The sequence below is a fragment of the Nostoc sp. GT001 genome, assembly GCF_030382115.1.
In the GTDB taxonomy this organism is placed as follows: domain Bacteria; phylum Cyanobacteriota; class Cyanobacteriia; order Cyanobacteriales; family Nostocaceae; genus Nostoc.
Genome location: NZ_JAUDRJ010000003.1, coordinates 2,794,391 through 2,909,733, shown reverse-complemented (window position 1 = coordinate 2,909,733; position 115,343 = coordinate 2,794,391). Strand labels below are relative to the sequence as shown.

Below are 115,343 nucleotides of genomic sequence, written 5' to 3'. Positions count from 1 at the left end.
GCTATCGATTTGGTTTTGATACTATCCGCGTCAAATTCAAACCCGACGATGCCACCTTACAATTGTGTGAAGAAGCTGGAACCGACTTTGCCCAAGCACTGAAGAAAGCGAGAAAAGTGCGATCGCAGAGTCTTCCTGCAACAACTGTAGAACAAGCAGTTGGTCGGATTGTGGGTTCTCTTTGTGTTCTTACAGCCAAAGAAGGCGATCGCTCTAGTGCTATGTTAGCTTCTTGGGTATCTCAAGCCAGCTTTAATCCACCTGGTTTAACCATCGCCGTCGCCAAAGACCGCGCAGTAGAAACACTTACCCATACAGGAAATAAATTTGTCCTCAATATTCTTAAAGAAGGGAATCATTTGGGATTGATGAAGCACTTCCTCAAACCTTTTGGGCCAGGACAAGACCGATTTGCTGATGTCGCCGCCCAAGAAACTGAAAGCGGTTCTCCCATACTTACGGATGCTCTAGCATATCTCGAATGTTCCGTACAAAACCGGATGGAATCTGGCGACCACTGGCTGGTTTATGCAACTGTCGAGAGTGGCAAATTGTTAGATACTGATGGCGTTACAGCCGTGCATCATCGCAAGTCGGCAACTCATTATTAATTGGGAATGGGGAATGGGGCATTGGGCATGGGGCATTGGGCATGGGGCATTGGTTATTAATTCTTCTCCCTCACTCTCTAATCCCCACTCTTCTTTAAAGAATTCAACTCTGGCGTTTTTATCTCGATACTTCGAGTTCCGAACTCGGTGTTTCGTGTTCTGAGCTAAAAAGTAGAAGCTTGGAGAGCGATCGCGTATCATCTTGTTTTCACACTCGACTTTAGAATGTAACTAGGACTTACGCAAAGTAGTTTCTAACTCTAAAAATAAAGCATCAGAGGCAAATATACTTAAAATAAGAAAATTTAATATGTCATTGCAAACGCAATAACGTTTACAAAAATGGGATGCTCCCAAAAAATATGCTCTCATGTAGTTTTATTATGTAGTTATTTTGAGGTGCTTCCCACAGTTACTTCATCGGTTCTGGTGGTAAACCAAGCTTGGCGCGAAATTCCTTATCGTATATTGCTTGCTCCCAATTTTTAGCAGATTTAACTTGCTCAGGAGTTAAGTTTTTTGCACCGCTGAGGTTGGCAACGCCAAGCTCATTGCCGAGGTCGGTAATGTCAAGCTGATAGGCAAGGTCAGCACCTTTCAGGTTGGCATTGTAGAAGTCAGCACCGCTGAGGTTGGCAAAGCTGAGGTTGGCACTCCTGAGGTTGGCACCCATAAGTAAGGCTCCGTTGAGGTTGGCATTGTAGATGTAGGCAAAGCTGAGGTTGGCATTGCTGAGGTCAGCATTACTGAGGTAAGCACCACTGAGGTTAGTCTTCTCAACGTTGATTCCCGATAAACTAAAATTTTCCTTTTTTAATCTTTCGAGCGCCAACACAACTACACCTGACTTTTCGCCTTGCCCGTCCTTCACTACTTGCCAAGCCTCAAAGATTGATTTTTCCCTACGTTCCCCAACTTCCAAGAGAAAAACCAACACAGCTATTAAAAAGCCAACCTTTTCTAATATCCGAAATACATCAGCCCCATCAACTAGGTTCGCTAAAGGTTCTACCAAGCGTCTTTCTATCCACAAAAATGGTGATTTAGCTACAACAATAAATTTATCTCGCCAACTTTTACGCGGTGGTGGGATATAACGTCCAGTTCGTCTGAGGTGAAGTATGTCTTCTTCTGAAGAAGGGCGGCGTTTCTTTGGTTTTGGTTTGAGATGCGATCGCCATTTTATCTTCAAAGTACCTTCCCCACAGCAATGACACTTAATTGCAGTATATTATTACTCTGCTGTACTTGTATTCACGTCTGCATAGCTAATCGGATATGATCTGGTCATGGAGTTCGAGTGGGATAAATCAAAAGCAGCCGCAAATTTGAAAAAGCACGGTGTCAGCTTTGAAGAAGCCAAAACTGTCTTTAGCAATTCTTTGGCAGTCATATTTGATGATAAAGCGCACTCTATAGATGAGCGGCGAGAAATCATTATTGGTCACTCTCAACAAAATCTCTTGCTGTTGATTTCTTTCACTGAACGTTCCAATGCCATCCGTATCATCAGTGCCCGTCTAGCTACTCGAAAGGAACGTGAAGATTATGAACGAAACACCTTTTGAAAAATCACAAAATTCTGACGACGAGCTTCAAGCTGAGTATCGCTTCGATTATCAAAAGGCAAAGCCCAATCGCTTTGCCGCCCGTAGTGGAACGCAACAATTAACAGTTGTAGTCTTAGATGAAGATGTGGCTCAGGTTTTCACGACACCAGAATCGGTTAATAAAGTGTTAAGGGCGTTAATTGAGTCAATGCCACAAGCAGCAAACGGTGAGACAGCATAATAATCTCGTTGCATCGGGCGATCGATTGGAAGCGGCGCCGCTGTTTGATGTAGTTATTCACAAAAAACATGACATGAGTGCCTAATGCACCGCTACATAATATAGTCCGTGGCTACTTACTAAAGCTGTAAATTTGCTGCGTCTCCAAGCGATCGCTAATTGATGAAGGCAATGTACCATCAGCAAATGTCTGCCGATCTAGTTGGACTTGTAAATTACTCAAAGGATCGCAACCAGAAGAAATCAGAAATTCTAGTTTTTGGATGTATGGCAAAGTTGCGAGGTTGTCCAGAATTTGGAAGATAGCTTGTATATAAGGATGACCACTCTGCTGATACCAGTCACAGCTAGCAACTTTTGCCTGATCAAAACCCAAGTGTACTGTTAGAGATGGCTCGTCAAATATAGCGATCGCCAAGGGACGCGCTTCTTCCTGCAACAATAGATCGTTAGTTTTCGCTAAGTGTCTCAGTTTTTCTAAGCGTTCATAACGTTCCGTCACAACTTCCGGGTCATCTTGCCAGTGGATTGCTACTGTCACCAGATAAGTCTGTAACAGCATGTGACCCAGCTTTTTCGCCTTTGTCGCTAGATAATAGGAATTGTAATCGGTTGCCTCAATCAACAATGGCACGCGATCGACTACTTCCAATCCATAACCTTTGACTCCAGCAATTTTGCGAGGATTATTGGTAATCAAGCGAATCTTTTTGATGCCCAAGTCCATGAGCATTTGTGCCCCCATCCCGTAGTCTCGCAAGTCAGCAGGAAATCCCAAACGCTCATTAGCTTCCACTGTATCCAGTCCCATATCCTGCAACGAGTAGGCTTTCAGCTTATTAATCAAGCCAATTCCCCGCCCTTCTTGACGCAGGTATACAACTACACCTTGACCAGCAGCCTCAATCATTTTTAGTGCAGCTTCAAGCTGCATCCGACAATCGCAGCGCAAAGACCCCAAAGCGTCACCAGTTAAGCATTCTGAGTGCATCCGCACCATCACAGGCTCATCTTTGAAGTTAGCTGGATCGCCCTTGACAATTGCAACGTGTTCTGTATTATCCAGAGTATGGCGATAGGCGTAAATTTCAAACTGACCGAATTGACTAGGCAGCTTGGTAATCACCTCACGATAAACTAAGCGATCGTGCTGTAAGCGATAACTTATTAAATCAGCAATACTAATAATTTTTAAATTGTGACGTTTAGCGTATTCAACTAACTGCTGCAACCGCGCCATTGAACCATCAGAGTTTTGAATTTCACAAATTACTCCCGCTGGGTATAGCCCTGCTAGTCTAGCTAAGTCCACAGCGGCTTCCGTATGTCCTGCGCGTTTGAGTACGCCTCCAGTCCTAGCGCGAATGGGAAAAATATGACCAGGACGGCGTAAATCGGTGGGTTTTGTGGCTGGGTTGAGAGTAACCTGGATAGTTCGGGCGCGGTCTTCTGCTGAGATGCCTGTGGTGACACCTAATTCTGGCCCGGCATCAATACTGACAGTGAAAGCAGTTTGGTTAGTATCTGTAATGTTGCTTACCATCAAGGGTAAGTCTAGCTCGTCTAGGCGATCGCCTGTCATTGCCAAACAAATTAGTCCTCTTGCTTCCACCGCCATGAAATTAATCATGTCGGGTGTGGCAAATTGGGCAGCACAAATTAAGTCGCCTTCATTTTCTCTATTTTCATCATCTACCACTACAATGACGCGACCAGCTTTTAGGTCTGCTAAAGCGGCATCAATCGAATCAAATTTAAAAACTTGGGTAGGATTAGGCTGTGACACAGAAAGATTTCCAGCTATAAACGTAAATTTTTTTAACAATTTCTTCTTTTAGATTGTAGCTCCTTTATAAGGCAGAGAAGTAGACTAGCAATGATTTGATAACGGGGCAAAAACTTTTGCCATTAAAAGTGGCGATAAAGTGCAGCGACATGAAATTAAGGATGAAGGGGATGAGGAAGAATAATAATCGTTTCTTTGCTCCCCTACCTCCTCAGAACAAAGTAGAGGGGTTTAAGACCTTTTGTGCGCTGTGCGTCTGGTCGCTGATATTGTTGATAGCTGAGAACGAATTAACCATTCATGGGATAAGGATTTCAGATCATGGGCAAATTTAGACGCGTACCCGTTGGGATTGTTGGCGCGTCGGGCTATGGCGGAGTGCAATTAGTGCGATTACTGATGGATCATCCAGAAGTTGAACTGGTTTATTTAGGAGGTGAAAGCAGTATCGGAAAATCCTTCGGGGATCTCTACCCGCATCTGGCTCATGCAACTAACCTGCTAATAGAAGCGGTAGAACCAGAAATAATTGCTCACCGCTGTGAAGTAGTTTTCCTTTCTTTACCAAATGGTCTGGCTTGTCAAATAGCACCCAAACTGTTGGAAAAAGGATGTAAAGTACTAGATTTGAGTGCAGACTATCGGTTCAGTGATTTGACAACTTATACAAATTGGTATGGTACAGAGAGAAGCGATCGCACAATTGCAGCGACAGCAGTTTATGGATTACCAGAACTTTATCGCGATCGCATTGCCGAAGCTCAACTCATTGGCTGTCCTGGTTCCTATCCCACTGCTAGTCTCCTTGCACTTTCGCCACTCTTAAAGCAAGGTTTAATTGTACCAGAAACAGCTATTATCGATGCCAAGTCAGGCACATCTAGCAGTGGACGACAGCCTCAAACCAACTTATTACTAGCTGAAGCAGACAACTCGATAGCAGCTTTCAACGTCGGTCGTCACCGTCATACCCCAGAAATTGAGCAAATTTGTAGTGACTTAGCTGGTCACGAACTCATGATTCAATTTACACCGCATCTTATCCCAATGGTACGCGGGATTTTGGCAACGGTATATGCCAAAATGAGCGATCCTGGTCTAGTGCGAGATGACTTAATCACAATTTTCTCAGCCTTCTACCGCAACTCTCCTTGGGTGAAAATCTGCGGTAGCGGCATTTACCCGCAAACCAAGTGGGCTAATGGCAGTAATCTTTGTTATATCGGTGTAGAAGTTGACCCGCGCACAAGTCGCGTAATTGTCATGTCAGCAATTGACAATCTAATTAAAGGACAGGCGGGCCAAGCTATTCAGTGTCTAAACCTGATGATGGGCTGGGATGAAACCTTGGGGTTGCCCAAACTTGGTTTTTATCCGTAAATCAGTTAGGAGTCAAAAGTGATGAATTATGAATTAAAAACTCTTAACTCCTAACTCCTAACTCCTAACTTTTAACTTTTAACTCTACTTTGGCCCTAACCCCACAGCACCAGCATAAACGGCGCGATCGCCTAGTTCATCTTCAATTCGCAGCAAGCGATTATATTTTGCTACGCGTTCGCTGCGACAGAGGGAACCTGTTTTGATTTGACCGGCACGGGTTGCTACAGCTAAATCAGCGATCGTTGTATCTTCTGTTTCACCAGAACGATGGCTAATTACTGAACGGATACTATTGCGAGTTGCCAAATCAATCGTTTCCAAAGTTTCGGTAAGAGAACCAATTTGATTGAGTTTAATCAAAATGGCATTAGCGGCTTTTTCTTGGATACCTCTTTGCAAGCGAGTAGCGTTGGTAACAAACAAATCATCCCCTACCAATTGCACCCGCGAACCTAACTTCTGGGTAAGTAATTGCCAACTTTGCCAATCTTCTTCGTGCAAGCCATCCTCAATTGACACAATTGGGTATTGATCAACCAGTTGTCCTAAATAATCAATAAACTCAGCCGGAGCATGAGGTTTACCATCGTAAACATACTGACCATTCTTGTAAAATTCACTAGCCGCCACATCCAACGCCAAAGCTACTTGTTCCCCTGGTTTATAACCAGCTTTCTTAATGGCAGCAACCAGCAATTCTAAAGCCACCTGGTTAGATTCTAGGTTAGGGGCAAAGCCGCCTTCATCGCCCACACCAGTAAGCAAACCCTTCTCATCTAATACTTGACTGAGGGTAGCAAACACCTCTGCACCCCAGCGCAATGCTTCTCGAAAGGAAGTTGCGCCAATTGGGACAATCATAAACTCTTGAAAATCCACGTTATTTGAAGCGTGTGCGCCACCGTTAATTACGTTCATCAACGGCACTGGGAGCAAATTCGCTAAAGGGCCACCCAAATAGCGATATAGAGGAATATCTAGAGATTCAGCACCAGCTTTGGCTGCTGCTAAGGAAACCCCCAAAATCGCATTCGCGCCCAAATTGGATTTGTTAGGAGAACCATCTATGGCGATCATCGTGCGGTCTAGGAGTTCTTGGTTGAGGGCATCCAAGCCTAGTAATTTTGGTGCAAGTGCTTCCTTGACATTTTGTACTGCCTTGAGTACGCCTTTGCCTCCATAACGGCTTTTATCGCCATCACGCAGTTCGTGGGCTTCAAAAGTGCCAGTCGAAGCACCACTGGGAACTTGTGCTAGTCCGACAACACCATTGGCTAAATGCACTTCGGCTTCAATTGTCGGTCTACCGCGAGAATCAAGAATTTCACGGGCTGCGATCGCCTCAATGGCAGTATCTAGAAATTTACTCATCTGTACTTTATCCTTTATTCGAGTGTGTTACGCATCCAGTCCAGTTGCCTAACCCAATCGCTAGCATAGGCGTTTAAGAGACTTTATTGGCTGAGATTAAAGAAGATTTCCATTAATGGAACAGGGATCAATGCCAAAATACCAAAAATGTCTAAGGGAATGTTTATCCTGTCCTTTGAATTCTTTCTCTGATGGCATTTTTACCTTAAGACTTTGAGCTAGGTAAAATGTTGGCAGAGAATAACACTAAATCAATTACAGAGAAAAGGTCAATATGCGATTACTACACACAATGCTGCGGGTGGGCAACCTTGAAGAGTCCTTAAAGTTCTACTGTGAAATTCTAGGAATGAAATTACTGCGCCGAAAAGATTATCCGGGAGGAGAATTTACCCTGGCTTTTGTTGGCTACGGCGACGAAAGCGACAACTCGGTGATCGAACTAACCTATAACTGGGGCGTGGAAAAGTACGAATTGGGTAATGCTTACGGTCACATTGCCCTTGGTGTTGATGATATTTACACTACGTGTGAAGAAATTCGCAATCAAGGTGGTAAGGTTGTACGCGAACCAGGGCCAATGAAACATGGTTCGACAGTAATTGCATTTGTAGAAGATCCTGACGGGTATAAACTAGAACTGATTCAACTAGGAACTCAAGGGTCAGCAGTCAAACAGGAATCGCAAGAGCAACTAGTGAGTCAGTAATTCGGATTTAGATCCCCGACTTCTTGAATAAATCGGGGATATGGGCAGCAAGTTTTGCTTAAGATATATCTTGAAAAGTTGAACTAGACGCGGGAGATTGACTTTTGCCACAGATTGACATTTCATGCCGGTAAACCCGAACGCGCGAGACTTTTCGATTTTTGCCTCCCCTTTTTCGGCGGGTTAAGTGATCTCCTCTGCGTAAATCTTATTAGTATTACCTCCATACTCTTGTTGATGAGCAACACTAATAGCGACNGCCGAATAGCCCGTCGTAGCGATCGCTCCAATAACACCATCTGGCAAAGTCCGTTCAGAACAGTGTTTTCGTTTTAAATTAGGAAATAGGTAATGAATTAAGCTATCACCAATTAGCAATGCAAAATTGCCACCGGAGATACACGCGGATATCCGCTGACAATGTTTGGATAATTAGGGACTGGGGACTGGGGACTTAATTTTCTTACCAATCCTTAAGTAATCAGACAGAATTAATTACACAAGTTTTTTCCTGTAACCTGTAACCTGTTCCCTATCTCCACCAATGAATTTAATTGTGTCCGACTACTTAATACCCAATTCCACTCCATAAACAACTAAAAATCAAAATTCCAAAATTCTAAAGATGCAACCTACAGATCCAAATAAATTTACTGATAAAGCCTGGGAAGCGATTGTTAAATCTCAGGATATAGTCCGTGCTTATCAACAACAGCAACTAGATGTTGAACATTTAATTATTGCTCTGTTAGAAGAACCAACTAGTCTAGCTATACGTATCCTGGCTCGATCTGAGGTAGATCCAATCCGCTTGCAGCAACAGCTAGAAGCTTTTACCCAACGACAGCCCAAAGTTGGTAAAAGCGATCAGCTTTACCTTAGTCGCAATTTAGATATTTTACTAGACCGAGCCGAGGAAGCTAGAGTCAGGATGAAAGATTCCTACATTTCCGTGGAACACATACTCTTAGCCTTTGCTGAAGACGATCGCATTGGACGAAAGATCCTCAAAGGCTTTAGTGCGGATGCACCTAAACTTGAAGCTACTATCAAAACGGTTCGCGGTAGTCAAAAGGTAACAGATCAAACCCCAGAATCCCGCTACGAAGCCTTACAAAAATTTGGTAGAGATTTGACAGAACAGGCAAAAGCTGGAAAACTCGACCCGGTGATTGGGCGGGATGATGAAATTCGGCGGGTAATTCAAGTCTTGTCTCGTCGTAGCAAAAATAACCCCGTACTAATTGGTGAACCGGGGGTAGGTAAGACTGCGATCGCCGAAGCTTTAGCACAGCGGATGGTAAATGGTGACGTTCCCGAATCTCTGAAAAACCGCAAATTGATCTCGTTAGATATCGGCAGTTTAATTGCTGGAGCAAAATTACGAGGTGAATTTGAAGAACGCCTAAAAGCAGTTCTCAAGGAAGTTACTGAATCTAACGGTGACATTGTTCTGTTTATTGACGAACTGCACACCGTAGTCGGCGCAGGTTCTACTCAACAAGGAGCAATGGATGCGGGAAATTTACTCAAACCAATGCTGGCGCGGGGAGAACTGCGTTGCATTGGCGCTACTACCCTAGACGAGTTCCGCAAACATATTGAGAAAGACGCTGCCCTAGAACGCCGCTTCCAGCAAGTATTTGTGGATCAGCCAAGTGTGGAAAATACTATTTCCATTCTGCGGGGATTGAAAGAACGCTATGAAGTCCATCACAACGTCAAAATTTCTGATTCGGCTTTGGTAGCAGCAGCCACTTTATCAGCACGTTATATTAGCGATCGCTTCCTACCAGATAAAGCTATTGATTTGGTGGATGAAGCAGCAGCACAATTGAAAATGGAGATTACCTCCAAACCAGCCGAATTGGAAACCATTGATCGCCGCCTCATGCAGTTAGAAATGGAAAAGCTGTCATTAGCTGGCGAAGAAAAGGGTACTCCTCAAACGAAAGAACGTTTAGAGCGCATTGAACAAGAAATCGCCAATTTAACGGAAAAACAGCAAATATTTAATGAGCAATGGCAAGGCGAAAAGCAGCTATTGGAGGCTATAAGTGCCTTAAAGAAAGAAGAAGATGCCCTACGAGTGCAAATTGAACAGGCGGAACGTGCTTATGACCTAAATAAAGCTGCCCAACTGAAGTATGGCAAATTAGAAGGAGTACAGCACGATCGCGAAGCCAAAGAAGCCAGCCTTTTAGAAATTCAAAACCAAGGTTCCACTTTACTTCGAGAACAAGTCACCGAAGCCGATATTGCCGAAATCGTCGCCAAGTGGACAGGAATTCCCGTAAATCGCCTGTTGGAATCGGAACGGCAAAAATTGCTGCAACTAGAAAGTCATTTGCATCAACGAGTCATTGGGCAAGAAGAGGCTGTCGAAGCAGTAGCTGCCGCAATTCGCCGCGCCCGTGCGGGAATGAAAGACCCCTCTCGTCCCATTGGTTCATTTTTGTTCATGGGTCCTACAGGTGTGGGCAAAACCGAACTCGCCCGTGCTTTAGCTCAGTTTCTCTTTGATTCTGATGATGCATTGGTGCGCTTAGATATGTCTGAGTATATGGAAAAACACTCAGTTTCTCGGTTAGTGGGAGCGCCTCCAGGATATGTAGGCTATGAAGAAGGCGGTCAACTTTCCGAGGCAATTCGTCGCCGTCCTTACTCAGTGGTGCTGTTGGATGAAGTGGAAAAAGCGCACCCCGATGTGTTCAATATTTTATTGCAGGTGTTGGATGATGGGAGAATTACTGATTCTCAGGGAAGAACGGTAGATTTTCGTAACAGCGTTATTGTGATGACCAGTAACATTGGTAGCGAACATATTTTGGATATATCTGGTGATGATTCCCAGTATGAAACGATGCGGAAGCGGGTAATGGAAGGTTTGCGATCGCATTTCCGCCCCGAATTTCTCAACCGCGTTGATGATATTATTCTCTTCCATACCCTCAGCCGCACGGAAATGCGGCAGATCATCCGCATCCAACTCAAACGGGTAGAAAATCTCCTCCGCGAGCAAAAAATCTTCTTTGAGATATCCCAATCTGCCTGCGATCACCTTGTCGAATCAGGCTATGACCCAGTTTACGGTGCGCGTCCACTCAAACGGGCAATTCAGCGAGAAGTAGAAAACCCCCTCGCCACCAAATTATTGGAAAATACTTTTATCTCTGGAGACACGATTATCATTGACAAAAATGAAAACGGTCTGTCTTTTAGCAAAAAAGTGCTTGTGAAGGTGTCAGTACCACAGATTGCTACATAGCACCTAGCGTCTCCCCTTCATTCAACGGGACGTACTCAAAGGGCTGTAGGGAGAAGACAAACTGGCTTGAATACACAAACAAAATCTAAGAATAATTGAGAGTTTGAAACCCACGGATGTGAGTAAACCCCGTATAGTTGGGGTTGCTAAACATCCTTGTAACATTAATGTAACTGCGTCTGGCATCTATGATGCTTAGTCGCTTCTGTCACACAGTACTAATTTTGCGTACCTTGTGGCAGAAGCTTGCTTGCCGTTAAACGTGGTAGTGGGATTTACGCCAAGGTGTAAGCTAAAACACATCTAATTTGCAGATGAAAATTTTCTCAATATCTTGTGGGGCGGACAAGATGTCATTGGTGTCAAGTTAAAGCCTCAGCCCAGATGTCAAGAGACCCTTTTAAGCGCTGTGGCAAACTAGCTTGTGTTGCTAACAACTTTGCTCATCTCCAGGAATGCGATCATCGTATTACTTACGGGTGCTGCGCGCAATCGCAAACTTTTAAGCGCGAATGCAATCTTGACGAACAAAGTGCTGACTAGGTAAAGGTGAAGTCTCTGGATAGACTGACATTGGTGGTGTCTTGAACGATAGCAATCAACTCACTGCCATAGTAAATTTCTGTGTCTAGAAGCAACGAACTGCCACTCCAATTTGAATAACCGAGAGAGTATTGACTAGAGTTCCCAATAGTTGCAATGTAATCAGCATAGGGGTTCCAGTCAGTAATGGTAGCGTAACCAAAATCTTGGTAAGAAACACCCCAAGAACCGCCAAGAACGAAAGTATCAGAACCAGAACCGCCAACCAGAGTGTCGTATTCTACGCCACTGATTCCATAGCCGTCAAGGCGGTCGTTGCCGTCTCCACCATAGAGGACATCATCGCCACTAGAACCATAAAGGTTGTCAGCCTCATAGCCACCATACAATACATCGTTTCCAGCAGTACCATAGATATAAGACATTTGAGTTTCTCCTGAGAATTTGTGTTTTTGATTGGTTATTTAGTAAACTAGTGTTCAGTCAGCGGTTATTGCTTATGCATAACAGCCAATTTCCTCTGCCCTAAAACGTTGGATATCTTTCCAATTTATTGGACAACAAGTATTTCATCCTGCGGAAAAATTAAAGTTTCTCTAGCTATGCCGCTCATTCGAGTTCACTCATCTTAAAACTAGAACCCTTGGACGTAACCCGATCTCAATTGAGTGATATAACTTCAAGACAACTTGCTATCCTGTTGATTGAATTATTCGTTGATACCCAAAAAACGTTTATAGATTGAGTCTGTCCTTTTTCCCCATTTAACTCAACCGAAGTTGACGAACTTAAGAACAAACTTAAAGACTTCTTAAATTTGATTTTCCTAAGCTAGACACAAGAATTATTTCAGCCACTGCCAAACTTAATTCCCCACTCTCTCTTCTTCCTTAAGTTCGGCAAAACTATCTTAATTTCAGCATCGATAGTTACAAAACTTAATATTAGTTTGTCAAAAAAATATAATTGAAGTTATAGCGAACATAAGAATAGCGATCACTTTCCAGGGAATTTGTGGATAGGGGTTGCAGATATAAGAATTTTTTAACCGCCCCTCCCCAAATTTTGATCGCCTTCACAACAGCTAAAATATTTTCTGTGTTCTGTCGAAACGCTTCAATATCAATCGCAGCAGTTAAGTTTCGATATCAGCGATCGCTCTATAGAACTGAAGAGAAAGGCGATCGCGTCTGGGAATTTGACAATATTTCACTCTGGTTTCAAGCAGCCAGAACCTTGCAACTACTATAAAACTCAGCAATTCGCGATCGCGGTTTTAATAACCAACCGTAAAATTACTTAATGTCGGTGCAAGAAGAAAGCAAGTAACATAAATTTAGCTGGATAAATTGGCTTCATTCAATCTTTTCTTTTAACTTTTACCTGATTTAGATTTGCAATAGTGCATCGCATCTGTGTTCCCTAGGATAATTATTTAACAAATCTTTTAAATGAGTTCAGCTTTTACAATCAAGGTTTGATTGAGCTGTAGATAGCTTTGTAGCTTTCGCAGCTTAAGTTATTTACTGCTGAATTGTGCCAGTTATCTTCTGTTTGCTGCTACATCTTAAAGATGTGCTACAGACGGTCATGCCAAACCATAAAAAAACATTTATAACCTCTGAGGTTCCCAATGAAATCACAACACAGGAGCCGTAGACGTGGTGTAATCCTAACGCCCCAAGGATTGCAGAAACTCCAAGATGCAAAATCTAAATCAGAACATTATGACAATTTCGATAAACATTATAGTCGTGAAGTCTTAGGCTTTCGCATGGGGTTAGACTCCGATACAGTGACAAAGGTATTTGCCTGTGAAATAGGGGTAGATCGGCAAACTCTAAAGTACTGTTTTCAAGCATTCAACCTACAACTAGAACCTCATGACTATCAGTTTTCCAATCAGGATATCAACCTACAGCAAAACTACACAAAAATTCAAAATCAAATTGATTGGGGAGAAGCACCAGATGTATCCCTTTTTTGCGGACGCACGGAAGAAGTGGCAACCCTGAAACACTGGATTGTAGCTGAATCTCCTACAAATGAGCCAATACCCTGTCGTCTGATTACGATATTGGGCATGAGTGGGATCGGCAAAACCTGGGTATCCGTGAAACTAGCTCAACAACTTCAGGATCGTTTTGAGTTCGTGATTTGGCGATCGCTCCTCCCTAATCTTCCAGTTAACGATCTCCTAACAGACCTGATTGCAGTCCTATCCAATGGAAAAGAAACCGATTTGCCAAAACCATTCAATCACAAAATTTCACAGTTGATTCATTATTTGCAACGTCATCGTTGTTTACTGGTTTTAGACGGTGCTGACAGAGTTATCCAAGAATGTGCCGCCCCAAAGATCGCCTGTCGAGACTGTATCTGGCTTCAGAACACAACCATCGGGGAGTACTGCGAGTTGTTTAGGAAAGTGGGAGAAGTTACCCATCAAAGTTGTTTAATCTTGACAAGTCGTGTCCAATTCCATGAGATTGCCTCGCTTGAAGGAAAGACACGACCTGTGCGAGTGTTCTGTCTCCAAGGATTACAGGTTACAGACATACAAGAACTTTTCAAAACAAAAGGAATCTTTAGAGGAACACCAGAGAACTGGAATCGATTAATCGAATCCTATGCAGGGAATCCCTATGTGCTAAACTGCATTGCGACAACGATTCAACAGTTATTTGATGGCAGCATCACTGAATTTTTAAAACAAAAAGTTACAGTTTTTGGTACAATTCTTAACAGTTTAGACCAAGAATTTGAACGCCTCTCGGATGCAGCTAAAGCAACGATTCAATGCATGGCAATCAATCGTCAACCCATTTCTTTTTCACAGCTACGAACAAAGATGCCATCCTCTGTTTCATCCCAAGAACTCTTGGAAAACTTGGAACTACTGCAAGCGCGATCGTGGATTGATGCCAAATCAGGTCTGTTCTCTCTCAAAACGATGATTATTGAATATATCAAATCTTTTATTCTTGACGAGAAGATCGCCAAATTTCAGCCGAGTGCATTTTTGGATCGAGAACATCAACGTCAGGTAGCAAGCTAAAACTGCCAGGGGAACTTTTGTCTAAGACTATGTTTCTTTGAGTTCATTACCATAACACCTAACAATAGCAAGAAGCTTTCGTGCATCTAGATTGTACTTTTTGGAGGCTGAAAAGTTCACTGTCAGATTTTCAGCTTGAAAAATTAAATCCATCTCAGCTTTATCTACACAATTCGGCGTTTAGCTGCATCTGCTTCTTGAATATACCTTGGCCAAATTTTAAGCACTATTACTTATTGACAAATTGTTTATGACCTTAACCCATCAAGGATGCCCTCCAAATCCTCTGCTCCCGTATGCTTACCCTTTTCATTCGGGGGTTACGTGGTTAACAATGGGTTGAATGTTTTTTAAATGATTCAACTTTATGGCTAGAACTGCAAATGAATATGCCGTATACATCCTACTGGAAAGCGGCCACCGAGAAGAAGTACGTTTTCCTACTATTCAAGAGTTTCAGAAATGGTATAGCGGCGAACTTGTGCCAAAATCTGCTTCTAATGACTTTATTAGCGTGCCGATCAAAAATATTCAAGGGGAATATATGGTAGTACGCCCTTCTCGGATTGTGGCAATCCGGGTAGAACCGATTTTTAGTTCCAGTGTTGAAAGATTCAACTAAATGATGAGAAAAACCCTTACTTTGCTTTCCTTGAGTCTAGGAATTGCCCTCGTAAACCCTCTCTGGTCGGCTGTTGCTCAGGTTCCTAACTTACTGCCGCTGCCACTACCGACTACTCCCGATCTTCCACCTATACCAATACCGATCACTCCTGAGATCACGCCACCGCTAAAACCAATCACCATCGGAAGCGATTGTACAGTCCGGCCGACTTGCTTGGGTTGGGATGAGCAAATTTGGAGTCAAAGAGGTAAAATAGGCGATCGCAAAGCGCTGTTGGCTTCCATTGATAACAGTTTGGTTTACTTAGCAAAGAAAGAAGCGATCGCAGCATATCAAAATTATCCTATCAAGGAAATCACTCTTGATCGCGTCCGCCGGAGTTTACTACGTTTCCGCCAACTGGTTGTCAGTTCTAAGTCACCAGCGCAATTACAAGCCGCTGTCCGCCGTGAGTTTGTCTTTTACCAGTCCGTGGGCAATGATGGCAAGGGTACTGTTAAGTTCACTGCTTACTACGAACCTGTTTACACCGCTAGCCGTGTCAGGACTGCAACATATAAGTATCCCCTTTATCGGCTACCACCTGATTTCAGCCAATGGCCGAAACCCCATCCAAAACGAATTGATTTGGAAGGAAAGGATGGTTTACAAGGGAATAAGAGCAAGTTACGCGGTTTAGAACTGCTTTGGTTTCGCGATCGCTTAGACGCATACATGGTACATATCCAAGGTTCTGCCCAAATTAAATTAACTAATGGCAAGAAAACATCAATTGGCTATGCCGGTGGAACTGATTACCCTTGGACTAGTATCGGCAAAGAACTAGCCAAAGATGGCAAACTTCCCCTGGAAGGATTAACAATGCCACGTCTAATTAGTTATTTCCGACAAAAGCCCCAGGAGTTGAACAATTATCTGCCCCGCTGGGAACGATTTATTTTCTTCCAAGAAACAAGCGGTAGACCTGCTACTGGTAGTATTCATGTGCCAGTAACAGCGGAACGTTCCATTGCTACAGATAAATCTCTCATGCCACCGGGAGCGTTAGCCCTGATTTACAACTCATTTCCCTATCCTGCCAGTGGTGGCAAACTAGAGAGGCGTACTGTCAGCCGCTTTGTGCTTGACCAGGATACAGGAAGTGCTATCAAAGGGCCAGGCCGGGTGGATTATTTTATGGGGTCTGGTAAACTAGCGGGCGATCGCGCTGGTGTCACAGGCGGTAATGGTTCATTATATTATTTGCTGCTCAAAGAATAAAGTTAGAAGTTAGAAGTTAGGAGTTAGGAGTTAGGAGTTAGGAGTTATTAATTCAAAACTCATCACTCCTCACTCCTCACTCTACTTAATACGGCGGATAAGCAAAATCATCTTCATCAGCATAAACGTAAGAGTTGGAAACTCCTGCCATTGCCAATTTGGGCGTTTCTGATTTGACAGGTTCCTTGCCAAAATCTTTATGTTCTTCAAAAGTCTTACAAATCATTGCAGACTCAAGAGCATCGGAAGCAATTAAATATTGCGTTAAAGTCCCTACAGTGGGATGTTTATAGTCCACAGTTGAAGCTACCAAAACTGTATTTGGTTCAATTCCTCTTTCTTCACACTCAATGATGGGACAAAAAATCCCATGAGCGTGGAACAAAGGCCCTTTCGATGTCAAAGGTTGCTTGCGGTAGATAGCGTAAGCTTTTTCTAGTTCAGCAACGAATCCACTTACTACTCTGCCTTGTTGATATTCGCAGTAGGTTTTGCTGAAACTGGCTCCGGCTGCACCATTGAGAGTTAGTTGTAGTGGTGATTCATGTAAAAACTTTTTATTCTCACCCACTATAAAAATTAGATAGCGAGTAAAGGTTTTAAATTTAAGTTTGTCGGCTAAAAAAGCATCATAATTATCTTTGAGCGTACCCAGTTTTAGACCACTTTCCCGGTCTTTAACAGACAATGGCCCCCGACGCACTATAACCAAGCGTGGAGTAGCGCTAATAAAGACTGTTTCTACTCCAGAGCTAAATTCATGCTCAACTTGCTGCCAATTATCATCTGGCACAAAGCCGACAGCATTGGCATTATCCAGCTTAATCGCCAAACCGTGAGATTGTATACCATCTGTGCCATACCGAGGATTAATCATCTGACACCAGGGAAGGACTTGAGAAGGCGGTGCATTGAATTTCTCGTCTTCAAAGTCAAAATTAGCAGATGCTTTCATCGTTTTAGGCTATCAAAGTGTTTTATTGAACAAGGTTATCGGCAGGGCGCACAGGAAAGGAAAACCAGTTATATGCTGTGGTTTTCAAAGTTTAAGAAAATTAAACTGACGTAGTATTTTTTCTAGAGTAAGACAGAATCAATCTATGTTGCAATCCCTGTTTAGTTTTTTAACAACAAATTCTTTCTTTGGCATCTCTCTATCTAAATACGATCTCCTTTTTGTTGCTCTCGTGGTTAAATTCAAATCAGCAAATTACTGTGAACTTAAAGCCGCGAGAGTCTTCAAATCAGGCATTTCTAAATCAGGTTGAGTGACTGCTGGCAAGTTCGCACTAACCCCTTGCTCTGCTCGACGATTTACCCAGACTGTTGATAATCCCAGAGATTTGGCTGTCACGATATCATGATATACACTAGCGGCAACGTGTAATATCTGCTCTAACGGCAAATCAATTCTCTCAATAGCCAGTCTGAAGTTGTTGAAGGAGGGTTTGTAGCTTTTTGCCTGTTCTGCTGTGATTATCTCGTCAAATTCCACCTCCAAGTGCTTTGCCGAGAAAGCAAAGAGATCGTCATCTACATTTGAGATAATTATCAGCTTAAACTTTTGCTTTAAAGTTCTAAGTGCCTCAACTGTATCGGGGAAAGGCAGCCAATACTGAATCGAATTGGCAAGTGAATTTAGGTCGTCAGCAGTTGGCTCAAAACCAAATCTTCCACCAAATTTCTGAACTACTTTTTTCAAAACTTCTCGATATTTGATATATTCTCCTTTTTCCAGTTCTGCTTCAAATTCAGCAAAAATATCAAGAATTTGATCGTTATCTAAATTAGTATTGTGTGCCAGCAAAAGTGGCTTTAGCACCCCTAAGATGCCATTTTCCCAATCAATTAGGGTTCCGTAACAATCGAAAGTTAAAGCCTTATACTGATTTAATTCAATCACCTTTTTATACTCCAAAGCTTGATTAATAGTGTTCAGTTTTCACAAACTAAAAAGACGGGTGAACCCATCTGCGTTGGCGCAGCCCGCATTTCTCTACGAGACGCTACGCGAACGACATGGTTCGACTCCGCTCACCAGCCGTTCAGTGACCACCGCAGGCATCGCCACATCCACTGTTATTGAAGTCTCTAAACATTTTTTCTATATCAGGGCAATACGGAACTTATAGGTTGCTCAAAGATTGGCAAAGTTAACCACCAAGGTAGTTTTACAGTTATACCTGCGTTAGAGAGCAGTACTCACCGAAGTTGTATGGGCGTTATCCAAATAAATTCATATTACATTGATATTACAAGATTACTAAGTTTAGGTGTGGGATAATAGTTATTCCAGAAAGGAAATTATTCCTAAGTATAGTTTGTATGGATGTGAAATTTCAGGATACACAAGCGAATACCACTAAACAATTAAACTCAAGTAAACAGCCATCTAATAGCAAGCCATCCGAAACTTTTTCGGTAGCGGAAGCAGTGGTAAAAATCCTGGAAGATATGGGAGTACAGTATGCCTTTGGTGTATCGGGAGGTGCGATCGCCCCAGTGTGGGCTGCATTACATCAAAGTTCCATCCAGGTGTTGCACTTTCGCCATGAAGCTGGAGCCGCTTTTGCAGCCATTGAGGCGTATTTTGCTAGCGATCGCCCAGTTGTGATATTCACTACAACTGGTCCAGGGATCACCAACGCTTTGACAGGGCTATTAGCTGCTCGTTGGGAGGGCGCTAAGGTAATTCTTGTGTCAGCTTCAACCTCAGCACCACAGCGGGGACGTTGGGCTTTCCAGGAAACCAGCGCATACACTATGCCCAGCACAAATATTTTTAATTCGGGGCAAATATTCCATTACGCGACTAATCTCAAATCTAGCGATGAACTCACAGAGATATCTCGAAGGCTTGCCATCGGGCTAGCACAACCAGAAGGATTCGTCGCCTATCTAAGTATCCCTACAAATATCCAGACAAGTTCACTAACAACTTCGTTGCCACGAGTAACTCTGTCTCATGCTGTGGCAACAGCAAGTGAAGAAACAATTGCAGAATGTGTCCGGTTACTGACTGAAGGGTCCTTTGCCATCTGGGTTGGCTTCGGTGCGCGCGCTGCTGCCGAAGAGATTCGGCAACTTGCTGAGATAACAGGCGCAGCAGTAATGTGTTCACCGCGTGGTAAAGGGATTTTTCCCGAAGATCATCCACAATTTGTAGGAGTTACAGGCTTTGCTGGACACAAATCTGTTTTGACATATATGCAGGAGTACTATCCTTTGCACACTTTGGTTCTGGGAACGCGCCTTGGTGAGTTTACATCGTTCTGGAACCCTACAATGATCCCCCAGCGGGGATTTTTGCATATTGACATTGACCGAGATGTGCCAGGAGCAGCATATCCAGATGCTAAGACATTTGCTATCCAGTCTGACATAAAAGTGTTCATCAAGGAGCTGTTGAAGCACTTTTCTGTAAGTGATAGTCGCTCAACGGCGCTAACGCTGCCTCGACCTGAACTTGATTTAATCAAGCCATGCACAGGCAGTTTAGTGCGTCCCAAAGTGCTTATGGATGCGATTCAACAGGTGATTGTTGAAGGAAGCGATGCAGTAGTAATGGCTGAATCTGGTAACTCCTTTGCCTGGGCAATTCATCATCTACGATTTACTAAACCAGGCCGTTTTCGGGTTAGCACTGGCTTCGGGTCTATGGGGCATTTTGTTACGGGTGTTGTAGGTGCGGCACTGGCAAGAAATGGCAAAGCTGTCGCAATTGTTGGGGATGGTGCCATGCTCATGAATAACGAGATAAGTACAGCTGTGCAACACCAGATTCCTGCTGTTTGGATTGTACTCAATGACTCGCGCTACAACATGTGCGATCAGGGAACAACAATGCAAGGGTTCAAGGGTGTAAATGTAGAGATTCCACAGACGGATTTCGTTAAGATTGCCTGCGGGATGGGAGCCGATGGCATTCGTGTCGAAAGGGAGTCTGACATTCAGGCTGCGCTAGAGAAAGCCCTTGTTTCAACTAATCCGTTCGTTGTTGATGTAATAATCGACCCAAGTTGGAAGGCACCAATTTCAAATCGTATTAATAACTTAATTTCTCAAAGCACTACAAATTATTGAAATAACCTTAAACATGGTGTACCCTTCCGTAGGCATTTGCTCACTAGCAGTTAGCTTTCCTAGCATTAGACGTACAAAAGATTACTACAAAGAAAAATACCCTGAGATAGTAGCTCAAGTAGAGCAAAAAAGCTTGGCAAGAATGATCTCTCTAAATAATTCCACGCCGAGCAACAAGTTTGAGTTAGAAATGATGCCTTATCTGTCAGATCCTTTTCGGGGCACTTTTGAACAGAGGATACTTGCTCCTAGCGAGTCGTCGCTGACCCTGGAGTATCGGGCAGCCAAGGATGCCATCAAAGCGGCAAAGCTTTCTGTCAATGACGTAGATCTCCTGCTCGTCGCCTCGTTTTTACCTGAAAAAATCGGATTTGGCAATGCCGCCTTTCTTGCTCGTCAACTGGGACTACAGTGTGGCGCATGGAACCTTGATGGATCGTGTGCTAGTACCCTAATTGCCCTTCAAACTGCTTGTGCTTTAGTACAAGCAGGAATGCACCGCAATGTCCTAGTGGCGATCTCTTGTACGTACTCTCGCTTCTTCGATAAAGACGATACTCTTTCATGGTTTTTTAGCGATGGTGCTGGAGCTTTCCTAGTTAGTTCACTAAAACCAAACCAAGGCATTCTTGGTACAAAGACAGTTAATACTAGTATTTTGTGCGATCAATTGTCTTTTAAACTTACTGAGGACAAAGAAGGCAATCAACGGTTTCAAATGCAGGTACCCAAGGATACGAATAAAGTGATCGGCGAAACAGCTGCGGATTTACTGCTTACTTGTTGTGAGGGGGCTATTGCTGCTGCTGGTGTTACCCTGAAGCAAATTGACTTTTTTATTTTTAATACTCCCACTGCTTGGTTTGCAAGCTTCTGTACGCGTGTATTGGGCATTGACTCAGAACGCACAATCAATGTCTACCCTCTTTATGCAAACATGGGACCAGCGCTAACCCTAGCCAATTTGTACCACGCTGCTCAACTTGGCAAAATTCACGAAAATGACTTGGTTTTACTCTATGGCTTTGGTGCCGCCAGTTCTGCCTCTGCAAGCGTAATCCGCTGGGGTAGTGTGGCACTAGGCCCTGTTCCGGTCAATGAACCTGAATAGTTCGTTTCCTGCTAAGATACACACCAAGATTTAAAGTGTAGTCAATAATTAAATGAAAAAAACAATTCTGACGACAGGATTTTTCCTGTTGTCTTTCATATTTCCGCTTAAAATCTTAGCGGCACAGAATTATGAAGATATTTATGTTTTTGGTGACAGCTTTTCAGACACAGGAAATGCATTCAATGCCACAAATAAAACCTTTCCCTCAAGCTCAACATACTTTGATGGACGTTTTTCCAATGGCTCAGTTTGGGTAGAATATCTGGCACAAGACTTAGGATTATCCTTCAATCCTCGCAATAACTTTGCTTATGGAGGGGCTACCACCGGGGTCAATAACATTAGCAATCCTGCGTTACCCGGATTGCAAACCCAGATCGCTAACTTTACAGCCGAAAATCCGTCTGCTAATCCCAACGCCCTTTATATCGTCTGGGCTGGTGCTAATGATTACTTCAGTTACTTTGGGGGGGGTGTTCCCAACCCTAATCAGGCAGTTGCAAATATATCAGCAGCAGTCACATCGCTTGCTGTCATAGGCGCTGAAGATTTTCTGGTAGTTAATCAGCCAGATTTGGGAAAGTTTCCAGTTGCAAACTTCAACAGTCAAATACCTAGCTTGTTCAGTACGTTGACTGATGCACATAACTCTAGCTTGAACGCGACCATCAACTTTTTGAACCAACGACTAGTCCCTCATCTCAACATTATTCCTTTCAATGTTAATGACTTATTTAGTAGGATAATCACCGAGCCAAGGGAATTCAGCCTGACAAATGCTACGAACTATTGCATACAGGATTTATCAGTGATCCCCTTGACTTTGCCTACCCAACCAGTAGCTTGTAATCCAGATAAGTTTTTATTTTGGGACCCAGTTCATCCTACAACCGCGGCTCATCGGCTAATCGGAGAATCTGCATTTTTAGTACTGAAGTCAGCTTCTGTCCCAGAATCTTCTAATGTGTTAGGAGTATTGGCTTTTGGTATCTTGGGTACAGTTTTGTTCTGGAAACGCGAATAGCTATTTGTGTTAATCCTCTTTAATTCTCAAGCGCACCTAAATTCTTGAGAACAATTTTTTCAGCCTCTTTTAAACCAATCACTCCATTAATATTCATGCCTTCGTAAAGTTTAGAGTTTTTCAAAGTTGTCAAGCACTCACCAGTCTTTGCATTCCAAAGCTTTATAGTCTCATCTTCACTGCTACTGGCAATGGTTTGAGTGTCAGGACTAAAGGCTACTGACCAAACTAACTTGGAATGTCCAAAGAAAGTTTTTACGCAGCTGCTTGTACTGATATCCCATAGTTTCACATTTTGATCACCGCTACCACTTGCCAATGTACAAGCATCTAGAAAGGTGACTGAGTAGATTGAACTGGTATGCCCCTCTAAAGTTTCAATATTCTGACCTGTATTGACATTCCACAGCTTGATTGTTTTATCAGTGCTACCACTTGCCAGCGTTCGACCATCAGGACTAAAGGCAAGTGACCATATCCAATCATTATGACCATGCAGAGTCTGAAGACAACGACCACTGCTGACATCCCATAGCCTTATTATTTTGTCATGACAGCCACTGGCTAGCAGATTACCATCCGGGCTGAAGGCGACTACCCATACCCAATGCATATGCCCTTTCAAAATATCGAGGCATTGACCCGTTTTAATACTCCATAGCCTTACTGTCTGGTCTTGACAACCACTGGCTAGCAGATGACCGTCTGGACTGAAGGCGACTGATGTGACTCGATTACTATGTCCCTGAAAAGTTTTGAGGCATCTACCAGTACTAGCATCCCACAGTTTCACTGTTTGATCCTCACTACCACTAGCAAGTATTTGACTATCCGAACTAAAAGCGACTGATGTGACTCGATTACTATGCCCCTGAAAAGTTTTGAGGCATTTACCAGTAATAGCATCCCAGAGCTTAACCTTTTGGTCGTTACTGCCACTGGCAATAACAAGACCGTTTGAACTGAAGGTAACCGACCAAATCCCATTACAATAACCTTGCAATATCTTGAGGCATTTACCAGTCTTGATATCCCAAAACATTACTGTTTGATCTTCACTGCCACTTGCTATTTTCGTTCCTTCTGGACTAAAAGCAATTGACGGTATTCTGCTACTATGCCCTTGTAAGCTTGTACAACAACGACCCGTATTAATATCCCACAATTTCACCGTTTGGTCATCACTGCTACTTGCTAGCGTCTTACCATCAGAACTGAAAACCACTGAATTTACGCAGTCAGTATGACCTTGCAAAATCTGAACAAATTTTCCTGTACTGAGATCACATAGCCTGACCATCTTATCATGACAACCAATAGCCAGAGTTTTACCATCAGGGCTGAAGGCGACTGACCGACTCCCACTATTATCAACCTGTACGGTATTGAGGCATTGCCCAGTACTTATATCCCATAACTTCACAGTTTTGTCATCACTGCCACTGGCAAGCGTGAGACCTTGAGGACTGAAAGCGACTGATGTAACGCGATTACTATGTCCCTGCAAAGTTTTGAAGCATTGCCCGGTGCTGGTATGCCACAGTTTTACTGTTTGGTCTTCACTACTACTGGCAAGTATAGTGCCTTGGGGACTGAAGGTAACTGACCATATTCCACCATTATGCTGATTTAAGGTGGTTAAGCATTGCCCAGTGCGAGTATCCCACAGCTTAACTGTTTGATCATCACTTCCACTAGCAAGAATATGACCATCAGGGCTAAAGCTAACCGGCCAGATAAAACCTGTGTGCCCTTTGCAGGTAAGCAGTTGTTTCCCATCCGCAACTTGATACAAGCAAATCTCATTATTAGTATCCCCCGTAGCTAAAAGTTTTCCATCAGGGCTGAATGCCACAGAATGAATACCGCCAAGGGTTTCGGCAAAAACAGACTTGGTCAAATTGGCATGAACAAAATTTACATTGTGTAAATTCACACTTCGCAAGTCTGCTTGCCAAACAGTCAGATAAGAAAAATCATAGCCATTTAAATCTGTTTCTAAATGAGAAAGCAAATTGAGAATATTGCCAGTTGTATATCCTGGTTCTAACGGCGATGTCTCTCGGAGTTTTGTGATAATTTGAGTTAATTGATTTTCAATATTTCTTTTACTTCTTAAAACATCAAGCAAGCCATCTATAACTGGTTTGATGATGAGACGAACTTGGGTATCTTTAACATAGTCTTTACCCGTCGCCTTCATCAGAGCATGACATCTGAATAAATCAATATTCTGAGTGACAATCTCCTCACAGACATTTTCTATCAAGCTACTAGTCACATATTCCATAACTACAGGCTGGAGCGTAAAGAATGATCCAGTTTTTTCAATCAGCGTAGGCGTAGCCTTCTCGATTAGCGATCGCCTTCCTAAAGATTCTACAGCCTCTAGTAATTTTGCTGGTGGTACTGGTGATATAATATCGTCTCGTAATTCTGACAGGGTAATTGACTCACGATTAATCGCTAGCCAGTACATTATGTTTTTTTCTAAATCTGACAAGCGCTCAAACTGCTGCTCTAAAATATCGCGAATGTCTCCAAAAACAGCAGTGTCTTGTTGCAAAAACTCAGTCACATTACCATCAAAGATATCTTGAACAGTCGTGGCAACTATCTTCAAGGCTAATGGATTGCCTGCATAACGTTCAATCATTACTTTCCATTCATCCTCTGCCGCCGATAGCCCCTTGAGTTTCAAGATTTCTTGCCCTTCCACCATCTTCAAGCCACTCATTGGCAATGAGCGAACAGGTAGTGCTTGTCCTTCGAGTAATGCCACTTCTTTCGGTTTTTCACGACTAGTCAGCACTAAGCAGCTTTGGTGAGTAGCTTCTCCTACCCGTCTTAAAAGCTCACCATATTCTTCATATCCTTCTCGATAAAGTCCGGCGCGGCTACCACTGCGGAGAATTGATTCTGCATTATCAAGGATCACTAAACAGCGATTATTTTGTAAATAATAGAGTAGTCGCGATACGCGATCGCTAAAACTTTCTGGTAAGTTACTTTCTGTTTCCTGTTCGTCAGATAGAAATTGGATTAAGTTACCCACGATAATTTTAACAGGCGGTGCTTCTCGCAGCGATCGCCAGATCACATACTCAAAGTTGTCCTGAATTTTTTGCGCAAACTTTACAGACAGTGCTGTTTTTCCAATACCTCCTATTCCCAATAGTGCAACCAATTGGCAGTGTTCATTGAGAATCCATTGCTCTAGTGTAATCAGTTCTTCTATACGCCCGTAAAAAGTTGAGTTAAAGATAGCTTCTCCCCAATCTAGACGAGTATTTGAGCTTGAATAGTCACTTTTATCTATTTTTAAGTTAAAAACTGAAAAAAGCTTCTCAATAGTCTGTTTGTCAACTCCTCCTTCCCGATTCAATACTTTCGAGATGGTGGCGGAATATAAACCAGAACGTACACTCATTTCTTCAAGAGTATACCGATTTCCAAAATTTTCTTTTGCTTCTGACTGATGCTTTGCTTCTTTAATTTTTTGTAAACCCTTAGTAGTAAGTGCAACGCCACGCTTACGTCTCCAATTCTGTAAAGTCATGTATTAACTCACTGTTTGTTTAATCACTTTTTATTAAAAGGAATTATCTACTAGGTTGCTATAGATATGGAGTAATAGCCATAACAAACGAATAATGTCATGTTGTAGAGGATTTAAAACAGTTATATTACCAAAATATTCAGTAGACTTCTTACATAAGTTGCGAAAAGGGGAAGGTGGGGTTCCCTCTGGGGATAAGGGGCGGGAGGAAGGGGAAAAGAAAAGGTTCTGTATTGTCCCCTTCCCCTTTACCCTNNNCCCTTTACCCCTCTCTTGCAAAAGCACTTTTGCAAGAGACTTCATCAGCTGGGCNNNCAAGGAACAATGAAAATGTCTTTTCCTCCTGCCTCTTACCACCTTTGGCATCCACTCATCTCGGTAATTCAACGCCGCTTGCTCAACAGANNNTCTGGACTCTAGGGCATTGCTAACATCATCTTTNNNGCCGAAAGTTTCTTTATTGCACTTGCTAACGGGAGAATTATTACGTATNGTAATAGTTATNNNATACTGCGTATTCACCGTAATATTTTTGGGGAGTAAAGCTTAAGTTCAATCTCAAAATCTCGATTTTCACTGGTAAAGACAGCTCAGAATTGGCAATCTTGATAAGGAAAGTTTGTATATATCTAGCTTATCAATCAATGAATAAAACTGCTGCACTTAAATTTCCCCGTTTGACAACCTCCAGTCAAAAAAGAGCGATTAAGCGAATTACTATCAATTTGACATCAGATGAAGCCCAAAACCTTGAAAAGTATTGTGAACAGGCAGGCAAACTAGCAATAGACGTGATTCGAGAACTCATTCAAGCTTTGCCTTGAGCTCGCTGGACGTTGACGCTAAGTCTGAAAAGCGCCAGTCCAGAAGAGTTATGGCTGAAGTAGAAGGTATTACAAATTTGGACAAAGGTTTTCAATTTGACTCTGACGTGAGTAATTGCAAGAGCAGTAATCATAGATTAGATCCTAACAACTGTATATTTGCTAACTCAATAGAGAATAAGGATAGTGACCGAACCAAAAAAATATTCTCTCACTCCTGATTGTGCAACTGAATAATAGCGATTGTGTCATCTTCTTTTTGGCGCGCTGTGCCCGCCGTAAATGAGCGCAGCACGCCAGAAACTAAATTTTTACGTTCCTCTCAATCATCACAAAAAATTACTAACTCTGAATTTAAGACCTCCAATTAAACCAAATTTTAATACTTATATCTTGAAAATAAACCAAGGTAAAATAGTTCGCAAATATACTTTTATTTCGTCAGTGGCAAGGCTCGAATAAGTTCTCTAATTACATCCGTTGCTCGGTCTACCTGTCTGTTCACAATATTTTTCAAGGTTTTTGGCTTCATTTGATGCCAGGTTTATAGTGATTCGCTTGACCGCCCATTTTTTGTTCATACTGAAATAGATAAATCGTGTAATCATAACTTAAAATCCTGATTTTACCTTCCAACTGGAAAGTAACCTAAATTTTGGATATACTGAGATACCCTTTTAATAGGACACGTTGTAAATAAATATTGCAGGTGTGCTTTACTGATTTACTAACTTGTTTATAAATGATAAAGGAATAATCAATATTTGGTACTCTACCATTCATTTAATTTTTTATCGCTGCTTAGGCTGTAGTCTAATGCCTACCCATTCGCTGCGCGTAGCAAACTATGCAAAGCAGCAACTACGACAAAGCTGACCATAAAGTCGCCAGTATCTACAATCTACAATAAGAGCGAGCAAATGGTTAAGAGTAAGGGAATCCAAACGGACTTGGCAAATAAAGATAAATTCTAAAAGTATTTCTGTCTTTTCAATCTTAATTCATCATTGAAAGTGTAGGTTGAGAGCAATATTTTTACTCGATTTAAAGAAAATATATATGGTATCTAGTTAATTCTAGACGATCAAAATTTTACGGTGTTTCAATTAAACTATAAACCTACTTTATTCACCTCAATAACTTAATTAATATTGGCATAATATCTATTTATATCATTCTAAATAGAGTCATAATTGAAGATTGATTGCAATTAATTTAGAATTAACAATATTGTAGAAAGCCTTAACCTAAATTTGTACTAAGTTTAACTCAACCTTTGCTTACGCTGTATGCCTTAGTAAGAAGATTGTGTAGTAACTATGGCAAAATACTGTATTGCTATCGGGTTTTAGATGTATTAATGCCATTAACCCAGAGTTAAAAGTCAAATTGGAGGTTCTTAGGAGTTGCTGATTACTGCATTAAGGATTGGAGATTCATAGAAACTGCAACTAAACCAATTACATATACTCTGAGCAAAATTAGCTGGAGTGTAGACACATAAGATGCACAGATGCTGCTTTAGTGGCGGAAAACTAGGTGTTTACGCCCACAGAATGACATTTGCATATTTTCTGTGGAGTTTTATTAACTATTCTTGAGGAGTACAAATGCTTGAGGCTATCGCTGTTGCTTGGTTATTACTGTTTTTTGGCGATTTTCTATCTACATTCTTTTATCACGTACCCGAGCACGTTTTTGGTAGCCTTCATTTAAAAACACACCACTCCTGGAAGAAGGACTTCCGCCACTATGCTATTTTGACTTTTAATCCCCAGGTTCTTTTAGATGGTATCTTGGGAGCTTTACCTTATGTACTTATAGCAGTAGTCTTGTGGTCTTTCTCTCCCATTGGCGTTATCTCTGGATTACTGCTTGGTCAGTTTCATGTATGGTGGAGACACATAAGTGTACTAGGTTGGCAAACTCCTAAGCCTGTAAATATCTTATGTCAAATTCTATTTATTACCACTCCTGAGAGACACTGGTTGCATCATCACAAAACTAATTTAGGTTTCGGCGATATTTTCACCTTCTTTGAACAACCTGCACAAATGTGGTTGTGCTGGCTGCGATTACTCAGACTTCGTTTTCGCGATTATCGGATCTAACTAAAGCTAGCGCTTACCTAAATACTTTTTAAAATTACCAAAAGAAGCTGCGATCGCAGCTTCTTTTGTTACATTAAAGGTAATTATTATACTCTCAGAAATACGCTCACCCATATACCCAAAAAGCTAATTCCCAATTTATGAGGAATAGCAACAAAAGACATTAATTTACCATAGATTTAAATCTATGCTTTTATCTAATTAATTTTTTTTTACTTATAGTTGTTATAACTGAATCAAACAGTAAGCAAGTTACAAGGACGGAAAAATGCCTCTGGTACAGAGTTTAAAGGTATTTGCTACCGCTCGACTTCGCTGTTATATCACTAAGGTTTTTGGGAAAACTAGTCTTAATTAGTAAATTATTATATCCCTAGATTTTTATGAGAATTCCTCTCTTTTCTGGAGATGCTAGGCATAGCTTGCTTATACAAAGGAGTACGGATAGCTACGGTGAAGGTGGTAGGAGGTTGCAATACAGTGTAGGTTTCTGTTTGAGACACTACTCAAACGAGCTAACACTGATTGTCAAAAATTTGCAACCTGCTCTAGATGAGGTGTTTCATGCCCGCAGTTAGCCTCAGAAAGATGCTCAACAAAAAAGAGTTGCCATCTCTTATTAATAACTTAGTCTACCAGTTCAACATCGCGATTGATGTTGAACTGGTAGACGGCACGAAACTGATTAGCATTGGGGAGCAAACTGTAGAAAACCGTTATCCAATCGAGGTTTCAGGAGAAATCATCGGTTGGGTTGTTGGGCAAGAACAGGCAATTATACTTGCAAATTTGCTCTCATTTCTGGCAAAGCAGGAAGCTGAGAAGAAAGTACTCGCTAAAGAATTGTTAGAGCGATACCAGGAAATTGATTTGTTTGACGATATCTCGACTCAACTCACAACAAGTTTAGATACGCGACAGATTGCCCAACTTGTGCTGCAAGAATTGAGTCAATTAATTGAATCATCTGCGGGAATGATTCTGCTTTTGAGTCCAGATGCAACTGCGTTTGAAGTCATTGCCGAATTTGGAGTGTTTTTTGACCATAATCAGCCGGAACCGGGTAAGGGAATTATCGGCAACATTGTGCAATCCAACCGAGCCGAACTTGTCAATGATGTGCAAGCTGATCCTCGGTTAGAGGGGCAAAAAAACGTTGCTGCAATGATTTGTGTACCGTTACGAGCCAAAGAGCGGGTACTGGGAGCGATCGCCATTGGAACGGCTAAAACTGACTCATACAAGGCTGAACACCTGAAACTGGTGAGTATCTTTGCCTCTCAAACAGCGATCGCTATTGACAAAGCTGTGCTTTACGAACAAAGCACTCAAGCAGCCCTCCAAGCAAAAGCCCAAACACAGAAGCTTCAGCAAGCTCTGCATGAATTGCAATTGGCCCAAACTAAGTTGATCCAAAGCGAAAAAATGTCCAGTCTAGGGCAACTTATTGCCGGAGTTGCCCACGAAATCAACAACCCAGTTAACTTTATTTACGGCAATTTAAAGTATGTTGCCGAATATGCTCAAGACTTGTTGCACTTGTTGGAAAAGTATCAGAAATTCCTACCTGTTGCTCCTCCAGAAGTGGAATCAGAGTTAGACAACATAGACCTGGAATTTATTATCCAGGATCTCCCCAAACTGCTAGATTCAATGAAACTGGGCACAAGTCGCATTGTTGAAATTGTCCAATCCTTGAAAAACTTCTCCCGCCATGACGAAGCAGAAATGAAAGCCGTTAACATCCACGATGGCATCGATGGAACCTTAATGATTCTTCACCATCGCCTGAAAGCAGATGTTCATCGTCCGGCAATTGAAATCGTTAAAGACTATGCAACACTTCCTCTGATTGAATGCTACCCCGGACAGTTGAATCAGGTATTTATGAACATCCTCGCAAATGCCATTGATGCTTTGGAAGAAGGTATAGAAAATTCGGGAGTCAGGAGTAGTTCCCAATCCTCAATCCCCAATTCCCAAATCACTATTCGTACCAAAGTCCTTGACCAACAATGGGTTGTGATTCGCATTGCTGACAACGGCCCAGGAATGAAGGAGGAGGTAATTCGCCGCATTTACGATCCCTTTTTCACCACGAAAGATATTGGTAAGGGAACCGGGTTAGGCATGGCGATCAGCTACCAAATTGTTGTAGACAAACATGGGGGAATGCTCAAATGTCGTTCTCAACCAGGTGAAGGGACAGAATTCTGGATTCAGATTCCGTTAAATTGTGCATTTGCAGAAGCTACTGAAGAACAGAATTACACTTCTCCCTCGCCAACTCAAACCACAGAATTATCCCATACTTCCGATACCGACGGCTTCATTCCATCAACAGCCCAATGCTCAAACCGACGGATTTGCTGATCCGCCATACTCAACTGATCCAGCGACTTTCACAGCACAGTCCAGATGTAGAAGGTGCATCACCCGATCAAATTTACCAAATGTTTCAACGCCACCCAATTTCGTTAAGGCTTTACGCCACTTTATTGTCTTGGTTCTGTTGTTCTAACCCTACCCAAATACGCCATTAAAGAAACCTCAACTATGTTTAACCAACTTGATGAATACAAAAAAATCTTAAAACAGAGTGAAGAACGGTTTCGGTCTTTGGTGACAGCTACCACGCAAATTGTCTGGGTATCTACATCAGAAGGAATATGTTTTGAACTGGCAAGCTGGATAGCTTATACAGGTCAAAGTCTAGCTGAAGCTGAAAATGGGGGCTGGATTGATGCCGTTCATCCTGATGATCGTCCCCTCACCGCCCAAGCCTGGGGTGTAGCCGTAGCCAACCGCAGCCTCTATGAAATTGAATACCGGATTCGTGGACAAGACGGCTCATACCGCCACTTCTTTGTTTGTGGCGCACCTGTCCTCGAAGAAGACGGTAGCATCCGCGAGTGGGTAGGCACTTGCACTGATATTCACGATCGCAAGGTAGCAGAAGCCGAAAAGGAGTGTATCGAAGCCCGATACCGCTCTTTAGTGACAGCTACCTCCCAAATGGTTTGGATTACCACTCCTGACGGACTGCAAAAGGCAGACATGTCTGAGTGGAGAGCCTACACGGGTCAGACAATAGCTGAAGCCGATGGCTGGGGCTGGTTAGATGCCGTTCATCCTGATGACCGTCCCCTCACCGCCGAAATTTGGAGTGCTGCTGTGGCTAACCGCAGCCTCTATGAAGTGGAATATCGGGTGCGTGGCAAAGATGGCACTTATCGCTACTTTTTTGCCTGTGGTACTCCCATTTTAGAAGAAGACGGCAGTATCCGCGAGTGGGTAGGTACTTGCACTGATATTCACGATCGCAAACTGGCAGAAGCCGAAAATCAGCGTCTTCAAGAACGATATCGCTCCTTAGTAACTGCTACTTCACAGATCATCTGGGGAGCTACCCCGGAAGGATCGGGGATAAGCAGTGAAATGCTCACCTGGATGGACTATACGGGGCAGAGCGAAGCTGAAGTAGAAGGTTGGGGCTGGATCGATCCAATTCACCCCGATGACCGTGCCAACTCTACAGAAGTTTGGAATGCTGCTGTGGCAAACCGAGGTATTTACCAAACCGAATATCGGCTGCGTAGCAAGGATGGCACATACCGCTACTTCTCTGTCTGTGGTGCGCCCGTCCTGGAAAAAGACGGCAGTATTCGGGAATGGATTGGCACCTGTACTGATATTCACGATCGCAAGCAGGCAGAAGCTGAAAATCAACGTTTATTGGATATGTTGAATCATTCCAGCGATGCCATCATCGTCCGCGACATGGGCGACAAAATCTCTCACTGGAATCAGGGTGCCGAAAGACTCTACGGTTGGACGCGTGAAGAAGTGAAAGGCCAATGCATTCAGGCTTTTATCAAAAAAACCTTTCTCAAGCCAAAGGAAGAAATTATCGCAGAGTTATTAGATCAAGGTAATTGGGAAGGAGAAGTGGAACATCTGACCCATGAAGGCAAACTGATTATCGTCCAGAGCCGATGGACGTTGCAACGGGACATCGACCGTCAGCCCTGCGCGGTGCTGGAAATCAATACCGACATCACTGCCCGCAAACAAGCAGAAATCTCTCTGCGGCAACTGAATCAAGAATTAGAAGCCAGAGTTATAGAGCGGACAGCTGCACTGCAAAATACCCTAGCAGAAGCACAGGGATTAAATGCCATTTTAGATAACTTAGCTGATGGTTTGTTAGTGGCAGACACCACAGGACAAATTACCCACTTCAATCCTGCTTTTTTAGCCATGTATGAATTGACAGCTACCGCCCTCAACGGTCACTACCGAGAATTGCCGATATCTGGTTTAGCAGACCTGGTTGCACGAACTCAGTCCCATCCCGGTGAGGTGTTCTCTGCCGAAGTTGCATTGACCAAAGAACGTATTGGTCAAGCAGTAGCAACCGCCATTTTCAAAAAGACAACAGATTCAGAACCCTCTACCTGCTTTGGTTCTGCACTACTGATTCGAGATGTAACGGCAGAAAAGGAAATCGACCAGATGAAGACCGATTTCATCTCAACAGTTTCCCACGAGCTGCGGACGCCACTAACTTCTGTCCTCGGTTTTGCGTCCATCATTCAAGAAAAGCTGGAAACCGATGTGTTCCCCATGATTTCTACCGAAGACCGTAAGCTTCAAAAAACGATTAAGCGGGTAGCTGACAATCTCAACATTATTGTGTCGGAAGCAGAACGGCTCACGTCTTTGATTAACGATGTCCTGGATATCGCCAAGATGGAAGCAGGTAAGGTGGAATGGCACATGCAGCCGATTGATCCCAGCGAATTAATGGATTGGGCAACCAATTCTACCGCCGGATTATTTGAAACCAATGGCTTGCAATTGGTCAGCGAGATTGAACCTGGACTGCCTCAGATAGTAGGCGATCGCAACCGTCTGCTGCAAGTTTTAATCAACCTGATTTCCAATGCCGTTAAGTTTACTGAATCTGGTTGTGTCACCTGTCGCGTTAAACAAGGAAATGACGGTGTTTGCATCAGCGTCATCGATACGGGTATTGGGATTGCACCCGAAGATCAGCCGAAAGTATTCGAGAAATTCCGCCAAGTTGGCGACACCCTCACCGACAAACCCAAAGGCACAGGGTTAGGACTGCCCATCTGTAAACAAATCGTCGATCATCACGGCGGTAGAATCTGGGTTGAAAGTGAACCAGGTAAAGGCAGCATATTCTCGTTCATCATTCCCACCTATGCCAGCGATCAAAAAACCACTGCTAATCTGAATTTGGATACGCTTGTCAAACAACTCAAAGAACACGTCATCACCAAAAGCGCTGTGTTGAACCAAAACCGTAAAACCATTTTGGTTGTAGATGATGACGCTAACATTCGCGAACTGCTGCGTCAACAACTGGAAAACGAAGGCTACAATGTTCGCGAAGGAAAGGACGGCATGGATGCAATTCATCAAATCAAAATAGCCCGTCCCGATCTGATTCTCTTGGACGTGATGATGCCCCAAATCAACGGCTTCGATGTGGCAGCCGTTCTCAAAAATGATCCTCAGACCGCAGACATTCCAATTATCATTCTGTCAATTATTGAAAACAAAGAACGGGGCTATCACATTGGCATCGATCGCTATCTTACCAAGCCCATTGATACAGAAAAACTCCTCAACGAAATTGGCTCGCTGCTTTACCAAGGCACTTCTAGTAAAAAGGTATTGGTTGTAGATAAAAATGCATCAGCCTTAAAAACCCTATCAGATGTACTGCAAACTCAGGGATACAGCGTGATTGAAGCCTCCGATCCGCAAGAATGCATTTATAAAGCCCTGTCAGCCAAACCTGACATGATTATCATCGATTCTATCTTCTCTCAAGAAGCCGATTTGGTGAAAACCCTACGCTTTGAGAAAGAGTTGGAAAATGTATTTTTTATTATGTTGTCTGAACAGTAATCGCTAGGGATTGGGGATTGGAAACTGGGAAATGGTAAAGAATTATTCTAATCCCTAATCTTTAATTCCCAATGCCCAATGCCCAATCCCACTTCCCAATCCTCAATCACCAATCCCCATGACCCAGAAAATTCTAATTGTTGACGATGAACCCAATATCTTGATTTTGATGGAACAAGCTTTAGAAGCATTAGAAGATGAGGGTGTTGAACTTCTAACTGCTAGAAATGGAGAAGAAGCTCTCGAAACTATTAAAGCTGAAAAACCAAACCTGGTTTTTCTTGATGTGATGATGCCGAAAATGAATGGTCTGCAAGTCTGCCATGTTGTAAAACACGACTTACAAATGACTGATATCTACATTATAATTTTGACAGCTAAGGGACAGGAATTTGATAAACAAAAAGGACTTGAGGTTGGTGCAGACTTATATCTAACTAAACCATTTCGCCCCAAAGAAGTTCTTGAAAAATCAATGCAGGTGTTGGGCTTTTGAGGAAAGTATTGAATGATTTTGCCTGCGATCGCTTCCAATTTAACGTAGGTGATCGCAGTACTTTCTTTATTGTGCCACTTCATCCGCAATGGGCATAGCTTGCTTCTGCAACTAGGCTATCTTGACTTTTAATCACCAGCTTTTTTAGATATAATTAAATACTTTTTAAAATTATTAAAAGTAGCGGCGATCGCATCTGAATTGCGATCTGCATTCACAAACTTCCCGACTGCGAACAACACTACCATCCGGCATAGGTAACGCGGTGTGCAACTTTCTCTCAAACCTAACCCCCAGCCCCTTCCCTACAAGGGAAGGGGAGCAAGACTTAAAGCCTCTCTCCGCTTCGGGGAGAGGTTTGGAGAGGGGTTTTAAGAATAAGTCGCACATCGCGCTAGGTAGTGGTGTACATAATAGCTCCACTGAATGTTGGCATTTTTAACAACAGCCAAATTAGCATCAGTGAGGTTGGCCATGTTGAGAGAAGCTCCGCTCAAATCAGCGCCAGCCAAATCGGTATGATTCAAACCCACATTCTTGAAATTGGCTTCCTGCAAAATGGCAGTGAACAATTCAGAAGCACTCAAATTATAGCGTTTACTAATCACATGAGGTACATCATAGTCCCCTCTCGAAGAGCGGGGAGCAGAGTGGTTTCATACGAAAAAAGAAAAATACATAAGTCTTGATTTCTCATGTATAACCATAGATTTTGACCCCACTTCCATTCCTCTTCCCCGTTGGCGTCAGCCTGCCGTTACGCAAGCGGAGAGAGGCTTTGAAACCCAGTTTTAATTTTTCTCTCGTTGTATGAAACCACCCTCCTCGCTTGCGGGGTTCTTTTACCTCACTCAACTGAGAACCGCCATAGCACAAACCGTAATTACAAATCTTCAAGAGTAGGTGTAAAGGTTAGCAGAGCCGACACAAGGAAAAAACCTTTCTTCTGCCCCTGCTTATTCAAAAGGTAATTCTGGGAAAGCTTAATTTGTGAGAGCGAGAGGCTTTTGCCAGAAGGAACTAGAATTAGGAAACACCTAGCTGGGTTCTTCTGACTTTTGAAATTAGGAGTGCATGTGTGCCAAAATCCCCTAAATATTTGCTGATTGGATCGACCGAGAATTACAGCGGTAAATCTGCAACTGTTCTGGGTTTGTCTCATCAGCTACAGCAAAAAGGTCTGGATATTACCTACGGTAAACCGCTCGGTACGTCTTTCAATTCGTCCAGTGGAACCGTAATTGAGGAAGATGTCCAGTTCATCGCTCTTAGCCTCAATTTGCCGGAAAACCGCGTTGCACCTACAATGCTGGCTTTGGATGAACCAAATGTGCAAAAGCGCTTACGGGGGGAAGACAAAACCGATTATCAGCAGTCCCTAATACAGCAATATTTACATAAGTCTCAAGGAGATTTGGTGTTATTGGAAGGGCCTGGTGATTTGTCCGAAGGCAATTTGTTTGATTTGTCTTTGCTGCAAATGGCTGAAGTATTGGATGCTGGTGTGCTGTTAGTAAGCCGCTATAAATCCTTGCTTTCGGTTGAGGCACTATTGGCTGCTAAAAGGCGTGTGGGCGATCGCTTGATTGGAGTTGTGATCAATGATATCCCTGTCACTCAACTAGAAGCAGTTGAAACTCTCGTGCTACCATTTTTGGAACAGCAGGGTATTCCAGTGCTAGCAATGTTGCCAAACAGCGATTTGCTCCGCAGTGTGAGTGTTGGCGAACTAGTCAAGCAGTTAAAGGCTGATGTTCTCTGTCGTAACGATCGCATGGATTTGTTGGTAGAAAGTCTGGCAATTGGAGCGATGAATGTCAATTCAGCTGTGAAATATTTCCGCAAACGCCGGAATATGGCAGTGGTGACAGGAGGCGATCGGGTGGAAATTCAGCAAGCGGCTTTGGAAACTTCTACCCAATGTTTAATTCTCACTGGGCAACTACCACCCCCACCGTTCATTCTCAGTCGCGCTGAAGAACTAGAAATACCCATTTTGTCTGTTGACTTAGATACCCTCACTACTGTCGGAATTGTTGACCGCACTTTTGGTCAAGTCCGTGTCCACGAGCCTATTAAGGTTCAGTATATTCGCCAGTTGATGTCCGAGCATTTTGACATTGACCGCTTGTTATCCAAACTAGGTTTAACTCCCGCAGCGGCATTGTCTTAGATTCATGAGTGTATTGAAGGAGGCAGGAGGCAGGAGACAGAAGGAGTAAATCATCCGGGATTCGATCCCGGATGATTTGAAGCTACTGAAGTTTGAAGCTACTGAAGTAAGAATTTGGTGGGGTCTTATTAGTGATGGCTATAGAAGTCACTGGAACTAGGAGAAAATGGATTTAACGGCAATTGATCCCCTGAAACTACCCTCCCTTCCATTGGAGAAAAAAGCTAATCTCCCTGACTGTCCAGCCATCTATTTCGCGATTTCTGGTTCTGGGGAAATTCTCTACATAGGCAGAACTGCTGATCTTGCACGTCGTTGGATATCACATCATCGAAAAATAGTTGCAATGTCTAACTTAAGTTTTCTTCGCATCTACACGCTGTTTGGTAAAATATCTGGGTCGTTTAGTCTGATTATCTCCATCTTTGAGCCAATCAACAGACCTTATTAACCTCGATACATTAGCCCAAGAATTGGCGACAATCCAGCAAACAGGTTCTAAAAGAATTGCTTTGCTGGGTTCTCGTCACGTCCCGATAACGCATCAGAATCTTATTGAAATGATGACTTATGCCCTAGTTTTATCGGGTAATCGAATCATTACTTCTGGTGCTACAGGTACGAATTCAGCGGCCATCAAGGGAGCAACGCGGGCTGATGCAAATTTGTTGACGGTGATTCTACCCCAAAGCCTGGAACGCCAGCCTTTAGAATCGCGCCAGCAACTAGAACAGGTAATGCATCTAGTCGAGAATCCCAGTAATGATAATCTATCTCTGGCGGAAGCTAGTTACTTGTGCAATAAGGAGATTGTCTCCCGTTGCCAGCAACTAATCTGCTTTGCGTTTCACGACAGTCGCACCCTGTTACAAACTTGTCAGGATGCAGAAGAACAAAGAAAAGTGGTAACGCTTTTCTACTTTGATTAGTCATTTGTCATTTGTCTTTTGTCATTTGTATTTGACTAATGACTGATGACTGATGACTGATGACTAATAACCAACGACTAATAAGTAATGATAATTTTTTTGTACTCGATCGCTGCTGCCGTCGTTCTAATTTATGTGCCATTTTTGGTGGTAGCTTATGCCCGTGTGCGTATTGGGCCTGAAATGCTTTCTACTCCTCGCGCCATGTTTGATAAATTGCCACCTTATGCCCAACGAGCTACTTGGGCACATCAGAACACCTTTGAAGCCTTTATGGTGTTTGCCGCAGCCGCATTGATGGCTTATGTAACTGGTGTAAATTCTTTTACAGCCCAAGTAGCGGCGATCGCTTTTGTGGTGGCCCGTTTCCTATACTCGATTTTTTATATTTTGAATATACCCCTTTTGCGATCGCTCATGTTTGCCATTGGTATCTTTAGCTGTGCCACTCTCTTTTTCTTGAGCATCATCCAAGCTACTAATTAATTGGGGCATGGGAACTGGGGACTGGGAAAGAGTTTTCTCAATACTCAATACCCAATCCAAAATCGTTCGACTGAGCGAAGTCGAAGTCCAAAATCTAAAATCCAAAATGTTTTATGGCTTCTACTTTTTCCTTTGACATTGTGAGCGACTTTGACCGACAAGAGTTGGTTAACGCCGTCGATCAAGTTATACGAGACATCAAAGGTCGTTACGACCTCAAAGACACTGAAACTACTGTCGAGTTAGTCGAAGAAAGCATTAACGTTAGCACTGACAGCGAGTTTACCTTAGATTCCGTACACACCATTCTGCGAGAAAAAGCCGCCAAGCGTAACCTCTCCCAAAAAATCTTTGATTTTGGCAAGGTTGAATCAGCCAGTGGTAATCGCGTGCGTCAAGAAATCAAACTCAAAAAAGGCATAAGTCAGGAAATCGCCAAACAAATTTCCAAATTGATTCGGGATGAATTTAAAAAGGTACAAGCTTCAATTCAAGGGGATGCTGTACGGGTTTCTGCCAAATCTAAAGATGACTTGCAAGTTGTCATGCAGCGGCTAAAACAAGAAGACTACCCAGTTGCTTTGCAATTTACAAATTATCGTTAAAAGATTCGTAATTCGTAGTTAAAAATTCAATTACGAATTACGAATTACGTTAGCGACGCAGGAGCGTCATTACGAATTATTTTAAGTCCGTCCGCCAATACTTCTTAGAAATGCCGGACGTTCAGATAACTGCTTCATATAGTTCAACACCGCTGGATAGGGGCTGAGGTCTAGCTTCAGGATCATGGGAATGTAATTCAAAATAGACCCCACTGCTACATCAGCAACAGTAAAATCATTGCCAAGTAAAAAAGGTTGCTTACTGAAAATTTCATTTAAGGGAGTCAACAAGCGGGGCATTTCCCGCTCCCGATTTGCTTCTACAAAAATTCCTGAGCCAAGGGTAGCATTGGCAAACAACACCCATTGGGAAAATACAGCATTTTCCTTTGGTGAAAGTGGAGTTTTACTGTACTTATCGGCAAGATACAACAAAATTGCCCCAGATTCCCAAACCTGAAAATCCTCATCAACAATTGCTGGAACTTTACCAAATGGGTTGATTGCCAAATACTCAGGCTTAAGGTGTTCACCCGCCTGCATATCAAGCTTGACGAATTCGTAAGGAATTCCTAATTCCTCTAAATACCAGTGAACAATTGATGCTCGACTACGAGCGCCACCGTAAAGTTTTAGCATAATTACTTAAAGCACTTTGTGAGTGTGAGAATGCTGTTTAACGTTATCTTCTTTGGTTACAACTCTGGCGGCGTTTAACACCCGTTTCCGCTCAATGGAATACTTAAATTCAGTGTAGTTTGTACCCAATGGAATCAGAGATTTTGCAGATTCACGACGCTTGTAGGTACGAGCTGCTGCAAATGCCCGTGGCACAAATTCCTCTCCAAACTGAGCCGATTCTGGAAAGCCATCTGGCAGCAGTGGTGAATCGCCATCCAGCACAGATCCCAGAGTTGTGGCATGAGCCAGCTTATAGGAGGTAGGAATGCCCTTTAATAGCGCTTCCAAAGCCGCAGAGGGTATTGGTTCTATAACTTCGATTTGATAAACTTCTCCATCTTCTTTGACGAAGCAGGTTGCCAAGCCGATCACAATGTAATCATCAATTGCTAAATCAGGGGCATTGGGATAGGAAATTGCAGTTGTCATCGGGAAATTTCTCAAAACTTAAAAATTGAATTTAGGGAATGGGACATGGGGAATTGGGCAAAACAGTGCTGAGTTAAGAGTTAACAGTTATTCTCCCCCTGCTCCTCTGCTCCCCCGGTTACTGAGCGTAGTCGTTGGCGCAGCCTCTCGTAGAGAAGTATGCTTCCCTGCTCCTTTGCTTCCTCATCCCCTCTTTAACGAACGGCTTGTTGGCATTCTACCAATTTGCTGCTCTCACTACTTGACTAGTCTTTGAGATTAACGTCTGCTATTTCTGGATTCATCTTCGGGATCGAGTATCTATAAATAGGTTTGAGGAGCAATTGTTTATTTAAGGGGTAGATTTCTACTGGTATGAGTAGTTTAATCTCAGTCTTAAGATGGCTTTCAAGTAACCATAAATACCTTGAGAATAGACACAGTGGTAAAACCACCAGAGTTAAAAAACTAGACTTTTATTTAAAAAAGCAGGTATTTCAAGCAGGGAAAGATGAATATTTACTCATTTTTAGCCGACGATGACCAGCAAAGTAACCAATATAAGTATGTTTTAAATACTACAAGCAAACTTCAAGAACGGAGGAAAAGCGATCGCAGCGAATCTATTTTTGGGGATAGCGACTTGCGCTCTTGTGCTTTGAGGTTGGCTCAACAAGGAGATTATGCTGAAGCGATCGCACTTTTAACCCAACTAATCTGCCGCCATCCCCACAATGCTGTTGATTACAACAACCGAGGGCTAATTTATTTCCAAAGTGGCGAAAGGCAAAAAGCGCTTTACGACTACAACACCGCCCTGAAACTTAATCCCTATTTGGCTAGTGCTTATAATAACCGAGCAAATTACTACGCGGCTTGTGGAGAATTAGCAGTAGCACTTACCGACTACGATCGAGCAATTGATTTGAAACCTCACCATATCCGGGCATGGATTAACCGAGGTATTACCTGGCGTGATTTAGGGCAATACGAGGAGGCAATTGAGAATTTTGAGGTAGCACTGCTTTTCGGTCAACTAGAAGGTCATATCTGGGCTGAACGCGGCAGAACTTACCATCTTTGGGGTGACTGGAATTGTGCGATCGCTGATTATCGTCGCGCCCTCACTCAACTGCCCTCTCTCGACAACGATAATGATATTACTGGTTGTCGTTTGCGTTTTCAACTTGAAAATTGGCTAGACGAGTTACTATCTCAATCAGCGTCCTAATTGGTAGATTAGTTCTTCTGGGGGATTCAAAATTCAAAATAATTGATTAATTTTGAACTAGAGTTTAGTGACGCTGTATCGCTAATGACTAATAGATGATAACTACATAGCTATTCAAAAATTAGCTATTAACCATTACTTATTAGCAATAATATAAATTACACCCGGTTTATACGTAGCCTGAATCACAATTAACCTAAATAATCCCAAATTCGCCATTTGTCTTAGGGTGACGAGTCTGTTTGCTCATCTTCTCGGCGATCTTGATTCATCAACACGATCTGACGCTGGCTGGGATCGAATCGGTATCCTTGGCGTTGTCTAATAATTTTAGCTTCTTGGGGATCAAAGTTACGGCTAAATTCTGCCTGCAAACCATTGACATGTCCTTCCATCAGCTTGACTTCAGTACTCATTTCTCGCAATTTTTCTTGCTGTAACCAATGATAAGGCAAGAGTTGTGTTAAAGCAGATGCTGCAACGGCAGTAATCACAAGATTGACCGCTATTTTGGCTGTACTTTCCAGTGCCATCACCTGGTAAGAACGTTGACGAAGATGCCGCTTTGGTCGAGAAATGACCCGGCGTTTTTGTATAGGTTGTAACGGTGGTCTAGAGGGTTGAATCGCGTTCATGATGCTAAAAGATAACCTCGCTTAGTGAAGGGAAGCACTGTAAAAGCCCTCTGGCGCTAATTACTGCTTGATTTAGCTGTCATATTACTTCATTTTTTTGAAATAGCTACAAGTGTCGCACCAGTTAAAAAATAACCTGGCTTACGTAAGTGCAAGATTTGGAGCTACTTATGGCATGAAACCACAAGCTTCTAAAAATTGCACCCCGTACTGCCAGGATTATTAGCTTTTCAACTGTGTCACATCGGAGCGTTATTTGTAAAGTTCTGTGGCTAATCGCCAAGCTAGAACTCCTGGGATCAAGGCTACAACAAGAGCGATGTAGACTTGAGTATCTGAGATGGAAGATATCTGAGCAATGTACAGAGTATCTAAGATAGGCATGGCTGAAAACCTCCTAACCTGAATAGATTTTGAACAGTTCGTTTACTACTTTTCCTTGTTTTGCCAAGATTTTGGAATATCTTGTTACAAGATGCAACAAAAGCAGTTATTAGTCAGTAGTCGTTAGTGATTCGACCTTAGAAAAATTTATAAAAATATGAATTTATATTTGGGTATCGACTTCGGCACATCTGGCGCACGCGGTGCAGTTATTGACGAGGAAGCTTGTTCTATTCAAGTTGAGGTACGATATGCCTTCCAGGACTCACCAGCCGCCGTTACGCCAAAAATTTGGCAGGAGGCTTTGTTTGCGCTGGTGGAACAAATACCTGAGAAATTGCGGCGAGAAATTAAAGCGATCGCAATTAATGGGACTTCTTCCACTGTCTTACTAGTCGATGCTGCTGGCAATCCAACAGATGCACCACTGCTGTACAACGATGCGCGGGGATCATCTGTCCTAGAGGATTTGAGGAATATCGCACCCTCTAATCATACCGTGTTGAGTGCCACCTCCAGCCTAGCCAAACTTTTGTGGATGAGACAATTACCCTCATTTAGTGAAGCTAGATATTTCCTGCATCAAGCAGATTGGCTGGCGTTTCTCCTACATGGACAGTTGGGAATTAGTGATTACCATAATGCTTTAAAGCTGGGTTATGACGTGGAGGGGTTGAAATACCCAGAATGGCTAGAAAATTTGCAAATACCGATTCAGCTACCCAAAGTTTTACCTCCTGGTACTCCTGTTGCAGAATTGCGTCCTGAAATTGAGGATAAGTTCGGTTTGGGCCGTAATTGTCTGGTGTGTGCAGGTACAACTGATAGTATTGCGGCTTTTATTGCCAGTGGCGCAAAATTACCTGGTGAAGCCGTGACTTCCCTTGGTTCAACGTTGGTACTAAAGTTGTTAAGTCGTACCCGTGTAGAAGATGCCAGATATGGGATTTACAGTCATCGCTTGGGGGATTTGTGGCTGACTGGGGGTGCTTCTAATACTGGGGGTGCTGTACTCAAGCAATTTTTCACAAACGCTGAGTTAGAAAGCCTTAGCCGGGAGATTGATCCATCAAAACCTAGCGATTTAGATTATTATCCGTTGTTGAGGGTAGGCGATCGCTTTCCGATTAACGATCCCAATCTAGCCCCACGTTTGTCACCACGCCCAGATAATCCAGTGGAATTTTTGCATGGGTTATTAGAAAGCATTGCCCGCATAGAAGCGCAAGGATATGAATTATTACAGCAGATGGGCGCAGACAATCTGAGTCGTGTTTATACTGCTGGCGGTGGCGCGGCTAATCATACTTGGACTGCAATTAGGGCGCATCATTTGCAGACTCCTGTAGTAGCGTCAGTGTACACAGAAGCAGCTTACGGGACAGCCCTGTTGGCGATGGGAGAGAGAAAAAGGGGTTAATCAACAACGCATCTTTTGGTAGATATCTTTTAAATCAGTATCTATCCCAGTGACAATCGACATATCTCGGCCGATACTGGGATGATTAGATACCGGACTATAGATTCCAGGTTCATAATCTGGGCAGCTATTCGGGGATGGGTGCTTTGCAGCAAGCGAATGTCATCCATCCCCTTTACTAATTATTGGTGTGATTTATAACTAGCCTAGCGTCGCGAAGAAAACGGTTGTATTCAGGCGATCGCAACAAACTTTCACTGGGGGATATTAAGCGATCGCAGTGATAGTAAAAGAACGCCAAATTGTGGGTTGAAAGTAACCGGATGCTGCGGCGCTATAGTGTAGAAGCTAATGACAGCAAGCGGAACACAGAGACAAAAAAGTGCAAATCACCAAGCGCAACGTTGAGTTAAGAGTAGATGGCAGCTTAATGCGTGTTTATGTAGCGGCTCCCAAAGCAGCAGGAAAATACCCTGGTATTGTCTTCTACAGTGATATTTATCAGTTAGGCGATCCAATGATTCGTCTAGCTAATTACTTAGCAGGATACGGCTATGTGGTGGCAGCCCCAGAAATTTTTCACCGAATTGAGCCAGTTGGTTCAGTAATTGAGCCAGACGATCTGGGAAGGATGCGCGGTAATGACGATGCGCGTCGAACCTCCGTAGCTGATTATGATGCCGATTGCCTTGCTGTGATTGAATTTCTGAAAACAGAGAGTGCAGTTTCTTCAAATAAAATAGGCACTCTCGGCTTTTGTATAGGTGGACATTTAGCTTTCCGTGCAGCATTTCAAAACGAAATTCGGGCTTGTGTCTGCTGTTACCCTACTGGTATTCCCAGTGGTAAACTGGGTAAAGAGGTAGCCGATACAATCCAGAGAGTAAGTGAAATACGAGGTGAGATGCTAATGGTGTTCGGTACTCTTGACCCTCATATACCAGAGAGCGATCGCCAAATCATAATAAAAGCAATTGAAAATGCTAACATAGCTCACCAAGTTTTCTTGTATGAAGCAGAACATACATTTATGCGCGACGACGGTTATCGTTATGATTCTAGTGCTACCACCGCAGCTTGGTCTGAAATAATAACTTTCTTGGGGCGCATATTTGCAGACTAAAAACTTATATTATTGGTTTCTTCGTGTCAATTTTGAGTTGTTTGCAACGCTAACAAACCAGCACCATAAGCAGGTTCATGCCTCGGAAAAATCACGCTTACATTAGGAAACTCCTTAATAAGAGACGCTGCAAATCTTTCATGGATCTTGCATCTACCGCGCCACACACTTCCTGTTGTCACTACTTCCAAAACTGAGTCAACACTAAAAATTGCATCAATTACTATAGATGTAGCTTTTACTAACTCTTTGACAGCATCATCAATTATGATATTCGCTACTATATCACCTGATGCGGCTGCAAAATCTACAACTGGTGCTAAAGCAGCTATCTGTTTAACTCCCCATTGTCGGCGATATACTAATTCTATTAAATCTTCTATACTTTCCAAATCAAGATGCTGTTTGAAACCCTCTATCAAACTCGTTGACATTTCCCGTCCATCATAAGATTTTAATGCTGCGTTCATACCTGCGATCGCAATTTTATAGGCGCTACCCTCATCTCCTAAAATATAACCCCAGCCGCCGACTCGCTTAGTATGTCCCTGATGATTTCGTCCAAAAACTATCGAACCAGTGCCAGCTGCAACCACAATTCCTACAGACTGACCAATTCCACCAACTAAAGCAATTAAAGCATCGTTACAAATTACAATATTCGCTGATTGCAATGCCCAGAAAATAGGCAATTTGCTATTCTGTAATTCTTTAACTAAATCTTTTACTACTTCAATATCTGCTGCACGACCTACACCCGCTAAACCCAAACATATTGCGTCAATCTTATCAGTATTTGTAATTATTGCTGCCTCAAAAGCATTTTGAATTGCTGATTGAATAGATTGTAAAGTTGCTTCTCTTCCTATACTCTGATAATTAGATGGCCCAGCTTCACCACGACCTAGCACTTGATATAAATCATCCATCAAGACACAAACAGTTTTGCTACCGCCGCCATCTATTCCCAAAACATAACTCATGATTGGTAATCATATTAATTATTTTGACGCTTCGGTTCTTCTTTTAAAGGTATAAAAAAGATAGCAATCATTCCAGGAATGGTCAGCAAACAAACCAAGACAAAAAATAATGGATAACCAAGTGCTTTTTGCAGATAACCGCTAATTAAACCTGGTAACATCATTCCTAAAGCCATTATGCCTGTGGAGATAGCAAAATGAGAAGTTTTATATTCACCTTGGCAAATATACATTAAATAAACACTAAAAGCTGTAAATCCAAAACCATAACCAAATTGCTCCAACGAAACCAAGGGATATATTAATGTTAGCGAAGGTTTAGTGTAAGCCATATATACATAAAATATATCAGGCAAGTTTAATGCTAAAGCCATAGGAAAAAGACATTTTTTTAATCCATATTTAGAGATTAGCAAGCCTCCTAAAATTCCTCCACAAATTAGAGATATAACCCCAAATGTCCCGTAGACTAACCCAACATCTGATGTTGATAGTCCTAAGCCTCCTACTTCTGGTTTGTCCAATAAAAATAAAGAGGCTATTTTGACAAGCATTGCTTCGCCAAATCTGTAGAGCAAGATAAAGGCTAAAATACTGATAATTTTATCTTGAGCAAAATATGAGCTAATAATTGACCAAAAGGGTATATTTTCTCTAGCTTGTATTTGTTGTCGGTTATCTGATTCAGGTAATGGTAAAATTAGGCGATGAGAAATAAACAGAATTGCTAAAATTAAAGCTGAGAAGCCAATAGAAATAGTCCAGCTTAAAGGAATGTTGTTGAGAGAGACTTCAAGCTGTCCTGCTAACACTACTAATATCCCAGAGCCAAAGATTACGGCAAGTCTATAACAAAGCGAACGAATGCCTACAAAAAACGCTTGTTGTTCTGGAGATAAAGCGATGAGGTAAAAGCCATCTGTGGCAATGTCATAAGTTGCAGAAATAAATGCTCCTATTGTTAATGCTGCAAGGGAAATGAAAAAGAAATTTGGCAGTTGTAAAGAGAAGGCTATTAAGCCTAAGCAGCAAAACATGGCAAATTGGGTATAGAGTATCCATTTGCGTTTGGTAGAGTAAATATCAATGATTGGGGCCCAAAACATTTTGATGACCCAAGGTAGATAGAGGAAGCTTGTCCAAAGGGCAATTTGGGCGTTATCGATTCCGAGTTTTTTGTAAAAGATTACGGAAACTGTGTTGATGATGATGTAAGGTATGCCGGAGGAAAAGTAGAGGGTGGGGATGAATTTCCAAGGGGAGGGTGTTTGATTCATGGGTTTGGTTTAACGAACCGCAGAGGCGCAGAGAGCGCAGGGAGATTAAGAGAGGATAATACGTTTGATACCGTCTTTGAGGAGGGGGACGTTAAAGTTAATCAGGAGAGCAAGGGGGTAATTAGTCATTTTAAGGTAGGAGAGGACTTGAGCTTCGTGGTTTGGGGCTAAATTTTGGACAGCTTTTAATTCCACAATTAGACAATTAGCAACCAGAAAATCTAATCTACCCTTACCAAATTCATGTCCTTTGTAATTGACTGTTACCGACTTCTCAACTAGATGAAGTATCCCGCACCTGAAAAATTCTATAATTATCGCCTCCTTATACACCTCCTCCAAAAACCCTGGCCCCAACACCCTATGTACCTCAATCGCCGTCCCAATCACCTTACCCGTAAGCTGATTCATCTCCTCTCCTAACTCTCTTCCCTCCGCGTTCTCTGCGCCTCTGCGGTTCGTTTCCATAATCCCCCTCCAACCCTATGGCAAAATTTATAAAAGTCCTTCCTTAGTTTTCCCAGCATGACCGCAACCATTCCCAATCTCCCCAGTCTCTACGACCCCTTTTCCACCGAAGCCAAGTGGCAAAAATTCTGGGAAGACAATCAAGTTTACAAAGCTGACCCCAGCAAAGGCGGCGAACCCTACTGCATCGTCATNTCCCCCCCAAATGTCCTAGGCAGTTTGCACATGGGTCACGCTTTTGAAAGTGCGTTGATTGATACTCTCGTGCGCTACCACCGGATGCAGGGACGTAATACCCTATGGCTACCCGGAACTGACCACGCCAGCATTGCTGTGCATAGTATGCTAGAAAAGCAACTCAAAAAAGAGGGTAAGACTCGCTACGAGTTGGGGCGCGAGAAGTTTCTAGAACGCGCTTGGCAATGGAAGGCGGAGTCTGAGGGAACGATTCTGAATCAGCTACGACGCTTGGGTGTCTCGGTGGACTGGTCACGGGAAAGGTTTACTCTGGATGAGGGTTTATCCAAAGCTGTTGTCGAGGCATTTACTCGCCTCTACGAAGAAGGCTTAATTTATCGTGGTGAATATTTAGTTAACTGGTGTCCCGCTTCTCAGTCGGCTGTGTCTGATGTGGAAGTAGAAAATCAAGAGGTGAATGGAAATCTCTGGCACTTCCGCTATCCCCTCACCGATGGTTCCGGTTTTGTAGAGGTGGCGACAACTCGACCAGAAACGATGCTGGGTGATACAGCAGTAGCAGTTAATCCCAATGACGATCGCTACAAACATCTCATTGGCAAAACTTTAACTCTGCCAATTCTACAACGAGAAATTCCGATCATTGGCGATGAATATGTTGACCCCACTTTCGGTACAGGTTGCGTGAAAATAACTCCCGCCCATGACCCAAATGATTTTGACATGGGTAAGCGTCACAATCTGCCGTTCATCAACATCATGAACAAAGACGGCACTCTCAACGCCAATGCTGGGGAGTTTCAAGGACAAGACCGCTTTGTTGCTAGAAAGAATGTGGTTTCTCGCCTAGAAGCAGATGGCTTTTTGGTGAAGATCGAAGATTATAAGCATACCGTTCCCTACAGCGATCGCGGTAAAGTACCTATTGAACCCCTCCTCTCGACTCAGTGGTTCGTCAAAATTCGCCCCCTAGCTGACAACACTCTCGAATTCCTCGACCAGCAAACTTCTCCAGAGTTTGTCCCCCAACGCTGGACAAAGGTTTATCGTGATTGGCTAGTAAAACTTACTGATTGGTGTATCTCTCGCCAATTATGGTGGGGACACCAAATTCCTGCTTGGTACGCTGTCAGTGAAACAGATGGGCAAATTACCGATAACACGCCGTTTGTAGTCGCAAAATCGGAAACTGAAGCTTGGGAGAAAGCTAAATTACAATTTGGCGAAAATGTCAAGTTAGAACAAGATCCAGATGTTCTGGATACTTGGTTTTCTTCTGGACTTTGGCCGTTTTCTACTTTGGGCTGGCCAGAACAAACTCAAGATTTAGCAACTTACTACCCGACTACCACTTTGGTAACAGGCTTTGACATTATCTTTTTCTGGGTAGCCAGAATGACTATGATGGCTGGGCATTTTACGCAGCAAATGCCTTTCCAAACAGTTTACATTCATGGCTTGGTGCTGGATGAAAAAGGTCAGAAGATGTCAAAGACCAAAGGTAATGGGATTGACCCGTTGTTATTAATTGACAAATATGGTACTGATGCCCTGCGGTATACCTTAATTAGGGAGGTGGCTGGCGCGGGTCAAGATATTCGCCTGGAGTATGATCGCAAAAAGGATGAATCGGCATCTGTAGAAGCATCCCGCAACTTTGCAAACAAGTTGTGGAATGCTGCCCGGTTTGTGATGATGAATTTGGATGGACAAACGCCGCAACAATTGGGAAATCCAGTCGCCACAGAATTGAGCGATCGCTGGATTATCTCGCGGTATCATCAAGTTGTCAAACAAACCACCAATTACATCGATAATTATGGTTTAGGGGAAGCAGCTAAGGGATTGTACGAATTCATCTGGGGTGATTTCTGCGATCAATATATTGAACTGGTGAAATCTAGGTTGCAAACAGGTGCAGACTCCGCATCAAGGCGGGTAGCAGAGCAAACTCTTGCCTACGTGCTAGAAGGGATTTTGAAACTGCTTCATCCCTTCATGCCGCATATTACTGAGGAAATATGGCAAACTCTCACCCAACAATCAGCAGATTCACCGCAAACTTTACCATTACAAACCTATCCCCAGATAGATGTCAACCTAGTTGATATAGCTTTAGAAGAACAGTTTGAATTGCTGATTGGTACTATCCGCACAATTCGGAATTTGCGGGCTGAAGCGGATATTAAACCAGGCGTAAAAGTGACAGCGAATTTACAAACTGAAAGTGAGAAAGAGCGGGAAATCCTTACTGCTGGACAGTCTTATATTAAAGATTTGGCAAAGGTTGAGACTTTAATCATTACTGACAAACAACAAAACCAAACTGTTGCTGCCAAAAAACCTCAAAGGGGTTTGAAGACAATTGGCTTAATTATTGTGGCCATTGTATTTGGTAGATTGGGTTTAGCTGTGGGGTATGCCATTGATGACACTCCCCTCGTCGGAACTTTCTTTGAACTAGTTGGTTTTGGTTACACAGCCTGGTTTGTTAGCCAAAATTTACTAACTGCTCAAGCGAGACTTAAGTTATGGAGACGCTTTTTCCCGCAGAGTGAATTAAAACAACCACAAGAACCAGAAAATGCGATCGCAGGTGTGATTGGTACAATACAAGTGCTAATTCCTTTGAGCGGCGTAGTAGATATTGAAGCTGTCCGTGCCAAACTAGAGAAAAGCTTGAGTAAAGCCGAAGCAGAAGTTCAATCTCTGAGTACCAGATTAAACAATCCTAGTTTTGTAGATAGAGCTAGAGCCGACGTGGTACAGGGAGCGCGGGATGCCTTAGCAGAAGCACAGAAACAAGCAGAAATTTTGCGCGATCGCCTTCAGGGTTTGTCTTAGCGATCGCCTGCTTAGCTTAGGATAACTGTAATGGGTAATAGGAGTGTTTATAATTCCCAATTACCCATTACCAATTAACAAGATCCAAATATCCATTCTGGTATTTATTTTTTTATTAAATTTTTTTTGAATTTTGAATTTTGAATTGGAGCGAAGCTACCTCATGCTATATCTAGCCCAGGTGCGTAAAAACGATTTTTTAGACCAGCACCAGTTACGCTTATTGGCGCGTCAAGAAGCTGATAACTTGTGGGCGATAATTCCCGAAGAGGCTTTCATTTTGCTGGGAAAGGGAAAGATCATGAGTGAGAACTTGCTTGTTTTAGTCGAACTTTCTCCTACAGGCGATATTGAAAGACTAGAAGACGCCACCAACTGGGTACTGCATCTAGTACAAAACTACCTCACCATCGGCATTACCCCAGAGTTTTTGCAGCATGAGGCCGAGCGAGCAGAACATTGGCGACAATCCCTGACGTTGCAAAACCAAGACTTAGCAAGGCGTTCCTTAGAATTGGAAGCCAGACGCGAACAAATTCAAGCCTTAGAAGAAACCCTCAAACGCGAGAAAAATGGTTATTCCCAAGAGGAAAGTTAAAAGTTTGCAGTTATATTGCACTCAAATGTGTATTTATAAAAGATTACCCAGCAAGAGTTGATCTGTCTCTTACTGGGTAATCTCTCAATGCTTGCTATAGTTAGCTTGCGTTAGGCAATGATAGTAATATTTGCACTACTAAGCGCCACCTGATTGGAGAACTGGGCAATTTGAAGAACTTGTGCAGTCTTACCAGTTCCATCCGCGTCAAAGAAAAGATTACCCGTAGTTTGATCGTACATAAAGCGATCGCTCGCTGCGATCGCGGTGGTACCAAGTCGAAATAAGCTCGGATCGAGCGTAGTATTTTGAGATTGAACCAGTCCGAATTCAGCCTTGGAAATCAAGATAGTATCCTCTCCAAGAGTAAAATCAGCGATCGTATCATACCCTCCAGTACGGGTACCAGTTAGGTTGAAGCTATCTTGTCCAGTTCCACCAGTCAATACATCTCGACCAACTCCACCAGCGATTATATCGTCACCTGCACTACCGAACAAGGTGTCATTGCCTGAGTTACCAAAGAGGCTATCATTGCCATCTCCTCCTGTTAACGTGTTAGCAGCATTATTTCCCATCAGGATGTTATTAAGGCTATTACCAGTACCATTGATTGCTCCGGTTCCAGTCAGAGTCAAATTCTCCTGGTTATTTCCCAACACCCAATTCACCGAAGAATTGACTAAATCTGTGCCTGCATCTAAGCCTTCAATAATCAAGTCGTTTACGTTGTCTACAGTGTAAATATCATTACCGACTCCACCATCAAGACTGTCAGTCCCTGCACCTCCATTCAAGGAGTCATCACCTACACCGCCTAACAAGGTGTCATTACCTGAGCTACCAAAGAGGCTATCGTTGCCATCAACTCCATTCAACGTGTTAGCACCACTATTTCCTGTCAGGATGTTATTAAGGCTATTACCAGTACCATTGATTGCCCCACTTCCAGTCAGGGTCAAGTTCTCCAGGTTATCTGCCAACACCCAATTCACCGAAGACTTAATTAAATCTGTGCCTGAATTTAAGCCTTCAATAATCGAGTCGTTTACGTTGTCTACAGTGTAAATGTCATTGCCAGCTCCACCATTAAGACTATCAGATCCTAAACCTCCATCCAAGGTGTCATCACCTGCACCGCCTAACAAGGTGTCATTACCGGAACCACCAATTAGGCTATCATTGCCATCTTCTCCACTCAAGATGTTAGCGCCAGTATTTCCAATCAAGATGTTCTTAAGACTGTTACCAGTACCATTGATTGCCCCACTTCCAGTCAAGGTCAAGTTCTCCAAGTTATTTCCCAACACCCAACTCACCGAAGACTTAACTAAATCTGTACCTGCATTTAAGCCTTCGATAATAATATCGTTCGCGTTATCTACAGTATAAATGTCATTACCGATTCCACCATCAAGACTATCAGCTCCTAAACCGCCATCTAAGGTATCATTGCCTGCACCACCTAACAAGGTGTCATTGTCGGAATCACCAAAAAGGTTATCGTTGCCATTTTCTCCACTCAAAATGTTAGCGCCAGTATTGCCAATAAAGATGTTATTAAAGCTATTACCAGTACCATTGATTGACCCACTTCCAGTCAGGGTTAAGTTCTCCAGGTTATTTCCCAACACCCAACTCACGGAAGACTTAACTAAATCTGTGCCTGCATTTAAGGCTTCAATAATAATATCGTTCAGGTTGTCTACGATATAAATATCATTGCCTTTACCACCGATGAGACTGTCAACTCCTGCACCACCATCTAAGGAATCATTCCCATCGCCGCCATCAAGGGTGTCATTATCAGCTAGTCCTTGGAGCGTGTCATTGCCCTGCAATCCTGAGATGACATCAATATTGACTGTACCATTCAGGTTGTCTGCACCCAAAGTACCATTAATCACATTGTATTGATTAATAGTCAAGTTGACGGTAGCAGTACTATTGCCTCCGTGCCCATCACTTATACTGTAAGTGAAGCTATCGAAGCCATAATAGTTTTGGGCAGGGGTATAAGTGTAAGTACCGTCATTGTTGTTAACTAAGCTTCCTTGGCTAGGTTGGGTGAAGTCAGTAATACTCAAAACATCACTAACATCGACATCTTTATCATTGCTTAACAGAGTAGTAGCACTAATAATAACGGGTATGTTTCTTTTTGTGGTGATGCTATCGTTAACAGCAACAGGCGCATCATTCACCGCCGTAATATTAATATCGCGAGTAATGGCAGTACTATTAGCAGCCCCATCATTAATTACAAAGCTGACGGTACGAGGTGTAAGACTGGGGTTATCACTGCTATTGGTATAAGTAATGGAACGTAGTGCGGTTTGATAATTAGCAACGGTGGCACTGCCAGTTAAGGTTAAGACACCTGTGCTGCTGTTGTAGCTGCCCATAATCCCATTTTGATTAGTGAAGGCGAGGGTATCTTGAGCAGAAATAAAACCACTGCTAATTCTGACAGTAGCACTAGCTAGGTTAGCAGAGTCTACATCGCTGACGGTGATGCCTGAATCGATGGCTGTAGTAGCGTTCTCGGTGTATGCCAGAGCAGAGTTGGTAGCAGTAGCAATGGGCGCATTGTTCACTGCCGTAATATTAATATTGCGGGTAACAACAGTACTATTATCAGTCCCATCATTGACCACAAAGCTGACGGTACGAGGTGTAGTAGTGGGGTTATCACTACTGTTGGTATAAGTAACAGAACGTAGTGCAGTTTGATAATTAGCAATGGTGGCACTACCAGTTAAGGTTAAAACACCTGTGCTGCTGTTGTAGTTGCCTGTAATCCCATTCTGGCTGGTGAAGGTGAGGGTATCTTGAGCAGAGGCGAAACCACTGGTAATGCTGACGGTGGCACTAGCTAGGTTAGCAGAGTCTACATCGCTAACGGTGATACCTGAGTCAATGACTGTAGTGGCGTTCTCAGTGTATGCCAAAGCAGAGTTGGTGGCAGTAGCAACAGGTGCATCATTCACCGGCGTAATATTAATATCGCGGGTAATGGCAGTACTATTAGCAGCCCCATCATTAACTATAAAGCTGATGGTACGAGGTGTAAGACTGGGGTTATCACTGTTGTTGGTATAAGTAATAGAACGTAGTGCGGCTTGATAGTTAGCAACAGTGGAACTGCCAGTTAAGGTTAAAACACCTGTGGTGCTGTCGTAGCTGCCCGTAATCCCATTTTGGTTGGTGAAGGCGAGGGTGTCTTGAGCAGAGGCGAAACCACTGGTAATGCTGACGGTGGCACTAGCGAGGTTGGGGGAGTCTAAGTCGCTGACGGTGATGCCTGAGTCGATGGCTATAGTGGTTTTTTCGGTGTATGCCAGTGCAGAGGCGGAAGCAGAGATTATCGGGGGAATGCCATTGTTAATGTTTAGTTGGGCATATATCCCATTACCAGACCCGTCCTGACCATCGCTTTGCCAAGAAACGACAAAGTCACCCCCTGCATTCATCGCAACTATGGGGTTAGTTTGGTCGCTGGTGGTGTAGGTATTAACCTTAAATTCGCCCCCTTGAGCCACCCCAAGATTGTTGTAGCGTTGGGCATATATCCCATTGATAGAACCATCTTGACCAAAGCTTTGCCAGGAAATCACAAAGCTCCCATCTGCATCCATCGCTACTGTGGGATTAGCTTGGTCGCTGGTGGTGTAGGTATTAACCTTAAATTCGCCTCCTTGAGCCACCCCAAGATTGTTGTAGCGTTGGGCATATATCCCATTGATAGAACCATCTTGACCATCGCTTTGCCAGGAAATCACAAAGTTCCCATCTGCATCCATTGCGACCGTGGGGTTAGCTTGGTTGTTGCTGGTGTAGGTATTAACCTTAAATTCACCCCCTTGAGCCACCCCAAGATTGTTGTAGCGTTGAGCATATATCCCATTAGTAGACCCGTCCTGACCAAAACTTTGCCAGGAAATGACAAAGTCCCCATCTGCATCCATTGCGACTGTAGAGTTATATTGATCGCTAGTGGTATAGGTATTAACCTTAAATTCATTCCCTTGAGCCACCCCAGCACTGTTGTAGCGTTGAGCATATATCTCATAGCTAAACCCTTCCTCTAAACTAATCCAAGAGATAACAAAGTCCCCACTTGAATCCATCGCTACTGCTGTGGGACTATATGGATTGCCAGTGGTGTACGTATTAACCTTAAATTCGCCTCCTTGAGCCACCCCAGAACTGTCGTATCGTCGAGCATACATATCAGTCCCGTCTTGACTATCACTTTGCCAGGAAATAACAAAATCCCCATCTGTATCTATCGCTATTACGGGATTATATTGATTGCCAGTAGTGCCAGTATTAACTTGAAATTCGTCCCCTTGAGATGTCCCGTCAGTGTTATAGCGTTGGGCATATATCTTAGTTCCGTCTTGACCATCACTTTGCCAGCAAATAATAAAGTTACCTGCTGCATCTATAGCTACAGTGGAGTTAGATTGATTGCCAATGGTGGTGGTATTGACTTGGAATTCAGTCATGAAAAAACCTCTGAAAAAACTAAAATTTTTATTTCAACAATTACGGTCTAATTAGACAGATTCCTTAGTTATTAGGAATAACTGCACTCGGTCGCAGCCAGTAGTTCAACTCTGGTGCAGTAAATGCTTGGCGGATTTCTTTTCGTTCTTGATTCAAAACCATCGGACGCTGTACACCAGCAAGAAACTGTACATCATAAAGTTCTTGACAGCCTGTGGTGAACTTCAGCATCCCCACCTGTTGCCCATTTCGCAAATCCACAACTGCCACACCACAGAGCAACTTCTCAAATCGTTGAGTTATGGGCAACCCTCCGAAAATATGCCGTTCCCGAATCTGGCATAGTCCCACTAGGGCGTAATACCCTACACAGCACAACCCCCGCAGAAATCCAGGGAGTACACAGACTACTTGTTGGTCTCCTGATTCTGGATGAATGCGCCATATTTCCCCGGCACCAGAGTTGAGTAACCACAAAAACCCGTCATGCCAAATTGGGGAATGGGGCATTGATAATCCATCTACAACTATTTCATTGCTCTCTACTTCCACTACAACTCCACCGTTGGCTTTACCCGGACGCCATCCCCCGACGGTATCTGTCGCACCGAGGGCAGTCACATACTTGGGTTTGCCATCCACCATCGCTAATCCATTCAGGTGACATCGGTCTTCTGGCACTACTTCAGAAATAAATTTCGGATGCCAGCGCGGTACAAAGCTAAAGTCTGGACTCAACGTAGAAAGACACGAAAAGCGGGTGTTGACAATCCACAGCCCTTCTCTGCCAAATTCCAGGTCGTGAATGTTCAGGTCGCCTGTAAAATATGTCATCCGTGGCAAGTAGAGGGCATCGTAGCGTCCGGGCTGGTCTTCTAAAAACTCATAAGCTAAGTCGGGGGCATTGGCTAATAAACAGACTTCATGATGGGTAGCCAGTGCCAATCGTGAACCATTCACTGCCAATCCCATTGGTTTGGAAAATTGGCGTAACAGCATGGTTATCTGTTTCCCATTCCAGCCTACTAGTGCTAGTTTTCCGGCTTGGTAGGTGGTGATGACAACTGAGCCTCCGGCTTGACTCAGCCAGGAGATAAATCCCTGATCGGCATCACATTGAATTAAGTTATTCTCTTCTGGGGCAGTATTGGGAAAAGTGGACAACATAAATCAGTTGAATTAAATTTCAAATTTTGTTGAGGAACTTTAGACTTAGTTAAATACAAAATATACTCAGTGGCTCTAGCCCTTAAAATAGAGCGGTAAATCACCAACTACGAACCCTGAAAATTACTGGTACAAAGCGCTAGTACAGCATGGCGTAAATCCAGCTATCACCTCAATTAAGTAGACAAGTTGCTCAGAGCAACTTGTTAAAGGTGAACAAATTTATGCCAAAGTGTATTGGTGATTGATGTCATTGGTTTTGATGAGTTGTGAAAGTTTGTATTCAGGGCTAAAACCCTTGAAGTTGAATGATAAATCGCTCACTACGAAACTCTCAGAATTAATCACACAGACCACTAAGCGTGGCATTATTGTCAATAAACAAGTCTGTACCAGAAACAGCACTTAAAGGAATCGCCCCCAGAAAATAGGTCGCGCCGCCATAAAGCTGCACTGGATCTAACTTTGCAAATATTTTGAACTTAGTTTTTTATAATGTCTTAGCAGTAAATCTTGTTTGGTAATCTATTGTTATAATAAAGACTATTCTATTTAAAAATAAACTGTATATATACTGAATGTAATAATTAGTTAAAACTTTAATAATTTGAAAACTCGATCGACAAGTTTTGTTACTATAACCGCAAATTGCGTTGTTATGGTAAAGAAAATGCGTAGGTGTATCCTGTCGTATTACATCGCCATGCTTCGTATTAAATATTTAGCCTAAATACGTATAATTATGCGATTTTTCACTTGAAATCAGTAGAGGTAAAAGTAGCAAGCTTGACATAGGATGCCTTGCAATTGCTGAAATTCCTGATAAAAAAGGATTATAAAAATAAAATTACTATTTGACCCACAATTACCTAAAAAAGCTTTTTTGGTGTGCCATTTAAAATTTACGACGAAAGTAGGATGAGACAACAAGAGTGTGGTGTGGCAGTATGGTTCACTGGTCTGAGTGGTGCAGGTAAAACTACTATCTGTCAATTCGTGGAGAAGGAACTGCGGGTACAGGGATACAGAGTTGAAGTTCTGGATGGTGATGCAGTACGTCAAAACCTATGTAAAGGATTGGGTTTCAGCAAAAAGGATCGAGAGGAGAATATTCGGCGCATTGGCTTTGTAGCTAACCTTCTTGCCAGAAATAATGTAATTGTATTGGTTTCAGCAATTTCACCATACCGCGAAATTCGAGAAGAAGTGCGCCAAAGTATTCGATTTTTCATTGAAGTTTACGTCAACGCATCATTAGAAGTTTGTGAACAACGAGACGTAAAAGGGTTATATAAAAAAGCAAGAGCAGGGGAAATTAAGTACTTCACTGGTATTGATGATCCTTATGAAATACCACTCTGTCCTGAAGTCGAATGCAAAACTAACCAGGAAAGCGTTGCTCAAAGTGCAACTAAGGTCTTAGAAAAGCTAGAAGAGTTGGGTTATATAGTTGCTAAAATGAATGATTTATGAGTTAAATAAAGTTTTTAACTCATAACTTTTACTAAGATGCCAATAATTGCCGAATTAACCTGGCTACAGCTTTCTGCGTGAAGCGGTTGGCTATTTGTTGACCTAAACGTTGTACATCTGAATTTACCAATAACTGGGCAATTTGGGATGTAATTTGCACTGGGTCAAAGCCTCTTGTTTCTCGGAGAATACCTAATATACGTTTGATATGCTCTAAGGTTTGTTGTTGTTCAACTGTGGCCGCTGGAGTTTTATTCACTGCTGTCAATCCTACGCGTTCTCGCAACAAGGAGGTAAAGTTATGCAAAACATTTTTACCTAAAGCATCAAGTCCGTTAACAGATTCATCTACTAGTTTGTCACGAATAAAAGCACCGCGTTCAGATGACAGAAATTCTATCCCCTGATTTAGCACTAAATTAAAGTCGTAGTCTTGACTATTACGCGCATTTTTTAATAAGTTTTCTAAGCGATTCCAGCGAAATCTGCCATCTTTAAATAACAAATCTTGCAATGATGCTCTTAATTGCGGTGCTGGATCTGTTAACAGACGTTTGGAAACGTAGGGATAAGCTTCGCTGAGGACTTTAAAGTTGGGATCTATATATATTGCAATACCTTCAAGCGTCACCAGGGAGCGAATAATTAAGGCGTAGTAGGGCGGTACGCGGAAAGGATATTCATACATCAAAGCCGATAGTTCATCGGTGATACTTTTAATATTAAGATCGGCAACACTGGCTCCTTCGGCATCAGCAAAGACTCTCGCAAAAGCTGGAATAATTGGTGTTAAATCGGTTTCTGGTGATAAGAAATCTAATTTAACGTAATCTTTTGCTAATCCTTCAAAGTCGCGGTTGACGACGTGGACGATCGCTTCAATTAAACCATAACGCTGTGGTGGTTTAATCTCGCTCATCATCCCAAAGTCAAGATAAGCTAATTTGCCATCGGTTGTCGCTAACAAATTTCCAGGGTGCGGATCTGCATGGAAAAATCCATGTTCTAGCAGTTGGCGCAGGGAACACTGCACACCCACTTCAATTAGATAACGAGCATCTATTCCTTGGGCGCTAATTTCTTCTGTCTGGGTTAATTTGGTGCCGTTAATCCACTCCATCGTCAAGACGCGACGATTGGTATATTCCCAGTAAATTTTCGGTACGTATATGTCTTTTATGTGACCGTATAACTCAAAAAATCGTTCGGCATTTTCACCCTCATGGATGTAGTCCATCTCTTCAAAGATGCGATCGCCTAATTCATCGAGAATCCCAACTAAGTCACTTCTTACCTTTTTAACCTTTTTCTGCACCCAAGCGGCGAGGTTACGCAAGATATACAAGTCAATGGTGATTCCCTCTCTTAAGTCGGGGCGTTGAACTTTAACAGCGACTTCTTCACCAGTTTTTAGCTTACCTTTATATACTTGCCCCAATGAAGCCGCAGCAATTGGCTGGGCCGACAGTTCTGCGTAAACCTCTTCTGGAGGTGCGCCTAATTCTTCTTTGATAAACTGGTAAGCAATTTCGTTGGGGAAAGGCGGTAATTGGTCTTGTAGTTTAGTTAATTCTTCTAAATATACGGGAGGAACTAGATCCGGTCTGGTGGACAAAGCTTGGCCAATTTTGATGTAAGCAGGCCCTAATTGGGTTAGCAATACTCGTAGCTGAGTGGCTCGGCGGCGGTCATTTTTGACGACAATTCCTCGTTTACTATCCGACCACAATCCAAAAACAAAGGATAGAGTCGGCCCCAACACGGCAAAAATCCGCCGCAAAACTTGCACTTTTCTATTTTGGTAATGGGCTGCTATGCCCACAGGATCATAAAGCGTCTCAGATTGGGCTGCTATTCTCACCTTTTGGGCTGCTAAGAGTCTTGGCGAGCGTACAACTAAACCATCTTCGGGTACTACATCAATAACATTGAGTTCGTCGCTTCGGCGATTTGTGCCGTTGCGACTTTCCTCCTGAATCGGTCGGGAACTAGGGGGAAGTGTCTTAACAATCATGAAGAAGGCCACCAGTCAGAACGATCACATTAAGTATTGTAACAATATGTTTAGAAATTGGGAATTGGGAATGGGGCATTGGGTATTTTTTCCTCATCTCCCTCTGCTTTCCTTACTCCCTAGTACTAATAGGTCTGCTACACTTAAACGGGCATACTAGTTCAATAGTAGTAGGTATTGCTAGTTGCTGAAAGATCATACTTATTGTCTTGTAAGTTAGAAGTATCTGGCATCTGCCCTCATGGAGAATTTGGCTTGATGTTGCTTTGCCTGCGAATTGAAAACTTTGCCCTAATTGACCAACTGGAATTAGAATTTGGCGCGGGACTAAATGTGTTGACAGGTGAAACCGACGCTGGAAAATCTATTATCTTGGATGCAATTGATGCCGCTTTGGGCGGTAAAGTCTCTAGTAGAGTTATTCGCACGGGGACTAGTCGGGCGATGGTTGAAGCTACTTTCACATCAAACGCACCCCTAGCGGCTTGGTTGACTGAACAAGAAATAGATTTACTTGATGAAAATTCTGTAGTCATTAGCCGAGAAATTACAGCCACTGCAAGTAATGTCCGTAGTCGATCGCGGGTAAATGGTGTGTTAGTAAATCGGCAGATCATGGGAGGAATGCGCGATCGCTTGGTGGAAATTACCGCCCAAGGTCAAACGGTGCAAGTGGGACAATCTGCCCAAGTCCGCGACTGGTTAGATTTGTATGGGGGCGACTCCCTAATGCAGCAGCGCCATAAAGTCGCCACGAATTTCAGCGCTTATCAACAGGCGCATTTAGCACTAGAAAAACGCCGGACATCGGAACGGGAACGATTGCAACAACTCGACTTGCTTACTTATCAAGTGCAGGAATTGGGAGCAGCGAATCTGGGCGAACCTAATGAATTGGAACAGTTGGGACAAGAACGGGAACGCCTGAATCATGTTGTTGATTTACAACAAATGAGTTACAAGGTTTATCAGGCTTTGTATCAAAACGATCATGAAACCCCTGCCGCAGCAGATTTATTGGGAGATAGTGAGGCGACACTAAATAACATGGTGGAATACGATACCCAACTACAATATCTGTTGGAATTGGTACGGGACGCACAAGCTGCGGTAATGGAAGTTGGAAGGCAAATTAATGCTTATGGGGACGGTTTGGAAGCAGATCCGCAGCGGTTGGAAGAGGTGGAAGAACGAATTCAGGAGTTAAAGCAAATTTGCCGCAAGTATGGACCGACACTTACAGAAGCGATCGCTTACTACCAACGTATCCAAGCAGAATTAGCCCAACTTAACGACAGCGAACAATCTATCGAAAGTCTGGAACAGCAAGAAAAGGCGTGTTTTGAGAAACTTACCCAAGCAAGTAATCAGTTAACTCAATTGCGGAGTAAGGCGGCGGCTAATTTAGAATCACGTTTGATGGCTGAACTCAAGCCCCTAGCGATGGAAAAGGTGAAGTTTATGGTTGAAATATTACCAGCTTTCCCAACTGCGATGGGAGCAGATAAAATTACCTTTACATTTAGCTCCAACCCTGGAGAACCACTACAACCGTTAACAGAAGTTGCCTCTGGCGGGGAAATGAGCCGCTTTTTACTGGCTTTAAAAGCTTGTTTTTCCCAGGTTGACGTAGCTGGAACAATGGTGTTTGATGAAATTGATGTTGGGGTTTCGGGAAGGGTAGCCCAAGCGATCGCAGAAAAATTATACCAGCTAAGTCAACGTAACCAAGTCTTATGTGTTACGCATCAACCTTTAGTTGCGGCAATGGCCGATCGGCATTTTCGTGTAGATAAGCAAACTATCAATCAAGGCAAAGGTAAAAAAGCCAACAATGATAATGCCGAACAGCGTACCGTTGTTAGAGTTACTACCTTGGATAATTTAAACACCCGTCGGGAAGAACTAGCGCAGTTGGCTGGTGGTAAATCTGCAACTGATGCGATCGCTTTTGCAGAGTCTCTATTACTACAAGCTGCTAACCACCGTCGCGGAAAGCATACTTAACCAAATAATTACGAATTACGAATTACGAATTACGAATTACGAATTATAAATTTAGGCTGCCAATTCTGAAAGGCGTAAACCAGCAATATTCTCACAGGAAAAAGTCTCTTTACCCATACATCGCCGACAGATTAGCTCTATGATTTGCCCTGCCCAGTTACGGAAAAACCATTGGCACAAGGAATCATCTTCTTGAGGAGTTCGAGACAGAGGAATAAAGCCTTTCTTCTGCCATACTTCTGCTGCTGTATAGATATCATCAACAAGAATGGCAACGTGATGGACAGTATTAAAACCTTGCTCCTGGAATAAGCTAGCAATCTGTTCATCTGGCGCGTTAGGTGCAAGGAGTACCAAAATCATGCCTGACGGCATTAAGGCTGAGAGAAAGTACATACTTGCATCTTCGGGCAATAGGTTTTGCTCAAGACAAAAATCATCAGGCCATTTTCCTGGCCCCTCGGTGATTTTGGCATCATAGTTTATGAGAGTTTTACCATAGTCTGTAAGAGTTTCTGAATCAGGAAACAACAGTACATAGTGATCTACGATAACTTGTTCACCAAATAGATGTATGCAAAAAGATGAGTTTAGAAACTCTGGAGTCTTGCACCCATCTTGATACAATAGCAATCCATCATTTTCTACAAAAGGCGACTCCTTATTCATTGAAGTTCCAGCTAAGTTAAAACCTTTTCTAGGATCTACTGGAAGGTTATTGTTCATAATGCTCACCTATAAAAATAATCTATAGTATTTATTCAAAATTGAGGCTTAGAAACAGGGATTATATCTACCATTATACTCAAATTGCTTTGAGCTAATCTCAAACACCTGCAAGGCAATTGTAGTAACTAATAATACTAACTGTCTCTAAATTTGCGCCGAATAATTTTTAACTTATCTCTTCCTTTTATTCTTGATGAGAGACTCTGCATAGTTCGCCTCTTTGTATCCTTCTGAGCGAGAGGCTGCATGTAGCAGGCAAGGAACAGCTTTATTACTCTCCTACTCTAAGTAATTTTTCGGCTATAGGAGCAATCTGTTCTTTGAAATTTTCAAAGACAGCTAATTACGCAATGTGCAACTTTCGCCAAACAAAAATCCCACCCGTATAAAAGCTACAAGATTGTAATTGTTATCTCTTACTGAGGTGGGATTTTTATTATCTGATATCTAATAGATCAGTGCTTCTATTTATACTCTTGTAAAGCCCCTAACTTGCGAATTCCTGGCCAAATCATTGCCGTAGCAATCACCACTACAATTGTGCCAATTCCACCACCCACAACGGAAATCACTGGGCCAAATAAAGCCGCAGTCAAGCCTGATTCAAAGCCCCCTAATTCATTCGAGGCACTAATAAACACGCTATTAATAGCAGCAACCCGACCACGCAAATGATCTGGTGTTCTGATTTGAACTAATGTATGGCGAATTACAACGCTAATGCTATCTAGTGCGCCACCAAGAATCAGCATCAACATAGATAGCCAAAAGGAACGAGAAAGTCCAAAGATAATTGTTACAACTCCAAAGCCAACCACTGACCACAATAAGGACGGGCCTGCTTTACGTAACGGTGGTAAATACGCCAGGGTAATAGCCATAGTCAAAGCACCGATAGAGTGGGCTGCTTGGAGATATCCCAACTCTACTGGCCCCACATGTAAAATATCTTTGGCAAAAATCGGGAGAAGCGCGATCGCACCACCCAACAATACTGCAAACATATCTAATGTGATCGCTGCTAAAATCAACTGATTCTGCCAAACAAATTTAGCGCCAGCAGCAAGCGCTTGGAGTGAGATTGGCTCAGTTGAACGGATGACTTTTTGCTCTTTGATCGCCAGCGTTAAAATAAAACACAGTAAGGCTGCGAGCGCTGCTAATAGATAAACCCCTGTAGCACTTCCTAGTAGCGCAATCCCAAATCCTCCGAAGGCTGGGCCGATAACAGCAGCCAACTGAAAGCTACTACTATTCCAAGTAGCTGCATTGGTAAAGGCGCTGACAGGTATTAATTGCCACATCAGAGCATCACTGGCAGGTTTGAGGAATGCCCTCGCTACACCCGTTAATACCAAACAGGCGTAAATTAGAAAAATTGCACCCTGAGTATAGGAAAGTACACCCAAAGCTAGTGAGCAGAGGGCTAGCAATATTACCGAGAGTAGCATGGTGAGTTTGCGATCGCGGCGATCGGCTACATCTCCAGCAATTAAGGTGAGAACAATCATCGGTAGGACTTGCGCTAGCCCTACACCACCTAATGCGATCGCTGAGTTAGTCCGCTCATAGAGTTCCCAGCCAATCGCTACAGTTTGCATTTGCGACCCCACGAACAGCACCAGCCGTCCGATGGTAAATAGCCGATAGTCTCGAAACTTAAAGGCTGCAAAGGGATCGTGTTGTGCAACCTCAAAGTTATGGGGCTTTGAGTTCTGTTTTCTCGAAGACATTTTTTAGTAGAGTTAAGCCTTCTTCAATATTGGAAATTTGGTCTTCTGAAAGACCTTTGAGCAAGTCGGTAATATGAGCGCGAGTTTGATCTTGGGATTGCTTGAGATGATGTTTTCCATCTTCAGTTAAATTGAGCAGCACCCGCCGCCGCTCTTGAGGATGAGCAATCCGTTTCACGAAGTCGCGTTGTACCAAGCGTTCTATGGTTGCTGATGCCGTGGCAGAGGTGACACCTAAATGCTCTGCTAAGTCAGATAATGAAGCACCAGGATTCCGGTTGATAAATGCTAGCGATCGCAATTGAGGTATAGATAAAAAAGCGGCACTATGGGCACGCATATCCGCTCGGATAAACCGCATCACTAATGGAACTGTTTCCATTACTCTAGCGGCACATTCTTCGGAAGTTGCACCTTGATTAGGTTTATCCAAGGTCATGGGCTTGTTGTTCTCCTAGTTACATGGCCACCCGTGGATAAAGTTTTCCACCAAGGATGGCTAAAATTATTAATGTTAATAAGAGAATTGTACAATCCAGACCAAAGCCATAGATGCTAGTACCATTCAACAGCATGGTGCTACGTAAGCCGTCAACCAGATAAGTCAACGGATTTAAATGGGAAATGAACTTTAACCAACTGGGCATCAACGAGATCGGATATATGGCATTGCTAGCAAAAAATAAGGGCATGGTTAACAATTGTCCAATACCCGTCATCCTTTCTCGGCTTTTCACCAAACAGCCAATAATTAATGAAAAAATACAAAATGTTCCCGCCCCCAGTATGACTAGTAGCAGTACTTGGAGAATAGCTAGGGGATGAAGATTTAGTTTGACACCTAATAAAAATGCTAATCCGTAAATGAATATTACCTGAGATAAGCACCTCACCCCACATGCTAGGGCTTTGCCCAACACCATCGCCACGCGAGGCGTAGGACTAGCTAAAAATTTATGGACAATGCCTAAATCTCGCTCCCAGATTAGCGTCATTCCACCACTAAAAATTGCCACGAACAAAATACTCTGAGCCAAAATGCCAGCAGAAATAAAGTCTAAATAGGGTAAGTTCCCTGTAGGAATTGCGCGAGTTCGGGCGAAAACTTGCCCAAAAATTAAGAGCCATAAAGCTGGTTGCACAGCCCGAACGACTAAATCAGTGGGATCGTGGCGGAGTTTACGGATTTCCAATTCAGCGATCGCCAGGGTTTTTGTAACTAGCTCTTTAATTGCAGAGATCGAATTTCCTCGGACAGTGGGTGGTGCTTTAACCCAACCGTTGAGCAGTACGTCTGGTTCTTGCTGTGTCACGGTAGTTCACTCCTGATGTTAACTGGTCGCCTGTATAGTGAATAAAGACATCATCCAAAGTTGCATTTGGGTTATTTAAAGAAGCTTTTAAGTCCCTTGGTGAACCTGTAGTAACGACTTCACCTTGCTGCATAATCGCCACTCGGTTACATAAGCTATCCGCTTCTTCTAAAAAGTGGGTTGTTAAAAATATAGTTGTGCCGTAATCAGCACAGAGTTGTAGTACAAGCTGCCATACTTGAGTTCGAGCGATGGGATCTAGTCCGACAGTTGGCTCATCAAGAAACAAAATTTGGGGTTGATGGAGAACTGATATGCCAATTTCCAGTTTGCGGATCATCCCACCAGAGTAGTTTCGTACCAAACGTTTTGCCGCATCTTGCAAACCCATGTATTCTAGAATTTCATAGATGCGGCGATCGCGTCCTTTGGCAGGTATTCCATACAGCTTGGCGAAGATTAAGAGATTTTCGTACCCCGTGAGACTACCATCAGCAGAGAGCGCTTGGGGTACATAGCCGATAGCCCGTCTCACAGGATTAGATTGACGAGCCACATCATAGCCAGCTAAGGTTGCTTTCCCTGCACTGATAGGCAGCAAGGTTGTCAACATTTTAATAACTGTACTTTTCCCTGCGCCATTGGGCCCAAGCAGTCCAAACACTTCGCCCTGTTCTACAGATATGCTCAGGTTATTAACTGCGGTGAACTTCCCAAAACGGCGTGTGAGTCCCTGAGTTTGCAAAATCAACGGTTTTGGTTCTTCTTGAGGTTGCGATCGATTTATTTTTCCCGTCAGTATTGTCACAAGTTTGATGCACTTATATTAATTAGCAAATCTAACTATTAGCTTCTCAATAGATTTACCAGAAGTCAATAGACTTCTTGGCATAAATTTGAATCAGAGTAAAAGGAAACTCAGTAGAGTGGCGACGAGCTTATTGATGGGCGAAGTATCACTGGCAAATTAACCCCAAACACTTGCTAGGATAGTCGATAGATGCCTACCTACTTATTTTGAACTTTTAATTGAGATATCTAGACAATAAGCTTGTAATTAGAGGAGTCTTGTAATGTCTGAAATTCAAGAAAAGCATTATGGTCAAATAAAGTCCTTTATTGAGAGAAATCAATGGTCATTGAAAGAAAAATTAGAGAGTGGCTGTAAACGCATAGACATTCAGAATGGTAAATCTAGCAGTTGTGTAAAAGTTTACGAGACAGGTACTATTCAAGTACAAGGCGCTGAATCCAAGTTAAAAGAGGCACTCAACCAAGCAAAAGCAGCAATTGAAAATGAGGAGGGCATTGGGGATATGCTTCCTTTTGAGATTGAGAGATTCCCAGAACTTTTGAAAGAACGAATCACTAATATAGATCCTGTAATTGTTAGATTCATTCAGGAAGCTATCATTACAGTTAAAGCAGGTTCTAACTTGGGTTGTGCATTTTTACTTGGAGGAGCATCTGAGAAGGCAATCTATTTACTTATTGATGCGTATACAAAAGCAATTAAAGATGAAACTTTGAGAAATAAATTTATATCCAGAACCTCTGGAAAATTTATATCTAGAATATTTGAAGAATTCAAGCAATCTTTCAGAAGTTCTAAAAACAAGCCTCAAAATTATGGCTGGACAAATGATTTAGAAATTAAGATTGAACAGATATTTCAATTCTGTAGAATATGCCGTAACGAAGCGGGGCATCCACACTTACCACCCAACTTAGATAAGGGCATTTTACTTGCCAATATGGGGCAATTTGTTAAGTATGTTGAAGATTTATATGAGTTAATTGCTTATTATGAAACTAATGAAGTGGAATTGTAGATTAAATGCCATCCAAGAAATACTACGCCGTTTTTAAAGGTCGAAAGACAGGTATATTCACAAGCTGGGAAGAATGTGAAGAACAAATTAACGGTTTCAGTGGTGCGCTGTACAAGTCTTTTAAGACTAGAGAAGAAGCTGAAGCAGCATTGGAGCTTACAGAGCAAAATTTTATCCCCCCAAGTGAGCAAAAAGAAGTAAAGCAGCAGAAGACAAAAACAAAAATTTCTCCTGCAAAAGAGTTAATTTTGGATAGCGTTTGTGTTGATGCCTCATGTTTAGGTAATCCGGGTTATGTCGAATACCGAGGTATTCATACAGCGACACATAAAGTTATTTTTCATAAAAGTCCAATGCCAAATGGAACGAATAATCTTGGAGAATTTTTGGCTATTGTTCACGCTCTTGCACACCTGAAAAATCAAGTTAGTGATATACCTATTTATTCCGATTCAGAAACAGCTATTCTGTGGGTAAAAAACAAAAAAGTGCGAACAAAGTTAAACCGAAGTACGGACAATGAAGAAATATTTAATTTGGTAGATAGAGCATTAAATTGGCTGGAAAGTCATGAGTATACTAATCCTATTCTCAAATGGAATACTATGTCTTGGGGAGAGATTCCAGCAGATTTTGGTCGTAAATAAGCTTGCGTCGAGGAGTGAGGCAACAACATGACATACATAACCTATAAAGTGATCGCATCTCTAAAATCCATCCTAAGCCAGAGAGTTAGTTTAGCAAAGGCGATGTCTACGATGGGGTACGCCTACGCAGCTTTATCAGATATTCTGAAATAAAATCATATCTATAAACCTTCAGCAAAATATCCGATTATGGCGATCGTTGTTTCCCTTAGCCCAGAATTAGAAGCACGACTCCGCGAGAAAGCTACACAGCAGGGACAAGACGTTAGTTTCGTTGCAGCCCAATTGCTAGAGGCTGTCCTAGAGTGGGAGGTGCAAGACTCAGAAGCAGCTATTAAGGGTATTCAGCAAGGATTAGAAGACTTTGAAGTAGGTAGATTCCGTTCATTTGATGATTTTGCTGACGAGCAACGTCGCAAGTATAATCTGCCAACCGATTTATGAAATACCGCATTGAAATCTCTAGTGTAGCTGAAGCAGAAGCAGACAGTGCATTTTTGCAGTTATCTCAAGTTACTTCTCCTGAAAGAGCAAGTCAGTGGTATGCAGGATTACTACAAGTTATTGAGTCTTTATCGCAAATGCCAAGCCGATGTTCTCTAGCTAGAGAAAATGATTATTTTAGCCAAGAAATTCGCCAGATACTTTACGGTCGAGGACGCAATTCATACCGAATAATTTTCACGATTTTGGCAGGACAAGAAATATCGACAGTACGTGTTCTTCATATCCGTCACGCTGCACAGCAGACCCTTGGTGAATCACTGGATGCTCTGAGACGACCTAAAGACTAGTAAGCGCACGGGGGTACGTTGGAGCATATTAAACTTATAACAGCAAAGCGATCGCATCTGGTAATTTTGAGAGCGATCGCATTAAAAATTATTGAAAAACTGAGCGCGATGAATACGAATTATATAACATCTCTGGTTATCTTCAACATTTTATTTCCACCAGGCTGTAGTTCGTATTCAACCTTTTCAATATCTATTTTGTAACCCTTTGAAGTGTAATATTTGACAATTTCATCTAAATGTTGTGAATGTTTCCACATTAAAGTTATGAGGGGGAATATTCTGACTTCTTTAGCAATACGCAACATCTCACCTACAGAATCTAGGTGAAAATCGTAATCGAGATGGTCTGAATATAAAAACAGTAAATGTGAACAAAGCGCTATGTCAAATTCTTGATTATTAAATGCCAGTTTTGGCAATTCACCGATTGTGTATCTGTTGCTTTTNTTGCCAGCTTCATAATCAGACATAAATTCTTGAATAACTTTCACCCTATTATGTCGCAAATCATCCGGGGATTTATGATAGCTCCATACCCAATCATTCGTTTTAGCCTTGACTTGATTAATAATATCATCTACTACTTCATTAAATCTTTGCAATATTTCATCACTGGAGAATTGGTACAGTGGATCAACAGAAACTACACTTTTACGCTGACGTGTCATTTCTGCATTGAAGCTTGCTAGCCCATCCCCAATCCCAATGATTCTTTTATTTAAATCAGCATTTGTTAAATTGAATATTTTTATATATTCATCCATTGACCTCCCAAAAGGAACTACTTTATCTAGAACCATTGCCATAGAATTTTCCTCGCAAAGGACTGATTAAACAAGATAATAGTAAACTCAAAATGTTTTATTCACTGCAAGACGGCAATCATTCAGAAGCACGTCAAGTTCTTTTACAACTGCTAAGGAATTTCTACCTCTAAACACAGCAGCGATCGCAGCTTCATAAGGATTTCTACCTGTTTTTTGCAAATTTGTACATATTTAACTGTCTAGAGTCGAGGTTGATAAATCTCACCGATGGCAGAAAATAGCGATGGCTGCGCCAACGCTTTCAGCGAACGCAGTTTAAAAATATCTCTACAGCAGATGCCAGCTACAGTAACTATATCAAAGACCTAATACAATACCTACGTATACCCCATTATCTTGCTTTAGAGTGATACTGCACTGCATCCAACCTACCTGGAAAAGAATAAGGTAGGTTGAATGGTAAGAATAAAGTTTTTCAATAAATTTTATATTTTTGTGAATTGTCTTGCTGGTTATACTACCTCTAATGCTTATTCTTAGGACTTTTGCAGCTTACTTTGCTAGCTCCAGTAGTTACCTTGACTAATCAATGAGGTTAAGAGAAACTAACTAAATACTGATGCGTGTGCTTATAATACTAATAAGTTTTGTAAAGATTCTGAGATATATATGTTGAAACATGGAACATTAGTTAACAAATGGCGAGTTTGTATCTAAAAATGTTCCTAGGGCTATATTTGTAGCCTTCTGCTAAGGCAGTACAATTTAAGCGTACTTATCCTGGTTGACCAAAAGAATGGAGACATTAGAGTTCATAATCTATCCAGACGGTCGGGTACAAGAGAAAGTCACTGGCATTGTGGGTAATTCTTGCGCTGAAGTTACAGCAGCAATAGAGGCACAGCTGGGGCAAGTACTTAATCATGAGCCAACCTCAGAATATTTCGCCGCCAAGGTGCAGCAATCTAATGTGGCGAATACACACACCACTTACAGCGATTGGTAAGTTTTCACAGTAGTTTAGTGTTATTAATTCACAACCACCATGTCACACTTTAGCCAAATTAAGACTCAAATCCGTAACCTTGATTCTTTGAAAGATGCTTTGACTGAATTGGGCGTAGACTGGAAACCAGGCCCACGCGAAGTCCGTGGCTATCGCGGTCAAACCCATCCTGCGGAAGTTAGTATTGAGCAGGAAAATGGCTATGACATCGGTTTTAGATGGAATGGCAAAGAATATGAATTGGTGGCTGACTTGCAATATTGGCAGCAAGATTTGTCTGTAGATGGATTTTTGCGCCAAGTAACACAGCGCTATGCTTATCAAACAGTTGTGAAAGAAACAGCTCGTGTTGGTTTTCAAGTTTCTGAACAACAAAAAAATGAAGATGGTTCAATTCGCCTGGTAGTACAGCGCTGGAGTGCGTAATGGCTGATTTTCTGCCGTCGCCGGAAGAACAAGAAGATAACCGTTCCGGTTTGGAACCAGAACTAGGGGGTTTTTTACGAGATGCCCCAGAACGTTCTGGTTTAGAACCGGAATTGGGTGGTATATTGCGCCAAAATGGTGTTTATGTTGACGAAATCACCTGTATCGGTTGCAAGCATTGCGCTCATGTTGCCCGTAACACCTTTTATATTGAACCAGATTACGGGCGATCGCGCGTGGTTCGGCAAGATGGGGACGCTGAGGAAATTATCCAAGAAGCAATTGACACTTGTCCAGTGGATTGCATTCATTGGGTTGATTACACTGAACTGAGAAAGTTAGAAGACGAGCGCAAATATCAGGTAATTCCTATAGTGGGTTATCCTGTAGAACATGCAGTTGCTGCTAGCGAACGTCGGCGTAAAAAGCAAAAGTTAAAAACCAAAAAATCCCGTTATTAAGATAAAAACGTTAAATCAATATAATAAAGGACTGGTATATCCAGTCCTTTTGTTTTTCGTTATGTAGTTAATTTCCGCTGCACGGATAATTTTGAATCCCCTGTAAGGGCTAACTCCCTTCATTTGAAATTTAGAGGATCGTGTTGTGAAAGTAATTTTTCTACTTTTGCCTCATCTAACCTAGCGGTTAATCTTCTAGTTTCGTGCAAGTCTCTAGTAGTTTTTGCCAAAGTAAAAGTTGAGCCAACAGAGAAAGCCATACCCATACCCATAAAGCCTTTCACCCAGCCATTTACAGGTAAATTGACAATACCGAAGCTGGTCATAGAAATAGAAATCACAAAAGCTGCCCAAGTTTGAATAACCCAAGCTGCACTGTCTTTTTGGGTACCAATTGTTTGCATATTTTCTACCTTTGATATGAGTTATTAATACCAATTCTTAATTTGTAATTAAGAAGCGTAAGATTTAATCTGGGTTTCCAGACTTGTATCTATAGTTTAGTAGTTTAGTTTTGGAGAATTGGTGTTAACAGTAATTATATTTCTTGGTAGGTTTACTGGAATTAATAGTAAGACCAGTTTCGTAACTGGACTNNNACAAGTGAGTTTAAGAGCAATNGTAGTCAGTAAAAACTGGCACAAGATTTGTACCAGTTTTACAAGTGGCATTAAAAAGATGAGTTTAGTTATTCATCTGGAAAAGTCTGTACCTTGCCATCAGGACTGAGAACAACTCGAATTCTGACATTTTGTCCATTTTTATTAGCGGAAACAAAAGGTTTGCCAACTTCAGGCATCCCAGCGTTATCAACGAATTCTCTTGCTGCCTTATTAAGGGGGAAAATTCGTTCAATTGTGCCGTCAACACCAACTATCAAACTGTACTCTAATGTTTGTCCCAGTCCAGTAGGTGGTTGCCAACGCTTTGTTAGATATTCTCTAGCTTCTGCTACTTGAGTTGTGTCAAATAATGTGCCAGTAGCTACTTCTCTGGATGTAGGGTTTTTACCTGTGTCCCCTAATTGATCGATAAATGGATTATTAGCAGCGGTTCTAGAGGAGGGAAGTTGTGAAGTAGGTTTCTCTCCAGCAGAAGATTGCTGTAAGGAACTGATTCTTTCTTCTAGTTGTTGTGAGGTTAGTGGAGAGGGTTGGGTTGGAGTATTGACACGATTATTATTGGGTATGGTGTCAAGAGATGGAGGCAGGACTGGTGAGATATTAGTTGGTAAGCTATTGGCGTTAGAAGATAGTCTGGGTGGCAAATTCCGCAGTTGAGGGATAGCGCCGGGTTGGGAATTTGACCCGGTTGGATTCTGTGCTAGATTTGGTAATATGGCAATTTCCTGACCTGGGATTTTGCTGGATGGTGCGCTCGCTCGATTACTAGGAAGGGTTGCAGTCGTCCCTTGAGGTATTGTCAATGTATTTGGTAGTGCTGGAGAGAAACTAGAACTAGGGGCTGTTAGAGGTGCTTGGGGTAAAGTGGATGTGGAAAGTGGAGGGGTAGAATCTAGCAAATTATTTGATGGCGGGGTTAGCCCAGGTTCAGGCGTGGGAAAGTTTAGTGAGGATGAAGGTTCTAGAGCAGTCTTTACTGCTTCTGAATTTGATGTTTTTGCTGTCTGCTGTTGCTTTTCTCTAATATTGTTAGCATATTGCCAAGTAACTGGTAAAAAACCTATACCTAATACTAATACTGCGGCAATAGGCGCCCAAGCAGGAAACCTCAGAGTCGAACCTGTGCTGTTGAGAGTTGGAAGTGCCATGACATCAGTTGAATATTCATCTAAAGCACTTGCCAAATCGAATAGTTGCAGCAAACTGAGTTGAATTACGGGGCCAGATGAATAGTTGGCCAGAGAACCAAGAAATAGGTTGTGAGTTAAATAGCTGCTTGGTTCTAAATGGATATTTGCCCCTGGAATCTGGGTACTAGAGGCATTTAATGTTTTTGTTGAAGACTTTAATTCCGGCTCATCTAGTGCTGTGCTTGACTCTTGGGTACTGGAGAAATTGACCCAAAAGCTTTCTGGAGACTGTTGGAGGAATTGCTGTACATAGTTGGTGACAGCATCACATAAAGTTTCGAGTTGCTCGCGATCGCCCCGAATTGGAACTCTGTGTTCTTCTGGTAGTCGGGGATCGTCAAAACGTAGCTCAAAACTCAGATGTTTGAGGACAGTTTTCCCCATCCAACGAGACAGAGGTGAGCTTTGCGCGAATACTTCTAGCGTGCAAGTCGGTGGTGTGTAGCAACGAATAACTGAATTTGATAGAGGCATGACAGGAACTACAAAGAAGACTATATTGGGATTTTGCAAAAATTTAGCCAGTTGCTTGCAAACTGGCGTGCAAGGAGGAAGCATTGCTGATAGTGCATCGCCCAAGAGCTAATGACCATCAAAAAGGAATCCTTACCTAGCAAACTTTCATGAGCAAATTTTGGTTGAAGAATTTCAAATCTAAAATTTAAAATTTTGTTGAACGGTCTATAAGTGCTAGCCAAAGACGGCGATGCCCACCAGGAGCGCTGTAAAAAAGTAAATCTACAAGCAGTTTTAGGGCCAGGTTGGTTAGTAAATCCGTTGAGATTTGCTCGTCCTCTTCCATCCGCTCTTGGTAAGTGTTGCAAAAAGCATCAATATAGTCTCCAAGTAAAGCAGCCTGGTGAGGTTCCCGGTTATTTTCTGCCATTTGTTCTAACAGACCAACAGCGCGGCGAATCAATTCCTGGTGCTGTTTGGCTAGATAGCAGATGATCAAAACAAGCGATCGCGCTTCTTCGACATCTAGCTTTTTTCGCCCTCCTTGACCTTTGCGTAGAGGATTTGATTGGCGCAATCGCCATAAGGCTACGCGGTCTGGCACTCTTGACTCTAAATTCAGATCGGTTGCCGCCGAAAGCATTGCCTCTGAACCAATCCCAGTTAAGGTTTCTAGCGCCAAGAGCACCAAGTCTAATTGGGTTTTGATATTGTCCCATTGAACTGTATTTGGCGCTGGAAGCTTGATTAAATCCTCCCACTGGGAATTTGGAGTGGCTGAGTTGGCGGCCGAGTGCATAACTTTTAGCATAGGTGATCAAGCTGATAGGGGATGTTGCTGTTACCCATTTTGAAACCAGACTCTTAAGAATTAAGCTTGGTTTCCCATAGCTATGAGCCAGAGGCTTCAGCTAGCTTTTTTATCTGGTAAACAGTAGGTATCTTTGTCCTACTCTAGATGAAAATTTATTTTCAACAAAGTAAAAAATTATCAATTCTAATTAAGGTTGACCCGATTTTCGCTGCTAGCTCCGTACAAGAGTATAAATAAACTATTGTTAAAAATGCTAACCGCTAACGATCGCTAAGTAATTATGTAGAATACCTCCTAATTTGTTTGCGTTTTTAAATTTTGAAATTTCTTGATATTTATTACTTGGTCTTAATATATACATAATTACTCTACAAATGTTTTGACGATTTGCTAAAGGCACTTTTTGCTGTTGGACATTACCCTAAGTGAGTTTCACTTGTGTGCAGCCTGTTATTTCAGTATAGGTTGGGCAACATCAGGACGATTGACGCCTTCATGAATAAAACTGATGACAAACTTAAAAATTTGATAAAGTCAGCGTTTGAAGATGTTGGGTGATTGATTTATTCCAACTTAGTTGGTGATAGAGATATAACCGCAAACCACGCACATATCAGAACTCATTTATAAAGTTAATGGGCAGAGGTAATAATTTAGACATTTACCTATGAGAAAAACTCAAGTCTAGTCTCGTGACTTTGGCTCTCATGTCACTTTCAATTACTGCTTCAGCTTCTTGTAGAGTTTCTATTTCTACATCCATATAATTTATGATATATTTTATTTAATTAGAATATTAATCTCTAGTACTTATAGGTATTAGATAAAAGGTAAGTAGCGTGGTTTGCTAACCTGTAAACCACGCTTCGTGAATCTCCTAATGTTTAGTTTGGTACGGGATAAATAGCAAAATATCACTATTTTTATCCCACTAGCCATAACCTTTTTGAGTAGGCATTTCTGACAATTTAAACTAAATCGGGCTACTAATTTTCTGTCTTATCCGCGCACGAAATGCTTTCATTGTCGCATTTCTACCATTAGTTTTACTTAGCATTAAATATTCGGGAATTATTTTGGTAATGGGGAGATTAGTAAAAATAGAACTGATATTTGATTCTAGATATTTCCCATCAGATAACACATTTATTTCCAACTTGCTTCCGTTCCATCGCCATAGCTCTGGTACTCTTAAAGCTTGATAATTATTGAAACGAGTGCGGGAGGTAATATCAATTTCAATAGCTAAATCTGGAGGCGGGTCGGTTTCTAAATTTATTCTATCTTTGCCCCTAATTTTAGCTTCATTTTGGATATAGAAACAATCATCGGGTTCTACCCCAGCATCCATACTTTCCTTATCAAAAGTCGTAGAACCCAAACTCCAAAATTCCAGATCGAGTTCTTCTAATAAAACTTTTACCAAGTCGCCAATAATAACTTTAGCTACTTCATGCTCTGGCAATGGAGCCATTATTTCTAGCACCCCTTGACTGTAACCTATCCGCGAACTGCGATTGTCTCCTAATTCTGCTAAAATGCGTTTGTATGCCGACCAGGAGACATCTTTAATCAACAACTGATGACCTGCTCTAACAATTAATTGATTGAGTTCAAGTAACATAGCATTCCTGCTTTTTATTTTATGTGAGCAACGGTAACACCACTGCCGCCATCTGCTTGTTCTGCTGGTTCGTAGTTGTTCACTCTGGAATGCTGTTGCAAAAAGGCGTGAACTCCTTGTCGTAGCTTACCAGTGCCATAGCCGTGAATAATCCAGATTGGGCCTGTAGCTTCCGAGATGGCTTTATCTAAAATGTATTCGGCATCAGCCACCCGTTTTCCACGCAAATCGATGGTATTTTGAGAAGTCCGAATTTCTGGGACATTTTGCGGTGGCGGGGTTACTGCTGCTGGGGCTGGTTTGGGTTTAACGACTGGTTCAGCTTTTTGACCATCTAAAGATTCTATATCTTCTAACTTCACAGCCATTTTCATTAGGCCAAAGCGAACGCTTAACTGGCCATCTTCATCAGGGGCGGTGATTACGTCGGCTGTCTGTCCCAATTTGGGAACGCGGATGCGATCGCCTACTTTGGGCATAAACCCAACTTTTGGTTTGGCTGGTGTTGCTGGCTGATATTGTTGGCCAATTTGATTCAAAGCATTGGTAGCTTGCTGCGCTTCTTGGGCTGTGGGCGTACCTTTCTGCAAACGGCGGATTACTTGGGCAATTTCACCTTTTGCCTGAGCGATCGCTTGCTGCACTGCTACTTCCTGTGAAGCCCGCAAACTGCTTTCCCTTTCCTCCAGACTTGCGGCTTTTGCGGATACTTCTTTATATAAACGTTCCGCTTGCTGCAACAAAACTTGGGCTTCGGCTGCTTTGGTTTCTTGGCGGCGGCGTTGCGCTTCTAAGCCAGCAATCACCTGGTTAACTTCATCTGTGGCTTCTCCAACTTGGGTTTTTGCCTGTTGCACCACTTCTGGTTTTAATCCCAAGCGCAGGGCAATTGTCAGGGCATTAGAACGTCCGGGGATGCCCCACAGCAGACGATAAGTAGGCGACAAAGTACTTTCGTCAAATTCTACAGAGGCATTTTCAAAGCGATCGTCTTCGTATTTCAGGGCTTTTAGTTCGCCGAAGTGAGTGGTCGCGATCGTTAGCTGGGAATGGTTGGCAAGATATTGCAACAAGGCGATCGCTAAAGCACTACCTTCCACTGGATCGGTTCCTGCGCCGACTTCATCAAGTAAAACGAGTGCTGAGTTAGAAGCAGGAAGTTTCTCCTCTGCTTCTCTGCTCCCCTGCTCCCCTGCTCCCTTGCTCCCCTGCTCCCCTGCTTCCCCATTCCCCAATGCCTCTAAAATCCGACTAATACGGCGGATGTGTCCAGAGAATGTGGATAAACTCTGCTGTAAGGATTGTTCATCGCCAATATCTGCCAACACCTTATCAAACCAAGGTATTTCTACTGGTTCGCGGGCGGGGACAAATAAACCCACTTTGGCCATTAATGCTGCTAACCCCAAAGTTTTTAAGGTTACAGTTTTACCGCCAGTATTTGGCCCGGTAATGGTTACAACCCTAATTAGCGGGTTAATCAGCAAATCTACAGGAACTACTGGTTGCCCTTGTTCATGCTGTTGTTGCCACACTAACAAAGGATGTCGTAAGTTCCGTAAGGTAATGATTTCCTTGTCTTCACGCCGGATAAATCGCGGGGGATTCGCTCCTAACCAGAAACTATATCTCGATCTAGCGGTTGCCAAATCCAAAGTGGTGGCGATCGCTAACAATCTCTCTAAATCTGGCTTAACTGCGGCTACTTGTTCCGTCAAAACACGGCGAATCGTTTCTTCTTCGGCTTGCTCTCTTCTGATGATCTGCCGCAGTTGGTTGCCTAGAGGTACTACTGAATTCGGTTCCACATACAGGGTGGCACCGCTGGTAGAGGTATCGTGGACTATACCAGGAATAGCATCTTTTTGGGGTGCTTTTACGGGGATAACAAAGCGATCACTCCGTTGCGTAATCAGCTGTTCTTGAACTGCGCCAGATTTTGCCTGTAAGATATTTTGCAGCTTTTGAGTAATTTGGCTACGTAATCGCCGTAAGTCTGTGCGAATTTCTCCCAGTTTTTGACTCGCGCGGTCAGTTACCTGAGCCCGTTCATCAATACAGCGGTGAATTTCCTGTTCTAGTTCGGGATAAGTCCGTAAATCGGCAACCAAATCAGTCAATATCGGCAAATCTTCTTGATTGTCGATGACACGGCGCAAATTTCTGGCACCAGAGAGGGTAGTAGCGATCGCTAACAGTTCTTCCCCTGCCAAAACTCCACTGCGTTCTGCTCGTTCTAAGGAATCGCCAATATCTTGAATTCCCTCAAATGACAGTCCCGTGGTCAGGCGACTTTCCAGTTGGTAGATTTCTTTGGTTTGCTCTAACAACAGTTCGCTTTGGGTCTGAGAATCAGGTATTTTCAGATGACGCGCAGCTGTCGCCCCCAGCTTAGTTGCGGCAAAGGTAGCAAGGTGCTGGCAAAGGCGATGCCATTCTAATAATTCTAAGGTTTCAGATTGGATCAAGGTTTCAACATCTAATCTGAAATTATGGTAACAATTCTAGCTCCTAGATGGATAAATCTTAAAGGAGAAAATTTTGCTTTAATTCAATCAGCCAGCTAGTCCGTGGCAATAGCCAAGTAATAACTGGCACATTAAACTATCTTTTTTGAGAAAATACCCCAACCAACTGCCATCGGAAACAACACAGAAACGAATTAGGCAGCAACTATTTCTTGGGCTAGAACGTAAGGTTGAACGATGAGAGTATTAAATCGCTTACTGCGATCGCCATTCCATTCTCCCACTTGTACTGTTGTGGGTTTGGTAATCAATTGTTTATCAATCCACTGTTCCACTGATGGAATGTTATCACTGGCGATCGCTACTCCAACATCCACCAAATCTAGCTCAAGTGCCACCAAAATTACTGCATCTCGTTGTACATGAGGAATTAACCATTCCCACTCTGCCTCATCCAAAATTTCTGTTAATTCCGCTCTTAAATCCGACATTACTTCCCAACTATTGATTGATAGATATCTATTTTTACATTATTCACTACTTCCTAGTTCCTGACAAATGACCACTAACAAATGACTAAACCTCTGACTTCATCTCATCAATTTCAAATAAAGATACAATTACTCCAGCAATGGGAATAGATATAAAAACTCCTAGTAAACCTGCTACTTTAGCGCCTACTAGCAAAGCAAAAAACACCACTACAGGATTAAGATTCAGCGCACCTTGCATAATTCGGGGCGCAATCAAGTTGTCTTGTATCTGCTGGAGGATAATACAAGCTATCAATACTTTCAATGCTAACCAAACACCTTGAGACAACACAAATAGAGTAATTGTGCTTACTCCTAATGTTGCTCCTATGCCAGGAATGATATCAAGAACTCCAACTATTATTGACAATATTAAAGCAAAAGGTACTTGTAATATTAAGAAAACGACGAAAGTCGTACTTGTGAGAAATGCACTTAATAATAACTGACCTCTAAAAAATCCTAAAAATGACTTTCTGATTATAATTGTAAATCTATTGCGGCGATGTTTAGGTACAATTTTTAAAATAAAGTTCCACAGCTTGTCTCCATCTAATAACATGAAGAAAGCCACAACTGCAATTAATACAAAAGTCACAAAGTTAGTCATAAACCCTTGTAGAATAGCTAAACTAGTCACAAGACTTGAGACAGCTTGGTTCCGCAGTTGTTCTTCAATAAAACTTAAATCTATCTGTAAATTCCGGCTTCGCAAAATTCCTTCTATTCGCTCTAACAAAGGTACTAAAGAATTCAAAAATGCAGTGATACTATCAATTAATTGTTGTCCTTGAGATAAAACCGTTAAGCCCACGGTAATTATCAGACCGCCTATAATCACAATACTGAGCAAGAAAACAAGACTAACAGCTACACCGTGGGGTAAAAAACGCCGCAGCCCTTGTACGGGATAGCTGAGTAAAAAGGCCAAAATTGCAGCGAATGTGAAAATAACAATGACTGCTTCAAAATAAGCTAAAAGCTGTACAATTGCCCAGCCAGAAGCAACTAAAAGCAAAAATCTAACTAATGCTAGATTATTTAATCGCTCCCAAAAATTCTTGGCTTCAAAGCCGCTCATAATAATTCATAATTCGTAATTTTTAATGACGCTCACGGACTCGCTACCGCTGCGCTAACGTAATTCGTCGTAATTAAGCCGCAAAAACGCTAGTTGTTTAGTGTGATAAAGTTAGCTGCCCTGTAAGATTGAGAGTTATTTGTTGGAAGTCCTTTACTTTATTGCTAGAGGAATAGAGCTTAAGATTAAAGTAATCTAATAGCGATCGCTACCTCCCTAAAGCATATATCTGTTGTATCTCTAGATTCATCGTCCTAAATCATGCATTTCGTTAATTACTGTGGCACACTTTTGTGTCAACGCTTCCAACTCTTCTTTATTACTGGAACTGGGAGCATCAATCAAGTTACCAATTCTGACAGTGATGGGAACTGCACGGGGTAGGGACGAGCCTTTTTGTAAAATCTTCTCAGTACCCCAGACACTTACTGGTAATATTGGGGCTTTTGCTTTCGCCGCTAGCAGCAGTGCGCCTCTTTTGGGGTCTGTAATTCGACCATCTGGGGTGCGAGTACCTTGCAAGAAAACACCAACAGCCCAACCTTTATTGAGATATTCTAGGGCAGAACGGATGGCATTGCGATCGGCATTTCCGCGACTGACTGGGTAAGCGCCATACAATTTAATCGCTTGCGCCAAAACGGGGATATTAAATAACTCTTCCTTAGCCATATACGCCACTGGACGACGTACACAATTAGAGACAATCGGCGGGTCAAAGTAACTAGCGTGATTACTCACTACTAATAACGGCCCTGATTTGGGGACATTTTCCGCACCATGAATCTGGCCCCGAAAGTAAGCGTGAAGCATGGGGCTGACGACTGACCATTTAAAGGCGTGGTAAAGTGCCAGACTGATCAACGGTTCGCGGTTTTTGTCCACAGAAGATAATGCAAATCAAACTGAATTTAGCATACGCGATCGCAACGCCCAAATCAAACGCAAAAAGCTGTGGAGATAAATTGCTTCACCCATCAGGGAATACTAAATCTGGAAGTATTAAAGATTTAGCAATATGCTTAACACTATTGTCAGTATTCCTGGATATCGCATCAGTGAAAAACTCTACAACGGTTCTCGAACCGTGGTTTATCGCGGTTATCGAGAAACTGACTCATTACCTGTAGTGATTAAATTGCTCAAAAATCCTTATCCGAGTTTCAGCGAACTCTTATCGTTTCGTAATCAGTACACCATAGCCAAAAATATCAACTCATCTCTAATCATTCAAACCTACAACTTGGAACCGTATCAAAATGGCTATGCGTTGGTGATGGAAGATTTTGGCGGGATTTCTCTTAAAGATTATTTTACCTCTTACCAGATGCGACATATCACTTTTCTACAAGAGTTTTTACAGATAGCGATCGCACTGTGCAATACCTTAGATATACTCTACCGCGAACGGATTATTCATAAAGATATCAAACCCGCCAATATTTTAATTAACCCTGAAACCAAACAAGTTAAATTAATTGACTTTAGTATTGCATCTCTGCTACCACGAGAAACCCAAACGCTGATCAGTCCAAATGTATTAGAAGGGACACTCAGTTATTTATCACCAGAACAAACAGGCAGAATGAATCGCGGGATTGACTATCGAACTGATTTTTATGCTCTAGGTGTAACTTTTTACGAATTACTAACTGGAAGATTACCATTTAAATCAAACGATCCAATGGAGTTGCTACATTGTCATATTGCAAAAGATCCAGAGAAAATCAAAAGTGAAGAAATTCCACAAGTGATTTCAGATATTGTCATAAAATTGATGATGAAAAATGCTGAAGATCGCTATCAGAGTGCATTAGGATTAAAATTTGATTTAGAAAAATGTTTACATCAGCTAAAATCAACTGGCAGAATTGACAACTTTACAATTGCCCAAAGTGATGTGTGCGATCGCTTTATTATTCCCGATAAACTCTATGGACGAGAAGCCGAAATAGCCGCCCTCCTTGAAGCCTTTGAAAGAGCTAGCAAAGGTGCAACTGAAATGATTCTGGTAGCTGGTACTTCAGGTATTGGTAAAACTGCCGTTGTTAACGAAATTCATAAACCGATTGTGCGCCAACGCGGTTATTTTATCAAAGGTAAATATGACCAATTTCAACGGAATGTTCCCTTTATCGCTTTTGTACAAGCATTCCGAAATTTAATGGGTCAATTATTAACAGAAAGCACTTCTCAAATTCAGCAATGGAAAATTAAAATTTTAGAAGCTGTAGGTGAAAATGGACAAGTAATTATTGAAGTTATTCCCGAATTAGAAAAAATTATTGGTAAACAAACACCAGCCATAGAATTATCAGGAAGCGCATCACAAAATAGATTTAATTTATTATTTCAAAAATTTTCTCAAGTTTTCACTAGCGTTGAACATCCATTAGTAATATTTTTAGATGATTTGCAGTGGGCTGATTTGGCATCACTGAAATTAATGCAGTTATTAATGGCTGATACCAAGTATCTTTTATTAATTGGTGCTTATCGAGATCATGAAGTCAATCCAGTGCATCCGTTGATGTTGACTGTTAATGAGATGCAAAAAACAGCAGCAACTATTAACACAATTACTTTAGCATTATTAAGTCAAGGAGATGTGAATCAATTAATTGCTGCAACGCTTAAATGTTCAGATAATTTAGCGTTACCAATTTCACAAATAGTCTATCAAAAAAGTTCTGGAAATCCATTTTTTTGTACTCAATTTCTTAAATCATTATATCAGGATGGGCTAATTACATTTAACTTGACAGAGGGCTACTGGCAATGTGATATTAGCCAAATTAATCAACAAGCAGTCACAAATGATGTAGTTGAATTCATGGTATTGCAATTGAGAAAGCTATCACAAGCCACTCAAGATGCTTTGAAATTAGCTGCTTGTATTGGAAATCAGTTTGATTTGAAAACATTGGCAGTTGTTTTAGAACAATCGCAAGCAGAAACGGCAACTAATTTGTGGAATGCATTGCATGAGGGTTTAATTTTACCTACTAGCGAGGTCTATAAATTTTATCTTAGTGAGGGAAGTCAAGCGATTGCTGAAGAAAATTCGGAAATTGTTAACTATAAATTTTTACATGATAGCGTCCAAGAAGCTGCATACTCTCTTATCCCTGAAGAACAGAAAAAAGCTACCCATTTACAAATAGGTAAGCTATTACTTCAAAACACATCTGAAATCCAAAAAGAAGAAAAACTTTTTGAAATTGTTAATCAGCTAAATATTGCATTCATACTGATTATTGATCCAATTGAACGAGAACAACTCCTCAAATTGAATTTAAAAGCAGGTAGAAAAGCACAATTGGCAACTGCTTATACATTAGCAGTTGAATATTTAACAATAGGTTTAGAACTTTTACCTGATGAGAGTTGGTACAGCCAGTATGAACTAACACTATTACTATATCAATCCATTACAGAAGTACTTTGTCTGAGTGGTGACTTTGAACGCATGGAAAGCTATGCAACTGTAGTTATACAACAAGCAAAAACTCTCCTCGAACAAATTCCTATCTACAATGTCAAAATTCAAGCTTACATGGCACAGGCACAGCACAAGAATGCTTTGCAAACTGCACTAACTGTTCTTCAATCAATAGGGGTGGAACTGCCTCAACAAGTCAATCAAACTGATATTGAGTCTGAACTGGAACAAACAAAATGTCTTTTGGCAGATAAACCAGCGATGGATTTACTAGAACTGCCAAAAATGACGGATGTGAATATTCTGGCAGCAATGCAAATTTTGTCAAGTATTATGTCAGCAGCTTACCAAGCAAATCCCCCATTGTTTCGAGTAATTATCTTTAAACAAGTTCAACTATCAATCCTCTATGGTAATGCTCCAGAATCTACCTATGCTTATGCTAGCTATGGACTTATACTCTGCGGTGTTCTCGGAGAAATTGATACAGGATATCAATTTGGGGAAATGGCATTACTGTTACTTGAACGTTTAAATGCTTTCAAAGTTAAATCAAAAACTCTATTTGCAGTAAATTGTTTTATTCGACATTGGAAATCGCCTGTTAAAGAAACTTTAAATCCTCTTTTGCAAGCCTATACAAGTGGTTTAGAAACTGGAGATATTGAATATGCTGTAATGTCTGCCTATGTTTTTGGCAGATATGCCTATTTGAGTGGTCATGGTTTAGAGGAATTATCCCAAGCTATGGGAAACTATGGCACAATTATGCACCAGTTTAAGCAAACTACCTATTTTAATTTTAATAGTATCTATTATCAATCAGTTTTGAATTTGTTGGGAATGTCAGATAATCCTTGTTTTTTAGTTGGCGAGATTTATGATGAAGTCGCAATGTTGCCTCTGCATCAAGCTGCCAATCAAACTAGTATTATTTGTCAGCTTCATTTTTGTAAACTGCTTTTATGTTATCTCTTTGGTAAGTATCAAGAAGCACTAAAAAATGCTGATATTGTCGAGAAATATTTAATCAGCGTGACTGGATTAGTGCTAATCCCAATATTTTATTTTTATGAATCTTTGACTAATTTAGCTTTATATAAAGACTGCTCAATAACTGAGCAAAAATTAATTATTGAGCGAGTAGCAGAAGCTCATAAAAAACTCAAAAAATGGGCAGAGGGTGCGCCGCAGAATTATGCTCACAAATGCAACTTGCTAGAAGCTGAAAGCTTTCGGATATTAGGACAAAAAATCGAAGCAATAGAATTGTACGATCGCGCCATATCTCTTGCCAAAGAAAACGGCTACATTCAAGAAGAAGCACTTAGCAACGAACTAGCAGCCAAATTCTACCTCGACTGGGGTAAAGAAAAAATCGCCCAAGTCTATATACAAGAAGCATACTACTGCTACGCCCGTTGGGGAGCAAAAGCCAAAGTTAATCACCTAGAAAAAACTTATCCCCAATTACTGCAACCCATCTTGCAACACCAACGAATCAATCTCAATCCCTTAGAAACCATTGCTTTTCGTAGTACCACCTCATCTTCTAGTACTGGCAGCACTAGTATTGCTGATGTTCTGGATTTTACCTCTGTTTTCAAAGCTGCTCAAGCTATTTCCAGTTCTCTAAAATCAGATCAACTCATTGCCAGCCTCACTCGCATTATCCTAGAAAACTCTGGCGCGAAAAAAGCTGTACTCATTCTTCCCCAAGAGGACGACACTTGGGAAGTTAGAGCAATTACCTTTATTGAGCATGAGGAAATACAAACTATCCTCAACCCACAACCGCTAGATAATTGTCAAGATATTCCTGTAAAAATTATCAATTATGTCAAAAATACTCAACAAACAATTGTTATAGACAATTGTAAAACAGATATTCCTGGGATAATTGGGAAATATATGTTGGAACATCAACCCCAGAGTGTGTTGTGTGTCCCGATTATTAATCAAGGATATTTGCTAGGTATTCTATATTTAGAAAATAGCTTGACTCAAGGAGTTTTTACTAACGATCGCCTCAGCGTCATTAATCTTCTTTCATCTCAAGCTGCAATATCTCTAGAGAATGCTCGACTTTACCAACAAGCAGGAATTGCATTACAAGACTTACAACAAGCACAATTACAAGTTGTTCAAAGCGAAAAAATGTCTGCATTAGGTAATTTGGTTGCTGGGGTAGCCCATGAAATGAATAATCCTTTGGGCTTTATTGCTGCCAGTCTCCAACAAGCTAAACCCACTATTGCAGATATTGTTGAACACTTAAAACTTTATCAAGGAAGTGTACCCAATCCCAGCGATAAAATCAAAGACCATGCCGAAGATATTGACTTGGATTATAGTTTATCAGACTTACCCAAGATAATTGATTCTATGACAATGGCGTGCGATCGCCTCCGCAACATCAGCACCAGTCTTCGCACTTTCTCTCGTGCTGATAAAGATTACAAAGTGCCTTTTAATATTCACGAAGGTATCGACAGCACGATTTTAATTCTCAAACATCGTCTGAAAGCTAATGAAGAACGTCCAGAAATTGATGTGATCACTGATTACGGTAATTTGCCCCAGGTTAAATGTTTTCCTGGGCAATTAAATCAGGTATTTATGAATATTCTGGCAAATGCCATTGATGCGCTAGATGAATCAAATAGCGGACAGACTTTTGAGGAGATTAAGAAAAATCCCAACCGAATTACAATTAAAACCTTAGTAGAAAATAAAGGGGTGAAAATTGCGATCGCAGATAATGGTCAGGGAATAGATGAAAAAGTGCAAGAAAAGATATTTGACCACTTATTTACTACAAAAGGCGTGGGTAAAGGTACGGGGTTAGGATTAGCGATCGCTCGTCAAATCGTTGTAGAAAAACATGGCGGAGTAATTAAGGTAGATTCTACACCAGGCAAAGGTACTGAATTTGTGATCCAGCTACCGATGTAGCAGATACATCCATCTGCATATCCATACCGATAGAAGCTAAAAAAATTAAACAGGTAAATCAGTAGCACTCTGGATATTTTGTAAAATCAAATCAGGGCTATTACGTTTAATCAAGCCAGTTAACACTTTACCAGGGCCAATTTCTATTACTCGCTCGATACCGTTAGCTGGTAATTGCAGACAAATTTCTCGCCATCTTACAGAACCAGTCATTTGTTTGTTCAGGCGTTGCTTTAAAATCTCAGCATCAATGGACGGAATTGGTTCGACATTAGACACTACTGGTACAATCGCGGGTTGAAATTCCACAGATTCTAAAATGTCTTGAAATTCCGCAGCTGCTGGTGCTATTAAATGTGAATGAAATGCTCCAGAAACTTTTAGGGGAACTGCACGCTTTGCTTTAACTTGAGTCATCACCGCTTGTACAGCCTCAGTCGTGCCTGAAATTACCACCTGAGCCGAACTATTATCATTTGCTATTACCACATCAGGCGTTTGGGAAATGACTTTTTCTAACTGTTCGCGGTCAAAGTTCATCAAAGCTGCCATCATCCCACCGATGGCACTATCCATGAGTTCTGCACGACGCTTCACCAGATATAAACCAGCCGACCACTCAAAGACACCCGCTACATAAAGAGCAGTATATTCTCCCAAACTGTGACCAGCAACTAAATCGGGCTGATGTCCTCGTTCTCGAAGCAGGTCGGCAAGAATGCTTTCAACTACATAAAGACTTGGCTGAGTATACAGTGTCTGTGATAACTTCTCTTCTTGAGTTTGACAAATTTCAGTTACAGACCAACCCAAAATATCCTCAGCTTTGGCAAGCTTGTCTTTAGCGGACGGTATATCTAGTAAATCCATTCCCATTCCCAGCGTTTGGGAACCTTGTCCGGGAAACACCCATGCAGTTTTTGTCATTTGTCAATAGTCAGAAAAGTGAAAAGTTAGGAGTGAAAAGTTAGGAGTGAGGGGTTAGGAGTGAGGAGTTAGGAGTGAGGAGTTAAAACTCATAACTCTTAACTCATAATTCTTAACTCATAACTCTTAACTCCTAATTATTCACCTTCCCCATTGAAAGATTGCCGCGCCCCAAGTAAGACCGGCACCAAAGCCGGATGTCGCAACGATGTCATTGGGTTTAATTTTACCTTGTCGTACCGCTTCATCTAAAGCTAAGGGGATGGAAGCAGCTGAGGTATTGCCGTACTGGGCGAGATTACTGATAACTTTATGTTCTGGGATATTCAGGCGTTGGGCAACAGCATCGATAATCCGCTGATTGGCTTGATGCAATATCAGCCAATCTATTTTATCGACGCTGATGTTAGCTTGAAACAACGCTTTATCAATTATTTCTGGCACTTTTTGCACAGCAAAGCGGTAAACTTCTTTGCCGTTCATCGTAATTGGTTGGTAAGTGCCTTTGGTGATATTTACATCAGTCACCAGTTCTTGGGAGGTTCCTGCATAAGCAAGGTTGAGGTAATGGTTTTGAGTACCATCACTTTTAAGTGCAAATCCTAATAAGCGATCGCTTTTGGCAGCTTGTAACACCACTGCTCCAGCACCGTCACCAAACAATACACAAGTCCGGCGATCTTCCCAATCTACCCAGCGAGAGAGTATATCTGCCCCGATCAATAGTACATTTCTATAGACACCAGTTCTAATGTATTGGGCTGCTGTAACCAAACCAAACACAAAGCCGGAGCAGGCAGCGGTCAAGTCAAAAGCTACTGCGTTGGTGGCTCCCAATTTAGCCTGTACTTGACAAGCACTACCAAATAAATCATCAGGGGTGGAAGTCGCTAGCAGAATCAGGTCTAGGTCTTCTGGTTTAATTCCCGCAGCTGCGATCGCCTGAGTACTGGCGGCAGTAGCGAGTACACTCAAGGACTCAGAAGGCAATGCTAATCGTCGTTGACGAATTCCCGTTCTTGTGGCAATCCACTCATCTGATGTTTCAACTAGTTCACTCAATGTATCGTTGTGTAGGGAAGTTGCTGGTACTGCCGAGCCGCTTCCGGTGATTGCTACGCCTAAGTTTTGCACTCTTAATCTCCCAAGCTATCAGCTTTTTGTCTTTTGTCCTTTGTCCTTTGTCCTTTGTCCTTTGTCAGTTGTCCTTTATCACTTGTCAGTTGTCCTTTACAAATGACCAATGACTAATACTTCGACTACGCTCAGTACAAGTGACCAATAACCAATGACGAATGACCAATGACCAATGACTAACCGCTCTCGCGCTCTAGGATATATTGGGACTGAATTCGTTGTATCACCTGGTTGTCAACAGCTTCTTTTGCCATGCGAATTGCATTAAAAATTGAAGGTGCTTGGGAGCTACCGTGACCAATAAAACAGACTCCTGCCACGCCTAGCAGTAAAGCACCACCATGTTCTGCGTGATCCATTCGCTGCTTAATCCGCTTCAGGTTTGGTTTTAAGAGTGCGGAACCTATTTGACCGTGCAATCCTTGGGGTAATTCTTCCCGCAGAATTTGCAGAATCACTTCTCCAACGGCTTCGGCAAATTTTAACAATACATTACCTACAAAGCCATCGCAGACAATCACATCAAAGCGACCAGAAAGCACATCACGCCCTTCAGCATTGCCAATAAAATTAATTTGGGAATTTTCGCGTAGCAGTTGGTGGGCGCGGACTGCTGCATCATTGCCTTTCGAGTCTTCTTCACCGATATTCAGCAAACCCACCTTCGGTTCAGCTGTACCCAAGACATACTTACTGTAAGCCGATCCCATAACGCCAAACTGCTCTAAAAACTTGGGACGGCAATCTACATTTGCGCCGACATCAAGTACTAGCACTGGCTTACCAGCAATAATCGTGGGGAAAACTGTCCCGATCGCTGGGCGATCGATTCCTGGTAATCGTCCTAAGCGGAGCAAAGCTGATGCCATAGCTGCCCCAGAGTGGCCGGCAGAAAATACGGCATCTGCCTTTTCCTGCTTGACTAAATCCATCGCCACATTGATAGAAGCCTTGCGTTTGCGTCTAACTGCATTTAAAGGCTCCTCATCCATAGCGATCGCCTCCTCCGCAGTTACGATCTCCACCTGCCCTAAACTTGTTTTTGATGGCAAGGCAGCTTCTATTTGTTGGGGATCGCCAACCAACAATATATCTACACCCAATTCTTCTCTTGCCCGCAATGCGCCAGCAACGATTTCACCGGGTGCATGATCCCCTCCCATTGCGTCAATTGCGATCCGTACGCGAGTCGATCCCATTGCTCACAGCTTCTAGAAACCTTACAAATTTTACCAGATGGCAAAGCCCGAAAAAGCTTAATTTTCTGACCGCCAAATTAATTCTGTTACTATTGCAACAATTTTTGCTGGCAAGCTCAAGATAGCACGAATTGTTGGGTATTGGGCATTGGGTATGGGGCATTGACATTAGGGGAAAGGTGACAGGTGATAGGGAATAATCTGTACCCTGTAACCTGTACCCTATTCCCTTCTTCACTCCCTATTCACCACTTCCCAACACCCAATCAACTAGTGTCCGAACACCGTAGCCAGTTGCCCCTGCGCTGTTGTAGCCATTTTCTTTATCTGTCCACACTGGGCCAGCAATATCTATGTGTGCCCAAGGGGTTTGTTTGACGAATTGCTTGAGGAAAAGGGCAGCAGTAATTGCACCACCTGGACGCGGCCCTGTATTTTTCATGTCCGCTATACCAGACTTTAACCCTTCAAAATATTTTTCTTCCATTGGCATCCGCCAAATCTTTTCCCCTGAAGTTTGAGCAGCTTTTTCGATTTGGGAAGCAACACCTTCATCGGGAGTGTACAAACCAGCAATATCTTCACCTAATGCAATGACGTTGGCACCAGTCAGGGTGGCTAAATCAACGATCGCATCTAATCCCAATTTGTCGGCATACACCAAAGCATCTGCTAAGGTCAAACGTCCTTCTGCGTCGGTGTTGTTGACTTCAATTGTTTTGCCATTTGATGCTGTGAGAACGTCTCCAGGGTGCATGGCGTGACCGCTAATCATGTTTTCGGTCGCTGCTGAGATGAAGTGAACTTCCGAATCTGGCTTAATTTGAGCAATTGCTTTTGCTGCGCCCAAGGTAGCAGCTGCACCGCCCATGTCAATTTTCATGGTTTCGATGCCGCTACCAGCACCTTTAATGTTAAGTCCGCCGGAGTCGAAGGTTAAACCTTTACCAATAATTGCTAATTTCTTTTTGGGTGTACCTTCTGGCTTGTAAGTTAGGTGAATGAATTTTGGTGGCAAATCGGAAGCTTGGGCTACTCCCAAAAATGCACCCATGCCTAACTTTTCACAGTCTTCTCGCTCCAGAATTTCTAGTTGCAAACCGTATTCCTTGGCGATCGCTTGAGCAGTTTCAGCTAAAGTAATTGGTGTTACCGCGTTGGCTGGTGCTGCCACTAATTGCCGTGCCAAATTTACCCCGGAAACAATTTGATTGGCGCGGGTAATGGCGGCTTCTTGTCCATCAAAACCCAGTAAATCTATACTTTCTATTTGTGAACCTTTATCTTCTGGTTCGGATTTAAAGCGAATATCTTGGTAAAGTGCTAATTCCACACCTTCTGCGATCGCTTGGGCACTGGCTGCTGGATCGTTGTTCCACAATGGAAAACTAAAACCCAAAATTTTGCTTTTCTGCTTTTTTCCTACCCTAGCTACAGCTGCCGCCGCGCGACGCAGAGTATCTAGTTTTAGTGCATCTGGTTTACCTAAACCTACCAAAATCAATTTCCGCACTGGGCTACCAGCATTTACACGGGTGAAAATAGTGCTATTGGCTTTACCTTTAAATTCTTCTTCAGTAATCAGTTCTTTTAATACCCCAGAAAACTTTTGATCTAAAGTAGCTAGTTCTCCGGTTAACTCTACTGCATCTTCAAATAATCCAATTGCCAAACTATCGCCTGCCCACTCTAGTAAAGGCTTATCACTAGGTTGAATTGTCATTTTGGGATTTTGTGTAAATATTCCTTCTTGTACCAGTATTGCTCAAAATTCTTGTTTCATGGTGAGGGGACGGGTATTGGGCATGGGGAAGCAGTGGTTAGTAGCTATAATTTAGCCAATTGGTATAAATAGCACTCATTAACGAGTCTTGGATACTCGTTAATGAAGTTATGATCTCCATTTTTTTACCTGACTTTTCGCGTTATGTGGAAAAGTCCACCAAAAACCTAACCCCCTAACCCCCTTCCTGGGGCGGGAAGTGGGAAAATTCAAAGTCTCTCTCCTTTTAGGAGAGAGATTTAGAGAGAGGTTTTCCAGATGCCGTGAAAAGTCAGATTTTTTTACGTCCTGCTTCTTGCCCCATGCCTATCCCACAATTTTGTTTGTATCAATGTCAAATTTGCTGGCGATCGCTGCGATTATTTCTTGCTCAAGTGGTGTAGTCTTTTTGTCAAGCTGGACAATTTTTTTACACTGAGCCAGTAATGGCATGGCAAAATCACGATTCAGCTGATTGAGCAGTATATCTAAAGACTTAGGTGATTTGATATTTTGGGCAATGGCATCCAACGAGGTAGGACTGAGTTTTACAGCTTGTAATTCTGGCAAAATTTCTTCCAAAGTCTTATCTGGATGACTAGCTAAAATCATGTGAACTAAGATTTGATCCATGACGGCTTCTTGAGCGATCGCACTTTCTAGATACTTTTCACTTTCGGCTTTTAATGTTGCCAACGTCTGTGGTGATGCTAGGGAAGTAGATTCATCCAGCTTGGTTTCGTAAAATCTACAAGCAGCATACCCCAATGAATAGATCATTGTTGCATTTGAACTAGCTCCAATAACTGCACCCGCCAAGGGCACATTTCGCAGCAAGCCTAACCCGGCAGCTTTCAATAAACGCCCTCCACCCAAAGCCAACCCAAAAATTGCTAAAATTTCACCTTTACGAGCAGGATCTTTTAAATCTAGCCCGTAGACAGATGCAATTTGATAAAGCATTTCTGACTGCAATTTTGTTGTGGCTGTTAAATCAATTGCCAACAATGCCACTGCTATTCCTGGCAAAAAACTAGTGGCTAGTCCAACTGTGGCTGCTTGAGTTGCTTTTTCCACCATGATTCGATGAGCAAGCTGGCTGGGTGATTCATTTGGATACTGTTTCTTAAGCTTGTTTACCGCTGCTTCTGCTTGTTCTAAATCAACAAGGTTAGTATCGTTAATGAGCCAATTGAGATTTAAGACTCCAGATAGTTTTCTAATCAGCCAATTTTCGCTAAGGCGATTCACAACCTGACCGCTGGTTTGAGTTGTTTGCTCAATAAACTTGTGTGTTTCTTTCGCCGTCACTTCTCCCACCCCTATTGCTGTGTCTAAAACTGCTTGGCCAGTCTCAGCCACAGTTTTAATCAAAGACTCTACTATAGACGGTTCATTTTCTATTGATGATTGAGCCTGAATTCCTGCTTCTGGAATTTCTCTGGGTGAATTAACTAATTTATTCACCTCTATTTCTTGGGGTTTGTCTGCCATTGCTTGACACCATCTTGTAAAGCCTCTCTCTTTTGGTTTTAGCGAAGTTTGAGTGGCTTTGACATCTCTCCATAAGTACAATTCGTCAGAGCCAATAGGAATTATTATGAGCTTTAACTATAGACATAAGATGGATGACAGAGATTTTGATTTAAGCACTGATAACCTAATTCAAGAACACTTTAACTTCTAAAATAATGAGGAGGTCTGGAATAAGAACGCCACTTTTATTTGCAATCTTGTTTTATCAATTACCAGCAATCAAATCTTATTATGTAAGTAATTCTGTATATTCATCTAATCCTACCTCAGCTATTAGCTTTACTTTCTAAAAAGTCGTTATCCTTAAGAATTTCATAGAGATTAGTATCTTGCTCTAGTAAGCAAGCGTGTCCACAATTGGGCAACACTACAATCTTGTTATTTGGTAAGATGTTAGCTATCCGGTTGACTTCACTTACAGAAGGCAAAAGGCGATCGCTAGCACCAGCAATCAACAAAACTGGTTGAGTTAAACGCCTTAACTTTTCCTCATCAATATCAAACTCTCGCAGTAAAGACAACCGCCAAAGAACGGTTTCTGCCGGGACAGAACGCATAGTTTTCAGCAAATCGTGGCGATCGCTCCGAGAAATGCGTGACAAAGATGCTAAAAATGGCAACAAGCCTAGTGCGCCAATATCATACAATCCTGTTGGCACTAAGTAAGTTAGCTGGGATGCCCAACTTAACCAAGGGCGAAGTTGAAAGGACGAAGCTGGATTAATTAGGATAATTCGCTTAAATAAATGGGGTGCTTGGATTGCCACTTTCATTGCCAAGCAACCACCAAAGGACTCACCACACAAGTAAACTGGTCTCTGAGAACTTTTTTCTAATTCGGCGTCGATCAAGTCCAATACACTCTTAGTTAGGGTATCCCAAGTATTAAGGTCTTTCCGGGGAAGCGCCAACGAGCGCACATCAAAGCCAGTTTCTAATCCTGCGGTTTGCGATCGCAATAGTTGACCAGTTCCATCCATTCCCGGCAAATATACCAATAGCGGATACTCTGGCTGTACTCGTTTAGGAGTCAGAAAACAAGGGTTTAGCTCAACTTCTGTGATAGTCATTAGTCATTAGTCATTGGTCACTTGTACTGAGCGTAGTCGAAGTATTAGTCAATGGTATAAAACTTTTGGACTGCGAATTGTTGCTTGTATTAACTTCGGTACTTTTGAGCAAAAACAAAAAAGTATCAGAACAAGCTAGTCAAAGTTTTGCAGACAATCCAAAATTGTTCGACTGAGCGGCTTGCCTTGACTTGTGCCGAGCGAAGCCGAGGTAGCGAAGTCGAAAGGAGCCGAAGTCCAAAATCGAATAACTTTAATAGCAACCTTGAAGCAGTAAATTGCTAATTTCACCCTGACAGTGTTCTGTCAGTTCAGCCACAACAGTTCTGGCTTGTTTGCCGTGATATTTTTTATGATGTTGGGGCGTAATCCAATAAGGACGACCGATTAACACGGCAACTCGACGATAAATTACCAAGGGATGCCAACCATTTTGATTAAATAAAGGTTCTGAAGGGTCGAATACACTCAAAAGTCTTAATGGGAAGCCATTGGTGTTTACTTCTTCTAAGGAGGCGATCGCGATCGGCAAAATAGCTAAATCCTGCACATTCGCTCGTAATGCCAAATGGGCAAATCCCCGCTGAAACTCACCCACCTGGCTTGGCTGAGTAAATTTCACCATTGGTGCAGTTCCTTCTGGAAATACTCCCACCATCTGCTTGGACTGCAATAGCACCTGTGACTGCGAAAAAAAGCTTTGCTGACGGTTTTGAGTATCTTCCAAGGGGAAACACCCCAATTGTCCAGTGACAATCTCTCGCATGACTGGAACTTGTCCCATGTAGTGATGGCAAGCAAAGCGAATCGGACTCGATAACGCCGCCATTAAAATCAGTGCATCCATAAAGCTGCGGTGATTGCTGACTACCAAGACGCTCGCATCCTGGGGAATGCGGTCTTCGTAATAGCGGAACATTTGCGTTGAGAATGCCGCCACTAAAGCGCGAGAAATCTCTAGGGGGCTATTTCCACTCATACCTAATCAATATATTTTCCGGTAAATATGGCAATTTGTCTTAATTTAATTTTTACATTTCTTTACTAATGCCATGACCGTCTTAAGATAGAAATATCTAATCTACAAAAGCAACTAGATTTTCTGTAATCTTGATTATGTATTCTCGATCACAATAATATCTAATACAAACTATTCAAAAAAATTATGATTAGTGAATTTCCATTTTTTAGGTAAAAATGAGTTTAATTGATGCATATTACAAAACAATTCTGGACTTGATAAATTTGCTAGTATGAAGATGTTATTGGAAAAAATGGTAATAATATTGTATAATTGCCTGGTTTTGCCGATAAAAGCTAAGATATAAAACGTTTTAATAAGTTAATTTTTATTTTGTATGAATCTAGTGAATAAAAAAGAATTGACATTTGCGCTGACCACACCCCTATATTATGTAAACGATGTCCCTCATATAGGTAGTGCTTATACGACGATCGCAGCCGATGTAGTGGCGCGGTTTCAGAGATTACTGGGATATCAAGTATTACTAATTACAGGTACAGATGAACATGGGCAAAAAATTCAGCGATCGGCAGAAAGTTTAGGGAAAGCGCCACAAGAATTTTGTGATGAAATTGTCCCTAGTTTCGTAAGTTTATGGCAATTATTAGACATCCAATACGATCGCTTTAGTCGGACTACTGCGCCTCGTCATCAAGCGATCGTGAAAGAATTCTTTGAGCGAGTCTGGGAATCTGGTGATATTTACCAAGGACAACAACAAGGCTGGTACTGCGTATCTTGCGAAGAATTCAAAGAAGAACGGGATCTGCTAGAAGGACACCGTTGCCCAATTCATACTAACAAAGAAGTGGAGTGGCGAGACGAACAAAACTATTTTTTCCGCTTATCCAAATATCAAACTAAGCTGACAGAATTTTATCAATCTAAACCGGATTTTATTCAACCAGAAAGTCGGCGCAACGAAGTCCTCAGCTTTGTCAATCAAGGACTGCAAGACTTTTCCATTTCACGAGTGAATTTAGATTGGGGTTTTCCCGTACCAGTTGATCCCAAACACACTCTCTATGTTTGGTTTGATGCGCTGCTAGGTTATGTCACAGCATTACTAGAACCAGATGCAGAACCGACTTTAGCAAATGCGTTAGAAACATGGTGGCCAATCAACTTGCACCTAATTGGTAAAGATATTCTGCGCTTTCATGCAGTTTACTGGCCAGCAATGCTGTTGTCAGCAGGCTTACCCTTGCCAGAGAAAGTCTTTGGGCATGGCTTTTTGACTAAAGACGGGCAGAAGATGGGCAAAAGTCTGGGTAACACCCTTGATCCTGTGGCATTAGTTAAGAGCTATGGTAGTGATGCCGTTCGTTATTACTTCCTTAAGGAAATCGAATTTGGCAAAGATGGAGATTTTAATGAAGTTAGGTTCATTAATGTTCTGAATGCAGATTTGGCAAATGATTTAGGTAATTTGCTCAATCGCACTTTGAGCATGGTGAAAAAGTACTGTGCTGAGAATAATGTCCCATCAATAGGCAATGAAGGGATTCCTGACGAAAATCCTTTGAAAGCAATTGGTTTACGTTTAGGGGAACAGGTAAAACAAGCATACCAAGAGCTAGCTTTCAGTCAAGCCTGCGTGGTCATACTTTCATTGGCGCAAGCCAGTAATAAGTTTATTGATGAACAGGCTCCTTGGTCATTATATAAACAGGGACAGCAGGAGTCGGTGGAAAAGGTTCTCTACGCAGTTCTAGAATCGGTTAGACTAGCAGCTTATCTGCTATCCCCAATTATTCCGAACATCAGCAGCGATATTTATCAGCAGTTGGGCTTTGGAATAAACTTTAATGATCGAATAGAAAGTTCAGTTAATGCTCCTTTTGCCACCCATGCTACATGGGGACTACTATCGAGCAAGCAACAGTTGGGTAAACACCAACCTGTTTTTCAGCGATTAGAACCCCCGAAAAACGATTAGTCCTTATCAAACTCTGATTTTGTTCAATTTTTTATTTTCTCACAAAATTTATCGTGGCTCAATTTAAATTAGCCGCAGAACATTATCATAAGCCGCTGTGACTAGCATCTAAAAGTTGGTAATTTGTATCAAAAATAACAGGGATAAAAACTGAGGTATCACAATGATGTTGAATAATTTGGAAAACGATTCAATATTTACGCCAGAACAAGTTTTGGAGAATCGAGGTAGGGTTGCCATATTTATTGATGGCTCAAATTTATTTTACGCTGCACTGCAACTAGGTATTGAAATAGATTACACGAAGCTATTATGTCGATTAACAGGAGGTTCTAGATTACTGCGTTCTTTTTTCTACACTGGCGTAGATCGGACAAACGAGAAGCAACAAGGGTTTCTGCTGTGGATGCGTCGCAATGGCTATCGAGTCATTGCTAAAGATTTAGTCCAGCTACCAGATGGCTCTAAAAAAGCTAACCTGGATGTAGAAATAGCAGTAGACATGATGGCGTTAGTAGATTCTTATGATACCGCAGTTTTAGTCAGCGGTGATGGGGATTTAGCTTATGCGGTTAATTCAGTCAGCTATCGTGGCGTGCGGGTAGAAGTTGTGAGCTTGCGTTCCATGACTAGCGACAGCTTAATCAATGTAAGCGATCGCTACATTGATTTAGAAGCCATCAAAGAAGATATTCAAAAAACTCCTCGCCAAAGCTATCCATACCGGCCATTATCTGGGATCGGTTTTTTGGAAGACCCCAGAAGTAGTGATGGACACCTAGAAATCCAAGAATAATGACGTATCAATTTCATAAAAGAGGGAGATGGGGAAAGAGAAAAATTCAAATTTTCTCCTCCACTCCCTCCTTTCTTATTTTACCTTTGACCTTTTTCTTGGTATTTGGTTTAGTTGGCTGCGGGGGCAAATCCCCTCCAGCTTCCCAACAAAATACTGCGGATTCATCTAACAAAGATAGCAATTTGACTTTCTTTGATGTCACCTTAGAACAAGCAGATGAAGTGGGAAGACCAATTTGGAAAGTCAGGGCTAAAACCGCAAAATACACCAAAGAAAAACAAATTGGTCAGGCTGAAAGCCCTTATGGTGAACTATATCAAGATGGCAAAATTGTTTACCAAATCAAGGCAGATGTAGCAGACATTGAACAAGATGGGAAGCAGTTGTTTCTAAAAGGTAAGATATTTGCCACAGATCCTAGTAATGGGATTGTGTTGCAAGGTAATGAATTAGAATGGCGTCCTAAAGAAGATTTGTTGATTGTTCGTAATAAGATTAACGGCACTCATAAAAAACTACAAGCAGTAGCGCAGGAAGTGCGAGTAAAAACCCGCGAACAGCGGATGGAATTTTCTGGAGGAGTGGTAGCAAATTCTATCGATCCCCAGATGCAAGTGAGAACTGAACATTTAATCTGGAATATTAAAGAAGAAAAACTGATTGGCGATCGCCCTCTAGAAATTGACCGCTACAAAGATAATAAAATTAGCGATCGCGGTAAGGGAAATTCTGCCGAAGTCAACTTAAAAACAAAAATTGCCACTGTCCAAAAGAATGCTCAACTAGAATTACTAGACCCACCAATGCAAATAGCTAGTAACTCTATGACCTGGAACATGAATACAGAAACTGTCACTACAAACTCACCTACGCGAATGTTCCATCGTGCCGAAAATGTCACAGTGACAGCCAATCAAGGTGAAATGAAAATACCACAAAAAACCGTTTATTTAAAAGGTAACGTCAATGCTATTGGTCAGCGTCGCCAGTCTCTAAGATCCAATACACTAACTTGGTATTTAGATAATAAGTTAGTTGAAGCTCAGGGAAATGTTGTTTACCGACAAATTGACCCACCATTAAATTTTGTGGGTGAAACAGCAGTTGGTAATCTGCAAACAGAAAATATTGTTGTCAAAGGTGGTAGTTCTAGCGGTAGGGTAGTAACGGAGATTATTCCTCAAGAAAAAGCCAATCGTCAGCAGTAAAGTTAGGGTGAATGGGTTCCACCTTCACCCATAAATTTTGGGTTGGTCGAGTACTAGACTAGGATCTTAGTAATACAAGCCTTTTCATAGCCCATGAATGGATCAAACCGATTAAGTAAGGAATCCTTGCCAACATCCCAGCAAGTCGAACATTCCCACTATCACGATACAGACCACGAGCAAACAGATCGGACTCATGGAACTGGAGAGTCGGCTCATCCTCACGTCCATAGCGAAGAGTCTTTACGGCGAATTGTCAATCGATTATCGCGTATAGAGGGACATGTTCGTGGTATCAAAGCAATGGTGCAGCAAAGTACCCCTTGTCCTGATGTTCTACTGCAAATTGCCGCAGTGCGGGGCGCATTGGATCGAGTCGCGCGAATTGTTTTGGATGAACATTTAACTGAGTGTATTGGTAGAGCTGCACAAGAGGGTAATATTGACGTTGAAATAAAACAGTTAAAGGCTGCTTTAGATCGATTTTTACCTTAAGAATGAGAAAAATAATCTAAAATGCGTCCGCAAAATTAGTGATGCACTAGCAGCGATGCATCAAAATTCAATAGTGCATCCTGACATTAACTCCAGGGACATCATATTGGCAACTGTTAGAAAACCTATTTTTATAGACTTTCCTTTGTTCGCTTTTTCTAAGAGGCAACGATGGAAAAACTTATTCCATCACATAAGTAGGTAGACATAATTAAATATAAAATAAACTCCTAGTTTGTAGTGAGCGATTTATCGCTCAGAGCAAGGATTATCAGGACTAAAGTCCTTACTACAAACTTGAAATTTATTTATGACTAGATACTTAATATGCTGTGCAATGGTGATTTTTACCTAGACTATGATCCTAAAAAACTATCAATTTCATTATTCTTTAATTGGCACTCTAAATAAACCACTAATTCTTTTTTTGCATGGCTTCATGGGTAACATTAATGAATTTGATGAAGCCTTAAAATTACTGTTTAACGAATTTTCCTATTTAACACTTGACCTTCCCGGACATGGCAAAACCCAAGTTTTGGGTGAGGACAAATACTATACAATGGCAAACACTGCTCATGCTTTAATCAACTTACTAGATGAGTTAAAAATTGCCAAGTGCTTTTTAGTTGGTTATTCAATGGGTGGAAGATTGGCTTTATACCTAGCGCTGCATTTTCCAGAACGCTTTCATAAAGTTGTTCTAGAGTCAGCTTCCCCAGGTTTGCCAACAGAAGCAGAACGATTAGAACGGATTAAAATTGATACACAAATAGGCAGAAAATTAACAAGAAGTCTTGAAAAAAGCGATTTTGCCACTTTTATATCAAATTGGTATAATCAACCGATTTTTGGTTATATAAAAAATCATCCAGAATACGATCGCATGGTTGAAAGTCGGTTGCAGAACAATCCACAGGAATTAGATAAATCACTGCGCTTTATGGGTACTGGATGTCAACCTTCTTTATGGGAAAAGCTAAAATTAAATACAATTCCCATGCTTTTGCTAGTGGGTGAATACGATCAAAAATTTATATCTATTAATACAGAAATGGCTAAAATATGTGAATTTGCTCAGATAAAAATAATTAGCAATGCTGCACACAATATCCACTTTGAAAATACTTTGGCATTTGTGGAAAATATCAAAAGTTTTTTATCCACAGCAAGTTAAAAATTAGGATAAACTTACTACTTTTTTACTGCCTTGCTAGAAGGAGTTGGGGATGGTGGCATCGGGGCTGTCGGTTGTTTAGCTGCGGTTAATTCTTCTTGCAACATTTTCTGATAAATCTTAGGTAAAGAGCTACTAACAGAATTAGTTTCTATACCATACCCCAGACTTGTCCAAGTGGGAGAGAGTCGCCGCAAAACATCATTTATCTTTCCCTGACGCAACAGTTGAGAAATATCAACTCCCCAAACTTTAGAATCATTTAACCAACGGTAAACTACTACATCTTGATATTCTGCTTCAAAACTATAACCAGTCCAAAACATCATCTGCATTGGATTTGGATGATAACGAGGGGCTAAACGATACCAAGTAATGTTGATGATTTGATATCTGCCAGCAGCGGTAGAACAATTTCCTGTATTGGGGCCTGTGACAATTGTGACGCATATCTCAGGATGTCGGCTAAGGTCGTTAACTTGCTGTCCACCGTATAACAGCGAATAAGGACGATTTCCACTAGCCTCACTTGCCGAGATAGTTCGCATTAAAGCGCGGATATAAGGGTCGCCCTCTTTCATCACCAAAGGCGGCTGTTTATTTTCAAAGATGGGATCGGAAGGCGATCGCAAGTCTCCAATATACCATTGCAACAAATACACAAAGCCGAGAAGCGCGGCTATTGGGCTAATAAGTTTTTCAACACCTTTGAATTCAAAGCCTTTCAGAGTCTAACTCCTTCAAATTCACTCTTTTTGCTAACAAAAATCATCGACGAACTGATTCTAGTAAAGTTCATACCTGATTATTAGTTATTATTTCTGATTTGCCCATTTTTTTAGGAATTAGCAAAAAAGAGTATAAATACAGGAGTTTGCAAGTAACTGAGGTAAAAAATGCAGGACTCACGCATCAGATATAAAGAGTTTCTACCTCCTGCCTCAAAACCCGTAGCTTTCTACTTTATGCAAAAGAAAACTACTGTAAGTATAGCAAGCGAGATACTCCCAAAAATCCCAACTCAATATAGTCTCAATCACTTTTAGTAGCATCTGTTGTCAGTAACGATTGCTTCCTTGCTCAAATTGAGCGATAAGTCGATACAACCTTATTGCAAAGGTTTCGATTTAATTTGACACCAATGGACATCTGTGATCCCCTAAAAAGGTCTGTATTACGACCGATTGAGAACTGCAATCAGGCAGATTGGGTAATTAATCAGTCTCTTCCTCTAGTCCCGCGTAAACTTCGTATCTTAAAATACCAGGAATTTCCTGAAGACACTGTAGATAACAAATGTTACTGTGGCATAGTTGAAAACCAAGAGGCAGATAGCCTTTAGCAATATTGAGTCTGCTTTGTGTTTTTACACAATAGTCATAGTCATGGGCACAATATTCAAGTAGCTTGAAATATGAAAATCACTCGTATTCTCCACCAGTTTGAAAAACTATGGTTAACCGTTTTACTTCCGTGAGTACTGCTCTCACACTTAAGGTAGTTGGAATAATCTGCATTTTGTCCTTTTTTGTTGACTTTTTGATTCTGTTGTTACCTTTTCAACCCACCGATCGGGTATGGCAAATCAATTTGGGAACAGCGCTTGTCGATCGAGGAATTGTTCCTCTAGTCGGTTTGGGGCTTCTGTTTGCTGCCTATTGGATTGAGAATGCCGATCCAGCAAGCGATCGCCCCCAAGGTATTGATTTAAGATTTCCCGCTGCGATTATCTCCAGTCTTTTAGGGTTGATGTTCTTGCTGATTTTTCCCCTGCACCTAAATAACGTCAATCAAGCCAAGACTCAAACACTCAACCGAATCACCCAAGAAGCAGATCAGGCAGAAACTCAACTGAACACTCGGTTATCGCAATTGCAAGCACAACTAAATACTGAGCAAGGAAAAGCGCAACTAGACCAGCTGCGAAACCAAACCAAAGCTCAGTTTAGTGAAATCCTCAAAGATGACCAAAGATATAAGCAAGCAATTGAAAGCCCTCAAATTCCCGCAAATATAAAAGAGTTACTGAAGAAGGCTAAAACAAATCCCCAATTACTTGACAAAGCTATCGAACAACAAACAGATGTTCAAACGCTGCAAACTCAACAACTGAGCCAAGTTCGCCAGCGCCGAGACGAAGCGCTGCAACAAGCTAAAGATACTGCTTGGAAGTCTGGACTGCGGATTGGTATTAGCAGTTTGCTATTGTCCATTGGTTACATTATCATCGGCTGGACAAGCTTAAGAGGTAGGGGTGCTGTACAAGGTGGTAAACCTAGAACTGCCGCACGCTAATCCACTATTGGCATGGCAGTAAGAAGTATCCAAAAATTATTGACGGCTGATACTGCCATGCGTCTAATAGCTAATAACAATAACAAAGCAATTATCACTGAGTAAAATCGCTATAAAACTTGAGTAATGTTCTCAATTTACATACTGACATATAACGAAGAACTAGATATTGCTGCTTGTATCGAATCGGCAATGTTATCAGATGACATCATTGTTGTGGATTCATGCAGTAGCGATCGCACTGTGGAAATCGCCAGTCGCTATCCCATTCGCGTTGTCCAACACGCTTTTGAAAGCCACGGACGCCAACGCACCTGGATGTTAGAGTCTATCCCACCGAAGCATCAATGGGTTTACATTCTCGAAGCTGACGAGCGTATGACACCAGAACTATTTGCGGAATGCGAAAAGGCAAGTCAGAATCCAGACTACATTGGTTACTACGTGGCTGAACGCGTCATGTTCATGAATCGTTGGATTCGCTACAGCACACAGTATCCCCGTTACCAAATGCGACTCTTCCGCCACGGTAAAGTGTGGTTTACAGACTACGGACATACTGAGCGAGAAGTTTGTGAGGGTGCAACTAGCTTTTTAAAAGAAACATACCCACACTACACTTGTAGCAAAGGTTTGAGCCGCTGGATTGACAAACACAACCGTTATTCTACGGATGAAGCTCAAGAAACCTTGTATCAGCTAGAACAGGGGAAGGTGAACTGGCAAGATTTATTCTTTGGCAAATCGGAAGTCGAAAGACGGCGTGCCCTGAAGGATTTATCTTTACGTTTGCCTGCCAGACCGTTGCTACGGTTTATATATATGTATTTTATCTTAGGCGGATGTTTAGATGGACGCGCCGGAGTCGCTTGGTGTACATTGCAGGCATTCTATGAATACCTGATTTTGCTCAAAGTCTGGGAAATGAAATATCTACCAAAAGCTAATTTAGATACAACAGCAATGTTGGTACAAGAGAGTACGCAACAATTGCAGGGCGCAGATTCTGAAACTACACAGGTTGATGCGGCGTGAAGAGGGCTAGAGATTAGAAGGATTTCTTGTATCGCGATCGCAAAATNCATAGAGCGCACAAATGTGCTACACAGATCCCTGACTTCGTAAAAGTTGTCGGGGATATTGTTTTTCATAATTCAAGACTAGATAAAACAGACTTCCAACGTAAGAACTTGCAACAATCATTTACAAGTCTTATAAAGAAAAGTAACATCCTCTAAGAATAATCAGTCGCCATGGGATTGGTTAATGTCTATGTGTATGCTTATAGGAAAATAGCTGATTTCCAGCAGCAGGCAACTTGCTAGCGTTATAGACAGTTACTTGCGGCAGAATCTGCCAAAGTTAAAGCCTTCGGAATTTGACGAATCTGCTGGTATGGATACGGATAACAAAAGTTCCTCTAGCTTAAAACAGGAGAATCGGGGCTTGGTAATCGATCGCCTAAAACAGGACTTAAAAAACGACCTGATTGCTGGTTTGTTGGTAATAATTCCCCTAGCAACCACTATCTGGCTGACAATTACCATTGCAAGTTGGGTAATCAACTTTCTCACCCAAATTCCCAAACAATTGAATCCCTTCGATGGGTTAAACCCATTCTTAGTAAATATACTTAATTTATTGGTAGGCTTGGCTGTACCACTACTAAGTATATTACTAATGGGCTTGATGGCTCGAAATATAGCTGGGCGGTGGTTATTAGATTTTGGTGAGCGATTATTACAGGCAATTCCTTTAGCAGGGCAGGTATACAAAACTCTCAAACAACTTTTAGAAACCATCCTGAAAGATTCTAATGGCAAGTTTCGCCGGGTAATTTTGGTGGAGTATCCTCGCCGAGGAATTTGGGCGATCGCTTTTGTTACTGGTGCAATCAGCAGTGATATCCAAGCCCAGATGTCTCGCCCCGTGCTAAGTGTCTTTATTCCCACCACTCCAAATCCGACTACCGGATGGTACGCAGTCGTTCCTGAAGACGAGGTGGTGAACCTTTCTATGTCGATTGAAGACGCCTTTAAAATAGTTGTATCAGGTGGCATTGTCGCCTCCAATACGCCTTTGGTTTTCCCCAAAGATTCCACATTGGAAGTGAAACACGAAGAGATCGAGCAGCAGGTTATTCCTGTTGAAGAAATGTGAAGAAGGCAGAAGGCAGGAGGCAGGAGGTTCAATAAAGAATAGCGGCTCACACTCCATCTAATTCCAAGCCACTAACTCGGAGATTTTGGCGATCTTGACTTAAACCCCAAGAAAAGTTCTGGTTGCGGCAAGAGATATAGGAGTGTATTTCTCCTGTCTTCTCCCAAGGGGAGACGCTAAAAGCGATCTGCCCTCTGCCTCTCTGAAATCAATCTGGCATAGTCACAAGCAAATGCGTAATGTTGTTGTTTAACTGTGCCAAAATTGATAGGCTTGTAAGTTTGTCTTGCCTAGTTAATTCAGTTCTCGCACAATCACCCCTCAGTTTTATGCAACCTCGTAAACCCCAGCAAATTGCTCGTGAATTGGCGCTTTTAAGCCTTAGCCAATTGCCAGTCAACCCAAAGAAATTAGATAAATTGGAAGACGACCAATTAGTATCCAAGTTGGTACTAGGTGCAGTACGCACTCTGACCTCAGAAGTACAAGATACCCTCGATAATGCCGCAGGTGAGCTGCAACGCAGTAATGATCGCCTCTTAAGTAGCCAAACTCAGGCCTCCGACCTCAATACTGCCAGAACAATGCTTCAAGAAGCGATCGCCTGCACCCAGACAGCAATCAATCAGTTGGGTACAGCAGTTGATTTCCCAGTCTTGATTCAGTTAGCCAATCAAGACAAGGGAGTTCGGAATTACGCTAAAGAGCTTGTGATTACCGTCAACGAAAATCGACACATTATAGATGAACTCATTTCTGCTGCCTTAGTAGATTGGCAAGTAACTCGTCTTGCCCAAATTGACCGTGATATCTTGCAAATCGCCGTGGCAGAAATGAAGTTCTTAGGAGTACCAGACAGTATTGCCATCAATGAAGCCGTGGAACTAGCCAAACGCTACAGTGGAGACGATGGTCATCGGTTTATTAACGGTGTTTTACGCCGAGTCACTGAGCAGAAAAAAACTGCGTAGTACTGCTGCGGAATTAATAATTTTTATACTGCCGTGGAGAAAAGTCTGTAGCCGCTTCTGCGGCTTCCTCCAAGCGGAACTTCACTCAAAGTGAGACGCTGCGCGATCGCAAAAAACTTTCTGTTGTCACGATTCTGCTCAAACTGGCGTTGAAAGGTGAGGATAACTCGGAAGTTTTCACCCTAAGAAAAAGTGCAAAGTTAAATTAAACTCATAATTCATAACTCATAACTCATATAAACAATACTGCTGCAATGGTTTTTAATTGGTTCCGTCGTCAACATAACGATTCCTCTAACACTCCCTCTGATAAAAAACAGGAAGAAACACCTCCTGTACAAGAACCCCAACCAGAGCCAGCCGACACCTCAACACCAACTGCTGAAACTGCACCAGACACAACGGCAGACTTATTGGCATTTGCTAAAGCTGCCTACAAAAATATTCAGCAAAAACAGCAAGTTGAGGTAGTAGAAACCCCACCGGATTCAGCAGATAGCTTAGTATCATCAATACAACCTGAAACCGCAGAAACGGTAATTGCAGAAATCGCTGAACCAGAAGCAACTGAGGAACCTGCTAGTACAACCGTAGAAACGGCACAGCCAGAAGTTATCCAAGTTGCTAGTGAGGAAGAAATTACAGAAGATTCCTCAGTGGCAGCAATTGTTGAACAGCCAGATGTTTCCAGCCCAGAACTCACGGCAAGTGAAGTTGAACTAACACCCACTGAACCACTAGCTACGCCAGAGGCAACACAGCCAACAGCACCAGCTAACTTATCCTTTTTAGAACGGGCGGCGGCAGAACGGCAAGCCAAGCTGGAGCAACTCATAGCTACTGCTATTGAAGTTCCAGAACCGGAGGTAGTACAGCCAGTAGCGACAACCTCAGCAGAAACAGGAGAGGAAATTCCCGGACTGCTATTTGATGATGGGTTTGTCTGGTCAGCGAAAGTTCTAGCAGCTCAAGGTAGAAGTGCAGAAGACGTTTCTATTGAAGAAATTACCTGGCTGAAAAAGCTCCGGCAAGGATTAGACAAAACTCGCCGTAGTATTCTCAATCAACTGAAGGCGATTGTTGGTCAAGGGCCGCTTAACCAAGCTGCTGTGACGGAAATTGAGGCATTGCTTTTACAAGCTGATGTTGGTGTAGAGGCGACAGACTTTATTATCAATGCCCTACAGACAAAACTGCGAGAAGAAGTTACCGCACCTGAAGAAGCGATCGCTTTCCTGAAAAAAATCCTCCGGGATATGCTGGATGCACCGAGCAAAACATCTCACAAAACTACCTTTACTCCAGAAAAAGAAACCTTAAATATTTGGTTAATTACTGGGGTAAATGGTGCCGGTAAAACCACCACCATCGGTAAAATTGCCCACTTGGGACAAAAATCTGGCTATAAATGCTTGATTGGCGCAGCAGACACCTTCCGTGCCGCCGCCGTGGAACAGGTGAAGGTTTGGGGTAGTAGAAGTGGCGTGGATGTAATTGCCAATCCGGGAAAAAATACAGATCCGGCAGCAGTTGTATTTGATGCGATCGCAGCTGCCCAAGCACGTCAAACTGAATTACTTTTGGTAGATACAGCTGGGCGACTGCAAAACAAGAAAAATTTAATGGACGAACTCGGTAAAATCCGGCGAATTATCGACAAAAAAGCCCCAGATGCCAAAGTAGAATCACTATTGGTTCTAGATGCCACTTTAGGCCAAAATGGACTACGACAAGCCGAAGTTTTTTCCCAAGCTGCCCAACTCAGTGGTGTTGTCTTAACCAAGCTAGATGGCACCGCCAAAGGCGGCGTTGCCCTTGCCGTTGTACAGCAGCTAGGTTTACCAATTCGCTTTATTGGTGCTGGCGAAGGAATTGAAGACCTACGCCCCTTTTCAAGCTATGAGTTTGTCGAAGCTCTCTTGAGTGGTTAGTTGAAAAATTTCGAGTTAAAAATTTCTCTCAACAGACTTAGGACTTACGCAATACTGTATTATTCTTCTCTGGGAGACACTGCGCTTTGGCGTCAGCCTCTGACAGAGAAGGAGGTTCGATAAATTAAGCTTTTTAGCTATTTTTGTGTAAGTCCTAAAACTAATAAATTTAGGCATGACTGATCTGGTATTATCACTTGAACTAACTAGAAACAGCTCAAGTCCTAAAATTATGAATTTGTCACAATAAATAGGTGACTTTTGCTAAAATTTCTAGCTAATGCCCTTTTTGAAGTCTTAAATGGGCTTTTTAAATGTAGCAGCACGGTATTTAGTTGCTACATACAAAATCCCCTAGACTTTCATATTGCAGCAATTGAAAAGGGAATCGAGACACTCACCCCCACAAATACAACTCTATTGTGGGATAGACAGCAGTCCCAATGGTGAGCAGTGCGTTGGGAAACCAGCGCGGGTGATTTCAGCGCTGCGGGAGGTTTAATTCCTCCATAGGTGTTTGGTGTTGGCTATGGCGACTTACTCGTGCAACGTCTATCGAGAGGTTGGAATTCTGATGGTTAAATGAAAACACTCTTTCTGACTTTTGACTTAAAGGTCTTAGAAGATATTTCTTCTATTTTTAGTGTCATCTTTTTTATTCATATCTTACACTTGCCAAATGACTCACCCCTAAAATAAATTACAGGCGAATGGTTTAACTCTGTTACCTCTGACTAAGAAGATAGAGTTACTTCACTTTTATCCAGTTTTGATGGGTTTAAATTTTGCGTATTCAGCAATTCAAAATTCGCAAAACGAGAAATTAAAAATGGAAAAGCTCAATCTTGGCGATTATCCCAGCGATTATGGTATACAAATTAAGTATTTGAAAACTTATTTACATATTCTCAGGTTTGGAAAGGAGTGTAATTCTGTTTTTTAGCAAATCAAGCTCGATTTGAGCGCTTATAGAGGTTTTTACTTAAAAGACTTCTAGTCTCCTAGTTGCTTATGCCTAAACAGTTCCTCAGAGAGCGTTATAAATTATTCTTTGAATAAAGTATTTTTATGACTTTAGAGATATGCTTTGGTAATTAAGTTATGAAAAAATGAAAAGATTTCTGAGCTATCAGCAAAACTAGTAATTTTTACGGGTAAAATTTGGACTAAAAATACATGATTTGAAATTACTAATATTCCATCATAAATACAATAAGCAAATAAAATCCTGATAAAATTTGCCTGTTACGTCTTTATACTCTTGCTAAAATGGCAAGTCTTGTCTAAATATGGTTTAGCAATGCCAAAGCCAAAAGATTTATAAGTAATCTAAAATCTGCCAATATAAAGTGCAATAATACCTGTGCCTGTGTCTCAACTGCCCTCTCAACCCACTGATAATAATAGTAGTGCCGCGACGGATGTCACACCAGTCGTGGCACTCAAAGAACTTGTGGCAAGGTTGCACCGGGAACAGAACAAAATTCAAGATTTGCTAAGTTCTTTAGGATTTGCCCTGAGAAGTTTCAATAATTTGAATCAGTTTTTGGAACTGATTCCGCTGATGGCAACAAGAGTGACAGATGCAGACGGTAGCGCCCTGTTTCTCTACAAACCTAATGGTCAAGTCAGGTTAGAACAGTTACATTGGCAAGATAGTGGCCAGCGCAAGAATATCCGCAAAGCGCTAGAAATAGCCAGTAGTCAAATCACGCTGTTGCCTAATACTGCCCCCCTAGCGAATGCCACGGGGATTTTGGATGACCAGATGCATCGCTATTTAGGACCAGATGTGCAAATCTTTGGTACGGCGATTCTGGTAAAGCATACAGAACGGGGATGGCTCTATGTCTTGAGCCGCGATCCAGAATATAGTTGGACAGAAACCAGGCAAAAGTTAGTTAGGTTAGTGGCAGACCAAACAGCAGTAGCGATCGAAAACGATGAACTAGCTGTAGAACTAAGAAAAAAAGAACGTCTAGACCAAGAACTAGAAATTGGCGCAGAAATCCAACGGCGACTTCTACCACGTCAATGCCCCACAATTCCCGGTGCAGTCCTGGCGGCACGCTGTAAACCTGCCAATCGCGTCGGCGGAGACTACTACGACTTTATTGCTACCAATCACAATAAGATTCAGCCCAAGATTAAAGGTGGCACGGAAACTAGTCGCTGGGGTTTGGTTATTGGAGATGTCATGGGCAAAGGTGTCCCCGCTGGGCTGATTATGACGATGATGCGGGGAATGCTACGGGGAGAAGTGCTACATGGTAATTCCCCAGCCGGAATTCTACAAAACTTAAATAGAGTGATGTATGCGGATTTGGAAAATTCCCATCGCTTTGTAACTCTATTTTACTCAGAATATAACCCTCACAGCCGAATTCTGTCTTATAGCAATGCAGCACACAATCCTCCCTTGTGGTGGCACGCAGCGACAAAAACTGTCACCCGTTTAGATACTTTGGGAATGTTAATCGGTTTGGATGCTAACAGCCAATATGAAGATGCCCAGGCACAGTTAGAGCCTGGGGATACAATTATCTACTATACAGATGGCTTGACTGATGCCGCTGCTGCTGCTGGCGATCGCTTCGATGAAGACAATTTTGTTACTGGCTTCAATACGGCTTGTAAATACTGCAATGGGCCAGAGGAGATTGTGGATTACCTCTTTGACCAAGTTCAGCAATTCATCGGTGCTGATAAACAAAACACTGATGATATGACACTAGTTGTTCTGCAAATCTTATAATCATTGGGCATTTATGCTCGGTCAAGTCATGAGTCAATGCTTGAGTTTATGGTGACAGAGGATTCACCACAGTGATTCCACTAAATTTAATTTTTTATTTATTTTTCTTTTAATTACCGTAGCGATCTCTCAAACGGTTGTACATCAACCTTTTTTGGTAACTTATTTGTATCTAACCTTTAGGATAATACATAAAAAATGATCGTTAGAATACTTTTCTGTTCAATTAAAAACTATATATTTTGCACATCTAGCACAGTAGGAAACGCCAAGGGGGAGAGCAGGTAAAAGGTAAAATGTACAAGGTAAAAAGTAAAAGGTAAATTTACTTCTTCATTTTTGCTTTCTTTCTATCCTTGTGACGCAAGCATTTGGTCTGCTCCCTTTTGGCGTTTTAATTTTTCTTTCTCCGCCGTAGCAAGTTCACAACAGCTACGACGGAGTTTTGCTTTCTTTGTTTCTTCGTCCTAGATTTGCTTTTTTAAACTTCCTTGATATTTAAGCTGAAAATCTTCAATTAATGATTTGTCAAAATATTTCTGAAAATATTTTAGACGAAGAATTTAGATTGCTATTCTTGCGCCCCAGCTTTTTGCAGACTCCGCACCACGTTCTTATAACCATTAAATTCTGCAATCATTAAAGCAGTATAACCGCCACGGTTTTTCAAATTCACATCTGCCCCAGCTTGGAGTAATAACTGCACAATTTCGCCATAACCTGCTGAAGCAGCCCATATTAATGATGTGGCCCTCGCTGAGTCTTGAAAATTCACATCTGCCCCCTTTGCTAGCAGCAAATGTACGATCTCTTTGTGTTTACGTTCAGTTGCCTTAATTAAAGCAGTTTTGCCATCATCCCCTGGAATGTTGACATCAGCACCATAGTCTAACAACACTTGCACTGTTTGGGTGTGTCCTTGCGATGCAGCCAAAGTCAAAGGAACTTCACCAAGATTTTTCCCATTTATATCTCCGCCAGAACGTAGTAGTGCCTCGACAATTTGGCTATGTCCCTGCAATGCTGCTACAAGCAGTGGTGTATCGCCTAGACGGTTCCTTATTTGGACATCTGCACCCCTGTTAAGCAATATTTGTGCGACATCAATGTAGCCTTCCACAACGGCGAGGTGTAAGGCAGTTTCACCATCTCGATCTTGAAGATTTATCTGGGCACCTCGATCTAGTAAAGCTGCTGCGATCGCACTGTGTCCAACCGCTGCTGCTGCCGATAGGGCAGTTCCACCATCAGCGTTTTTCACATTCACATCAGCCCCTGCTGCTAGCAGTGCTTCCACAATCTCCAGATGTCCCAAGTCTGCCGCGAACATTAAAAGAGTCTCACCCTCTTGATCGTGGATATTGACATCCGCACCAGTTTGGAGAATAGCTTGTAAAACTTCTATTTTTCCCTGCTTAATAGCAAGTTTCAACGCCGTATCATCATCTTTATCAGCAATATTAACTTGGGCATCAGCAGCCAATAAAACTCGCACTACATCAATGTGACCTTTGAGTACTGCTGCCATTAAAGCTGTACTGCCATCTTCATTAGTGGCATTGACATCCGCACCTTTAGATAGTAAAAGTTGCACAATGTCAAGCTGTTTGGCACTAGCTGCCAACATCAAAGCCGTCAAACCATAAATTTTTCTGGGCAAGTTGATATTTGCCCCAGCATCCAGCAGCGATCGCACAATTTCGGTGTAGCCTAAATTAGCAGCAAACATTAACGCCGTGGTACCTTGGCGATCGCACGCATCCACCCTTGCACCAGCAGCTAGTAGCGCACATAGCCCATTGATATCACCGCTTTTAGCAGCTTTGAGCAGCAAAGTATCGTTGTTTTCAGTCATGAATGAGATCCCACACAGGGTGTTTTGTTCGTCTACCCTCAAAATTTAGTCTGAGATTGTTTATCCACTTTGGCAAGAGGGCGAAGCAAAATAGTCGGGGGAGATGGGGAAGTCTCTTTTAATTTGTGCAACTTTAAGCACAGAAAATAGAGTTATGCTAATTTTTATGAAGATTTAATTATTAGGCGAGAACACGATGAGTCTGGAACTTTCTACGTCGGTGAAATATTGGCTGAACTTCTTCCATCCGGTGCTCATGTGGGCGCTATTAGTACTCTCAATTTATGCTGCCTATTTAGGACTGCAATTGCAGCGTACCAGAAATGCTCAGGGGGANAGAAAAAAAGAATTGATTAAAGGTAGATATAACGTCAGACACTACCAAATCGGATCTATACTCCTAGCTTTGATGGTGGCAGGTACGATCGGTGGGATGGCCGTCACTTATATCAATAATGGTAAGTTATTTGTGCAGCCTCACCTGTTAGCAGGATTGGGTATGACAAGTCTAATAGCATTTTCTGCTGCTTTATCCCCTTATATGCAGAAAGGGGCAAATTGGGCGCGTGCAACCCATATTTTAATAAATTTCACGCTTTTGGGACTTTTTGCTTGGCAGGCTGTTACTGGGGTGCAAATTGTCCAAAGAATTCTCACTAAAGCATAGTCTGTAAGTTATTGTCAGTTAACAGGCTAATAACTGTTAACTGACTATTGACTCAACGCTTTTGCTTAAAATTAGCAGGAAATGGTATTTCTAAAGATTTATGAAAATCTTCCTGAACTTTGCGAGTTAAGCGGCGGGAGACTTGGCGGACAATTTGATTAAGTAAGCGATCGCCTGTAGATTGAATTATAGACTTGGGTAATCGCTGAATAAATCGGGGAAAGTGAAGATAAACTATCAAATCCAATTCCCATTCAACTTTTGTAACTTCGCCAATAGTACTGCAAGCATCGTTACCAATTAACTGTAGAGATGCCCGATAATCTACGTCATAACCGGGCGGCTGGTAGTCAGGAATGGGGAT

Annotated in this window: 92 protein-coding genes and 2 pseudogenes (2 of these 94 running past the window's edge); 50 read left to right on the top strand and 44 right to left on the bottom strand. The window is 42.1% G+C overall.

Going from position 1 to position 115,343, the window contains the following annotated elements; all coding sequences use genetic code 11:
• Positions 1-611: the 3' end of a diflavin flavoprotein gene (locus tag QUD05_RS15225; RefSeq protein WP_289796794.1), read on the top strand. The gene continues 1,102 nt to the left of window position 1, outside the view; only the last 611 of its 1,713 coding nucleotides appear in the window; its start codon lies beyond the left edge, outside the window; it ends in the stop codon at positions 609-611.
• A 412-nt stretch (positions 612-1,023) separates the two neighbouring features.
• On the opposite strand, the gene QUD05_RS15220 is transcribed toward QUD05_RS15225, so the two are convergent.
• Entirely contained in the window at positions 1,024-1,803 is a 780-nt protein-coding gene (locus tag QUD05_RS15220; protein WP_289796793.1) for a pentapeptide repeat-containing protein, read from the bottom strand.
• A gap of 97 nt (positions 1,804-1,900) precedes the next feature.
• Here QUD05_RS15220 and QUD05_RS15215 point away from each other — a divergent pair, with 97 nt between their 5' ends.
• Both QUD05_RS15215 and QUD05_RS15210 read left to right on the top strand, forming a co-directional pair.
• Positions 1,901-2,179, top strand: a complete 279-nt coding sequence (locus tag QUD05_RS15215) for a BrnT family toxin (RefSeq protein WP_289796791.1) — start codon at positions 1,901-1,903, stop codon at positions 2,177-2,179.
• Entirely contained in the window at positions 2,160-2,402 is a 243-nt protein-coding gene (locus QUD05_RS15210) for a hypothetical protein (protein ID WP_289796790.1), read from the top strand. Before QUD05_RS15215 ends, QUD05_RS15210 begins: the two co-directional genes overlap by 20 nt.
• A 112-nt stretch (positions 2,403-2,514) precedes the next feature.
• Here the strand turns inward: QUD05_RS15210 and ribBA are convergent, their stop codons facing one another.
• A complete protein-coding gene (gene ribBA, locus QUD05_RS15205) occupies positions 2,515-4,188 on the bottom strand; it encodes a bifunctional 3,4-dihydroxy-2-butanone-4-phosphate synthase/GTP cyclohydrolase II (protein WP_289796789.1) in 1,674 nt (557 codons plus the stop codon).
• Between the two features lie 321 nt (positions 4,189-4,509).
• Here ribBA and argC point away from each other — a divergent pair, with 321 nt between their 5' ends.
• Positions 4,510-5,568 (top strand): N-acetyl-gamma-glutamyl-phosphate reductase, encoded by a 1,059-nt coding sequence (gene argC, locus QUD05_RS15200; protein WP_289796788.1) that lies wholly within the window; start codon positions 4,510-4,512, stop codon positions 5,566-5,568.
• 84 nt (positions 5,569-5,652) lie between these two features.
• Here the strand turns inward: argC and eno are convergent, their stop codons facing one another.
• Complete coding sequence (gene eno, locus QUD05_RS15195) at positions 5,653-6,942, bottom strand: phosphopyruvate hydratase (protein WP_289796787.1); 1,290 nt, start codon at positions 6,940-6,942, stop codon at positions 5,653-5,655.
• A gap of 274 nt (positions 6,943-7,216) precedes the next feature.
• On the opposite strand from eno, the gene gloA reads away from it, so the two are divergent.
• Both gloA and clpB read left to right on the top strand, forming a co-directional pair.
• Positions 7,217-7,651 carry a lactoylglutathione lyase gene (gene gloA / locus QUD05_RS15190; protein ID WP_069072598.1) on the top strand — a complete coding sequence of 145 codons (435 nt, stop codon included), beginning with the start codon at positions 7,217-7,219 and terminating at the stop codon, positions 7,649-7,651.
• A 625-nt stretch (positions 7,652-8,276) separates the two neighbouring features.
• Positions 8,277-10,919 carry an ATP-dependent chaperone ClpB gene (clpB, locus tag QUD05_RS15185; RefSeq protein ID WP_289796786.1) on the top strand — a complete coding sequence of 881 codons (2,643 nt, stop codon included), beginning with the start codon at positions 8,277-8,279 and terminating at the stop codon, positions 10,917-10,919.
• Between the two features lie 539 nt (positions 10,920-11,458).
• On the opposite strand, the gene QUD05_RS15180 is transcribed toward clpB, so the two are convergent.
• Positions 11,459-11,887 (bottom strand): calcium-binding protein, encoded by a 429-nt coding sequence (locus tag QUD05_RS15180; RefSeq protein WP_289796785.1) that lies wholly within the window; start codon positions 11,885-11,887, stop codon positions 11,459-11,461.
• Between the two features lie 673 nt (positions 11,888-12,560).
• Between QUD05_RS15180 and QUD05_RS15175 the strand changes: the two genes are divergently transcribed.
• The 4 genes from QUD05_RS15175 to mltA all read left to right on the top strand — a co-directional run bounded on the left by QUD05_RS15175 (position 12,561) and on the right by mltA (position 16,405).
• Positions 12,561-12,713 carry a hypothetical protein gene (locus QUD05_RS15175; protein WP_289796784.1) on the top strand — a complete coding sequence of 51 codons (153 nt, stop codon included), beginning with the start codon at positions 12,561-12,563 and terminating at the stop codon, positions 12,711-12,713.
• 382 nt (positions 12,714-13,095) lie between these two features.
• Positions 13,096-14,520, top strand: a complete 1,425-nt coding sequence (locus QUD05_RS15170) for an NB-ARC domain-containing protein (RefSeq protein ID WP_289796783.1) — start codon at positions 13,096-13,098, stop codon at positions 14,518-14,520.
• A 367-nt stretch (positions 14,521-14,887) separates the two neighbouring features.
• The gene (locus QUD05_RS15165; protein WP_094348386.1) at positions 14,888-15,142 is read left to right on the top strand and encodes a hypothetical protein; all 255 of its coding nucleotides are present in this window, start codon (positions 14,888-14,890) and stop codon (positions 15,140-15,142) included.
• Between the two features lie 3 nt (positions 15,143-15,145).
• Positions 15,146-16,405, top strand: a complete 1,260-nt coding sequence (mltA, locus tag QUD05_RS15160) for a murein transglycosylase A (protein WP_289799977.1) — start codon at positions 15,146-15,148, stop codon at positions 16,403-16,405.
• A gap of 85 nt (positions 16,406-16,490) precedes the next feature.
• Here the strand turns inward: mltA and QUD05_RS15155 are convergent, their stop codons facing one another.
• Positions 16,491-17,360 (bottom strand): DUF5895 domain-containing protein, encoded by an 870-nt coding sequence (locus tag QUD05_RS15155; protein ID WP_094348387.1) that lies wholly within the window; start codon positions 17,358-17,360, stop codon positions 16,491-16,493.
• Between the two features lie 255 nt (positions 17,361-17,615).
• The gene (locus tag QUD05_RS15150; RefSeq protein WP_289796782.1) at positions 17,616-18,308 is read right to left on the bottom strand and encodes a haloacid dehalogenase type II; all 693 of its coding nucleotides are present in this window, start codon (positions 18,306-18,308) and stop codon (positions 17,616-17,618) included.
• Between the two features lie 422 nt (positions 18,309-18,730).
• Between QUD05_RS15150 and QUD05_RS15145 the strand changes: the two genes are divergently transcribed.
• Genes QUD05_RS15145 through QUD05_RS15135 form a run of 3 tightly spaced genes read left to right on the top strand, consistent with a single transcriptional unit; the run spans position 18,731 to position 22,626 of the window.
• On the top strand, positions 18,731-20,488 hold the full coding sequence (locus QUD05_RS15145; RefSeq protein WP_289796781.1) for a ScyA-related TPP-binding enzyme: 1,758 nt from the start codon (positions 18,731-18,733) through the stop codon (positions 20,486-20,488).
• Positions 20,489-20,501: 13 nt separating this feature from the next.
• Positions 20,502-21,599 carry a 3-oxoacyl-ACP synthase III family protein gene (locus QUD05_RS15140; RefSeq protein ID WP_289796780.1) on the top strand — a complete coding sequence of 366 codons (1,098 nt, stop codon included), beginning with the start codon at positions 20,502-20,504 and terminating at the stop codon, positions 21,597-21,599.
• Positions 21,600-21,651: 52 nt separating this feature from the next.
• The gene (locus QUD05_RS15135; RefSeq protein ID WP_289796779.1) at positions 21,652-22,626 is read left to right on the top strand and encodes an SGNH/GDSL hydrolase family protein; all 975 of its coding nucleotides are present in this window, start codon (positions 21,652-21,654) and stop codon (positions 22,624-22,626) included.
• 19 nt (positions 22,627-22,645) lie between these two features.
• Here QUD05_RS15135 and QUD05_RS15130 read toward each other — a convergent pair whose 3' ends face one another.
• Positions 22,646-26,185 (bottom strand): WD40 domain-containing protein, encoded by a 3,540-nt coding sequence (locus QUD05_RS15130; RefSeq protein ID WP_289796778.1) that lies wholly within the window; start codon positions 26,183-26,185, stop codon positions 22,646-22,648.
• Positions 26,186-26,829: 644 nt separating this feature from the next.
• Here QUD05_RS15130 and QUD05_RS15125 point away from each other — a divergent pair.
• Positions 26,830-27,009: a ribbon-helix-helix domain-containing protein gene (locus QUD05_RS15125; RefSeq protein ID WP_289796777.1), complete on the top strand. Its 180-nt coding sequence runs from the start codon at positions 26,830-26,832 to the stop codon at positions 27,007-27,009.
• A 433-nt stretch (positions 27,010-27,442) separates the two neighbouring features.
• Here QUD05_RS15125 and QUD05_RS15120 read toward each other — a convergent pair.
• Positions 27,443-27,590 (bottom strand): annotated as a pseudogene (locus QUD05_RS15120) (ribbon-helix-helix domain-containing protein).
• A 1,029-nt stretch (positions 27,591-28,619) separates the two neighbouring features.
• Between QUD05_RS15120 and QUD05_RS15115 the strand changes: the two are divergent.
• The 4 genes and pseudogenes from QUD05_RS15115 (at position 28,620) to QUD05_RS15100 (ending at position 35,559) form a co-directional block, all read left to right on the top strand.
• Positions 28,620-29,120, top strand: a complete 501-nt coding sequence (locus QUD05_RS15115) for a sterol desaturase family protein (RefSeq protein WP_289796776.1) — start codon at positions 28,620-28,622, stop codon at positions 29,118-29,120.
• 564 nt (positions 29,121-29,684) lie between these two features.
• Positions 29,685-31,663: pseudogene (locus tag QUD05_RS15110) on the top strand (sensor histidine kinase).
• Between the two features lie 13 nt (positions 31,664-31,676).
• Positions 31,677-35,063: a PAS domain S-box protein gene (locus QUD05_RS15105; RefSeq protein ID WP_289796775.1), complete on the top strand. Its 3,387-nt coding sequence runs from the start codon at positions 31,677-31,679 to the stop codon at positions 35,061-35,063.
• A gap of 118 nt (positions 35,064-35,181) precedes the next feature.
• Complete coding sequence (locus tag QUD05_RS15100; protein ID WP_289796774.1) at positions 35,182-35,559, top strand: response regulator transcription factor; 378 nt, start codon at positions 35,182-35,184, stop codon at positions 35,557-35,559.
• Positions 35,560-35,687: 128 nt separating this feature from the next.
• Here the strand turns inward: QUD05_RS15100 and QUD05_RS15095 are convergent, their stop codons facing one another.
• Both QUD05_RS15095 and QUD05_RS15090 read right to left on the bottom strand, forming a co-directional pair.
• Positions 35,688-35,843 carry a hypothetical protein gene (locus tag QUD05_RS15095; protein ID WP_289796773.1) on the bottom strand — a complete coding sequence of 52 codons (156 nt, stop codon included), beginning with the start codon at positions 35,841-35,843 and terminating at the stop codon, positions 35,688-35,690.
• Positions 35,844-35,930: 87 nt separating this feature from the next.
• Positions 35,931-36,146 (bottom strand): pentapeptide repeat-containing protein, encoded by a 216-nt coding sequence (locus QUD05_RS15090; RefSeq protein WP_289796772.1) that lies wholly within the window; start codon positions 36,144-36,146, stop codon positions 35,931-35,933.
• 491 nt (positions 36,147-36,637) lie between these two features.
• Between QUD05_RS15090 and QUD05_RS15085 the strand changes: the two genes are divergently transcribed.
• The 5 genes from QUD05_RS15085 (at position 36,638) to QUD05_RS15065 (ending at position 39,752) form a co-directional block, all read left to right on the top strand.
• Complete coding sequence (locus QUD05_RS15085; protein WP_289796771.1) at positions 36,638-37,732, top strand: phosphotransacetylase family protein; 1,095 nt, start codon at positions 36,638-36,640, stop codon at positions 37,730-37,732.
• 166 nt (positions 37,733-37,898) lie between these two features.
• Positions 37,899-38,183, top strand: a complete 285-nt coding sequence (locus tag QUD05_RS15080) for a GIY-YIG nuclease family protein (protein ID WP_289796770.1) — start codon at positions 37,899-37,901, stop codon at positions 38,181-38,183.
• Positions 38,158-38,661, top strand: a complete 504-nt coding sequence (locus QUD05_RS15075) for a hypothetical protein (protein ID WP_041565591.1) — start codon at positions 38,158-38,160, stop codon at positions 38,659-38,661. The genes QUD05_RS15080 and QUD05_RS15075 overlap by 26 nt, the downstream gene beginning before the upstream one ends.
• 87 nt (positions 38,662-38,748) lie before the next feature.
• The gene (locus tag QUD05_RS15070; RefSeq protein WP_289796769.1) at positions 38,749-39,147 is read left to right on the top strand and encodes an MAPEG family protein; all 399 of its coding nucleotides are present in this window, start codon (positions 38,749-38,751) and stop codon (positions 39,145-39,147) included.
• Positions 39,148-39,260: 113 nt separating this feature from the next.
• Complete coding sequence (locus QUD05_RS15065) at positions 39,261-39,752, top strand: YajQ family cyclic di-GMP-binding protein (protein WP_012411046.1); 492 nt, start codon at positions 39,261-39,263, stop codon at positions 39,750-39,752.
• 81 nt (positions 39,753-39,833) lie between these two features.
• On the opposite strand, the gene QUD05_RS15060 is transcribed toward QUD05_RS15065, so the two are convergent.
• Both QUD05_RS15060 and QUD05_RS15055 read right to left on the bottom strand, forming a co-directional pair.
• Positions 39,834-40,391: a glutathione S-transferase family protein gene (locus QUD05_RS15060; protein WP_289796768.1), complete on the bottom strand. Its 558-nt coding sequence runs from the start codon at positions 40,389-40,391 to the stop codon at positions 39,834-39,836.
• 6 nt (positions 40,392-40,397) lie between these two features.
• Entirely contained in the window at positions 40,398-40,862 is a 465-nt protein-coding gene (locus QUD05_RS15055) for a hypothetical protein (protein ID WP_289796767.1), read from the bottom strand.
• Positions 40,863-41,352: 490 nt separating this feature from the next.
• Here QUD05_RS15055 and QUD05_RS15050 point away from each other — a divergent pair, with 490 nt between their 5' ends.
• On the top strand, positions 41,353-42,072 hold the full coding sequence (locus tag QUD05_RS15050) for a tetratricopeptide repeat protein (protein WP_289796766.1): 720 nt from the start codon (positions 41,353-41,355) through the stop codon (positions 42,070-42,072).
• A 224-nt stretch (positions 42,073-42,296) separates the two neighbouring features.
• Here the strand turns inward: QUD05_RS15050 and QUD05_RS15045 are convergent, their stop codons facing one another.
• The gene (locus QUD05_RS15045; RefSeq protein WP_289796765.1) at positions 42,297-42,707 is read right to left on the bottom strand and encodes a slr1601 family putative cell division protein; all 411 of its coding nucleotides are present in this window, start codon (positions 42,705-42,707) and stop codon (positions 42,297-42,299) included.
• Positions 42,708-42,959: 252 nt separating this feature from the next.
• Complete coding sequence (gene psaM, locus QUD05_RS15040; RefSeq protein WP_040630342.1) at positions 42,960-43,049, bottom strand: photosystem I reaction center subunit XII; 90 nt, start codon at positions 43,047-43,049, stop codon at positions 42,960-42,962.
• A 199-nt stretch (positions 43,050-43,248) separates the two neighbouring features.
• On the opposite strand from psaM, the gene QUD05_RS15035 reads away from it, so the two are divergent.
• Positions 43,249-44,511: an FGGY-family carbohydrate kinase gene (locus QUD05_RS15035; RefSeq protein WP_289796764.1), complete on the top strand. Its 1,263-nt coding sequence runs from the start codon at positions 43,249-43,251 to the stop codon at positions 44,509-44,511.
• Between the two features lie 382 nt (positions 44,512-44,893).
• Entirely contained in the window at positions 44,894-45,634 is a 741-nt protein-coding gene (locus QUD05_RS15030; protein ID WP_289796763.1) for a dienelactone hydrolase family protein, read from the top strand.
• Between the two features lie 26 nt (positions 45,635-45,660).
• Here the strand turns inward: QUD05_RS15030 and QUD05_RS15025 are convergent, their stop codons facing one another.
• The 3 genes from QUD05_RS15025 to QUD05_RS15015 are packed head-to-tail and all read right to left on the bottom strand — an operon-like array spanning position 45,661 to position 48,362.
• Complete coding sequence (locus QUD05_RS15025; protein ID WP_289796762.1) at positions 45,661-46,617, bottom strand: N-acetylglucosamine kinase; 957 nt, start codon at positions 46,615-46,617, stop codon at positions 45,661-45,663.
• Positions 46,618-46,631: 14 nt separating this feature from the next.
• Positions 46,632-47,894, bottom strand: a complete 1,263-nt coding sequence (locus QUD05_RS15020; RefSeq protein ID WP_289796761.1) for an MFS transporter — start codon at positions 47,892-47,894, stop codon at positions 46,632-46,634.
• A gap of 45 nt (positions 47,895-47,939) precedes the next feature.
• Positions 47,940-48,362 (bottom strand): GxxExxY protein, encoded by a 423-nt coding sequence (locus QUD05_RS15015; protein WP_289796760.1) that lies wholly within the window; start codon positions 48,360-48,362, stop codon positions 47,940-47,942.
• 57 nt (positions 48,363-48,419) lie between these two features.
• Here QUD05_RS15015 and QUD05_RS15010 point away from each other — a divergent pair, with 57 nt between their 5' ends.
• On the top strand, positions 48,420-51,404 hold the full coding sequence (locus tag QUD05_RS15010) for a valine--tRNA ligase (protein ID WP_289796759.1): 2,985 nt from the start codon (positions 48,420-48,422) through the stop codon (positions 51,402-51,404).
• Positions 51,405-51,567: 163 nt separating this feature from the next.
• Entirely contained in the window at positions 51,568-52,002 is a 435-nt protein-coding gene (locus QUD05_RS15005) for an HmpF-related protein (protein WP_289796758.1), read from the top strand.
• A gap of 110 nt (positions 52,003-52,112) precedes the next feature.
• Here the strand turns inward: QUD05_RS15005 and QUD05_RS15000 are convergent, their stop codons facing one another.
• Positions 52,113-56,513 (bottom strand): beta strand repeat-containing protein, encoded by a 4,401-nt coding sequence (locus QUD05_RS15000; RefSeq protein WP_289796757.1) that lies wholly within the window; start codon positions 56,511-56,513, stop codon positions 52,113-52,115.
• Positions 56,514-56,577: 64 nt separating this feature from the next.
• A complete protein-coding gene (locus QUD05_RS14995; protein WP_289796756.1) occupies positions 56,578-57,681 on the bottom strand; it encodes a TIGR03032 family protein in 1,104 nt (367 codons plus the stop codon).
• Positions 57,682-58,581: 900 nt separating this feature from the next.
• On the opposite strand from QUD05_RS14995, the gene cysC reads away from it, so the two are divergent.
• Positions 58,582-59,154: an adenylyl-sulfate kinase gene (gene cysC / locus QUD05_RS14990; RefSeq protein WP_289799976.1), complete on the top strand. Its 573-nt coding sequence runs from the start codon at positions 58,582-58,584 to the stop codon at positions 59,152-59,154.
• A 31-nt stretch (positions 59,155-59,185) separates the two neighbouring features.
• Here the strand turns inward: cysC and QUD05_RS14985 are convergent, their stop codons facing one another.
• Positions 59,186-61,168, bottom strand: a complete 1,983-nt coding sequence (locus tag QUD05_RS14985) for an ABC1 kinase family protein (RefSeq protein ID WP_289796755.1) — start codon at positions 61,166-61,168, stop codon at positions 59,186-59,188.
• Between the two features lie 258 nt (positions 61,169-61,426).
• On the opposite strand from QUD05_RS14985, the gene recN reads away from it, so the two are divergent.
• Positions 61,427-63,175: a DNA repair protein RecN gene (recN, locus tag QUD05_RS14980; protein ID WP_289799975.1), complete on the top strand. Its 1,749-nt coding sequence runs from the start codon at positions 61,427-61,429 to the stop codon at positions 63,173-63,175.
• A gap of 51 nt (positions 63,176-63,226) precedes the next feature.
• On the opposite strand, the gene QUD05_RS14975 is transcribed toward recN, so the two are convergent.
• From QUD05_RS14975 to QUD05_RS14955, 5 genes are all read right to left on the bottom strand, one after another.
• Positions 63,227-63,901, bottom strand: a complete 675-nt coding sequence (locus QUD05_RS14975; RefSeq protein ID WP_289796754.1) for a VOC family protein — start codon at positions 63,899-63,901, stop codon at positions 63,227-63,229.
• Positions 63,902-64,368: 467 nt separating this feature from the next.
• Positions 64,369-65,637, bottom strand: a complete 1,269-nt coding sequence (locus QUD05_RS14970) for an MFS transporter (RefSeq protein WP_289796753.1) — start codon at positions 65,635-65,637, stop codon at positions 64,369-64,371.
• Positions 65,603-66,076, bottom strand: coding sequence for a MarR family winged helix-turn-helix transcriptional regulator (locus tag QUD05_RS14965; RefSeq protein ID WP_012410989.1), 474 nt, complete (start codon positions 66,074-66,076; stop codon positions 65,603-65,605). The genes QUD05_RS14970 and QUD05_RS14965 overlap by 35 nt, the downstream gene beginning before the upstream one ends.
• A 19-nt stretch (positions 66,077-66,095) precedes the next feature.
• Entirely contained in the window at positions 66,096-66,950 is an 855-nt protein-coding gene (locus QUD05_RS14960) for an ABC transporter permease (protein ID WP_289796752.1), read from the bottom strand.
• Entirely contained in the window at positions 66,907-67,758 is an 852-nt protein-coding gene (locus QUD05_RS14955; protein WP_289796751.1) for an ABC transporter ATP-binding protein, read from the bottom strand. The genes QUD05_RS14960 and QUD05_RS14955 overlap by 44 nt, the downstream gene beginning before the upstream one ends.
• Before the next feature lie 265 nt (positions 67,759-68,023).
• On the opposite strand from QUD05_RS14955, the gene QUD05_RS14950 reads away from it, so the two are divergent.
• From QUD05_RS14950 to QUD05_RS14935, 4 genes are all read left to right on the top strand, one after another.
• A complete protein-coding gene (locus tag QUD05_RS14950; RefSeq protein WP_289796750.1) occupies positions 68,024-68,782 on the top strand; it encodes a hypothetical protein in 759 nt (252 codons plus the stop codon).
• A gap of 5 nt (positions 68,783-68,787) precedes the next feature.
• Positions 68,788-69,429 carry a ribonuclease H1 domain-containing protein gene (locus QUD05_RS14945; protein ID WP_289796749.1) on the top strand — a complete coding sequence of 214 codons (642 nt, stop codon included), beginning with the start codon at positions 68,788-68,790 and terminating at the stop codon, positions 69,427-69,429.
• A 189-nt stretch (positions 69,430-69,618) separates the two neighbouring features.
• Positions 69,619-69,873: a hypothetical protein gene (locus QUD05_RS14940; RefSeq protein ID WP_289796748.1), complete on the top strand. Its 255-nt coding sequence runs from the start codon at positions 69,619-69,621 to the stop codon at positions 69,871-69,873.
• Complete coding sequence (locus QUD05_RS14935; RefSeq protein ID WP_289796747.1) at positions 69,870-70,223, top strand: type II toxin-antitoxin system RelE/ParE family toxin; 354 nt, start codon at positions 69,870-69,872, stop codon at positions 70,221-70,223. Before QUD05_RS14940 ends, QUD05_RS14935 begins: the two co-directional genes overlap by 4 nt.
• A gap of 854 nt (positions 70,224-71,077) precedes the next feature.
• On the opposite strand, the gene QUD05_RS14925 is transcribed toward QUD05_RS14935, so the two are convergent.
• Positions 71,078-71,212, bottom strand: coding sequence for a hypothetical protein (locus QUD05_RS14925; protein ID WP_289796745.1), 135 nt, complete (start codon positions 71,210-71,212; stop codon positions 71,078-71,080).
• Between the two features lie 577 nt (positions 71,213-71,789).
• Between QUD05_RS14925 and QUD05_RS14920 the strand changes: the two genes are divergently transcribed.
• The 3 genes from QUD05_RS14920 to QUD05_RS14910 are packed head-to-tail and all read left to right on the top strand — an operon-like array spanning position 71,790 to position 72,886.
• A complete protein-coding gene (locus QUD05_RS14920) occupies positions 71,790-71,999 on the top strand; it encodes a DUF2997 domain-containing protein (protein WP_094328129.1) in 210 nt (69 codons plus the stop codon).
• 39 nt (positions 72,000-72,038) lie between these two features.
• Positions 72,039-72,425 carry a DUF1257 domain-containing protein gene (locus tag QUD05_RS14915; protein ID WP_012406942.1) on the top strand — a complete coding sequence of 129 codons (387 nt, stop codon included), beginning with the start codon at positions 72,039-72,041 and terminating at the stop codon, positions 72,423-72,425.
• On the top strand, positions 72,425-72,886 hold the full coding sequence (locus QUD05_RS14910; protein WP_289796744.1) for a ferredoxin: 462 nt from the start codon (positions 72,425-72,427) through the stop codon (positions 72,884-72,886). The genes QUD05_RS14915 and QUD05_RS14910 overlap by 1 nt, the downstream gene beginning before the upstream one ends.
• 119 nt (positions 72,887-73,005) lie before the next feature.
• Here the strand turns inward: QUD05_RS14910 and QUD05_RS14905 are convergent, their stop codons facing one another.
• The 8 genes from QUD05_RS14905 to QUD05_RS14870 form a co-directional block, all read right to left on the bottom strand.
• A complete protein-coding gene (locus tag QUD05_RS14905; protein ID WP_289796743.1) occupies positions 73,006-73,290 on the bottom strand; it encodes a YiaA/YiaB family inner membrane protein in 285 nt (94 codons plus the stop codon).
• 284 nt (positions 73,291-73,574) lie between these two features.
• Positions 73,575-75,173, bottom strand: a complete 1,599-nt coding sequence (locus tag QUD05_RS14900; RefSeq protein ID WP_289796742.1) for a DUF4335 domain-containing protein — start codon at positions 75,171-75,173, stop codon at positions 73,575-73,577.
• 187 nt (positions 75,174-75,360) lie between these two features.
• Positions 75,361-75,966: a DUF3038 domain-containing protein gene (locus QUD05_RS14895; protein ID WP_069069205.1), complete on the bottom strand. Its 606-nt coding sequence runs from the start codon at positions 75,964-75,966 to the stop codon at positions 75,361-75,363.
• A gap of 976 nt (positions 75,967-76,942) precedes the next feature.
• The gene (locus QUD05_RS14890) at positions 76,943-77,593 is read right to left on the bottom strand and encodes a Uma2 family endonuclease (protein WP_289796741.1); all 651 of its coding nucleotides are present in this window, start codon (positions 77,591-77,593) and stop codon (positions 76,943-76,945) included.
• Positions 77,594-77,607: 14 nt separating this feature from the next.
• Positions 77,608-80,061 carry an endonuclease MutS2 gene (locus tag QUD05_RS14885; protein WP_289796740.1) on the bottom strand — a complete coding sequence of 818 codons (2,454 nt, stop codon included), beginning with the start codon at positions 80,059-80,061 and terminating at the stop codon, positions 77,608-77,610.
• Between the two features lie 194 nt (positions 80,062-80,255).
• The gene (locus QUD05_RS14880; protein WP_289796739.1) at positions 80,256-80,552 is read right to left on the bottom strand and encodes a DUF2288 domain-containing protein; all 297 of its coding nucleotides are present in this window, start codon (positions 80,550-80,552) and stop codon (positions 80,256-80,258) included.
• An 85-nt stretch (positions 80,553-80,637) separates the two neighbouring features.
• Entirely contained in the window at positions 80,638-81,675 is a 1,038-nt protein-coding gene (locus QUD05_RS14875) for an AI-2E family transporter (RefSeq protein ID WP_289796738.1), read from the bottom strand.
• A gap of 246 nt (positions 81,676-81,921) precedes the next feature.
• Positions 81,922-82,560, bottom strand: coding sequence for a lysophospholipid acyltransferase family protein (locus QUD05_RS14870; protein ID WP_289796737.1), 639 nt, complete (start codon positions 82,558-82,560; stop codon positions 81,922-81,924).
• A gap of 133 nt (positions 82,561-82,693) precedes the next feature.
• On the opposite strand from QUD05_RS14870, the gene QUD05_RS14865 reads away from it, so the two are divergent.
• Complete coding sequence (locus QUD05_RS14865) at positions 82,694-88,072, top strand: ATP-binding sensor histidine kinase (protein ID WP_289796736.1); 5,379 nt, start codon at positions 82,694-82,696, stop codon at positions 88,070-88,072.
• A 45-nt stretch (positions 88,073-88,117) separates the two neighbouring features.
• Here QUD05_RS14865 and fabD read toward each other — a convergent pair whose 3' ends face one another.
• The 7 genes from fabD to QUD05_RS14830 all read right to left on the bottom strand — a co-directional run bounded on the left by fabD (position 88,118) and on the right by QUD05_RS14830 (position 96,682).
• Positions 88,118-88,999 carry an ACP S-malonyltransferase gene (gene fabD / locus QUD05_RS14860; RefSeq protein WP_289796735.1) on the bottom strand — a complete coding sequence of 294 codons (882 nt, stop codon included), beginning with the start codon at positions 88,997-88,999 and terminating at the stop codon, positions 88,118-88,120.
• Between the two features lie 141 nt (positions 89,000-89,140).
• The gene (locus tag QUD05_RS14855; RefSeq protein WP_289796734.1) at positions 89,141-90,133 is read right to left on the bottom strand and encodes a beta-ketoacyl-ACP synthase 3; all 993 of its coding nucleotides are present in this window, start codon (positions 90,131-90,133) and stop codon (positions 89,141-89,143) included.
• Between the two features lie 179 nt (positions 90,134-90,312).
• Positions 90,313-91,335, bottom strand: coding sequence for a phosphate acyltransferase PlsX (plsX, locus tag QUD05_RS14850; RefSeq protein WP_289796733.1), 1,023 nt, complete (start codon positions 91,333-91,335; stop codon positions 90,313-90,315).
• Positions 91,336-91,576: 241 nt separating this feature from the next.
• A complete protein-coding gene (locus QUD05_RS14845; protein ID WP_289796732.1) occupies positions 91,577-93,058 on the bottom strand; it encodes a leucyl aminopeptidase in 1,482 nt (493 codons plus the stop codon).
• Positions 93,059-93,424: 366 nt separating this feature from the next.
• Positions 93,425-94,591, bottom strand: coding sequence for an EcsC family protein (locus tag QUD05_RS14840; protein WP_289796731.1), 1,167 nt, complete (start codon positions 94,589-94,591; stop codon positions 93,425-93,427).
• A gap of 308 nt (positions 94,592-94,899) precedes the next feature.
• Positions 94,900-95,703, bottom strand: a complete 804-nt coding sequence (locus QUD05_RS14835) for an alpha/beta fold hydrolase (protein ID WP_289796730.1) — start codon at positions 95,701-95,703, stop codon at positions 94,900-94,902.
• Positions 95,704-95,956: 253 nt separating this feature from the next.
• Positions 95,957-96,682 carry a lysophospholipid acyltransferase family protein gene (locus tag QUD05_RS14830; protein WP_289796729.1) on the bottom strand — a complete coding sequence of 242 codons (726 nt, stop codon included), beginning with the start codon at positions 96,680-96,682 and terminating at the stop codon, positions 95,957-95,959.
• 379 nt (positions 96,683-97,061) lie between these two features.
• On the opposite strand from QUD05_RS14830, the gene metG reads away from it, so the two are divergent.
• From metG to menH, 5 genes are all read left to right on the top strand, one after another.
• Positions 97,062-98,666: a methionine--tRNA ligase gene (gene metG, locus QUD05_RS14825; protein WP_289796728.1), complete on the top strand. Its 1,605-nt coding sequence runs from the start codon at positions 97,062-97,064 to the stop codon at positions 98,664-98,666.
• A gap of 166 nt (positions 98,667-98,832) precedes the next feature.
• Positions 98,833-99,462, top strand: coding sequence for a LabA-like NYN domain-containing protein (locus tag QUD05_RS14820; protein ID WP_069072029.1), 630 nt, complete (start codon positions 98,833-98,835; stop codon positions 99,460-99,462).
• Positions 99,462-100,673: an LPS export ABC transporter periplasmic protein LptC gene (lptC, locus tag QUD05_RS14815; protein WP_289796727.1), complete on the top strand. Its 1,212-nt coding sequence runs from the start codon at positions 99,462-99,464 to the stop codon at positions 100,671-100,673. The genes QUD05_RS14820 and lptC overlap by 1 nt, the downstream gene beginning before the upstream one ends.
• A gap of 93 nt (positions 100,674-100,766) precedes the next feature.
• Entirely contained in the window at positions 100,767-101,168 is a 402-nt protein-coding gene (locus QUD05_RS14810; RefSeq protein ID WP_289796726.1) for a metal-sensing transcriptional repressor, read from the top strand.
• Between the two features lie 358 nt (positions 101,169-101,526).
• Positions 101,527-102,345 (top strand): 2-succinyl-6-hydroxy-2,4-cyclohexadiene-1-carboxylate synthase, encoded by an 819-nt coding sequence (gene menH / locus QUD05_RS14805; RefSeq protein WP_289796725.1) that lies wholly within the window; start codon positions 101,527-101,529, stop codon positions 102,343-102,345.
• Positions 102,346-102,362: 17 nt separating this feature from the next.
• Here menH and QUD05_RS14800 read toward each other — a convergent pair whose 3' ends face one another.
• A complete protein-coding gene (locus tag QUD05_RS14800) occupies positions 102,363-103,007 on the bottom strand; it encodes a glycoside hydrolase family 24 protein (RefSeq protein ID WP_289796724.1) in 645 nt (214 codons plus the stop codon).
• A gap of 790 nt (positions 103,008-103,797) precedes the next feature.
• Here QUD05_RS14800 and hpsJ-B point away from each other — a divergent pair.
• From hpsJ-B to QUD05_RS14770, 6 genes are all read left to right on the top strand, one after another.
• The gene (gene hpsJ-B, locus QUD05_RS14795; RefSeq protein WP_289796723.1) at positions 103,798-104,640 is read left to right on the top strand and encodes a hormogonium polysaccharide biosynthesis protein HpsJ; all 843 of its coding nucleotides are present in this window, start codon (positions 103,798-103,800) and stop codon (positions 104,638-104,640) included.
• Positions 104,641-104,766: 126 nt separating this feature from the next.
• The gene (locus QUD05_RS14790; protein WP_289796722.1) at positions 104,767-105,675 is read left to right on the top strand and encodes a glycosyltransferase family 2 protein; all 909 of its coding nucleotides are present in this window, start codon (positions 104,767-104,769) and stop codon (positions 105,673-105,675) included.
• Between the two features lie 360 nt (positions 105,676-106,035).
• Positions 106,036-106,800: a DUF502 domain-containing protein gene (locus QUD05_RS14785; RefSeq protein WP_289799974.1), complete on the top strand. Its 765-nt coding sequence runs from the start codon at positions 106,036-106,038 to the stop codon at positions 106,798-106,800.
• Between the two features lie 329 nt (positions 106,801-107,129).
• Positions 107,130-107,771 carry a transcription antitermination factor NusB gene (gene nusB / locus QUD05_RS14780; protein ID WP_289796721.1) on the top strand — a complete coding sequence of 214 codons (642 nt, stop codon included), beginning with the start codon at positions 107,130-107,132 and terminating at the stop codon, positions 107,769-107,771.
• 254 nt (positions 107,772-108,025) lie between these two features.
• Positions 108,026-109,702 carry a signal recognition particle-docking protein FtsY gene (gene ftsY / locus QUD05_RS14775; protein ID WP_289796720.1) on the top strand — a complete coding sequence of 559 codons (1,677 nt, stop codon included), beginning with the start codon at positions 108,026-108,028 and terminating at the stop codon, positions 109,700-109,702.
• Between the two features lie 1,363 nt (positions 109,703-111,065).
• Positions 111,066-112,457, top strand: a complete 1,392-nt coding sequence (locus QUD05_RS14770) for a PP2C family protein-serine/threonine phosphatase (RefSeq protein WP_289796719.1) — start codon at positions 111,066-111,068, stop codon at positions 112,455-112,457.
• A 571-nt stretch (positions 112,458-113,028) separates the two neighbouring features.
• Here QUD05_RS14770 and QUD05_RS14765 read toward each other — a convergent pair.
• Positions 113,029-114,312 (bottom strand): ankyrin repeat domain-containing protein, encoded by a 1,284-nt coding sequence (locus QUD05_RS14765; RefSeq protein ID WP_289796718.1) that lies wholly within the window; start codon positions 114,310-114,312, stop codon positions 113,029-113,031.
• A 196-nt stretch (positions 114,313-114,508) separates the two neighbouring features.
• Between QUD05_RS14765 and QUD05_RS14760 the strand changes: the two genes are divergently transcribed.
• On the top strand, positions 114,509-114,979 hold the full coding sequence (locus QUD05_RS14760) for a DUF4079 domain-containing protein (RefSeq protein ID WP_289796717.1): 471 nt from the start codon (positions 114,509-114,511) through the stop codon (positions 114,977-114,979).
• A 52-nt stretch (positions 114,980-115,031) separates the two neighbouring features.
• On the opposite strand, the gene QUD05_RS14755 is transcribed toward QUD05_RS14760, so the two are convergent.
• Positions 115,032-115,343, bottom strand: partial view of a DUF1997 domain-containing protein gene (locus QUD05_RS14755; RefSeq protein ID WP_289796716.1) — the 3' portion only. The gene runs 360 nt beyond the window's last position; 312 of the gene's 672 nt are visible here — the last part of the coding sequence; its start codon lies beyond the right edge, outside the window — the gene reads right to left on this strand; it ends in the stop codon at positions 115,032-115,034.

Excerpts from the sequence above, each read along its gene's own strand:
- QUD05_RS15215 (WP_289796791.1), top strand. The coding sequence starts at position 1,901 with ATGGAGTTCGAGTGGGATAAATCAAAAGCAGCCGCAAATTTGAAAAAG.
- QUD05_RS15210 (WP_289796790.1), top strand. The coding sequence starts at position 2,160 with ATGAACGAAACACCTTTTGAAAAATCACAAAATTCTGACGACGAGCTT.
- argC (WP_289796788.1), top strand. The coding sequence starts at position 4,510 with ATGGGCAAATTTAGACGCGTACCCGTTGGGATTGTTGGCGCGTCGGGC.
- eno (WP_289796787.1), bottom strand. The coding sequence starts at position 6,942 with ATGAGTAAATTTCTAGATACTGCCATTGAGGCGATCGCAGCCCGTGAA.
- gloA (WP_069072598.1), top strand. The coding sequence starts at position 7,217 with ATGCGATTACTACACACAATGCTGCGGGTGGGCAACCTTGAAGAGTCC.
- clpB (WP_289796786.1), top strand. The coding sequence starts at position 8,277 with ATGCAACCTACAGATCCAAATAAATTTACTGATAAAGCCTGGGAAGCG.
- QUD05_RS15180 (WP_289796785.1), bottom strand. The coding sequence starts at position 11,887 with ATGTCTTATATCTATGGTACTGCTGGAAACGATGTATTGTATGGTGGC.
- QUD05_RS15170 (WP_289796783.1), top strand. The coding sequence starts at position 13,096 with ATGAAATCACAACACAGGAGCCGTAGACGTGGTGTAATCCTAACGCCC.
- QUD05_RS15165 (WP_094348386.1), top strand. The coding sequence starts at position 14,888 with ATGGCTAGAACTGCAAATGAATATGCCGTATACATCCTACTGGAAAGC.
- mltA (WP_289799977.1), top strand. The coding sequence starts at position 15,146 with ATGAGAAAAACCCTTACTTTGCTTTCCTTGAGTCTAGGAATTGCCCTC.
- QUD05_RS15155 (WP_094348387.1), bottom strand. The coding sequence starts at position 17,360 with ATGAAAGCATCTGCTAATTTTGACTTTGAAGACGAGAAATTCAATGCA.
- QUD05_RS15145 (WP_289796781.1), top strand. The coding sequence starts at position 18,731 with ATGGATGTGAAATTTCAGGATACACAAGCGAATACCACTAAACAATTA.
- QUD05_RS15140 (WP_289796780.1), top strand. The coding sequence starts at position 20,502 with ATGGTGTACCCTTCCGTAGGCATTTGCTCACTAGCAGTTAGCTTTCCT.
- QUD05_RS15135 (WP_289796779.1), top strand. The coding sequence starts at position 21,652 with ATGAAAAAAACAATTCTGACGACAGGATTTTTCCTGTTGTCTTTCATA.
- QUD05_RS15130 (WP_289796778.1), bottom strand. The coding sequence starts at position 26,185 with ATGACTTTACAGAATTGGAGACGTAAGCGTGGCGTTGCACTTACTACT.
- QUD05_RS15125 (WP_289796777.1), top strand. The coding sequence starts at position 26,830 with ATGAATAAAACTGCTGCACTTAAATTTCCCCGTTTGACAACCTCCAGT.
- QUD05_RS15115 (WP_289796776.1), top strand. The coding sequence starts at position 28,620 with ATGCTTGAGGCTATCGCTGTTGCTTGGTTATTACTGTTTTTTGGCGAT.
- QUD05_RS15105 (WP_289796775.1), top strand. The coding sequence starts at position 31,677 with ATGTTTAACCAACTTGATGAATACAAAAAAATCTTAAAACAGAGTGAA.
- QUD05_RS15100 (WP_289796774.1), top strand. The coding sequence starts at position 35,182 with ATGACCCAGAAAATTCTAATTGTTGACGATGAACCCAATATCTTGATT.
- QUD05_RS15080 (WP_289796770.1), top strand. The coding sequence starts at position 37,899 with ATGGATTTAACGGCAATTGATCCCCTGAAACTACCCTCCCTTCCATTG.
- QUD05_RS15070 (WP_289796769.1), top strand. The coding sequence starts at position 38,749 with ATGATAATTTTTTTGTACTCGATCGCTGCTGCCGTCGTTCTAATTTAT.
- QUD05_RS15065 (WP_012411046.1), top strand. The coding sequence starts at position 39,261 with ATGGCTTCTACTTTTTCCTTTGACATTGTGAGCGACTTTGACCGACAA.
- QUD05_RS15060 (WP_289796768.1), bottom strand. The coding sequence starts at position 40,391 with ATGCTAAAACTTTACGGTGGCGCTCGTAGTCGAGCATCAATTGTTCAC.
- QUD05_RS15055 (WP_289796767.1), bottom strand. The coding sequence starts at position 40,862 with ATGACAACTGCAATTTCCTATCCCAATGCCCCTGATTTAGCAATTGAT.
- QUD05_RS15050 (WP_289796766.1), top strand. The coding sequence starts at position 41,353 with ATGAATATTTACTCATTTTTAGCCGACGATGACCAGCAAAGTAACCAA.
- QUD05_RS15045 (WP_289796765.1), bottom strand. The coding sequence starts at position 42,707 with ATGAACGCGATTCAACCCTCTAGACCACCGTTACAACCTATACAAAAA.
- QUD05_RS15035 (WP_289796764.1), top strand. The coding sequence starts at position 43,249 with ATGAATTTATATTTGGGTATCGACTTCGGCACATCTGGCGCACGCGGT.
- QUD05_RS15025 (WP_289796762.1), bottom strand. The coding sequence starts at position 46,617 with ATGAGTTATGTTTTGGGAATAGATGGCGGCGGTAGCAAAACTGTTTGT.
- QUD05_RS15020 (WP_289796761.1), bottom strand. The coding sequence starts at position 47,894 with ATGAATCAAACACCCTCCCCTTGGAAATTCATCCCCACCCTCTACTTT.
- QUD05_RS15015 (WP_289796760.1), bottom strand. The coding sequence starts at position 48,362 with ATGGAAACGAACCGCAGAGGCGCAGAGAACGCGGAGGGAAGAGAGTTA.
- QUD05_RS15005 (WP_289796758.1), top strand. The coding sequence starts at position 51,568 with ATGCTATATCTAGCCCAGGTGCGTAAAAACGATTTTTTAGACCAGCAC.
- QUD05_RS15000 (WP_289796757.1), bottom strand. The coding sequence starts at position 56,513 with ATGACTGAATTCCAAGTCAATACCACCACCATTGGCAATCAATCTAAC.
- QUD05_RS14995 (WP_289796756.1), bottom strand. The coding sequence starts at position 57,681 with ATGTTGTCCACTTTTCCCAATACTGCCCCAGAAGAGAATAACTTAATT.
- QUD05_RS14985 (WP_289796755.1), bottom strand. The coding sequence starts at position 61,168 with ATGATTGTTAAGACACTTCCCCCTAGTTCCCGACCGATTCAGGAGGAA.
- recN (WP_289799975.1), top strand. The coding sequence starts at position 61,427 with ATGTTGCTTTGCCTGCGAATTGAAAACTTTGCCCTAATTGACCAACTG.
- QUD05_RS14975 (WP_289796754.1), bottom strand. The coding sequence starts at position 63,901 with ATGAACAATAACCTTCCAGTAGATCCTAGAAAAGGTTTTAACTTAGCT.
- QUD05_RS14970 (WP_289796753.1), bottom strand. The coding sequence starts at position 65,637 with ATGTCTTCGAGAAAACAGAACTCAAAGCCCCATAACTTTGAGGTTGCA.
- QUD05_RS14965 (WP_012410989.1), bottom strand. The coding sequence starts at position 66,076 with ATGACCTTGGATAAACCTAATCAAGGTGCAACTTCCGAAGAATGTGCC.
- QUD05_RS14950 (WP_289796750.1), top strand. The coding sequence starts at position 68,024 with ATGTCTGAAATTCAAGAAAAGCATTATGGTCAAATAAAGTCCTTTATT.
- QUD05_RS14945 (WP_289796749.1), top strand. The coding sequence starts at position 68,788 with ATGCCATCCAAGAAATACTACGCCGTTTTTAAAGGTCGAAAGACAGGT.
- QUD05_RS14940 (WP_289796748.1), top strand. The coding sequence starts at position 69,619 with ATGGCGATCGTTGTTTCCCTTAGCCCAGAATTAGAAGCACGACTCCGC.
- QUD05_RS14935 (WP_289796747.1), top strand. The coding sequence starts at position 69,870 with ATGAAATACCGCATTGAAATCTCTAGTGTAGCTGAAGCAGAAGCAGAC.
- QUD05_RS14920 (WP_094328129.1), top strand. The coding sequence starts at position 71,790 with ATGGAGACATTAGAGTTCATAATCTATCCAGACGGTCGGGTACAAGAG.
- QUD05_RS14915 (WP_012406942.1), top strand. The coding sequence starts at position 72,039 with ATGTCACACTTTAGCCAAATTAAGACTCAAATCCGTAACCTTGATTCT.
- QUD05_RS14910 (WP_289796744.1), top strand. The coding sequence starts at position 72,425 with ATGGCTGATTTTCTGCCGTCGCCGGAAGAACAAGAAGATAACCGTTCC.
- QUD05_RS14905 (WP_289796743.1), bottom strand. The coding sequence starts at position 73,290 with ATGCAAACAATTGGTACCCAAAAAGACAGTGCAGCTTGGGTTATTCAA.
- QUD05_RS14900 (WP_289796742.1), bottom strand. The coding sequence starts at position 75,173 with ATGCCTCTATCAAATTCAGTTATTCGTTGCTACACACCACCGACTTGC.
- QUD05_RS14895 (WP_069069205.1), bottom strand. The coding sequence starts at position 75,966 with ATGCTAAAAGTTATGCACTCGGCCGCCAACTCAGCCACTCCAAATTCC.
- QUD05_RS14890 (WP_289796741.1), bottom strand. The coding sequence starts at position 77,593 with ATGTTACTTGAACTCAATCAATTAATTGTTAGAGCAGGTCATCAGTTG.
- QUD05_RS14880 (WP_289796739.1), bottom strand. The coding sequence starts at position 80,552 with ATGTCGGATTTAAGAGCGGAATTAACAGAAATTTTGGATGAGGCAGAG.
- QUD05_RS14875 (WP_289796738.1), bottom strand. The coding sequence starts at position 81,675 with ATGAGCGGCTTTGAAGCCAAGAATTTTTGGGAGCGATTAAATAATCTA.
- QUD05_RS14865 (WP_289796736.1), top strand. The coding sequence starts at position 82,694 with ATGCTTAACACTATTGTCAGTATTCCTGGATATCGCATCAGTGAAAAA.
- fabD (WP_289796735.1), bottom strand. The coding sequence starts at position 88,999 with ATGACAAAAACTGCATGGGTGTTTCCCGGACAAGGTTCCCAAACGCTG.
- plsX (WP_289796733.1), bottom strand. The coding sequence starts at position 91,335 with ATGGGATCGACTCGCGTACGGATCGCAATTGACGCAATGGGAGGGGAT.
- QUD05_RS14845 (WP_289796732.1), bottom strand. The coding sequence starts at position 93,058 with ATGACAATTCAACCTAGTGATAAGCCTTTACTAGAGTGGGCAGGCGAT.
- QUD05_RS14840 (WP_289796731.1), bottom strand. The coding sequence starts at position 94,591 with ATGGCAGACAAACCCCAAGAAATAGAGGTGAATAAATTAGTTAATTCA.
- QUD05_RS14835 (WP_289796730.1), bottom strand. The coding sequence starts at position 95,703 with ATGACTATCACAGAAGTTGAGCTAAACCCTTGTTTTCTGACTCCTAAA.
- QUD05_RS14830 (WP_289796729.1), bottom strand. The coding sequence starts at position 96,682 with ATGAGTGGAAATAGCCCCCTAGAGATTTCTCGCGCTTTAGTGGCGGCA.
- metG (WP_289796728.1), top strand. The coding sequence starts at position 97,062 with ATGAATCTAGTGAATAAAAAAGAATTGACATTTGCGCTGACCACACCC.
- QUD05_RS14820 (WP_069072029.1), top strand. The coding sequence starts at position 98,833 with ATGTTGAATAATTTGGAAAACGATTCAATATTTACGCCAGAACAAGTT.
- lptC (WP_289796727.1), top strand. The coding sequence starts at position 99,462 with ATGACGTATCAATTTCATAAAAGAGGGAGATGGGGAAAGAGAAAAATT.
- QUD05_RS14810 (WP_289796726.1), top strand. The coding sequence starts at position 100,767 with ATGAATGGATCAAACCGATTAAGTAAGGAATCCTTGCCAACATCCCAG.
- menH (WP_289796725.1), top strand. The coding sequence starts at position 101,527 with ATGATCCTAAAAAACTATCAATTTCATTATTCTTTAATTGGCACTCTA.
- hpsJ-B (WP_289796723.1), top strand. The coding sequence starts at position 103,798 with ATGGTTAACCGTTTTACTTCCGTGAGTACTGCTCTCACACTTAAGGTA.
- QUD05_RS14790 (WP_289796722.1), top strand. The coding sequence starts at position 104,767 with ATGTTCTCAATTTACATACTGACATATAACGAAGAACTAGATATTGCT.
- QUD05_RS14785 (WP_289799974.1), top strand. The coding sequence starts at position 106,036 with ATGGATACGGATAACAAAAGTTCCTCTAGCTTAAAACAGGAGAATCGG.
- nusB (WP_289796721.1), top strand. The coding sequence starts at position 107,130 with ATGCAACCTCGTAAACCCCAGCAAATTGCTCGTGAATTGGCGCTTTTA.
- ftsY (WP_289796720.1), top strand. The coding sequence starts at position 108,026 with ATGGTTTTTAATTGGTTCCGTCGTCAACATAACGATTCCTCTAACACT.
- QUD05_RS14765 (WP_289796718.1), bottom strand. The coding sequence starts at position 114,312 with ATGACTGAAAACAACGATACTTTGCTGCTCAAAGCTGCTAAAAGCGGT.